General features: G+C 32.7%; 93 protein-coding genes and 8 pseudogenes (2 of these 101 running past the window's edge). 67 read left to right on the plus strand and 34 right to left on the minus strand.

Annotation, left to right across the window (positions count from 1 at the left end):
• Positions 1-515, minus strand: the 5' portion of a protein-coding gene (locus tag J3R86_RS00690) for an FMN-dependent NADH-azoreductase (protein WP_207517632.1). The gene continues 112 nt to the left of window position 1, outside the view; 515 of the gene's 627 nt are visible here — the first part of the coding sequence; it begins with the start codon at positions 513-515; its stop codon lies beyond the left edge, outside the window.
• A gap of 193 nt (positions 516-708) precedes the next feature.
• Between J3R86_RS00690 and J3R86_RS00695 the strand changes: the two genes are divergently transcribed.
• Positions 709-1,377, plus strand: a complete 669-nt coding sequence (locus tag J3R86_RS00695; protein WP_207517633.1) for a M15 family metallopeptidase — start codon at positions 709-711, stop codon at positions 1,375-1,377.
• 335 nt (positions 1,378-1,712) lie between these two features.
• Here the strand turns inward: J3R86_RS00695 and istB (J3R86_RS00700) are convergent, their stop codons facing one another.
• Together istB (J3R86_RS00700) and istA (J3R86_RS00705) are read right to left on the minus strand one after the other, a co-directional pair.
• Positions 1,713-2,477 carry an IS21-like element helper ATPase IstB gene (gene istB, locus J3R86_RS00700; protein WP_207516745.1) on the minus strand — a complete coding sequence of 255 codons (765 nt, stop codon included), beginning with the start codon at positions 2,475-2,477 and terminating at the stop codon, positions 1,713-1,715.
• Complete coding sequence (istA, locus tag J3R86_RS00705) at positions 2,470-3,756, minus strand: IS21 family transposase (protein WP_207516850.1); 1,287 nt, start codon at positions 3,754-3,756, stop codon at positions 2,470-2,472. The genes istB (J3R86_RS00700) and istA (J3R86_RS00705) overlap by 8 nt, the downstream gene beginning before the upstream one ends.
• Before the next feature lie 488 nt (positions 3,757-4,244).
• On the opposite strand from istA (J3R86_RS00705), the gene ltrA (J3R86_RS00710) reads away from it, so the two are divergent.
• Both ltrA (J3R86_RS00710) and J3R86_RS00715 read left to right on the plus strand, forming a co-directional pair.
• Complete coding sequence (gene ltrA, locus J3R86_RS00710) at positions 4,245-5,531, plus strand: group II intron reverse transcriptase/maturase (protein ID WP_207518488.1); 1,287 nt, start codon at positions 4,245-4,247, stop codon at positions 5,529-5,531.
• Positions 5,532-5,702: 171 nt separating this feature from the next.
• A complete protein-coding gene (locus tag J3R86_RS00715) occupies positions 5,703-6,293 on the plus strand; it encodes a M23 family metallopeptidase (RefSeq protein ID WP_431607777.1) in 591 nt (196 codons plus the stop codon).
• 152 nt (positions 6,294-6,445) lie between these two features.
• Here the strand turns inward: J3R86_RS00715 and pbp4 are convergent, their stop codons facing one another.
• On the minus strand, positions 6,446-7,693 hold the full coding sequence (pbp4, locus tag J3R86_RS00720; RefSeq protein ID WP_207517634.1) for a penicillin-binding protein PBP4: 1,248 nt from the start codon (positions 7,691-7,693) through the stop codon (positions 6,446-6,448).
• Positions 7,694-8,024: 331 nt separating this feature from the next.
• Complete coding sequence (locus tag J3R86_RS00725) at positions 8,025-8,522, minus strand: isoprenylcysteine carboxyl methyltransferase family protein (RefSeq protein WP_207517635.1); 498 nt, start codon at positions 8,520-8,522, stop codon at positions 8,025-8,027.
• A 376-nt stretch (positions 8,523-8,898) separates the two neighbouring features.
• Between J3R86_RS00725 and pflB the strand changes: the two genes are divergently transcribed.
• Both pflB and pflA read left to right on the plus strand, forming a co-directional pair.
• Positions 8,899-11,148, plus strand: a complete 2,250-nt coding sequence (gene pflB, locus J3R86_RS00730) for a formate C-acetyltransferase (protein WP_207517636.1) — start codon at positions 8,899-8,901, stop codon at positions 11,146-11,148.
• A 22-nt stretch (positions 11,149-11,170) separates the two neighbouring features.
• The gene (gene pflA, locus J3R86_RS00735; protein WP_207517637.1) at positions 11,171-11,926 is read left to right on the plus strand and encodes a pyruvate formate-lyase-activating protein; all 756 of its coding nucleotides are present in this window, start codon (positions 11,171-11,173) and stop codon (positions 11,924-11,926) included.
• A gap of 290 nt (positions 11,927-12,216) precedes the next feature.
• Here the strand turns inward: pflA and J3R86_RS00740 are convergent, their stop codons facing one another.
• Positions 12,217-12,405 (minus strand): hypothetical protein, encoded by a 189-nt coding sequence (locus tag J3R86_RS00740; protein WP_347564099.1) that lies wholly within the window; start codon positions 12,403-12,405, stop codon positions 12,217-12,219.
• A 119-nt stretch (positions 12,406-12,524) separates the two neighbouring features.
• On the opposite strand from J3R86_RS00740, the pseudogene J3R86_RS00745 reads away from it, so the two are divergent.
• Positions 12,525-13,121: pseudogene (locus tag J3R86_RS00745) on the plus strand (glycerophosphoryl diester phosphodiesterase membrane domain-containing protein); the annotation flags it as partial.
• A 149-nt stretch (positions 13,122-13,270) separates the two neighbouring features.
• Here the strand turns inward: J3R86_RS00745 and J3R86_RS00750 are convergent.
• Positions 13,271-14,344, minus strand: a complete 1,074-nt coding sequence (locus J3R86_RS00750; RefSeq protein ID WP_207516515.1) for an IS30 family transposase — start codon at positions 14,342-14,344, stop codon at positions 13,271-13,273.
• Between the two features lie 98 nt (positions 14,345-14,442).
• Between J3R86_RS00750 and J3R86_RS00755 the strand changes: the two are divergent.
• Positions 14,443-15,633: pseudogene (locus J3R86_RS00755) on the plus strand (glycerophosphodiester phosphodiesterase family protein); the annotation flags it as partial.
• A 234-nt stretch (positions 15,634-15,867) separates the two neighbouring features.
• Here the strand turns inward: J3R86_RS00755 and J3R86_RS00760 are convergent.
• Together J3R86_RS00760 and J3R86_RS00765 are read right to left on the minus strand one after the other, a co-directional pair.
• Positions 15,868-16,623 carry an SDR family oxidoreductase gene (locus tag J3R86_RS00760; RefSeq protein WP_207517640.1) on the minus strand — a complete coding sequence of 252 codons (756 nt, stop codon included), beginning with the start codon at positions 16,621-16,623 and terminating at the stop codon, positions 15,868-15,870.
• A 114-nt stretch (positions 16,624-16,737) separates the two neighbouring features.
• The gene (locus J3R86_RS00765) at positions 16,738-17,421 is read right to left on the minus strand and encodes a Crp/Fnr family transcriptional regulator (protein ID WP_207517641.1); all 684 of its coding nucleotides are present in this window, start codon (positions 17,419-17,421) and stop codon (positions 16,738-16,740) included.
• 140 nt (positions 17,422-17,561) lie between these two features.
• On the opposite strand from J3R86_RS00765, the gene J3R86_RS00770 reads away from it, so the two are divergent.
• Together J3R86_RS00770 and J3R86_RS00775 are read left to right on the plus strand one after the other, a co-directional pair.
• The gene (locus tag J3R86_RS00770) at positions 17,562-17,798 is read left to right on the plus strand and encodes a heavy-metal-associated domain-containing protein (protein WP_207517642.1); all 237 of its coding nucleotides are present in this window, start codon (positions 17,562-17,564) and stop codon (positions 17,796-17,798) included.
• 75 nt (positions 17,799-17,873) lie between these two features.
• Complete coding sequence (locus J3R86_RS00775) at positions 17,874-19,721, plus strand: heavy metal translocating P-type ATPase (protein ID WP_207517643.1); 1,848 nt, start codon at positions 17,874-17,876, stop codon at positions 19,719-19,721.
• Between the two features lie 142 nt (positions 19,722-19,863).
• Here the strand turns inward: J3R86_RS00775 and J3R86_RS00780 are convergent, their stop codons facing one another.
• The 3 genes from J3R86_RS00780 to nikA form a co-directional block, all read right to left on the minus strand.
• On the minus strand, positions 19,864-19,980 hold the full coding sequence (locus J3R86_RS00780; protein WP_002464227.1) for an LPXTG cell wall anchor domain-containing protein: 117 nt from the start codon (positions 19,978-19,980) through the stop codon (positions 19,864-19,866).
• 18 nt (positions 19,981-19,998) lie between these two features.
• A complete protein-coding gene (locus J3R86_RS12295; protein WP_207517644.1) occupies positions 19,999-20,928 on the minus strand; it encodes a LysM peptidoglycan-binding domain-containing protein in 930 nt (309 codons plus the stop codon).
• A 636-nt stretch (positions 20,929-21,564) separates the two neighbouring features.
• Positions 21,565-23,043: a nickel ABC transporter substrate-binding protein gene (gene nikA / locus J3R86_RS00790; RefSeq protein WP_207517645.1), complete on the minus strand. Its 1,479-nt coding sequence runs from the start codon at positions 23,041-23,043 to the stop codon at positions 21,565-21,567.
• Positions 23,044-23,207: 164 nt separating this feature from the next.
• On the opposite strand from nikA, the gene J3R86_RS00795 reads away from it, so the two are divergent.
• Positions 23,208-24,344: an MFS transporter gene (locus J3R86_RS00795; RefSeq protein ID WP_207517646.1), complete on the plus strand. Its 1,137-nt coding sequence runs from the start codon at positions 23,208-23,210 to the stop codon at positions 24,342-24,344.
• Between the two features lie 201 nt (positions 24,345-24,545).
• Here J3R86_RS00795 and J3R86_RS00800 read toward each other — a convergent pair whose 3' ends face one another.
• Together J3R86_RS00800 and J3R86_RS00805 are read right to left on the minus strand one after the other, a co-directional pair.
• On the minus strand, positions 24,546-25,217 hold the full coding sequence (locus J3R86_RS00800) for a type 1 glutamine amidotransferase (RefSeq protein ID WP_207517647.1): 672 nt from the start codon (positions 25,215-25,217) through the stop codon (positions 24,546-24,548).
• A 238-nt stretch (positions 25,218-25,455) separates the two neighbouring features.
• On the minus strand, positions 25,456-25,812 hold the full coding sequence (locus tag J3R86_RS00805; RefSeq protein ID WP_207517648.1) for a DUF488 domain-containing protein: 357 nt from the start codon (positions 25,810-25,812) through the stop codon (positions 25,456-25,458).
• Between the two features lie 118 nt (positions 25,813-25,930).
• On the opposite strand from J3R86_RS00805, the gene J3R86_RS00810 reads away from it, so the two are divergent.
• Positions 25,931-26,359: a 6-pyruvoyl trahydropterin synthase family protein gene (locus J3R86_RS00810; protein WP_207517649.1), complete on the plus strand. Its 429-nt coding sequence runs from the start codon at positions 25,931-25,933 to the stop codon at positions 26,357-26,359.
• Between the two features lie 131 nt (positions 26,360-26,490).
• Here J3R86_RS00810 and J3R86_RS00815 read toward each other — a convergent pair whose 3' ends face one another.
• Both J3R86_RS00815 and J3R86_RS00820 read right to left on the minus strand, forming a co-directional pair.
• Positions 26,491-26,670 (minus strand): hypothetical protein, encoded by a 180-nt coding sequence (locus tag J3R86_RS00815; protein ID WP_002462576.1) that lies wholly within the window; start codon positions 26,668-26,670, stop codon positions 26,491-26,493.
• A 28-nt stretch (positions 26,671-26,698) separates the two neighbouring features.
• A complete protein-coding gene (locus tag J3R86_RS00820; RefSeq protein ID WP_207517650.1) occupies positions 26,699-27,844 on the minus strand; it encodes a globin domain-containing protein in 1,146 nt (381 codons plus the stop codon).
• Positions 27,845-28,702: 858 nt separating this feature from the next.
• On the opposite strand from J3R86_RS00820, the pseudogene ltrA (J3R86_RS00825) reads away from it, so the two are divergent.
• The 7 genes and pseudogenes from ltrA (J3R86_RS00825) to J3R86_RS00855 form a co-directional block, all read left to right on the plus strand.
• A pseudogene (ltrA, locus tag J3R86_RS00825) lies at positions 28,703-29,641 on the plus strand (group II intron reverse transcriptase/maturase); the annotation flags it as partial.
• 90 nt (positions 29,642-29,731) lie between these two features.
• The gene (gene istA, locus J3R86_RS00830; RefSeq protein ID WP_207516747.1) at positions 29,732-31,018 is read left to right on the plus strand and encodes an IS21 family transposase; all 1,287 of its coding nucleotides are present in this window, start codon (positions 29,732-29,734) and stop codon (positions 31,016-31,018) included.
• Positions 31,011-31,775, plus strand: a complete 765-nt coding sequence (gene istB / locus J3R86_RS00835; RefSeq protein WP_207516745.1) for an IS21-like element helper ATPase IstB — start codon at positions 31,011-31,013, stop codon at positions 31,773-31,775. Before istA (J3R86_RS00830) ends, istB (J3R86_RS00835) begins: the two co-directional genes overlap by 8 nt.
• A 54-nt stretch (positions 31,776-31,829) precedes the next feature.
• A pseudogene (locus J3R86_RS12265) lies at positions 31,830-32,186 on the plus strand (group II intron maturase-specific domain-containing protein); the annotation flags it as partial.
• A gap of 329 nt (positions 32,187-32,515) precedes the next feature.
• On the plus strand, positions 32,516-33,469 hold the full coding sequence (locus J3R86_RS00845) for an L-lactate dehydrogenase (RefSeq protein WP_207517651.1): 954 nt from the start codon (positions 32,516-32,518) through the stop codon (positions 33,467-33,469).
• A 294-nt stretch (positions 33,470-33,763) separates the two neighbouring features.
• Complete coding sequence (locus tag J3R86_RS00850) at positions 33,764-34,705, plus strand: nucleoside hydrolase (protein WP_207517652.1); 942 nt, start codon at positions 33,764-33,766, stop codon at positions 34,703-34,705.
• A 267-nt stretch (positions 34,706-34,972) separates the two neighbouring features.
• The gene (locus tag J3R86_RS00855) at positions 34,973-36,424 is read left to right on the plus strand and encodes a SulP family inorganic anion transporter (protein WP_207517653.1); all 1,452 of its coding nucleotides are present in this window, start codon (positions 34,973-34,975) and stop codon (positions 36,422-36,424) included.
• 212 nt (positions 36,425-36,636) lie between these two features.
• Here the strand turns inward: J3R86_RS00855 and J3R86_RS00860 are convergent, their stop codons facing one another.
• Positions 36,637-37,914 carry an oligosaccharide MFS transporter gene (locus J3R86_RS00860; RefSeq protein ID WP_242688982.1) on the minus strand — a complete coding sequence of 426 codons (1,278 nt, stop codon included), beginning with the start codon at positions 37,912-37,914 and terminating at the stop codon, positions 36,637-36,639.
• A 275-nt stretch (positions 37,915-38,189) separates the two neighbouring features.
• Between J3R86_RS00860 and J3R86_RS00865 the strand changes: the two genes are divergently transcribed.
• The 7 genes from J3R86_RS00865 to J3R86_RS00895 all read left to right on the plus strand — a co-directional run bounded on the left by J3R86_RS00865 (position 38,190) and on the right by J3R86_RS00895 (position 44,720).
• A complete protein-coding gene (locus tag J3R86_RS00865; protein ID WP_207517654.1) occupies positions 38,190-40,271 on the plus strand; it encodes a BglG family transcription antiterminator in 2,082 nt (693 codons plus the stop codon).
• Entirely contained in the window at positions 40,271-40,738 is a 468-nt protein-coding gene (locus tag J3R86_RS00870) for a PTS sugar transporter subunit IIA (RefSeq protein ID WP_207517655.1), read from the plus strand. The genes J3R86_RS00865 and J3R86_RS00870 overlap by 1 nt, the downstream gene beginning before the upstream one ends.
• A gap of 38 nt (positions 40,739-40,776) precedes the next feature.
• Positions 40,777-41,055, plus strand: a complete 279-nt coding sequence (locus J3R86_RS00875; protein ID WP_002461623.1) for a PTS sugar transporter subunit IIB — start codon at positions 40,777-40,779, stop codon at positions 41,053-41,055.
• A 120-nt stretch (positions 41,056-41,175) separates the two neighbouring features.
• Positions 41,176-42,435, plus strand: a complete 1,260-nt coding sequence (locus J3R86_RS00880; RefSeq protein WP_207517656.1) for a PTS galactitol transporter subunit IIC — start codon at positions 41,176-41,178, stop codon at positions 42,433-42,435.
• Between the two features lie 17 nt (positions 42,436-42,452).
• A complete protein-coding gene (locus J3R86_RS00885; RefSeq protein WP_207517657.1) occupies positions 42,453-43,487 on the plus strand; it encodes a zinc-binding dehydrogenase in 1,035 nt (344 codons plus the stop codon).
• Between the two features lie 16 nt (positions 43,488-43,503).
• Positions 43,504-43,650 (plus strand): hypothetical protein, encoded by a 147-nt coding sequence (locus J3R86_RS00890; protein WP_002461620.1) that lies wholly within the window; start codon positions 43,504-43,506, stop codon positions 43,648-43,650.
• 23 nt (positions 43,651-43,673) lie between these two features.
• On the plus strand, positions 43,674-44,720 hold the full coding sequence (locus J3R86_RS00895) for a galactitol-1-phosphate 5-dehydrogenase (RefSeq protein ID WP_207517658.1): 1,047 nt from the start codon (positions 43,674-43,676) through the stop codon (positions 44,718-44,720).
• Positions 44,721-44,857: 137 nt separating this feature from the next.
• On the opposite strand, the gene J3R86_RS00900 is transcribed toward J3R86_RS00895, so the two are convergent.
• Positions 44,858-46,495: a phospho-sugar mutase gene (locus J3R86_RS00900; RefSeq protein WP_207517659.1), complete on the minus strand. Its 1,638-nt coding sequence runs from the start codon at positions 46,493-46,495 to the stop codon at positions 44,858-44,860.
• A gap of 334 nt (positions 46,496-46,829) precedes the next feature.
• On the opposite strand from J3R86_RS00900, the gene J3R86_RS00905 reads away from it, so the two are divergent.
• On the plus strand, positions 46,830-50,021 hold the full coding sequence (locus J3R86_RS00905; protein WP_207517660.1) for a CDP-glycerol glycerophosphotransferase family protein: 3,192 nt from the start codon (positions 46,830-46,832) through the stop codon (positions 50,019-50,021).
• Positions 50,022-50,078: 57 nt separating this feature from the next.
• Here the strand turns inward: J3R86_RS00905 and tagD are convergent, their stop codons facing one another.
• A complete protein-coding gene (gene tagD, locus J3R86_RS00910) occupies positions 50,079-50,477 on the minus strand; it encodes a glycerol-3-phosphate cytidylyltransferase (protein WP_207517661.1) in 399 nt (132 codons plus the stop codon).
• Between the two features lie 219 nt (positions 50,478-50,696).
• Between tagD and tarF the strand changes: the two genes are divergently transcribed.
• The 7 genes from tarF to J3R86_RS00945 all read left to right on the plus strand — a co-directional run bounded on the left by tarF (position 50,697) and on the right by J3R86_RS00945 (position 59,134).
• Positions 50,697-51,872 carry a teichoic acid glycerol-phosphate transferase TarF gene (gene tarF, locus J3R86_RS00915; RefSeq protein ID WP_207517662.1) on the plus strand — a complete coding sequence of 392 codons (1,176 nt, stop codon included), beginning with the start codon at positions 50,697-50,699 and terminating at the stop codon, positions 51,870-51,872.
• Positions 51,873-52,190: 318 nt separating this feature from the next.
• Positions 52,191-52,907: a D-ribitol-5-phosphate cytidylyltransferase gene (locus J3R86_RS00920; RefSeq protein ID WP_207517663.1), complete on the plus strand. Its 717-nt coding sequence runs from the start codon at positions 52,191-52,193 to the stop codon at positions 52,905-52,907.
• Positions 52,900-53,925: a ribitol-5-phosphate dehydrogenase gene (locus J3R86_RS00925; protein ID WP_207517664.1), complete on the plus strand. Its 1,026-nt coding sequence runs from the start codon at positions 52,900-52,902 to the stop codon at positions 53,923-53,925. The genes J3R86_RS00920 and J3R86_RS00925 overlap by 8 nt, the downstream gene beginning before the upstream one ends.
• Positions 53,926-53,946: 21 nt before the next feature.
• Complete coding sequence (gene tarL / locus J3R86_RS00930) at positions 53,947-55,635, plus strand: teichoic acid ribitol-phosphate polymerase TarL (RefSeq protein ID WP_207517665.1); 1,689 nt, start codon at positions 53,947-53,949, stop codon at positions 55,633-55,635.
• Positions 55,636-55,756: 121 nt separating this feature from the next.
• Positions 55,757-57,652, plus strand: coding sequence for a glycosyltransferase (locus tag J3R86_RS00935; RefSeq protein ID WP_207517666.1), 1,896 nt, complete (start codon positions 55,757-55,759; stop codon positions 57,650-57,652).
• A 44-nt stretch (positions 57,653-57,696) separates the two neighbouring features.
• Positions 57,697-58,536, plus strand: a complete 840-nt coding sequence (locus J3R86_RS00940) for a trypsin-like serine peptidase (RefSeq protein ID WP_207517667.1) — start codon at positions 57,697-57,699, stop codon at positions 58,534-58,536.
• 289 nt (positions 58,537-58,825) lie between these two features.
• Complete coding sequence (locus J3R86_RS00945; protein WP_207517668.1) at positions 58,826-59,134, plus strand: hypothetical protein; 309 nt, start codon at positions 58,826-58,828, stop codon at positions 59,132-59,134.
• Positions 59,135-59,182: 48 nt separating this feature from the next.
• Here J3R86_RS00945 and J3R86_RS00950 read toward each other — a convergent pair whose 3' ends face one another.
• Positions 59,183-60,049, minus strand: coding sequence for a hypothetical protein (locus J3R86_RS00950; RefSeq protein ID WP_207517669.1), 867 nt, complete (start codon positions 60,047-60,049; stop codon positions 59,183-59,185).
• A 202-nt stretch (positions 60,050-60,251) separates the two neighbouring features.
• On the opposite strand from J3R86_RS00950, the gene J3R86_RS00955 reads away from it, so the two are divergent.
• Positions 60,252-60,869, plus strand: coding sequence for an LPXTG cell wall anchor domain-containing protein (locus J3R86_RS00955; RefSeq protein WP_207517670.1), 618 nt, complete (start codon positions 60,252-60,254; stop codon positions 60,867-60,869).
• A 60-nt stretch (positions 60,870-60,929) separates the two neighbouring features.
• Here the strand turns inward: J3R86_RS00955 and J3R86_RS00960 are convergent, their stop codons facing one another.
• A complete protein-coding gene (locus J3R86_RS00960) occupies positions 60,930-62,201 on the minus strand; it encodes an amidohydrolase family protein (protein ID WP_207517671.1) in 1,272 nt (423 codons plus the stop codon).
• A gap of 267 nt (positions 62,202-62,468) precedes the next feature.
• On the opposite strand from J3R86_RS00960, the gene scdA reads away from it, so the two are divergent.
• The 7 genes and pseudogenes from scdA (at position 62,469) to J3R86_RS12155 (ending at position 67,788) form a co-directional block, all read left to right on the plus strand.
• Complete coding sequence (scdA, locus tag J3R86_RS00965; RefSeq protein ID WP_207517672.1) at positions 62,469-63,143, plus strand: iron-sulfur cluster repair di-iron protein ScdA; 675 nt, start codon at positions 62,469-62,471, stop codon at positions 63,141-63,143.
• A 204-nt stretch (positions 63,144-63,347) separates the two neighbouring features.
• Positions 63,348-65,108 carry a sensor histidine kinase gene (locus J3R86_RS00970; RefSeq protein ID WP_207518491.1) on the plus strand — a complete coding sequence of 587 codons (1,761 nt, stop codon included), beginning with the start codon at positions 63,348-63,350 and terminating at the stop codon, positions 65,106-65,108.
• Positions 65,105-65,845, plus strand: coding sequence for a response regulator transcription factor LytR (locus J3R86_RS00975; protein ID WP_207517673.1), 741 nt, complete (start codon positions 65,105-65,107; stop codon positions 65,843-65,845). Before J3R86_RS00970 ends, J3R86_RS00975 begins: the two co-directional genes overlap by 4 nt.
• A gap of 122 nt (positions 65,846-65,967) precedes the next feature.
• Entirely contained in the window at positions 65,968-66,411 is a 444-nt protein-coding gene (lrgA, locus tag J3R86_RS00980) for an antiholin-like murein hydrolase modulator LrgA (protein ID WP_207517674.1), read from the plus strand.
• Positions 66,404-67,105: an antiholin-like protein LrgB gene (gene lrgB, locus J3R86_RS00985; RefSeq protein ID WP_207517675.1), complete on the plus strand. Its 702-nt coding sequence runs from the start codon at positions 66,404-66,406 to the stop codon at positions 67,103-67,105. Before lrgA ends, lrgB begins: the two co-directional genes overlap by 8 nt.
• A gap of 165 nt (positions 67,106-67,270) precedes the next feature.
• Positions 67,271-67,525: a type II toxin-antitoxin system Phd/YefM family antitoxin gene (locus J3R86_RS00990; protein WP_207517676.1), complete on the plus strand. Its 255-nt coding sequence runs from the start codon at positions 67,271-67,273 to the stop codon at positions 67,523-67,525.
• 52 nt (positions 67,526-67,577) lie between these two features.
• Positions 67,578-67,788, plus strand: a pseudogene (locus J3R86_RS12155) (Txe/YoeB family addiction module toxin).
• Between the two features lie 156 nt (positions 67,789-67,944).
• On the opposite strand, the gene J3R86_RS01000 reads toward J3R86_RS12155, so the two are convergent.
• Positions 67,945-69,324, minus strand: coding sequence for an MFS transporter (locus tag J3R86_RS01000; RefSeq protein ID WP_207517677.1), 1,380 nt, complete (start codon positions 69,322-69,324; stop codon positions 67,945-67,947).
• Positions 69,325-69,635: 311 nt separating this feature from the next.
• On the opposite strand from J3R86_RS01000, the gene J3R86_RS01005 reads away from it, so the two are divergent.
• Positions 69,636-71,075 carry a 6-phospho-beta-glucosidase gene (locus tag J3R86_RS01005; protein WP_207517678.1) on the plus strand — a complete coding sequence of 480 codons (1,440 nt, stop codon included), beginning with the start codon at positions 69,636-69,638 and terminating at the stop codon, positions 71,073-71,075.
• A gap of 23 nt (positions 71,076-71,098) precedes the next feature.
• On the plus strand, positions 71,099-71,905 hold the full coding sequence (locus tag J3R86_RS01010) for an HAD family hydrolase (RefSeq protein WP_207517679.1): 807 nt from the start codon (positions 71,099-71,101) through the stop codon (positions 71,903-71,905).
• Between the two features lie 63 nt (positions 71,906-71,968).
• Here J3R86_RS01010 and J3R86_RS01015 read toward each other — a convergent pair whose 3' ends face one another.
• The 5 genes from J3R86_RS01015 to J3R86_RS01035 all read right to left on the minus strand — a co-directional run bounded on the left by J3R86_RS01015 (position 71,969) and on the right by J3R86_RS01035 (position 78,534).
• The gene (locus J3R86_RS01015) at positions 71,969-72,724 is read right to left on the minus strand and encodes a class I SAM-dependent methyltransferase (RefSeq protein WP_207517680.1); all 756 of its coding nucleotides are present in this window, start codon (positions 72,722-72,724) and stop codon (positions 71,969-71,971) included.
• A gap of 157 nt (positions 72,725-72,881) precedes the next feature.
• Positions 72,882-74,243, minus strand: coding sequence for an amino acid permease (locus J3R86_RS01020; RefSeq protein ID WP_207517681.1), 1,362 nt, complete (start codon positions 74,241-74,243; stop codon positions 72,882-72,884).
• 427 nt (positions 74,244-74,670) lie between these two features.
• On the minus strand, positions 74,671-75,585 hold the full coding sequence (gene rbsK, locus J3R86_RS01025) for a ribokinase (RefSeq protein ID WP_207517682.1): 915 nt from the start codon (positions 75,583-75,585) through the stop codon (positions 74,671-74,673).
• Between the two features lie 152 nt (positions 75,586-75,737).
• Positions 75,738-76,952 carry a pyridoxal-phosphate-dependent aminotransferase family protein gene (locus J3R86_RS01030; protein ID WP_207517683.1) on the minus strand — a complete coding sequence of 405 codons (1,215 nt, stop codon included), beginning with the start codon at positions 76,950-76,952 and terminating at the stop codon, positions 75,738-75,740.
• A gap of 253 nt (positions 76,953-77,205) precedes the next feature.
• On the minus strand, positions 77,206-78,534 hold the full coding sequence (locus tag J3R86_RS01035) for an MFS transporter (RefSeq protein WP_207518492.1): 1,329 nt from the start codon (positions 78,532-78,534) through the stop codon (positions 77,206-77,208).
• Between the two features lie 221 nt (positions 78,535-78,755).
• Here J3R86_RS01035 and J3R86_RS01040 point away from each other — a divergent pair, with 221 nt between their 5' ends.
• The 4 genes from J3R86_RS01040 to J3R86_RS01055 all read left to right on the plus strand — a co-directional run bounded on the left by J3R86_RS01040 (position 78,756) and on the right by J3R86_RS01055 (position 82,735).
• Positions 78,756-79,742, plus strand: coding sequence for a choloylglycine hydrolase family protein (locus J3R86_RS01040; RefSeq protein WP_207517684.1), 987 nt, complete (start codon positions 78,756-78,758; stop codon positions 79,740-79,742).
• Between the two features lie 122 nt (positions 79,743-79,864).
• Positions 79,865-80,257: a hypothetical protein gene (locus J3R86_RS01045; protein ID WP_207517685.1), complete on the plus strand. Its 393-nt coding sequence runs from the start codon at positions 79,865-79,867 to the stop codon at positions 80,255-80,257.
• 94 nt (positions 80,258-80,351) lie between these two features.
• Positions 80,352-81,413 carry a WD40/YVTN/BNR-like repeat-containing protein gene (locus J3R86_RS01050; protein WP_207517686.1) on the plus strand — a complete coding sequence of 354 codons (1,062 nt, stop codon included), beginning with the start codon at positions 80,352-80,354 and terminating at the stop codon, positions 81,411-81,413.
• Positions 81,414-81,682: 269 nt separating this feature from the next.
• Positions 81,683-82,735, plus strand: a complete 1,053-nt coding sequence (locus tag J3R86_RS01055) for a M23 family metallopeptidase (RefSeq protein ID WP_207517687.1) — start codon at positions 81,683-81,685, stop codon at positions 82,733-82,735.
• 543 nt (positions 82,736-83,278) lie between these two features.
• Here J3R86_RS01055 and J3R86_RS01060 read toward each other — a convergent pair.
• Positions 83,279-84,097, minus strand: a complete 819-nt coding sequence (locus tag J3R86_RS01060) for a formate/nitrite transporter family protein (RefSeq protein WP_207517688.1) — start codon at positions 84,095-84,097, stop codon at positions 83,279-83,281.
• An 861-nt stretch (positions 84,098-84,958) separates the two neighbouring features.
• Between J3R86_RS01060 and ltrA (J3R86_RS01065) the strand changes: the two genes are divergently transcribed.
• On the plus strand, positions 84,959-86,245 hold the full coding sequence (gene ltrA / locus J3R86_RS01065) for a group II intron reverse transcriptase/maturase (protein ID WP_207518488.1): 1,287 nt from the start codon (positions 84,959-84,961) through the stop codon (positions 86,243-86,245).
• A 204-nt stretch (positions 86,246-86,449) separates the two neighbouring features.
• On the opposite strand, the gene brnQ2 is transcribed toward ltrA (J3R86_RS01065), so the two are convergent.
• Complete coding sequence (gene brnQ2 / locus J3R86_RS01070; protein WP_207517689.1) at positions 86,450-87,760, minus strand: branched-chain amino acid transport system II carrier protein BrnQ2; 1,311 nt, start codon at positions 87,758-87,760, stop codon at positions 86,450-86,452.
• A 305-nt stretch (positions 87,761-88,065) separates the two neighbouring features.
• Here brnQ2 and J3R86_RS01075 point away from each other — a divergent pair, with 305 nt between their 5' ends.
• From J3R86_RS01075 to J3R86_RS01090, 4 genes are all read left to right on the plus strand, one after another.
• On the plus strand, positions 88,066-88,575 hold the full coding sequence (locus J3R86_RS01075) for a YfiT family bacillithiol transferase (protein WP_207517690.1): 510 nt from the start codon (positions 88,066-88,068) through the stop codon (positions 88,573-88,575).
• Positions 88,576-88,923: 348 nt separating this feature from the next.
• A complete protein-coding gene (locus tag J3R86_RS01080) occupies positions 88,924-89,817 on the plus strand; it encodes a 5'-nucleotidase, lipoprotein e(P4) family (RefSeq protein WP_207517691.1) in 894 nt (297 codons plus the stop codon).
• A 452-nt stretch (positions 89,818-90,269) separates the two neighbouring features.
• Positions 90,270-91,319, plus strand: a complete 1,050-nt coding sequence (locus J3R86_RS01085) for an ABC transporter permease (protein ID WP_207517692.1) — start codon at positions 90,270-90,272, stop codon at positions 91,317-91,319.
• Between the two features lie 13 nt (positions 91,320-91,332).
• On the plus strand, positions 91,333-91,998 hold the full coding sequence (locus J3R86_RS01090) for an ABC transporter ATP-binding protein (protein WP_207517693.1): 666 nt from the start codon (positions 91,333-91,335) through the stop codon (positions 91,996-91,998).
• Positions 91,999-92,547: 549 nt separating this feature from the next.
• On the opposite strand, the pseudogene J3R86_RS12160 reads toward J3R86_RS01090, so the two are convergent.
• A pseudogene (locus J3R86_RS12160) lies at positions 92,548-92,631 on the minus strand (hypothetical protein); the annotation flags it as partial.
• Here J3R86_RS12160 and J3R86_RS01095 point away from each other — a divergent pair.
• The 8 genes and pseudogenes from J3R86_RS01095 (at position 92,594) to J3R86_RS01130 (ending at position 101,231) form a co-directional block, all read left to right on the plus strand.
• The gene (locus J3R86_RS01095; protein WP_242685758.1) at positions 92,594-93,580 is read left to right on the plus strand and encodes a PTS sugar transporter subunit IIC; all 987 of its coding nucleotides are present in this window, start codon (positions 92,594-92,596) and stop codon (positions 93,578-93,580) included. The pseudogene J3R86_RS12160 and the gene J3R86_RS01095 sit on opposite strands and share 38 nt — an antisense overlap.
• 576 nt (positions 93,581-94,156) lie before the next feature.
• Positions 94,157-95,026 (plus strand): annotated as a pseudogene (gene ltrA, locus J3R86_RS01100) (group II intron reverse transcriptase/maturase); the annotation flags it as partial.
• A 92-nt stretch (positions 95,027-95,118) separates the two neighbouring features.
• Positions 95,119-96,405: an IS21 family transposase gene (gene istA / locus J3R86_RS01105; protein ID WP_207516850.1), complete on the plus strand. Its 1,287-nt coding sequence runs from the start codon at positions 95,119-95,121 to the stop codon at positions 96,403-96,405.
• Positions 96,398-97,162, plus strand: a complete 765-nt coding sequence (istB, locus tag J3R86_RS01110) for an IS21-like element helper ATPase IstB (protein ID WP_207516745.1) — start codon at positions 96,398-96,400, stop codon at positions 97,160-97,162. The genes istA (J3R86_RS01105) and istB (J3R86_RS01110) overlap by 8 nt, the downstream gene beginning before the upstream one ends.
• A gap of 57 nt (positions 97,163-97,219) precedes the next feature.
• Positions 97,220-97,642, plus strand: a pseudogene (locus J3R86_RS01115) (group II intron maturase-specific domain-containing protein); the annotation flags it as partial.
• 344 nt (positions 97,643-97,986) lie between these two features.
• Entirely contained in the window at positions 97,987-99,105 is a 1,119-nt protein-coding gene (locus J3R86_RS01120; protein WP_207517695.1) for a carbohydrate kinase, read from the plus strand.
• Positions 99,080-100,000 carry a pseudouridine-5'-phosphate glycosidase gene (locus J3R86_RS01125; RefSeq protein WP_207517696.1) on the plus strand — a complete coding sequence of 307 codons (921 nt, stop codon included), beginning with the start codon at positions 99,080-99,082 and terminating at the stop codon, positions 99,998-100,000. The genes J3R86_RS01120 and J3R86_RS01125 overlap by 26 nt, the downstream gene beginning before the upstream one ends.
• Before the next feature lie 10 nt (positions 100,001-100,010).
• Positions 100,011-101,231, plus strand: coding sequence for a NupC/NupG family nucleoside CNT transporter (locus tag J3R86_RS01130; protein ID WP_207517697.1), 1,221 nt, complete (start codon positions 100,011-100,013; stop codon positions 101,229-101,231).
• 234 nt (positions 101,232-101,465) lie between these two features.
• Here the strand turns inward: J3R86_RS01130 and J3R86_RS01135 are convergent, their stop codons facing one another.
• Positions 101,466-102,779, minus strand: coding sequence for a YjiH family protein (locus tag J3R86_RS01135; RefSeq protein ID WP_207517698.1), 1,314 nt, complete (start codon positions 102,777-102,779; stop codon positions 101,466-101,468).
• A 512-nt stretch (positions 102,780-103,291) separates the two neighbouring features.
• Positions 103,292-104,911, minus strand: coding sequence for a PucR family transcriptional regulator (locus J3R86_RS01140; RefSeq protein ID WP_207517699.1), 1,620 nt, complete (start codon positions 104,909-104,911; stop codon positions 103,292-103,294).
• 345 nt (positions 104,912-105,256) lie between these two features.
• On the opposite strand from J3R86_RS01140, the gene allW reads away from it, so the two are divergent.
• Positions 105,257-106,741, plus strand: coding sequence for an allantoin permease (gene allW, locus J3R86_RS01145; RefSeq protein ID WP_207517700.1), 1,485 nt, complete (start codon positions 105,257-105,259; stop codon positions 106,739-106,741).
• On the plus strand, positions 106,741-108,105 hold the full coding sequence (gene allB / locus J3R86_RS01150) for an allantoinase AllB (RefSeq protein ID WP_207517701.1): 1,365 nt from the start codon (positions 106,741-106,743) through the stop codon (positions 108,103-108,105). The genes allW and allB overlap by 1 nt, the downstream gene beginning before the upstream one ends.
• Positions 108,106-108,174: 69 nt before the next feature.
• On the opposite strand, the gene J3R86_RS01155 is transcribed toward allB, so the two are convergent.
• Positions 108,175-109,443 (minus strand): M20 family metallo-hydrolase, encoded by a 1,269-nt coding sequence (locus J3R86_RS01155; protein WP_207517702.1) that lies wholly within the window; start codon positions 109,441-109,443, stop codon positions 108,175-108,177.
• 22 nt (positions 109,444-109,465) lie between these two features.
• On the minus strand, positions 109,466-110,293 hold the full coding sequence (locus tag J3R86_RS01160) for an alpha/beta hydrolase (RefSeq protein ID WP_207517703.1): 828 nt from the start codon (positions 110,291-110,293) through the stop codon (positions 109,466-109,468).
• Positions 110,294-110,466: 173 nt separating this feature from the next.
• Between J3R86_RS01160 and allC the strand changes: the two genes are divergently transcribed.
• The 5 genes from allC to fdrA form a co-directional block, all read left to right on the plus strand.
• A complete protein-coding gene (gene allC, locus J3R86_RS01165; RefSeq protein WP_207517704.1) occupies positions 110,467-111,699 on the plus strand; it encodes an allantoate deiminase in 1,233 nt (410 codons plus the stop codon).
• A 44-nt stretch (positions 111,700-111,743) separates the two neighbouring features.
• A complete protein-coding gene (gene allE / locus J3R86_RS01170) occupies positions 111,744-112,532 on the plus strand; it encodes a (S)-ureidoglycine aminohydrolase (RefSeq protein ID WP_207517705.1) in 789 nt (262 codons plus the stop codon).
• A gap of 14 nt (positions 112,533-112,546) precedes the next feature.
• Positions 112,547-113,578 (plus strand): ureidoglycolate dehydrogenase, encoded by a 1,032-nt coding sequence (gene allD / locus J3R86_RS01175; RefSeq protein ID WP_207517706.1) that lies wholly within the window; start codon positions 112,547-112,549, stop codon positions 113,576-113,578.
• A gap of 138 nt (positions 113,579-113,716) precedes the next feature.
• Positions 113,717-114,766, plus strand: a complete 1,050-nt coding sequence (gene allD, locus J3R86_RS01180) for an ureidoglycolate dehydrogenase (protein WP_002465176.1) — start codon at positions 113,717-113,719, stop codon at positions 114,764-114,766.
• 14 nt (positions 114,767-114,780) lie between these two features.
• Positions 114,781-115,343, plus strand: the 5' end (the start) of a protein-coding gene (fdrA, locus tag J3R86_RS01185; RefSeq protein ID WP_207517707.1) for an acyl-CoA synthetase FdrA. 1,195 nt of this gene lie beyond the right edge of the window; 563 of the gene's 1,758 nt are visible here — the first part of the coding sequence; the start codon lies at positions 114,781-114,783; its stop codon lies beyond the right edge, outside the window.

A 115,343-nucleotide genomic window follows, 5' to 3' on the forward strand; every position in this document is an offset into this window, starting at 1 on the left:
ACGCCTAAGAACGTTAGTACCGTACGTAAATAACGATCGCCCATCTCTTTTTCTGCTTCAGGACCTTCTGTATAATAGCCACCACGTGATTGAATATGTAGGGCTTTTTTATCAGTTAGTAAACCTACAGCACCTTCAGAAGTATATTTGAATGTTTTACCAGCAACACATACAGCATCAATATATGCTTTAACTACAGGAGGAGAAGATAAGTTCCACATCGGTGTAACAAAAACATATTTATCCGCACTTAAAAAGTCTTCTAAAATGTCACTCAGACGATCAATTTTAGTTTGTTCTTCTTGTGTTAATGATTCACCATTTGCAGCTTTACCCCAACCAGTTAGGACATCTTTATCAATTAATGGAATATATTCCTCGAATAAATCGATATGTTTTACTTCGTCTTTAGGATGGTTCTCTTGGTAAGCTTCGATAAATGCTTTACCGCCAGCCATTGAATTTGAAACAAGTTCATCAAATGGATGGGCTGTGATATATAATAATTTAGTCATGTGTTTATCTCCTTTGTATCTATCTTTTAAGTATAATTATTATACCTATTGTATTTAAATATGACAACTCTCAATGTCACAAATTTTATAGATAAGCCACTATTTTTAAATAGTACTATATACTATTAATTAAAAATGCCTTAAAATGAAAATTAATATAATATTGTTCAAATTATAAAGGGGTAATACGTAAATGAAAAAGGTAATCGGATTAGTATTAACAAGTTGTTTATTATTTGCAGCATGTTCAACATCAAATAGCGATGCTAACGATAAGAACAAAAATCAAAGTAATCAAAGTGAACATAAGAAACATCATAAAGTTGTAAAAGATGGTCGTACATACGTAGATGGAATTTTAATTGTTAATAAGAAAATTAGTTTACCAAAAGATTATAATCCTGGTGTAGATCCAAAAGCACAACAAGCACTTAACCGTATGATTGCAGATGCTAGTAAAGAAGGTTTGCATATAACTAATATTAGTAACTTTAGAAGTTATCAAACGCAAGTGTCTTTATATAATAATTACGTTGCTAGAGATGGTAAAAAAGCTGCTGATAAGTACAGTGCGCGTCCAGGTTATTCTGAACATCAAACAGGTTTAACATTTGATGTTGGTGCAGCTAATTCACCTGAAAATTTAAAAACGACATTCGGTAATACTAAAGAAGGTAAATGGATTAAGAAAAATGCACATAAATATGGATTTATCGTTAGATATCCTAAAGATGGCACGCATATCACAGGTTACCAATATGAACCATGGCATTTACGTTATTTAGGTAAAAAAACCGCAACAAAAGTGTACGATTCAGGTAAAACACTTGAAGAATATTTAGGATTATATCCTGAGAAATAATATTATCAAAAGTATTCAATAATGAATATGATGACATTGGTAGTAACTGTCTAGACTGAAAATATTGAACTAACGTTTTACTAGCTTTCGCGTCCAATCATTATTAGAAATATTATTCATTGTAATGAGGGTCAAAGTCGTTCCGGCTTTGGCCCTTATTTTAGTTGTGCGCCCGGCATGGGTAATTACTAGACGGTGAAAGTCCGTTACAGGCTTGGTAGTAGGAACTGTTAGCGAAAGACAAGGGTGTCCATTGTGAAATGGAATCTGAAGGAAGTCTGTAAATGTCAATAAAAGAATGTACAAAAATGATTGTTTAAGAATGTACAAAAATGTCATTCTGTCTTTTCAACTTTCACAAAATGGTCTTTTAACCGATAAGACTTCCCAGTTATTTTTATGACATTTGAGTGATGTAATATGCGATCTAAAATGGCATTAGCTATTTTAGGGTCTTCAAATATTTCATTCCATAAATTGAAATTAATATTTGTAGTAAAAATGGTACTTTTCTTCTCATATCTTAAATCAATCAGTTGGAAAAAGAGTTTGGCATCTTCACTATCAATAGGTAAATAGCCTATTTCATCAATAATTAGTAATTTATATTTACTATAGTGCTTGAGTCTATTTTCTAACCGATTCTCTAATTGAGATTTTTTCAAATTTTGTATTAAATCATGACATTTAATGAAATACGTACTTACTCTTTTTTTCGCTGCTGACATACCAATTGATGTAGCTAAATGGGTTTTACCTACACCACTTGGACCTAAAAAGACAATATTCTGATGGTTTTCTATAAATCGTAAATGAGTAAAATCTACGATTTCTTGTTTATTGACGTTAGGTTGGAATGAAAAGTCAAAGTCGCACAGTTCCTTTTTAAAAGGGAATGCTGCTACCTTAACCATTGATTCAATCATATTCTTTTCTTTAACTGCGATTTCATAATCACTCAATTTAATTAAAGTATCAATAAATGATAAATCGTTAGTGATACTAAAATCTATCACTTCATCTAAATGAGTAATCATTTGATTCATTTTTAGATATGACAGATTATCTTTTAAACGTTGGTAGTTAGTAATATTATTCATCATACATCTCTCCTATCGTTTTTAAATTATCTAAGGCCAGCTGATTAATATCATCATGGTCTCCATAGGAGACAGCTAGCGTTTCTAAATAGTGTTGTTGCTGATAATTTAATTTATGATGGGTAATAGGATGCTCAACGATTAATTTGGTGTTATAATAAACAAACAAACGTTGATCATAAACTTGAACTTCAACCGTTTTTCCATAGTATTCAGCAGGAACTGAGTACTGATTGGAGCGATATGTAATCATATTCGAACGATTGACTTTCAAATATTTATGTTCTACTTTATATGAGTTTCTTACATGGACATTGGGTAATGGCTGTAAGAAGCTCTTTTCTTTTTTTACTTCAATAATTGGTATTTTTCCTGTCCCATTATGCACTGAGTAATTCAAACGATCATTTAATTCGTCAATAAATTGTGGAATTTCATGTAAGTATAATTGTCCTTGATAGGCATGAATTTCATCTAATATTTTCATAATGGATTCAACTTTACCTTTCGTTCTAGGACGACCAGCTATACACGGCTTCACTTTAAAATTAAAATCATCAGCGAATTGTTTGAATTTAGGATTAACTTGTCCACTAAACGTTTCAGTCCTAGGTTGACTCATCACTGTTTTCATATTATCTGTAACAAGTTCCTCTGGAACACCTTCAATAGATTCAAAAGCTTGAACCATTAAATTAAGTAATACATCTAATGATTTACTCATCGTAACTTGCATAATTTTGAAGCGTGAATATGACAGGAGTAAAACACCAATATTTAAAGATACCTCTTGATGATCCTTCGTTTTAAATCTTATATCTTCCTTCCAATCAAATTGAGCTTGGCAACCTGGTTTTGTTTCAAATCTAGTTGTTCCAACAGGCGTTGACTTTTGTCGTCTTTTTTTAAAATAATTATTGAATAAATCATGTTTTCTTATATATGTTCTAAATGTGGAATACGCACAATTTAGACCATGATTATCTTTAAGGTATTGCCATAACACGCGTTTATAAAAGAATTTCTGTTCACATTCTTCAGACAACAATTCTTTTATTAAATCATAATAGGGATCAATTTTAGATTGTTTTTTTCGATTAACCGAAGGTTTAAAGCCATTTAAATATTTATCTATTGTTCTTCGATCTACATTCATTTGTCTTGCGATTTCACTTTTATTAATTTTCATGTTTAAGCTCTCCATAACAATTTTTAATTTTGGTAAATCTGAAAGAGTTGTAACTTCATAATCTGTATTTATATCTAAAGATAATTTCATTGTTATTCACCTCAATAAAATTATCTCTAAATTTTACAGATTGTACATACTTAAACAGTCAAAAGTGTACATTATTAAATTATCATTTCCAGGAAGTCGGACGCAAACACTCGCACTGACGAACAGAAATATCATACAAGGCTATGTGGAATGGATGAATCTGCAATACAAGATAAAGTCCGATACTACCCGAGTTCTATATAGTAAATGATGCAGTGGAATGAGTGGAAAGTGGTTACTCTTACCCGGGGAGGTCTCATCAGCGATAAAAAAAATCGTAGTAATAACGAATGATGAGAAGTCAGCAGAGGTCATAGTAGGTAGAAATACTGAAGGACTGAACAATATTCATACAAAGTAAAGAATGGAGGTTAGAGATTTACAACGTACAGAATACAATTAATGATTGGCAACTCATAGAAAGATAAGTAGTGGAACGAAAAAGGATATATGAGTGCGTACAGTAAATCTTAGGTGAAATGAAAGAAATGTATCGTGAGTCTCCATCTATGATGGAGCTTGTTGTAAGAGAGAATAATATACAAAAAGCAATTAAGAAAGTGAAGAAAAACAACGGTGCACCTGGCATCGATGGCATGCGAGTAAGTGAATTAACATCACATTTCGCAAAATACTTTCCACAAATTAAACAAAAACTGCTTGATGGCACGTATAAGCCACAAGCAGTAAGAAAGGTTGAAATACCTAAATCAAATGGGAAAAAGCGCGTGCTTGGAATCCCTGTCGCAAGAGACAGAGTTATCCAACAAGCCATTAAACAAGTCATTGAACCTAGTATCGACCGTACTTTCTCAAAACACAGTCATGGCTTTAGACCGAATCGTAGTACAGGAACTGCACTTAAAGAATGTGCAACATACTATGAAGAAGGTTACTTAGTTGCAGTTGATTGTGATTTAAAACAGTGCTTTGATATGTTGAACCATGATAAATTAATGTATCTATTTGAACGACATGTTCAAGATAAAGCCATTTCTAAATTTATTCGTAGAAGCCTACAGGTTGGTGCAATCGACCTCAATGGTAATTATCGAAGTAGAGAAATAGGTGCACCGCAAGGTGGTGTTATTTCCCCGTTACTTTGTAATATTTATCTTCACGAATTAGATAATGAATTGGAGAAACGTGGTCATCGCTTTGTTCGTTATGCAGATGACTTCGTCATCTTTGTACGTACAAAACGAGCGGGTCAACGTGTCATGGAAAGTGTGACAAAGTTTATCGAAAAAGACCTTAAACTTATTGTAAATAGTGAAAAGAGCAAGGTAGGTTCTATCACACGTTTAAAGTTCTTGAGTTGTCTAATGACCAAAGTAAATGGGACTTATCGTTTCAGACCGACTATGGAAGCAAGAAGAAATTTAAAACGCACCTTAAGACGTCTAACGAAACGAAATAGACCAGGTACCTTTAAAGAGATTATATCAGAAATTAATCAAGTAACACGAGGGTGGATAAATTACTTTGGTAAAGGATTTATTACAGGTTTTGTAACGAAGTTACAATCATGGTTAAACCGACGCATTAGACAACTAATCCTCAAAAGATGGAAAAGAATAAAAACCAAATATAAGATGTTACGTAAGTATGGACTTGACCATAAGAGTGCAATGAAAATTGCCAATTCAAGAAAGAAATACTGGCGCTTATCATCAACGCATGAAGTTCATCGTGCACTTACAACAAAACGTCTCTACAAGTGGGGGTTAGAACCATTAACCCAACTCGCAGAGACGGCTTACGCAAGATATTGAACCGCCGAGTACGGAACCGTACGCTCGGTGGTGTGAGAGGACGGATAATCAAATAATGGTTATCCTCCTACTCGATTTCATATTTAACCAAGTTACTACTAAAGTATGATAGTGTCTGACTAGCAAAAACAAGTATTTGCGACTATACTTATACACCATTAAATAAAAAGGATGTTAATTCAATTGAAGAAAACACTTAAATATATATTAGGTATTGTTATGATTGTCGCTATCTTTGGTAGTATTTATCATTATAAAGATGATATGCAACAATGGTGGAAACAATTAGAACACCATAACGAAGCCACGATATCGAAGGAAGACAAAGACTGGCACCGTATGTTTAATGGTAGTCGTCAAACTGAATCGTTTGGTGAATATAAGCATAATGATTTTGATAGTAAACACTATGGTATAGATTATGCTGTTCCGAAAAATACGCCGATTAAAGCCGTGACAAATGGTACTGTTACAAGAACTTTTGATAATCAATTAGGAGGTAAAGTATTACAAATTTCCGAAGATAATGGGCAATATCATCAATGGTATATGCATTTGAACCGTTATAATGTTGAAGAAGGTGACCATGTTAAAGTAGGAGATATAATTGCTTACTCTGGAAATACAGGAGAGCAAACGACTGGACCACATATACATTTTCAACGTATGAAAGGTGGCGTTGGTAATGCTTATGCTGAGAATCCAGAGTCATTTATTAAGCAATTACCTGATGGGGAACGTAGTTTATATGATTTAAAATAACGCACTAAAAAAGGATTCTCTATTTTCAGGGCTGATAAATAAAAAGTGAATAATTATGTATCAGTCCAATTTGTGAGAGAACCTAAAAAAGCCAATAACACTGAGTAAAGTTCAATGACAATACTCAATGTTATTGGCTTAAATATTTCAATTTATCTTGTGAAGTTATTATATACTTTAATACCGATAATAATTAGCATGCCTGTTGCTACAAGTCCGCCAATTGCTAATAGTATATGTAAAGGAATCGTGTACCAATGATTATTGGATAATGGTTCAGCCTTTACAGATGGTGCGTGTTGTCCTGGTATAAATTGTCGTTTATAAGCGACTGAAACGTTATTATCTTCAGATAGATGCAATTTATATTTTGACTTATCTTTTGGAACAACATCATATAAATCAGACGAAACAGTATAGCTCTTACCATCAAATTTATGTTCACCTTTAGATAGTACTTTGCGATATTCATAATCATCAAAGCCACGTTTAATCGCAGCATTAGCTAATTTTTGACGAGCATGTTTAGCAGCTTCACTAGGATATGGACGAACGTTTAATACCACCGCATTAATACGTAAATGGTCTTGCTTAGCAGTTAACACTATATTATAACCATTTTCGCTAGTACCAGTTTTTAGACCATCGACGCCAGACATTGCATCTTGTAATGACGGTAACGACGTATTCGTATTATGCAATTGATTACCTTGTTGTTGGTCATTAGTTAATTTAGTGATTTGTAAGATATTTGGGTGTTTGTTAATCAAATGTTGAGATAACACTGTCATATCTTGTGCTGTTGAATGTGATGTTGTTTCGTTTTTATATTTTTTAGGTGCATAGCTATCTAAGAGATTATTATTGGCACCACTTGGATTTGTAAAATGAGTATGTGTCATATGTAATTGTTTAGCAGTTTCATTCATTTTATCTGTAAAAGCTGAACTATCTTTGCTAACATGATCTGCAAGTATGATTGTTGCAGCATTACTAGACTCTAATGCAGCTTGTTTAATTAATTCTTCTACTGTATAAGACTTACCTTGATCAAGTGGTACAGTAGTCAGATTTGGTAAACGCGTTAATTTAGCTTGGTCAGCAGAAATTTTAATTTTGTCATTTAAGTGAATGTCCCCTGATTTAATACTATTAAAGACGAGGTACAGCGTCATTAATTTTGCAGTGGAAGCTGGATCAAGTTCTTTATTAGCATGGTATTGATATAATATTTGTCCCTGTTCGGTTGTGACAAACATTCCTTGTGGATTAAAAGTTGGGTCTAAAGTTTGATGCTGAGATTTAGCAATATCTACAGGTGTTTCAGCAGCCTGACTGTACGGAGACTGAGTTAAAGATAGTATTAATAATGACATTAAGAGCGCAATCAATTTTTTCATGTGTAGTCTGTTAACCTGACCTTTCAAAATAGCTAATATAATATTGTTAATATTATCAAATTAAAGTGTAATGCACAATATATTTAAGAAATAATGATACTCATATTATTAGAAAATTAAAATTTCAAGGTCAATAAATGAATTAGTAATTATATGTATTATATATGTGGATTTATAATTTTTTGAAAATTGATATATATAGAAGTAAGGAAGGTTTATTGTTAGGATGTGGATTTGGTAGCCTAACGGTTGTCTGAATTCAGACTGCGGGACGGTAACTATATTAATAAAACGAGTGCTTTATCATGTGAGCACTCGCTGTTAAATCGTATTATTTGAATGTCATTAATCGATCTTCTAATTTAATACGTTGATATAAGAAATAGCCATATGGAATAAGTAATAGAGATGTGTATGTCGCGTGTGTTAATAATAAGACACCGATTAATTCAGGAATGATATTTAAGAAATAATTAGGGTGTTTTGTTACACGATATAAACCGGATTTAATAATCGGATGCTTAGGTAAAATGAATAACTTTAAAGTCCAAATATGACCTAGCGTATGAATGACAATAAATAGCATAGTATAGGCAAATATTAATAGTACTAATCCAATGATATTCAATACGCTAAAGGAATCTTTGTTGATAATAATTTCTAAACCTGCACCAACGTAAATTAAAATGTGTGTTAAGGCTAACCATTTTGAATTAATGACACCATATTCTTTGGCACCTTGTAATTTTAATTGTTTGGCATGTTTAATAGAAATATATAAACTCATTAATCGTATAGCAAAAAAGCATAATAATATGATGAAAATCATGATGTCCTCCGTCTATTTATCTAGATGTTATTGCTACATTATGTAACACATTTATTGTATATATGAGCATAGTTAAATACCATTAACTAATTATTAACTTTTGGTGATTGATAATCTTAACCATACTAAAATTCCTAAACTACTAAATAATATTATTACAATATATATAGCAGACTTTACATCTGTTATGTAACAGCTTACATTATTTCGCTTTTCTGTATTATAGAATAGTACAGTTCCTTGGAATATACATATTTTTGATGAAAAATATACAAATATCATGTGAAAAATATCACAACTTACATGATACAATGCATGTGAAAACGTTAACATATAATTTCAAACAATTAACAATATAACAATGGAGGCGTTTAATATGCTAGAAACAAACAAGGATCACACAAAGGCTTGGCAAGGATTTAAAAATGGTAGATGGAATAGACATGTAGATGTTAGAGAATTTATTCAATTAAACTACACGCTTTATGAAGGAAATGATTCATTTTTAGTTGGACCAACTGAGGCAACATCTAAACTATGGGATCAAGTTATGCAATTGTCTAAAGAAGAACGTGAACGTGGTGGCATGTGGGATATGGATACAAAAGTACCGTCAACAATTACTTCACATGATGCAGGATACTTAGATCAAGAGTTAGAAACAATTGTCGGCGTACAAACTGAGAAACCATTCAAACGTTCCATGCAACCATTTGGTGGTATTCGCATGGCGAAAGCAGCTTGCGAAGCATATGGTTATGAATTAGATGAAGAAACTGAAAAAATCTTTACAGACTATCGTAAGACACATAACCAAGGTGTATTCGATGTGTATTCTAAAGAAATGCTTAATTGTCGAAAAGCGGGTGTTATAACAGGATTACCTGATGCATATGGACGTGGACGTATTATCGGTGACTATCGTCGTGTGGCACTTTATGGTGTAGATTTCTTAATGGCTGAAAAAATGCACGACTTCAATACGATGTCTACTGAAATGTCAGAAGATATTATTCGCCTTCGTGAAGAACTATCTGAACAATATCGTGCGTTAAAAGAATTAAAAGAATTAGGTCAAACTTATGGATTTGATTTAAGTCGTCCGGCTGAAAACTTTAAAGAAGCTGTTCAATGGTTATACTTAGCATATCTTGCAGCAATAAAAGAACAAAATGGTGCGGCAATGAGTTTGGGACGCACATCAACATTCTTAGATATTTATGCTGAACGTGATTTGAAAAATGGTGACATTACAGAAAGTGAAGTTCAAGAAATTATTGACCACTTTATCATGAAATTACGTATTGTTAAATTTGCGCGTACTCCGGATTACAATGAGTTGTTCTCAGGAGACCCAACTTGGGTAACTGAGTCTATCGGTGGTGTAGGTATCGATGGTAAACCACTTGTAACGAAAAGCTCATTCCGTTTCTTACATTCTTTAGATAATTTAGGACCAGCTCCTGAACCAAATTTAACAGTATTATGGTCAGTACGTTTACCAGATAATTTTAAAACGTATTGTGCAAAAATGAGTATTAAAACAAGTTCGATACAATATGAAAATGATGATATTATGCGTGAAAGCTATGGTGATGACTATGGTATCGCATGTTGTGTATCTGCAATGACAATCGGTAAACAAATGCAATTCTTCGGTGCACGTGCTAACCTAGCTAAAACGTTATTGTATGCAATTAATGGTGGTAAAGATGAAAAATCTGGTGCGCAAGTAGGCCCTAATTATGAAGGTGTTCATAGTGAAGTATTAGATTATGACGAAGTATTCAATAAATTTGATCAAATGATGGATTGGTTAGCAGGCGTATACATTAATTCATTAAATGTTATTCACTATATGCATGATAAATACAGTTATGAACGCATTGAAATGGCATTACATGATACAGAAATCATTCGTACAATGGCCACAGGTATTGCTGGTTTATCAGTTGCAGCTGATTCATTATCTGCTATTAAATATGCACAAGTTAAACCAATTCGTAACGAAGAAGGACTTGTTGTCGACTTTGAAATTGAAGGTGATTTCCCTAAATATGGTAATAACGATAGTCGTGTGGATGATATTGCTGTTGATTTAGTGGAACGTTTTATGACAAAATTACGTAGCCATAAAACATATCGTGATTCTGAACATACAATGAGTGTCTTAACAATCACTTCTAATGTGGTTTACGGTAAGAAGACTGGTAACACGCCAGATGGACGTAAGGCAGGAGAACCATTTGCGCCTGGAGCGAACCCAATGCATGGTCGTGACCAAAAAGGTGCGTTATCTTCATTAAGTTCAGTTGCTAAAATACCTTACGATTGCTGTAAAGATGGTATTTCAAATACATTCAGTATCGTGCCTAAATCGTTAGGTAAAGAAGCAGATGATCAAAATCGCAATTTAACAAGTATGCTTGACGGTTATGCAATGCAACATGGACATCACTTAAATATCAATGTCTTTAATCGTGAAACATTACTTGATGCGATGGAACATCCAGAAGAATACCCTCAATTAACAATTCGTGTATCAGGTTATGCTGTTAACTTTATTAAATTAACACGTGAACAACAACTGGATGTTATTTCTCGTACATTCCATGAAAGTATGTAATAACAAATAAGGTGGGAGCACAATGCTAAAGGGACACTTACATTCTGTAGAGAGTTTAGGAACTGTCGATGGACCAGGTTTAAGATATATCTTATTTACGCAAGGATGTTTACTCAGATGCTTATACTGTCATAACCCAGATACTTGGAAAATTAATGAGCCATCAAGAGAGGTAACTATTGAGGAAATGGTTGACGAAATCTTACCATATAAACCATATTTTGATGCCTCAGGTGGTGGTGTGACAGTAAGCGGAGGAGAACCGTTACTACAAATGCCATTTTTAGAAAAATTATTTGCCGAATTACAACACAATGGTGTGCATACATGTCTTGACACTTCTGCTGGTTGTGCCAATGACACTAAAGCATTTGAGAGACATTTTGATGAATTACAGAAACATACAGATTTAATATTGTTAGATATTAAACATATTAATAACGATAAACATATTAAATTGACGGGTAAACCAAATACACATATTTTAAATTTTGCTCGAAAACTATCTGCAATGAAGCAACCTGTATGGATTCGTCACGTACTTGTACCTGGCTATTCAGATGATAAAGAAGATTTGGTTGAATTAGGTAAATTTATTAATTCACTCGATAACGTCGAGAAGTTTGAAATCTTACCTTATCATCAGTTAGGTGTCCATAAATGGAAAACATTAGGCATCCCATATCAATTAGAAGAAGTTGAAGCACCAGATGATGAAGCTGTGAAAGCAGCTTATCGCTATGTTGATTTCAAAGGGAAAATTCCCGTTGAATTATAAATACAATTAAAACTCAACAATGAAGCACGTTCTGTAAAGTTATAACTTTAACAGGACGTGCTTCTCTGTATGGTGATGTATATTAAAGTTGTGGTGTTGTTAAATATACATTGAGTTTAAATAGACTTGATCATTTAATATGCATATCAACTTCTCTATACATCATAAAAGACCACCATTAACTTCAGTATCATACCATGCCATTATATATTTAAAGTGATGAGCCTAATTTGTGAGAACCAACTTTAAATAATTGTTGTATTGTTAGTGATACTCTTGAACCTACTCATTTAATCGTTCAATAGATTCCTAATATTGGGTATAGGATGGGCTTTTAAAATATTGGCTATATGCATGGTATTGTAAGCTAACCATTTAACGTGTTTTTCAGTAAAGGCATTTTTATGATCAATATCCATGTAAGAAGGACCTGACCCTGCTTCGCGGACCCAATAAGCATCAACATTTGGTGGAAACATGAAATCAATATGGCAACTATAATAGATGAATATTACCTACATTGTTAACTTCTTATTGACCTGTCATAAAAAAGAATATTAAGATAGAAGTTATTATGTAAATAACATGGAGCGTGTTTATGAAAAGAACAATGACAGACATATGGACCGTATTAAAACTGCTGTATCAAAATAAAGGTCGTTTTGGTGTTAATGGTATTTTGCTGCAGTTGGTCATGGTTATCATTAGTAGTACCTACTTAATTGTACTATTCAATTTAATGTTAATGGCAGCATCGCAAAGTCAATTAACGAATAAAAATTGGATGACAATTATCTCCCATCCATTAAGTTTGACACTATTAATGATATTCATTTTGAGTATCGCATTTTTAATTTATGTCGAATTTTCATTACTGGTTTATATGATTTATGCGGGCTTTGATCGTCAAATTATTACAATAAAGTCCATTATCAAGAATGCTTTATATAACGTTCGAAAATTAATTGGTTTGTCTTTTATCTTCTTCTTGCTCTATTTGATATTAATGATTCCCATCGCTAATTTAGGTTTAAGTTCTGTCTTAACGAAAAATCTTTACATACCTAAATTTTTAACAGAAGAGCTATTGAAAACAACTAAAGGCTTAATATTTTATAGTGTTTTTATGATTATTGTCTTTGTCTTGAATTTTAAATTTATTTTTACATTGCCTTTAACTATTTTAAATCGTAAATTTCAAGTTTAAGTTAGCCACTTATATTTTTTAAGTAGTACTAACGTTTTAGGCTCTTTTCTGTTTTGTAAACCCAAGATGAGTGGTAGATATTCTATCTATGACTCATCTTGGGTTAGTAACAGCTAAAGTATTTAGCTGTTAAATAACTATAATAGATTTAATACTTTTAATGCTTGAGCCATTCTATGATGAGCTGTGTCATAGCCTAGGATTTTTCTAGGATAATCATTCATAAATTGTTGCACTTGTTTTAAGCGACATTGACTCACGGTTGATAGATCAGTTCCTTTAGGTATAAATCGACGTAACATTTTATGTTGATTTTCACTGGTACCACGTTCAAATGATGAAAATGGATGTGCGAAATAAATATTGATGTCATGACCAAATTCTTCATATAATGATGCGAATTCTGAGCCATTATCTGCTGTGATTGATTTGAATATATGTGGTGTGAGCGACTTTAAATGCTTAAATATTGATGTTAATCCTTGTGAGACTGAATGAGCGCTTTTATCATTAATCAGCTTTAAGATTTCAAAACGTGTAGCACGTTCAACGAGTGTTAAGATGACAGGTTTAGATTTATCTTTGGTACTGATGACAGTATCGATTTCCCAATGTCCAAAGGTTTGACGAGATTGGACGTCCTGTGGACGCTGTTCAATACTTGGACCTAAAATACGACGATGTGTACGATGATAAGTTTGATTAGACATTCGACGTTTTAACTTCTCTAAAAGATGGATATTTTTAGTCGCCATGATATTATCATTAATCCAAGCATATAAAGTTGTCACACATGGTATTAAATCTTTACGGAATACATTTTCACGATGAGCACATGCCACAACAGCTTCAGGTGACCAACGTTGTTGAATCATTAAGTCATCAGCCCAAGCTATAAAATGAGGATTTTTCCGCCATAAAGATTGTGCGCCACAACGTTGTCGATTCTTGTAGTAATTTTGTTGTGCGAGTGATGGAATATATTGGAATTGTTCATATTCATAAACTTTATCTTGATATTTTTGGCGTGAAATTTGACGTGTAGTACCGCGTTTTATTTCATTATGGATAGTTTGAGGCGCACGTCCTAATTCACGTGCAATAGCACGATTAGAAAAGCCTAAATCTTTAAGGGTTTCGATACGAATGCGTTCTTCATAAGTTAGGTGTGTTCCTTTATGTTTTATCGTGTTACAATGATTTTGCGTCATGTGAATTCATCCTTTATTGAAGAGTGTGAGAGCCTCAATAATAACATGAAATTCACGTGACGTTTTTTATTTATAGGTGGCTAAGTTGATTATAAAATCCACCAACTATTTTAAATCGACAGTCAGTTTATAAAAATATGAAGTTAAGTTGGCAAATTACGAAAAATAATAAAATTAGACTAGTGATTGACATTGTCATTTTAGAATTGGTGCTTTCTATCATTTTAGTATTGATTATCGCGGTAACGACTTTTGTCTTTAATTACTTTGATGAAGATGGACATAGTTTTATACTATCTTCTATGTATTTCGTTATGATTAAAAGTTGTTTGTTTATCTATTATTTATTTTCAAAATTATCATTGATAAGTGTCCTAGTACTACATTTAAAACAACAAGATGTCATTAATCATCCTGCATTGGAGTTGCAATATCCTAAGCCGAAGCGGAAATCTAAGTTGTTTATTATAACGATGATTGTTGCCACACTGTGCTTTGTTGGTTATAACATGTACTTACTGTATAGTAATACGATAAATCAACACATTAAAATTGTCGGTCACCGAGGCTTTACTGATAAAGGTGTAGAAAATTCACTTACTTCATTAAAAGCTGCTGCCAAACAGCATGTTGATTATGTCGAATTGGATACAATTATGACTAAAGATCATCGCTTTGTTGTTAGTCATGATAATAATTTAAAAAGACTAACAGGTATTAATAAAAATATTTCAGAATCTAAATTTAAAGATGTTGTCGGCTTGCCAACACATCAAGATGGTCATAAAGATAAAATCGTATCTTTAGATGATTTTATTAAACAGGCTAAACAATCTCATGTTAAATTACTAGTTGAACTGAAGCCTCAAGGCACAGAACCAAACGACTATACTGAACGTGTAATTAATAAATTAAAGCAATATGACGTCGAACGTGATTATAGAGTGATGTCATTAGACTATAATGTCATGACAAAATTGAAACGACAAGCACCTGAAATTGATAGTGGTTATATTATTCCATTGCAGTTTGGTCATTTTAAAGATACGAATTTAGACTTCTTTGTTATCGAAGATTTTTCATATACACCAAGACTAGTTAATCAGGCTCATCGTGAACATAAACAAGTGTACACTTGGACGATTGATGGGGAAGAGGATATTACGAAATATTTACAATCTCCAGTAGACGGTATTATTACAGATAATGCTGATCTAGCACAGCAGATTAAGGAAGACAAGAAAGATGAAAGCTACATGGATCGTTGCTTTAGAATTTTATTTGAATAATTAAGTAAAGAGTTACATTAATAAATTATTTTAAGTGCTTAGTAGACGCTTAATCATAACTTGCTTATGAAATGTTCAAAGTTATACCAATGATCATTAACAAGATTTGTATCGTAGTTCCACTCATCAGTAATATATTATGACAAAAACAGCAGTAAGAAGGATATTACAATAATCATCCTCTTATTGCTGTTTTTAATTTATCTTCTAAATGATAAATGGTGATGTTCAAAGTTATAGAATGCCATCGGGTTCTTCAGGTAAGGTTTGTCCACCATCAACCACAATTGCTTGTCCAGTAACAAATTTAGCTTCTTTAGAGGCAAAGTATACGACCGCATAACCAATGTCTGTTGGTTCGCCTAAATCGTGAGTAGGAACAATTTTTTTAGTATTTTCAATATAACTATCACCCTTTGCTTTTAAACCTTCAGTTAAAATATTACCTGGTTGAACAGCATTGACAGTGATGCCAAACTTAGCGTATTCAAGTGCTGCACTACGCATATAGCCCAATTGACCCGCTTTAGAAGCACCGTAATGAGCCCAACCTGGATATCCTGTAATTGGACCAGTGACAGAAGATGTAATAATAACACGACCGTATTGTCTAGATTTCATATGAGCCAATACTTTTTGCGTCACATGGAACATACTCTTAAGATTAACATTCATAATTTTATCCCAATCATCATCAGTCATATCTTCAATCATTGCCTGAGGGAATATACCTGTATTAGAAGCTAAAATATCAATTTTGCCATAATCTTCTATAATCGTATCAATGGTTTGGTGTATCGCTTGCTTATCAGTAACATCAAGATGATAATAGGCACCTTTAAATAATTTAGCTGTTTGTTCTCCATTGTGTTGATCTATGTCAGCTACAATCACTGTAGCGCCTGCACGATATAAGGCTTCGACAATCCCTTTGCCAATGCCGTTAGCACCACCTGTGATTAATGCAACTTGATTATCTAAATTAAACATATCGTCACTCCTTAAAGTCGTTATATAATTCTATACCCTGAGTATCATAAAAGAAGTCTAGAAAGTTCAATATTTCACAAAGTATTCAGAAATTAATTATTTATAGATGTACAATCAATTATCTAAGTAATTTTGCAATTGCTGTAAGTTAATTATTTCAATCATAGTTGGCTTATGAACTTGTATAATTTTATTTTGAACTAATTTTTTGAATCGTCTTGATAGTGTTTCTGGAGAAGTACCCAAATATGATGCTAAGTCTTTTCTAGACATCGGAAGATGAATAATTGAAGATTGATCTTTAATACTCAATAAGTAGTAAACAAGCCTATCCATAACTTCTTGTGATGACATTGTTAATAGCATTTGATCTGCCTGATTAAGTCTATGGGCCATTTCTCGTATGATATTAATTGCTACAGAAGGATTATTTAATAAAAAAGAACTGAAATGTTGTTGTTCTAATACACATAAGTTAGTAGGCTTTATTGCTTGAGCGAAATCTTGATGAAATGTATCTTCATTATCGAATATATCCCATTCTCCAATAAAATCCCCTGGTTTTAAAATTCTTACTAATTGTTCATGTCCATCTTCACTCAAACGAAATATATGGATTTGCCCACTATTAACAATATATAGTTTATTAGCTAAATCACCTTCTTGATAAACAAATTCATTTTTAGCAAGATGCAATGAAGTTAAATATTGTTTGATACCAGTAAGTAAATGATCCGATAAGTTTTTAAATATAGGAACATAATGAACACACTGAGCTAATGAATGATTGCACTGCATTATAATCACCTCTTTTTCATTAAATATTGTTATATTCACTATAATATATTATTTATTGAAAAAAGTTGACCTATGTCAATTATTAACTTTTAAAAAGTAGATATAGTAAAGATACAAACACAACGGAAGGAGTTTTATAAATGACAATTGCAGAATTAAAATTAGAACCTTTAACTTGTCCAAGTTGTATTAAGAAGATTAATCATGCATTAAGAAAAATTGACGGAGTTGAAAATGAAAGTATAGATATTCGTTTTAATAGTAGTAAAGTATTTACAACTTTTGATTCTCAAAAAGTAAATATCACAACAATTGTTAATAACATTGAAAAATTAGGTTATCCAGTCGAACGTTACCGTCTTAAAGCAAAAATGTAAATGACTATGCACTATAAAATTAGTAAATTGTTTCACGATAAACAATGATTAAGTCATAACGAAGAGGGTGAATAAATGCAACGTTTTATACTTAAACATAAAGCAACAATAACATGGGTTAACGCTATATTAATTATCATTGCAATGATTACCAATTTACTTTTTAAGTTGGTCTTATTTAGTAATATTGTAATGCTCATTGCAGGTATTATAGGTGTATTACCTATTGCACTTCAAGCATATCAAAGTATTAAAATAAGGGTTTTAAGTATAGATGTTTTAGTGACAATTGCCGTTATAGGGGCAATTGTTATAAGAAATTATGAAGAAGCAGCAGTTGTAACTTTCTTATTTTTATTTGGTAGTTATTTAGAACAAAAAACAATGAATAAAACAAGAAGAGCAATCAAAGAATTGACAGATTTAGAACCACAAACAGCTATGAAATTAGTTGATAATCGTTTTAAAAAAGTAGATATATTTGATGTTACTAAAAACGATATTTTACAAGTAAAGACAGGAGAACGTCTTCCAGTTGATGGCACCATTGTTAATGGATCTGGTGTTGTCAATGAAGCTAGTATTACAGGTGAAAGTAAAGGTATTTATAAAAGTGAAAATGATACTGTATTAGCAGGTACAATATTAGAGAATGGTATATTATATGTTCAGACTGATAAAGTGGGAGAAGAGACAGCATTTGGGAAAATTATAGAACTTGTTGAAAATGCACAAGATAGCAAATCCCAAGCTGAACGTTTTATTGATCAATTTGCTAAATATTACACACCTCTTATATTAATAATGAGTATTGTCGTTTATATTATTAGTCGAAATATAGAATTAGCAATTACAGTATTAGTATTAGGATGTCCAGGAGCACTAGTTATTGGCGTACCTGTGTCGAATGTTGCAGGTATTGGAAATGGGGCACGTCATGGTATTTTATTGAAGGGCGCTGAAATAATCCGATCGTTAAGTAAAGTAGATACGATGATTTTTGATAAAACTGGTACATTAACTGAAGGACAACCAAAAGTACACCAACAATATAATTATAGTAGTCAGATTCATCAAGCCTTACAATATTTAAAAAGTATTGAAATCGAATCTAATCACCCTTTAGCAAATGCTATAGTCGATTATTTGGATAACATCGAGACAGTACCTATTAATCACATGAATGTTGTTAGAGGTCAAGGTATAGAAGCACAAGTCAACGGTGATAGAGTTTATGTTGGTAATAAACAACTGATGAAAGAACATCATATTAATTTCCCGACAAATAGTTTGCAACATATTGATGAGCTTGAATCGTTAGGACATTCTATTGTTATGGTAGCTATCAATAATCAATTATGTGTAACGTTAGGTATTAAAGATAAAGTGAGATTGGATATTAAACAACAATTAAAGCAAATGTCGAAATTAGGTATTAAACAATTAGTGGTACTTTCTGGTGATAATCAAACGAGTGTAGATATTGTAGCGAAAGAGTTGGGATTAACTACAGCGATTGGGAATATGTTTCCGAAAGACAAAGCAGATTATGTACAGAAATTGAAGGATCAAGGTCATGTTGTAGCATTTGTAGGAGATGGTATTAATGATAGCCCATCAATAGCTATAGCAGATATAGGAATTGCCGTAGGTAGTGGTACAGATGTTGCCATAGATACTTCAGATGTTGTTCTCGTAAAATCAGATTTTAAACATTTAAATCATGCTATTAAATTAAGTAAAAAAACAAATAGAAATATGATTGAAAATATAATGATAGCAGTATCAACTGTCATATTCTTATTAATTGCTTTGTTTACAAGTCATTGGCTAACTATGTCTGTTGGCATGTTTGTTCATGAAGCTAGTATCTTGATTGTAATCTTAAACGCTATGAGACTATTAAAGTTTGGAAGAACATAAATAAAAAAATAGTAAGGTCGAGTTAAATATCAAAAACAATATATTATATAAAGAAAACAAAGGATTGGTACTTTAAAAGTGCCAATCCTTTGTGCTTATTGAATGTAATTTCATATGTTAAATGCAATTAATATTATAAAAATTATTGTTCACGACGACGTTTTGCTAATAGTGTAGTACCAAGGATTAATGATAAACCACCAAAAATTGTAGTAGCGTAAGTACTATCATTTTCTCCTGTTTCAGGTAAAGCATTCATAGATTGAGTAGCTTGACCTTATTCCATTGTACCATTAGACATTTCTACATTAGATGAAGGAATCACTAATTCTTGACCAGGATAGATAATACTATCAACAGTGATACCATTTGCTTTAGCAATAGCTTCTGGAGTTACACCATAAGCATCTGCAATTTCACCTAAAGTTTGACCAGGTGCTACAACTTCTACTACATCGTCATCAGATGATGGTAGTTCCATACTAGGTTCTTCCATACTAGGTTCTTCAACCATAGGATCTTCAGTTGCTGGATTTTCAGTTGCTGGATTTTCAGCTTTAGGTTCCTCAGCTTTAGGATCTTCAGTTGTTGGGTTCTCAGGAGTAGGTTCCTCAGCTTTAGGATCTTCAGTTGCTGGGTTCTCAGGAGTAGGTTCCTCAGCTTTAGGTTCGTCAGCCATATTAGGGACTTCTGTTGGATTGTAAATTTCATTAGGGTTGAACACATCGTCACTCCAGTAAGAACCAGAAGTTTCGCCTTCAACTAAAGTATGGTCAGGACCACTGATATTATCGTCCCAATAAGAACCAGAAATTTCACCATCAACTAGAGTATGGTCAGGACCACTGATGTTATCATCCCAATAAGAACCAGAACCTTCAACATTAGTGTTATCAGGACCACTTACGTTATCATCCCAGTAAGAACCAGAACCTTCAACATTAGTGTTATCAGGACCGCTTACGTTATCATCCCAATAAGAACCAGAACCTTCAACATTAGTGTTATCTGGTGCACTTACATTGTCATTCCATACTGATCCGTCTGCTAATGAAAAATCAGGACCATTAGTGTTGTCATTCCAATAAGAACCTTCATACTCAGCTGCAGAAGCAGAATGACCACCAAGGATAAATAATGCACCTAAAGATACAGATGCGATGCCCACACTTAATTTTCTAATTGAATAAATACTTTTCTTTTTCACAATTATTCACCTCAAATAAATATTTATACATTCATGTTATTTAAGATATATATGTTTTGCAATATACAAAAATAGGGAAATGTTGTTTATTTTTATTATTAGTATTAACGAATTTAGTTGTACACCAACATTAACATTTATATATATACTTAAATGTAATTTATAAAAAACAATGAAAATAAATATTAACAGGAAATAAAAATTATTAAAGTTTTTAAATAAGCTGTTTTAGAAGGTATTTAAAATAAACGGAATGTATTCATGATATGTATTGATAATTCTATATTTGAAATAGGAATTATGATAAACATTACATGTATATCTAGTTTATTTATTATGAATTAAAATATTATAAATTTAAGTTATGCAACAATTTAAATGATGTTGTTTGAGATAAGAATAGCCGGAAATCAACACTGAATTTAATGTATGAATATGCATTTATGTGATTTAATATTCTTGCAGAATTATTAAAAAAAGAGGGCGAAAATTTAATGGAAAATTTATGACTTTTTAATATTTTTCTTGAAAATTAGTGAGAAATTGGACATGTTAAGAGAAAACATATAAAAGTAAACAAAAAAATCACCAAAAGAATATAAATTCTTTCAGTGATTTTGTCATACTATGCTTAAATTATTTTTCTTTTGTTGTTTTATAGTCTATTAAGTAAATACCTTCAGGTGTTACTTGATAATTTTTGACATTTTTTTGTGCAGCGACGATTTGATCGTTATAAGCAATGTAGCTACTAGGAGTATCTTTAGTCGATTGTTTAATAATTTCATTAGAAATTTGATGGCGTTCATTTTTATCTACAGTTGAATTTAATTTATCAATTAAAGATTCTACTTTTTCATTATGATAGTTGCCTTTATTAATTGTACCATCTTTTTTATAGGCTTGATTAAAGAAGTAGCCAGTATCACCACGTGGTATTGTTCCAAAACTATACATTGTAGCATCCCATTGTGATTTATCTTTTAAATAACCTTCAATGTCATCTACTTTTTTAATATCTATATCTACATTTGCTTTTTTAGCATCTGACTGTAATACTTGTGCAATTTTTGGTAACTCAGGTCGACCATCATAAGTTACTAAACGAATTTTAAGTGGATGTTTAGCAGAATAACCTTCTTTTGCTAATAGTTTTTTAGCTTCATTAATATCTTGTGATGATAGTGACGGTTCTTTAACAAATTTTAGTTTGTCATTAAATGGACCAGTAGCTGGTTTCGCGTATCCTTGATAAATATGTTCCGCAATCCCTTTTCTATCTATGATTTTGTCTAATGCTTGGCGTGTGTTTTGAGTCATTTTATCGCTTGTTTGGTTATACATTAATAGTGATGTTCTAAAGCCAGATTCTTTAGTGGTTTTTAAATCACTGTTACGATCGATGTCCTTAACTTTATCAACAGGTACGTCAGTAATTAAATCAACTTTATTCGATTCAAGATTACGTACTCGGTTATTACCATCTTCTTGATACGTCACTGTAATATGATTTAATTTTGGTTGACCTTGCCAATAATGATCGTATTTGGATAATGAGATTTTTTGTGATTGTTTATAATCTTTAATTTGATAAGGTCCAGTACCAATAGGTGCTTTGTTAACATCTGTTTTGGCATCAGTATCATATATTGCCATAAATGGATTAGCCAGTTCTGAAACTAGTTCAGGATACGCTTCTTTAGTTGTGATAGTTAAATGTTGACCCTTAGCTGAAATGTGTTTGATGGGTAATGAATATTTGACTAAGTCACTTTTGTTAATACTATTTTCTAGGCTGTTTTTCACTTTTTCAGCTGTTAATTTATGACCATTTTGAAATTTAATATTGTCTTTTAGTTCAATGTCTAATGTATTAGGGTCAGGTTGTTTATATGATTTAACTAATAATTTTTTAATATCTCCATTTTTATCTGTTTTAAATAAAGACTCTGCGGCACCAATTTTAACTGGAACATCTGTTTCATAAGGTGCGATGGATTTCGTCTTAAGTGGTAAAGACACATTTAAATCTTTATCTGAAGAATGGGATGAGCCACATGCTGTTAATGCTAATGTAGATGCGGCAAGTACGCTTGCAAATTTGAGGAATTTCAAAATAAAACACGCTCTCTTTCTATGTATTGTTCAAATAAATTCACAACTATTAGTGTAGAACTTTGCTACGTAAAAGTAAATATTTGTACATTTTCAATGGGTTGAAAGCAATACGATATCGTCATACACTTAAAGTAAACATATATTTAAAGAAGGTTAGAAAAATGAAACACTTAAGAACGAGTCAATATCAACTTGTAGTTGCATGGTTAACATTATTCTTTGTCGGTACTGACTTATTTGTTGTCTCTCCCTTGCTACCATCGATGACTGAGGATTTTGGTATATCGTCTCAACAAGCTAGCTGGATTGTAACGTCATTTGCAATTATTTATGCTGTGACAGCACCAATATTTGGTATAATAGCAGATCACTGGGGGAAAAAGCGCAATATTATTGTTGGATTGATATTATTCGCTATTGCTAATGGCATAACGTATATCTCTGGATCATACTTAACCATTTTGCTTAGTCGTATCTTTGCTGGGGGTTCAGCAGCAATGATTACGTCTTCTGTGTTTGCTATCACAGGTGACTTAGCACCTCAAAAGAAAAATGGTCTTTATTTATCAATTGCTACTTCTGGATTTTTAACTGCTATTTGGGTGGGTGCGCCTATAGGTAATCTAATTGCAAGTGCAACACATTGGAGAACAGTATTTATCCTATTAGCTATAAGTACAGTCATTTTAAGTTTGCTAAATAGTGCAGTACTACCTAATATTATTAAACAGATGGAACAATCTAATATGAATCTAATGGCCTTTAAACATATGGTAATTGACGTAGCTGTTACAATGTTTTGGGCGTTGGCAGTATATGGTGTCTACACGTTCTTAGGAACAATTTTCAAAAATGTAACCGGCTTAACTACTGTCATGGTAAGTATCGCCTTTACTTTTTATGGTATTGGCGCGTTAATAGGAAGTCTATCTGGAGGATGGCTAGCAGACAAGTTAGGTAATGATAAAGTCATTAAAATAGGCATGACGGCTTTAGGGATTGTGTTAATCATACTCAGTTTAATTATTAAAATGCCAGTGTTATTATTGCCAATGCTATCAATTTGGGCATTTAGTGGCTACTTAATATTTTCGGCGTATCAATCATTTATTGCTAAACGACATGCTGCATTCTCAGGCAGTGTCATGGCATGGAATCAAACTGCGATGTATGTTGGAATTACATTAGGCTCAATGATGGGTGGATATTTAATTAATCATCATAGCAGTCTACTATTTGTTTTATGTGCCATTTCAGCATTCATAGGATTACTGTGGTATCGACTAAAAGTGGCATGACTATGAAATGTTTCAGCATAATGAGAAATCAAAATAGAGTATAAATAGGTAGTCAGTAAAAGGGGGAGTGGGACAGAAATGAATGTTATATAACATTCATTTCTGTCCCACTCCCCTTTGTGTATTAGTTGTAAATAATATAACTTATGCATCGTTGTAATACGGATAAAAAAGGTATGTTAGACTATTTCCATATTTAACTTATTTACTAACAATATAATCTAATAATTTGTACATTACTTTTTTATTTTCCTTAGGAACTTCATGATTAAGGATGTCTTGAGGGGTTTGATTTAATACAGAATCAACTGCATAAGCAAAATCATTCGTCACGATTTCTTTAACTTCAAAAGGTCCTGGTTCAAAATGAAATTGCAAGCCAATCACGTTATCATTTAATAGGAAACCTTGATTAGTTAAATGATCACTTGAAAATAACAGTTCAGCATTGTTAGGAATTTGGAACATATCTTCATGCCAATGTAACGCTGTCAATGCTTTAGGTAAATCTGGAATAGTATCAGATTTAAGATAGACTGTATCCCAACCAACTTCTTTTACTGGTGATTTAGTTACAGTATACCCTAATGCTTTTGTTATTTGCTGAGCACCAAAACAAGCACCAAACATTGGCTTATGCTCTGCTAATAATGTTCTAATTAATTCTCTTTCTTTACCAATCCAATCATGTGAATCATTTGGACTCATTGGACCACCTAGAATAATAAGTAAGTCTGTGTCTTGAGCACTTGGTAAAATACCGTTATAAAAATAGGGATGATAAATATACATCTCATGTCCGTTGTCCTTAGCCCAATCACTGATAAATCCTGTACCCTCATTTGGCGTATGTTGCAAAACATTTATTCTCATGTCATCAACTCCATAAATTTATTACTATTTACATCATAAACTAATCTTAATGATTTTGTGAAAATAGTTTGTAAATCGTGTTGAATAGTGACAAGTTGAGTTGAATCATGCTACTCACCATAGTCATTTGAATCTCTATCATACACTATGGCTATCTCGCATGACAAGTTAAGAAATAGTTATCTTTCAACGGTTGTTTGCAATATGTCTATTGGTAACGTGACTAATATTTATTAACTTACTTTGTTAATAGCTGTTGTAGCACAACGGCTTGATTGTATTGTTCATCTTTGGCTGCATATAGTAATAACACGTGTTCATTATTGTTAACGATATCTTGAAGCTCTTTAAAAGCAGCCTTCTGATCATCATTATGACGTAACTCTTGTTCATACTTTTCTTTGAATGCTTGAAAACGTTGTGGGTCATGATTAAACCATTTACGTAATTCAGTTGTAGGTCCTACATCTTTTAACCAGTGATCTAACTGAGCCTTTTCTTTAGAAATACCTCGAGGCCATACTCTATCTACTAATACACGTACTACATCTTGCTCTTGGTTATGGTCATAAATGCGTTCAATATCAACAGTCATTGCTATCTTCCTTTCCAAATATAATTAATGTCTTACTATTAAGATTACCTAAAATAATAACTAAAAACATAAAAGTGATATAGAATATACTTATTAAGTTGAAAAGGGGGATAATAATATGACTCAATTCGATCATCTGATGGCACCACAACATTTTCAATACAAAAGTGGAGAAGTTGTGTTAAAGCAAAGTTACAAATTTATTTGTGATAATAGAATTTATTTTTCGGCAACGCAATTTAAAGATTTGCAACAACATTTATATGACTTAGAAGTAGATGTGTTATCATCGATAAATGACTTGGGAATGGCTATGGATTTTAATGATATTGACCATATTTATGAAGTTTTTATCAAACCTAAGTTACATCACCAACTACTTAATGACACATTGCCTTCATTTAATACAACTGCTGAAAATATAGCACAATGGTTGTGGGATGAATTTAATAAACACTTACCACAAGGTAGTCAGATGTATCAACTACAATTATTTGAAACACCACAACATGGTGTCTATCTTAATCAAGCAATGATGACTAAGTAATAAAATGGTTCTATAATAAATCGTACTGATAAAAAATTTAAAGTTATTTTCTATTAACACGATTTGTTGAATGTTGAATATGAAAAAAGAGGAGAGAGCATGCAACGATGCCTTCTCCTCTTAGTCTTCACTTACGCTTTTTTCTGTTTGCGTTTTGTTAAATATCTTAAGCCAATTGAAAATACAGTGAATCCTGTAAGTGTTTGAACAAGTGTTTTAATTAAACTATTGCTATTTGTAACAATATTTGAAGTGATAACACTAATTAAATAAAGTACAAATACTTGAACGTAACGTGTATTAACTTTCATGAATCATCCCAACCTCTTTTTTTAATTATTAAACTTCAACACTTAATCTTGGTACGAATGTTTCGAAATGAACATGGTTCATATCATAATCAAGTGCTTTAAGTGCTTCAATCATAGATTGTAAGAATTTAGTACCACCACAAATATAAACTTCTGGATTATTTTCTAAGAATGGTTTAATACCTTCAGCATCTAAATAGCCACTGTCATCTTTTAAGTGAGTGTATAGTTTGGCATTGTCATTTTGACTAGCAATTTGATTAAACTCATCTTTAAATGGTAAATGATTACTATCAGCTGCGACTTGAACCATTTGAGTGTCAGCACCTTTAGCCGTAGCCGCATCAAACATAGCAACCAATGGTGTAACACCGATACCTGATCCTAAGAATAATTGAGGTTTATCAGTATTTTCTAAGACGAATCCACCAACTGGAGCAGCTAAGTTAATCATATCTCCTTCTTTAACTTCATCATGTAAAATAGTTGAAACTTCGCCTTCGTGTTCAGTTGTTACATCACGTTTAACACCGAAAGTTAAGTGATTTTTATCGCCTGAAACGATTGAATAGTGACGTTTAGCTCTATATGGAAGTTTATCACTTGAAACATCTACAGTAATATATTGTCCAGCTTCAAATTGACTTAAGTCATAATCTTCTGACTCAACTGTAAATGATTTAATATCTTCAGATTCTTGTTTGATTTTAGTAACTTTGAAAGGTTTAAACCCAATCCATAGCATTTGATCATAGATTTCTTTTTCAATTTGAATAAAGACATCAGCAATTTCACCATACGCTTTAGCCCAAGTTTGAATAACTGGATCGTCTTCTTCTAGACCAGTGACGTCTTGGATAGCTTTTAATAAATTTTCCCCCACGATTGGATAATGTTCTTCATAAACTTGTAACGCACAGTGTTTATGAGCTACTGGCATAATGACAGGTTTAATCACTGATAAATTATCAATATTAACTGCTGCAGCCATTACTGCTTGTGCTAAGGCAGAAGATTGCATACCTTTCTTTTGGTTAGTTTGGTTGAACATATTTAAAAGTTCGGGATGTGCCTTGAACATTTTAGGATAGAAAATAGATGTAATTTCTGTTCCTTTGTCTTTTAATAATGGCACCGTTTGTTTGATAATATCTTTTTCTTGTTCTGTAAGCATGATACTCCTCCTTTAATCTGTTTAATTCAATTATTCTACTAAAAATTGTCATATTCAATTGTTTGAAACAAAAAAATATAATTATTTCTAAAAGTTTGATAATTATATGACATTTTTATTTATTTCCTTACTTTTTAGCAAAAATTGTATACAATTGACTAAATATACATTAAAAATAGGCTGTATTTGTCGAAATTTAACAAAGATATACTAAATAATGTACTATAAGATAAATGAATGGGTTTTGTTAAATCTACTATATAAAGACAAGCTATTTTTATATAGCAATTCAACATCAGCAAATTAAAAATATCAATAAGAGATATGATCAGATAAATGGTCATATCTCTTTTATTGTGCGCCCGGCATGGGTAATTACTAGACGGTGAAAGTCCGTTACAGGCTTGGTAGTAGGAACTGTTAGCGAAAGACAAGGGTGTCCATTGTGAAATGGAATCTGAAGGAAGTCGGACGCAAACACTCGCACTGACGAACAGAAATATCATACAAGGCTATGTGGAATGGATGAATCTGCAATACAAGATAAAGTCCGATACTACCCGAGTTCTATATAGTAAATGATGCAGTGGAATGAGTGGAAAGTGGTTACTCTTACCCGGGGAGGTCTCATCAGCGATAAAAAAATCGTAGTAATAACGAATGATGAGAAGTCAGCAGAGGTCATAGTAGGTAGAAATACTGAAGGACTGAACAATATTCATACAAAGTAAAGAATGGAGGTTAGAGATTTACAACGTACAGAATACAATTAATGATTGGCAACTCATAGAAAGATAAGTAGTGGAACGAAAAAGGATATATGAGTGCGTACAGTAAATCTTAGGTGAAATGAAAGAAATGTATCGTGAGTCTCCATCTATGATGGAGCTTGTTGTAAGAGAGAATAATATACAAAAAGCAATTAAGAAAGTGAAGAAAAACAACGGTGCACCTGGCATCGATGGCATGCGAGTAAGTGAATTAACATCACATTTCGCAAAATACTTTCCACAAATTAAACAAAAACTGCTTGATGGCACGTATAAGCCACAAGCAGTAAGAAAGGTTGAAATACCTAAATCAAATGGGAAAAAGCGCGTGCTTGGAATCCCTGTCGCAAGAGACAGAGTTATCCAACAAGCCATTAAACAAGTCATTGAACCTAGTATCGACCGTACTTTCTCAAAACACAGTCATGGCTTTAGACCGAATCGTAGTACAGGAACTGCACTTAAAGAATGTGCAACATACTATGAAGAAGGTTACTTAGTTGCAGTTGATTGTGATTTAAAACAGTGCTTTGATATGTTGAACCATGATAAATTAATGTATCTATTTGAACGACATGTTCAAGATAAAGCCATTTCTAAATTTATTCGTAGAAGCCTACAGGTTGGTGCAATCGACCTCAATGGTAATTATCGAAGTAGAGAAATAGGTGCACCGCAAGGTGGTGTTATTTCCCCGTTACTTTGTAATATTTATCTTCACGAATTAGATAATGAATTGGAGAAACGTGGTCATCGCTTTGTTCGTTATGCAGATGACTTCGTCATCTTTGTACGTACAAAACGAGCGGGTCAACGTGTCATGGAAAGTGTGACAAAGTTTATCGAAAAAGACCTTAAACTTATTGTAAATAGTGAAAAGAGCAAGGTAGGTTCTATCACACGTTTAAAGTTCTTGAGTTGTCTAATGACCAAAGTAAATGGCACTTATCGTTTCAGACCGACTATGGAAGCAAGAAGAAATTTAAAACGCACCTTAAGACGTCTAACGAAACGAAATAGACCAGGTGGAAATGATAATTTAATAATGTACACTTTTGACTGTTTAAGTATGTACAATCTGTAAAATTTAGAGATAATTTTATTGAGGTGAATAACAATGAAATTATCTTTAGATATAAATACAGATTATGAAGTTACAACTCTTTCAGATTTACCAAAATTAAAAATTGTTATGGAGAGCTTAAACATGAAAATTAATAAAAGTGAAATCGCAAGACAAATGAATGTAGATCGAAGAACAATAGATAAATATTTAAATGGCTTTAAACCTTCGGTTAATCGAAAAAAACAATCTAAAATTGATCCCTATTATGATTTAATAAAAGAATTGTTGTCTGAAGAATGTGAACAGAAATTCTTTTATAAACGCGTGTTATGGCAATACCTTAAAGATAATCATGGTCTAAATTGTGCGTATTCCACATTTAGAACATATATAAGAAAACATGATTTATTCAATAATTATTTTAAAAAAGGACGACAAAAGTCAACGCCTGTTGGAACAACTAGATTTGAAACAAAACCAGGTTGCCAAGCTCAATTTGATTGGAAGGAAGATATAAGATTTAAAACGAAGGATCATCAAGAGGTATCTTTAAATATTGGTGTTTTACTCCTGTCATATTCACGCTTCAAAATTATGCAAGTTACGATGAGTAAATCATTAGATGTATTACTTAATTTAATGGTTCAAGCTTTTGAATCTATTGAAGGTGTTCCAGAGGAACTTGTTACAGATAATATGAAAACAGTGATGAGTCAACCTAGGACTGAAACGTTTAGTGGACAAGTTAATCCTAAATTCAAACAATTCGCTGATGATTTTAATTTTAAAGTGAAGCCGTGTATAGCTGGTCGTCCTAGAACGAAAGGTAAAGTTGAATCCATTATGAAAATATTAGATGAAATTCATGCCTATCAAGGACAATTATACTTACATGAAATTCCACAATTTATTGACGAATTAAATGATCGTTTGAATTACTCAGTGCATAATGGGACAGGAAAAATACCAATTATTGAAGTAAAAAAAGAAAAGAGCTTCTTACAGCCATTACCCAATGTCCATGTAAGAAACTCATATAAAGTAGAACATAAATATTTGAAAGTCAATCGTTCGAATATGATTACATATCGCTCCAATCAGTACTCAGTTCCTGCTGAATACTATGGAAAAACGGTTGAAGTTCAAGTTTATGATCAACGTTTGTTTGTTTATTATAACACCAAATTAATCGTTGAGCATCCTATTACCCATCATAAATTAAATTATCAGCAACAACACTATTTAGAAACGCTAGCTGTCTCCTATGGAGACCATGATGATATTAATCAGCTGGCCTTAGATAATTTAAAAACGATAGGAGAGATGTATGATGAATAATATTACTAACTACCAACGTTTAAAAGATAATCTGTCATATCTAAAAATGAATCAAATGATTACTCATTTAGATGAAGTGATAGATTTTAGTATCACTAACGATTTATCATTTATTGATACTTTAATTAAATTGAGTGATTATGAAATCGCAGTTAAAGAAAAGAATATGATTGAATCAATGGTTAAGGTAGCAGCATTCCCTTTTAAAAAGGAACTGTGCGACTTTGACTTTTCATTCCAACCTAACGTCAATAAACAAGAAATCGTAGATTTTACTCATTTACGATTTATAGAAAACCATCAGAATATTGTCTTTTTAGGTCCAAGTGGTGTAGGTAAAACCCATTTAGCTACATCAATTGGTATGTCAGCAGCGAAAAAAAGAGTAAGTACGTATTTCATTAAATGTCATGATTTAATACAAAATTTGAAAAAATCTCAATTAGAGAATCGGTTAGAAAATAGACTCAAGCACTATAGTAAATATAAATTACTAATTATTGATGAAATAGGCTATTTACCTATTGATAGTGAAGATGCCAAACTCTTTTTCCAACTGATTGATTTAAGATATGAGAAGAAAAGTACCATTTTTACTACAAATATTAATTTCAATTTATGGAATGAAATATTTGAAGACCCTAAAATAGCTAATGCCATTTTAGATCGCATATTACATCACTCAAATGTCATAAAAATAACTGGGAAGTCTTATCGGTTAAAAGACCATTTTGTGAAAGTTGAAAAGACAGAATGACATTTTTGTACATTCTTAAACAATCATTTTTGTACATTCTTTTATTGACATTTACAACCAGGTACCTTTAAAGAGATTATATCAGAAATTAATCAAGTAACACGAGGGTGGATAAATTACTTTGGTAAAGGATTTATTACAGGTTTTGTAACGAAGTTACAATCATGGTTAAACCGACGCATTAGACAACTAATCCTCAAAAGATGGAAAAGAATAAAAACCAAATATAAGATGTTACGTAAGTATGGACTTGACCATAAGAGTGCAATGAAAATTGCCAATTCAAGAAAGAAATACTGGCGCTTATCATCAACGCATGAAGTTCATCGTGCACTTACAACAAAACGTCTCTACAAGTGGGGGTTAGAACCATTAACCCAACTCGCAGAGACGGCTTACGCAAGATATTGAACCGCCGAGTACGGAACCGTACGCTCGGTGGTGTGAGAGGACGGATAATCAAATAATGGTTATCCTCCTACTCGATGTTGAAATTAATTAGGTATAGAAAACGCAGAAAGTGTAAAGTTATTATAAAAATGTGAAATAAATCACAATTAATAATTGACCGTTATTTATATGCGTGTTACATTCTATATGTGAAATAAATCACAAAGTTTTATTTGATTATTAAATATGAAGGAATTAGTTAAAGTTAGAGGTGTTAATGGCACCTTAAAGATAATGAAATAGTAAACCATCAAAGGTTTAGACAACAATATTAAAGGGAGTTTTAAAAAATGAACCAATTTAAAGGAAATAAAGTAGTACTTATCGGAAATGGGGCAGTTGGATCTAGTTATGCATTTTCACTTGTTAACCAAAGTATCGTTGATGAATTAGTTATCATTGACTTAGATACTGAAAAAGTAAAAGGTGATGTGATGGATTTAAAACATGCAACACCTTATTCTCCAACAACCGTTCGTGTTAAAGCTGGTGAGTATAGTGATTGTCATGATGCAGATTTAGTTGTTATTTGTGCAGGAGCTGCTCAAAAACCAGGAGAAACACGTTTAGATCTAGTAAGTAAAAACTTGAAAATATTTAAATCTATTGTAGATGAAGTAATGGCATCTCAATTTGATGGTATTTTCTTAGTAGCTACAAATCCAGTTGATATTCTTTCTTATGCAACATGGAAATTCTCTGGATTGCCTAAAGAACGTGTTATAGGTTCAGGAACAATTTTAGATTCTGCACGTTTCAGATTATTATTAAGTGAAGAATTTGATGTGGCACCAAGTAGTGTTCACGCACAAATTATTGGTGAACACGGAGATACTGAATTAGCAGTATGGTCACATGCTAATATTGCGGGACAACCTCTAAAAGAAATTTTAGAAAAACACCCACAAGAAAAAGAAAAAGTGGCACAAATCTTTGTTCAAACTAGAGATGCCGCTTATGATATTATCAAAGCTAAAGGTGCCACATATTATGGTGTAGCTATGGGCTTAACAAGAATTACCGAAGCTATTTTTAGAAATGAAGACGCTGTATTAACAATTTCTGCTTTATTGGAAGGAGAATATGGTCAAGAAGATTTATATATTGGCGTACCTGCTGTCATCAATAGAGGTGGTATTCGTAATGTTGTAGAAACACCATTAAATGAAGAAGAACGCACTCAATTTGCGCACTCAGTACAGACACTCAAAGATATTATGTCAAAAGCTGACGAACTAAAATAATTAGAAAGTCGTCATCTACCAAGACTTAATATAAACCATACCCCATAATGAGAGACTATTTGATACACTGATGTATTTCAAATAGTCTCATTTTTATGTCAAAAATGACTTGCTAACAAACCAAGTTGATATAGTAAATTTTAGACGAAGTAACAAATTTTGAATTTGTTTTAGAGAAAATGACAATGCGTATCGTTATAATAACGTTTACAATAAATGTTAAAGGTGACATCAGTGATAAGGTTATGATGAACTATAGAATTTTATAATATTTAGGAAAGGTGTGTTGTAGTAATGTCGACAAAGATAATTATGGATTGTGATCCAGGGCATGATGATGCTATAGCCTTAATTTTAGCAGGAGCCGCAAACAGTACATTAGATATATTAGCAGTAACTACGGTTGCTGGAAATCAAGCAGTAGAGAAAAATACTACGAACGCGTTGAATGTGCTAGATATAATGGGACGTGATGATATTGATGTAGCAGTTGGAGCAAATCGACCGTTGATCAAAGAAGCAGCATTTGCAGCTGAAATACATGGTGAAAGTGGCTTAGATGGACCAACACTTCCAGATAAACCAGCTAAAGAACCACTTAAGCAAGCGGCTGCCGATGTTATTATTCATCATGTTACAACTAGTTCAGAGCCAGTGACTATCGTTGCGACGGGCCCTTTAACGAATGTCGCGACAGCATTAATTCGTCGACCTGACATTGCAGATAATATAGCTTCTATCACTCTAATGGGCGGTGGTACGTTTGGTAATTGGACACCTACAGCAGAATTTAATATATGGGTAGATGCAGAAGCTGCAAAACGTGTTTTTGAGAGTGGTATACGTATCAATGTCTTTGGCTTAGACGTCACACACCAAGTCTTAGCAACTGATCAAGTGATTGAGCGCTTTAGTCATATAGATAACGATGTTGCACAATTTGTCGTAGAATTATTACGCTTTTTCAAATCAACTTATAAAAAATTTTTTGATATGGACGGCGGACCTATTCATGATGCATGTACAATTTTATATTTATTGCATCCAGAAGTATTTACAATGCAACATGTGAATATTGATATAGAACATCAAAGTGACTTAACTTATGGCACCATGTCAGTAGATTTAAATCGTGTTACTGGTAAAGCTGCGAATGCTTATTTTGCAACTGAGGTTGATGTGGAGCAAGTATGGAATATTATGGAAGAAGCGTTACAGACATACGATAAACAATAACATAATAAAATAATGACTGGATGACAGCTTGGAACGAGTGATGTTTCGAGCTGTTGTTCTGTTTGTACAATTTGATTCTATGGCGGGTCATGTTGGCAAGGTGATTGCCTATGTATCTTGATAGATGTATTGTCTTGATTAATAAATGACATTAACTATAGATAGTCATTATGAATACTGCTAAAATAGGTTTGTTTTGATTATAAGAAAAAATTAGTTGTTTATATGGAATGTACATATAAATATAAAAATTTGAAAGGAGCAAATATGAACAACAAAATAAAAAATGAATGGTTTAAAGACCCTAAGACCAATATATTAGCAGGTATCGTCGTTGCACTAGCATTAATACCAGAAGCGATTGCCTTTTCTATCATTGCAGGCGTGGATCCGATGATTGGTTTATATGCTTCTTTCATTATTGCAGTCGTTAGTGCCTTTGTAGGTGGAAGACCAGCTATGATATCAGCAGCAACCGGTGCGGTAGCGTTAATTGTGACACCACTAGTTAAAGACTACGGTCTGGATTATTTAATTGCTGCGACTATTTTAATGGGAGTCATTCAATTAATACTAGGCATATTTAAAGTGGGGCAACTTATTAAATTTATCCCCAATTCTGTCATGATTGGTTTCGTCAATGCCTTAGCAATTATGATATTTATGGCACAAATTGAACATATTTTTGGTATTTCAATAGATACATATATTTATGTCATAGTAACCTTACTTATTATTTATGTATTGCCACGTTATTTTACAGCTATTCCCGCACCATTAATCGCGATTATCATATTGACCATTGTATCCATGACAACAGGTTCTAATGTACATACTGTAGGCGATTTAGGTGATATTAAACGTACATTACCGCAATTAGTTATTCCTAATGTGCCTTTTAATCTGGATACCTTAAAAATTATTTTACCTTATTCTGCGTCAATGGCTATTGTCGGCTTAGTTGAAAGTTTATTAACTTCAAAATTAATAGATACGGTCACAGATACATCAAGTAATAAAAATAGAGAATCACGTGGTCAAGGAATTGCTAATATTTTTTCCGGTATGTTTGGTGCTATGGGTGGGTGTGCCATGATTGGCCAATCGATGATTAATGTGCGTTCTGGAGCTACTACAAGATTATCAACATTGACAGCAGGTACAGTCTTGATGTTTATGATTATTGTGTTAGGAAACTTTGTCGTTCAAATTCCTATGCCAATCTTAGCTAGTATTATGGTAATGGTGTCAGTAGGAACATTTGATTGGAAGTCATTTAAATATTTAGTTAAAGCGCCTAAGACAGATGCTATAGTGATGTTATTGACTGTCATCATCGTACTTGCAACACATAATTTAGCTATAGGTGTGGTGATTGGTGTTATTTTAAGTGCTTTATTCTTTGCTACGAAAATTTCACATATAAAAGTGGATAAACATGTAGAAGGTATGGATATATACTATTACTTGAGAGGACCAGTATTCTTTGCATCAGTTGAATCGATAATGAAGCAAATCGATATACATGAACAAGATCGTACAATCACACTTGATTTTCAACAAGCAAAATTGTGGGATGATTCAGCAGTCAATGCAATAGATACTTTAGTGGATAAATTAAAACTTCAACACAACACAGTTTATGTCATCAACTTAGATGAACACAGTCAAAGTATGATTAAAAAGTTAAGCACCATAGATGAAGCCTCTATATTATAAAGTCACATAACAACTTCAACGTATAAATACAAAGCTAGCAGAAGGATTACCCTAATCCCTCGCTAGCTTTTTTGTTGTTTTGTAGATTGATTTTAGCCAGTAGTACCTTCGTGTACGATTTTAATTGTTTCATTAATATGCAAGTTGGAATCTACGACACGACTTTTAAAAGAATTATATCTGCCTCGCTTCCCCAAACAATACTAATCTACCTAAGATTTATTAAAGACATCTCCATAGACGAAGTCATCGTCTTTTCTTAACGTGAAGTAACCAAAAATGCCAGCGATACAAATGATGATGGCAATAACGAAAAATGTTGGTTGATAGCCAAGATGGTCTCTTAAGATACCGAGTGGGCTAGATAATATGACTTGACCGATTTGTGCAGAGACATTGTAGCCAATCATGTAAATAACTGCAGATAATTTTGTATCAAAATGTAATGTAATATAACGGAACATAGGTAAGACAAAAAATGGTATTTCTAAAGCTTGAAACATTTTAATCACTGAAGCACTGTACGGACTTGAAATGATACTAGATACCCCAATACGTATAAACATAATTGATACACCAATCAATATCGTTCGTTTGACTCCAATTTTGTGCATAATTAATGGAACAACACCCATCATTATAGCTTCGAAAAATACTTGAATTGAATTAATTGTGCCGTATGCTTTATGGCCTAAACTAGCAGATGAAAATAAGTCAGTATAAAATTCAGGAAACATTTGTTGTTCAAAAATGGTATAAAACGACCAAGAAAACATAGTGAAAATAATAATTTTCCAAATATCTTTAACTTTTAATAAAAAAAGCATCGATGTTATAGACGGAACCGGTTCCATATAACCTGAACTATTCCCCGAATCATTACTTGTTTGTGGCACGGTTTTCCATAACGAAAGAACAAGTAAGAGTACTAGACCAAGGACAGAACCTAACCAGAAATTTAAGTAAGGATTAATATTAAAAATAAAACCAGCGATGAGTGCCACGATAGCATAGCCAAATGTGCCCCAAGCACGAGCTTGACCATAATTAAAGTGGTAAGTTCGACTCATTTTTTCACTAACAGCTTCGAATAAACCTATAGCCGCTAAAAATCCACTTGATAAGAATATAGAACCAACAGCGATAGCGAGCCCAAATGTATGTTGAATTAAAGGAACAAAGACCCATATAAAAAAGGGTGCTACTAACGTAGATAGGCATGAACAGACAATTAATAGTCCACGCTTTAACTGCAATTTATCTTGAATGACGCCATAAATGAAGACGAAAATCAATGTGACAAATGAATTAGTTGTAAAGATTAAACCTACGTTACTACCATTCAAACCCAAACCTTGATCTTTAGAAGTTAACCAAATTTGAAAAAATGACCACCATATACCCCAAGATGCAAACAATAGCATCAATATCAATGATGTTTGAATATAAGATTGTCTACTTGTAGCAGTCTTCATCTTATGACTTTGCATTATCCCACCTACTTTTAAAAGTTAACAATATCTTAAAGATATTAACCTCTTTTACAGGCTATAGCAATATATTTTTACTGCGAACTGTTATTGTTATCCATTTTGTCATAATTAATAACTTAAAAAATTCAGAAAGAATAACTACGCATTATAATGAAAAAGTTAGCAAATCACAATGATGTACATCGTCATCACATGAATATGTGTTCAAAGCATGTACATCGGTGTGATGTCTGATGATAAATTAGGCTTAGGTGCTCAAGGGAGGATCATATATGGATGTGGACAATCAACAAATACTTAAAGAAATTGCATTGAATCCAACCATTCAAGGTAAAGAGCTTGAAACAATTTTTGCATTATCTAGAAGACAACTCGGTTATCGAATTCAAAAAATTAATATTTGGTTAGAAAACGAAGGCTATCCAAAATTAGAACGAACGAGTCAAGGTAACTTCATTGTGAGTTTAGAAGTGATTAAATTATTTAAACACGAACACGATACGCAAGATTTAACGGATCCGGTGAATCAAATATTTAGTATCGCTAAGCGACGTTATTATTTAATGTTGATGCTTTTTAGTAAGGAGAATGCATCATCTTTAAATCATTTTGCTATTGATTTACAAGTGAGTAAGAACACGATTATTCATGATATTAATTACATTCGCCAGTACTTACAAGATCAAGGCCTAAAACTTAAATATTCTAGGAGAAATGGTTACGAAATGATTGGTGATGAAATTGAAATACGTCGTTTTCTTTTTAAATTAATCAATCAACGTGATGATTATGAACTTACTAAGAGTGAGATGTTGAAAGCATTAAATTTAACCTTTGAAGATATAGATGTTCAAAAAAAGAGGTTGAAAGATGTCGAGCAATTTTTGAAAAGTCGCTTTATTGATAAATCACTGAGTGCATTACCCTATGTATTAAGTATAATTCAACGACGCATTCATGATGGTTTGATTGTTAATCCTTTGAACATAAACTATCAATATTTAAAAGATACTAAAGAATATCAAGCGACTGAGATTATTACACAGCATTTTACAGATATTCCAGAAGCAGAAAAATTGTATCTTACGTTACATCTATTATCTACAAGTGTACAATGGGTTGATTTAAATGATACGCATAGCTTACCTGAATTAGAAGCGGCAATTAAACAAATGATTCATTACTTTGAGCAAATTACCTTCATTAATATAGAAGATAAAGCCAAGTTAACACAGCAGTTGTTATTACATTTAACACCCGCATTTTATCGTATTAAATATAATTTAACTGATCGTGATGAGTTAGTTGACCCACTTCAAGGTAACTATCAAGAGCTATTTCACATGGTGAAACAAGCAAGTACGCCATTAACTGAATATTTAGGTAAAGCATTACCAGATAATGAATTATCCTATCTAACGATGTTATTTGGTGGCAGTTTGAGACGCCAAGATGAAAATTTTGAAGGGAAAATTAAAGCCATTATTGTTTGTACGCAAGGGACATCGGTATCACAAATGATGTTGTACGAACTTCGTAATTTATTCCCTGAGATGATCTTTTTGGACGCTATTTCATTAAGAGAATTTGAAGATTATGCGCTTGATTATGACATTATATTTTCACCGATGTTCGTCTTAACACATAAAAAGTTATTTATTACTAAGGCGTCACTATCAGATGTGGAACAACGTAAATTACGCAAAGAAGTTATGAAATTTATTAACAAAGAGTCTGCTGATATTGATAACGAAATCAATAAATTAATGGCACTTATTGAACGCACAACAACAGTTAATGACATTAGTGAACTACGCGAAGGGTTGGAAGATTTTATCGTTAATTTTAATTCTTTAACTACGATAAACAGTTCAATCTTAACGAATAATCGTGAATTAGATTTAGCAGATTTAATACCAGCCAGACATATCAGAAAAGAATATAAAGTTCGTGATATCAATGATGCCATTACTAAAGCAAGTGAATCATTAGTTAGCAATCATTTCATTAATCAAGACTATATAACAGAAATGCAACAAGTATTTGATGATTCATATATGGTGATTATGCAAAATATTGCTATACCTCATGCCTACTCTGAAACAAATGTACATAAAACGGCAATGAGTATGTTGATATTACAAGAACCAGTGATAATGTCTGATGGCACACCTATTCATATCATTGTGCCAATAGCTGCTGTTGATAAAGTTGCACATTTAAGAGCACTATTACAGCTTAGAGATTTAGCTCAAGATAATGAAGCGGTTGACAGAGTCATACACAGTCGTAAAAATTCTGAAATTAATACTATTTTAAAGGAATTTTCTAATAAAGAAATGAGGGAGTCTTGATGTCACAACCATTAATTCAAAAAGAAAATATTTTACTGAGCTTACAAGCATCAGACAAAGGGGATGTATTATCGCAGATGTCTGATTTGCTTAATCGTAACGGTTATGTCAAAGAAACGTTTAAGCAAGCAGTCATTGATAGAGAACATGAATTTGCAACAGCTTTACCAACGCAACGATGTTCTGTAGCCATTCCACATACAGATGTTGAACACATTAATGAAAGAACGATTGGTGTAGCCATTTTGGAAGATGAAGTGCCATTTGTGGAGATGGGCACACTTGATCAAGAAACAAATGTCAAAATTGTCTTTATGTTAGCGATGGATAAAGTGGATGATCAATTATCACTATTGCAACAATTGATGCAAATTTTCCAAAGTGACGACAAACTAGAGAGTATTCTTCGTGCAACAGACACGACAGAATTAGCAGCATTAATTAATCAGTATTTAGCACATAAGTAAACACATAAAAAATAATTAACTAAATGGAGGAATTTAAAATGAAACAAGTATTAGTAGCATGTGGAGCAGGTATCGCAACATCAACAGTAGTGAATAACGCAATCGAGGAAATGGCAAAAGAGCATAATATTAAAGTAGACATTAAACAAATCAAAATTACTGAAGTAGGTCCTTATGAACAAACAGCAGATTTACTAGTAACAACTGCTATGACTAAAAAGGAATACCCATTCCCAGTTATTAATGCACGTAACTTCTTAACTGGAATTGGTATTGAAGATACTAAAAAGCAAATCTTAGAAGAATTACAAAAATAAATGAGTTTCTAAGATGACACAGACAACGTTCAACGCATACAGATATTTATATGAAATTTGCATGTAAACACAAATTGAAAGAACATATATTCATTTCTCAGAATAGGGAGGGTTTAACACATGACATACTTCACTGATTTTATTAGGGGGTTCTTAGATTTAGGTGCAACGGTTATTTTACCAGTAGTTATTTTCTTATTAGGTATCTTCTTTAGACAAAAAGTAGGTGCGGCATTTAGATCAGGTTTAACTATCGGTGTTGCATTTGTTGGTATCTTCTTAGTTATTGATTTATTAGTTAAAAACTTAGGTCCAGCAGCGCAAGCAATGGTTAAAAATTTAGGGGTGAGCTTAAATGTTATTGATGTAGGTTGGCCAGCAACGTCATCAATCGCCTGGGCATCATCTGTCGCAGCTTTTATTATTCCTTTAGGTATCATAGTCAATGTTGTTTTATTACTTACAAAAGCAACTAAAACAATGAACGTAGATATTTGGAACTTCTGGCATTACACATTTATGGCGGCGATGGTTTATGCCATTTCTGGTAGTATGTGGCAAGCACTATTAGCAGCAGTCGTCTTCCAAGTGATTTGTCTAAAAGTAGCAGACTGGACTGCGCCGATGATGAGTGAATTCTTCGACTTACCAGGTGTTTCTATTGCAACTGGTAGTACGATTTCATACGCACCAGGTATTTATTTAGTGAAATTATTACAAAAAATCCCTGGTATCAATAAATTAGATGCTGATCCTGAAACAATTCAAAAACGTTTCGGAGCATTTGGCGAATCTATTTTCGTAGGTCTTGTCTTAGGTTTAGGTATTGGTTTATTAGCAGGATATAACGTTGGAGATGTCATCAACTTAGGTATGTCAATGGCAGCAGTAATGGTGTTAATGCCTAGAATGGTTAAGATCTTAATGGAAGGTTTAATGCCTGTATCAGAATCAGCAAGAACTTGGTTAAACAAACGTTTTGGAGATCGTGAAATTTACATTGGTTTAGATGCAGCGGTGGCATTAGGACATCCTGCTGTCATTTCTACAGCGTTAATTTTAGTACCAATCACAGTATTATTAGCAGTTATCTTACCAGGTAACCAAGTGCTGCCGTTTGGTGACTTAGCAACAATACCATTCGTTGTAGCATTTATCGTTGGTGCAGCTAGAGGTAACATTATTCATTCTGTCATTGTAGGTACGATTATGATCGCAATTTCATTATATATTGCAACAGACGTAGCGCCAATTTTCACAGATATGGCTAAAGGAACGAATGTTCAAATGCCTAAAGGATCTTCTGAAATCTCTAGTATTGACCAAGGTGGTAACATCGTTAACTATATTATCTTTAAAATATTTAGTCTATTTAATTAGATATCGAGGTGTATGTGATGAAAGCTTTAGTAAAGACAAAAGCAGGACATGGCAACTTAGAACTTCTTGATAAAGAAGTAGCAACACCAGTAGATGACAAAGTAAAAATTAAAGTACATTATGCAGGAATTTGTGGCACAGATATTCATACCTATGAAGGACACTATAAAGTGAATTTTCCTGTGACATTAGGGCATGAATTTTCAGGAGAAATTGTTGAGGTTGGTGACGATGTGACAGATTTCAAAGTTGGAGATCGTGTCACTTCAGAAACAACATTTTATGTATGTAATGAATGTGAGTATTGTCAGATGAAAGATTATAACTTATGTAACCACAGAAAAGGTATTGGTACGCAAGTAGATGGTGCATTTACCAATTATGTTATCGCACGTGAAGAAAGTTTACACCATATACCTGATAATGTGTCCTATCAATCAGCAGCAATGACGGAACCATTAGCATGTGCTTACCACGGTGTTTCTAAGATAACAGTGAATCCTGGAGATATTGCGGTAGTTATGGGGCCTGGACCTATTGGCTTGTTAGTAGCGCAAGTGTTGAAAAGTAAAGGTGCTAAAGTCGTTGTGACAGGTTTAGATAACGATAAAGTTCGTTTAGACAAAGCACAAGAACTGAATATGGATTATATTGTGAACTTACAACAAACAGATTTAAAAACATTCGTTAATGATATAACTGATGGTTACGGTGCAGATGTCGTTGTTGAATGTTCAGGTGCAGTACCCGCAGCATTACAAGGTTTAGATATTTTACGTAAAAAAGGACGCTATAGCCAAATTGGTATTTTTAAAGAGGCTGAAATTCCATTTGATTTAGAAAAAATCATTCAAAAAGAATTAACAGTAGTCGGCAGTAGAAGTCAAAAACCTGCTGATTGGGAACCGTCTTTAAAACTAATGGCAGACGGCTTAGTGGATGCAGAAGCATTAGTGACAAAAGAATTTTATATTGATGACTGGGATAATGCGTATCAACACTTGAAATCAGGTGAAGGTATTAAAGCGTTACTGAAGCCACTGGACAATTAAGTAGAGGTGAATAGATATGGTAGAAACAATGTTGGAGTTTATGCTTGGACCATTTAGACAAATTACGAATTTTTATATGGATCATTTGTTGATTAGTAACTCTGTAGTGCTTTCTGGTTATGCCGCAACAGTATTCTTTAAAAAGAAAAAAGTTGCGAATTAACGCTAGAGTGAGGTGATTGACGAGTGAAATCTTTAAATTTATATGATGTTGAAGATTTGAGATATGAAGATAGCGAGCAACCAACGATAGTCAATGATAATGACGTGCTAATTAAAGTGAAAGCTACTGGAATTTGTGGTTCTGATACATCACGTTATAAAAAACTGGGTCCCTATATCACTGGTATGACATTTGGTCATGAATTTTCAGGTGTAGTGGAAGAGGTCGGAGAAGCGGTGACACATCTGAATCCTGGAGATAAGGTTACAGGTTGTCCTGCAATGCCTTGTTATGAATGTGATTACTGTTTAAAAGGAGAGTATTCACGCTGTAAATCATTATATGTGATAGGTTCCTATGAGCCAGGATCGTTTGCTGAATTTGTTAAGTTACCAAGTCAAAATGTCTTGAAAGTACCGGGTGATGTTGATTATGCAACTGCAGCTATGGTTGAGCCATCTGCTGTTGTAGCACACGGTTTTTATAAAACAGCCATACAACCTGGCATGACGGTAGCTATTATGGGATGTGGTAGCATCGGGTTGCTAGCCATTCAATGGGCACGTATCTTTGGTGCTGCAAAGATTATTGCTATCGATATTGACGACCATAAACTAGATATTGCAAAAAAATTAGGTGCACATCAAGTTATCAATTCGCTTGAAACAGATTTAGAAACATTTATTGAAACACACTATCGTGATCAAATTGATGTCGCCATAGAATCATCTGGAGCCAAGATAACCATTGGACAAATTCTAACACTACCCAAAAAGGGTGGGGAGGTACTGTTATTAGGTATTCCATATGCAGATATAGAGATTACAAGACAGCATTTTGAGAAAATCTTACGTAATGAACTGAGTGTACATGGGTCATGGAATGGCTTATCAAGCCCATTTCCAGGAAAAGAATGGCATGCGACGTTACATTATATGCAAACAAAAGATATTAATGTAACACCGATTATTTCACATTATCTACCATTATCTGAAGGTCCAGTAACATTTGATAAATTAGTTAATAAGAAAGAAAAATATGACAAAGTGATGTTTGTCGTTAATGACTAACATCATTTGAATGTAAACATAGCCAATTGATTTGTTGTAATGCTACGACAAGTTAATTGGCTATTGTTTTGAAGGAAACTAAAAAGAAACGCTAACTAATAAGATGTAGTATTTCATTAGTTAGCGTTCTAATATATTTAATTAAATATTTGTGTATTAATGTCATTAGCAACTTGATCAAAGTTACTACATGATAAGGATATGTAAAGCTTAATTTTAGGCTCGGTTCCGGACGGTCGTAAGGCGATAAATCCCTCTTTAAAATATATTTTAATGACATCTGCTCGTGGTAACGTAATCTTTGAAGCTTTCCCGTTTGAAGATTCAGTTCTAACGCCAGTTAAATAATCTTCTATAGTAGTAATGGTTAAACCGTTAATCTGATTAGGCGTAGCATTTCTAAAATTATCCATGATAGTTGCAATTTTTTCTTTGCCAGCTAATCCTTCAAAGGTATGAGAAAATAGTTTGTCTTCATGCATTCCAACTTGGGCATAAATATCATTAAGTTCATCTTTTAACATGCGATTGTTATTTTTTAATTCAGCTGCGTATCTAATTAATAAAGGAACGATTTGCACAGCATCCTTATCTCTAACAAATGCTTCAGCTAAATAACCATAGCTTTCCTCGTAACCGAATATAAAGTTAGTTTGCTTATCAAGTGCTCTAATTTCTTCGGCAATATATTTGAAACCAGTCAATACTTCTTTTATAGCAACATTATGATAACGTGCTAATGATTTGGCCAACTCGCTACTAACAATCGATTGAATCATTAAACGGTTATTTAAATGAGCTGTTTGTTTGATACGATAGTTTAATAACAAGGCACCAATTTGATTACCATTAAAATAATAAAGCGTACCATCAGCATCTCGTTCAACTAGTCCAAATCTATCAGCATCAGGATCGGTACTAATCATGAGATCTGCTCCGATATCATTGGCTATATCAATTGATTGATCAAATGATTGATGATCTTCTGGATTGGCACTTTTAACTGAACTGAAATTTGAATCTGGTATACATTGTGATTGAACTAAAGTGTATTGTGTGAAACTTAAATCATCTAGTAATGTAGGTACAATAGGTACGCTTGTACCATGTAAACTAGTAAAAACAACTTTTAAATTAGATTGTGGTATATGATCTGTTAACTTGATTACTTGTTGAATATAATGTTGAGTTACACTATTATCTAGCGTTTGAATAAAGTCATTATTATGAGTCGTAACTGAAGTTATATCAATAGATAGTGGATCACCAATTTGATCAATGTAGTTACTAAGTGATTCTGCAATCGTTGTGTCTATTTGCGCACCATCGGCCCCATAAACTTTAATGCCGTTATAATCTTTGGGATTGTGACTAGCTGTAATCATAATTCCAGCAGAAGCTTTCATATATCTCACTGCAAAAGAAAGCTCGGGTGTTGTTTTATATGTATTAGGTAAGTAAACAGTGATGTCATGTGACGCTAATATTTGAGCAATGAGTTGGCTAAACTCTGGAGATAAATGCCTTATATCATAATGAATAACGACACTTGGTGATGTTGCTTGTTGTTTTAAATATTGAGCCAAACCTAAAGCGACCTTAGCAACTGTATACTTATTTAGACGTCCTTCACCTAAGCCAAATTTTCCTCGAATACCTGCCGTACCAAAACTAAGTTTAGTTTGGAAACCTTCATCTTGCTCTTCTTTAGATTGTTGTTGAAAGAACGATTTAACAAAACTGTCATTTATTTTTTCTAACCAAAGTTGTTTCATATTATAGAATCCTTTCACATAAAAGCAATGGAAGTTAGTAATTTCTTATAACTAATACTGTCATTATATAATATAATTCTTCAATTTTACATATGATTGGAGATATTAGCTATGCTAGTTGCTTAAGAGATTAACATTTTAAAAGATGAGTAAAACTTAATGTTTCTTAATTTGATAACAAGATTAAAATATAATTGAAAATACATATAAAAATGGAATATTAATTTAAATGAGTATATAATAAAAATGGAATTTAGCCATTAATGTTAAAGGACAACTTAGAATATTATTGGAGCAACTTTGAGAAATATTAAAGACATAATGGGGGATATAAATGAATTATATACTTATTGAGCAGGAACAAAATAAATTAACACTTAAATTTGAGCAAACTAGTAAATCAGTCGATAAAATTTACATTAAAAATGAATATCAGTCATTAACATTTTTACCTAGTAGCCATGACGCTAACTATTTTGAAATTGATTTAATAAATGTGTTACATACATTTGAACATTATTCTGGGACAAAGATATATGTCATTATTGAAGAGTCAAATGATATCATAACAACACAAAGAAGTATTAATGTTAAAAAAGATCATTTAAAAGTGATAAACTTAGCACCGATAAATCAAAGAGGTTTATACATTAATCCATACATAACAAAAAATGGACAATTCCATCTTGTATTAGGCAAAGAATTAGCTTTAAGTACTTTCTTTTCCAAAAGACATATCAATAAAGTGAAGTTCACAAATTCTGAAGCCATTATTGATGGACAATTTTCTTTAGTCAATGCAAAGTTACAGAAAGCATCACTTATGATTAAAAGCAGACTGAGTGATTATTTAATTGAAGTACCAATGGAAAAAGTTGTTAACATTTATGCTAACTCAAAAAGCGGTGTAACAAAATTTAATTATAACGTCGATATTTATCAATCATTAATATCATTTTTGCAGTTTCACTTAGATAACGAAGATGTGATTGATGTTTTCTTAAATATTGATATCGAAGAACTATTAAACCCAATTCAAATTAAAGTAGGATGTCCAAGAATCATTGCTGAATATATATTGAAAGGTGAAATAATCACAGAATATCAAGGTGACATACGTTCTGCTACACCGTATTTTACTATGAAAGGTAAAAATTTATCATTTCATATTAATACTTATGACATTGATAGTTATCAAACATATTTACAATGTTTGAGAGATAATACAGTTAATAAAAAACAAAGTGATGTTTGGATTATTGGTGAACGACCATACAAAGCACAGGAAAACGGCTATCACTTCTTTAAATATATGAGAACAGAACATCCTGAGCTAGCTGTATATTATGTCATTGACAAAGATTCCAAAGAACGACATAAAGTTGAACCGTTTGGCAATATTATTGATTTTGGTTCAGCTGAGCATTTTAAGATGATGTTGCAAGCTGATTATATTTGTACAACACATTATCCAGAATTAATCTATCCAACGAATAGTAAAATATTTGAGCAGAAGATTACAGCAACGAAAGTTTTTCTACAGCATGGTGTACTCGGAACTAAAAATTTATCGGGTATTTATGGTAATCAGTTGAAAAACTGTAATTTAGACGTCTTTATTACGAGCTCACAACGTGAGAAAGAAATTGTGGTCAAAGATTTGAAGTTTGATGCTGAGCAAGTAAAAGTTACTGGTTTAGCACGTTTTGATAGTTTATTTGAGCAATCAACCACTGTAAAAAATCAAGTGCTTATCATACCGACATGGCGTGATTGGCTAACAAGTGCTGATCAAATACGTCAATCTGAATACTTATCTCGAATGAATGCGTTGTTAAATAGTGACATAATTAAACGTTATTCTCATCAAGGACTACAATTTGTTTTTTGTTTACATCCGAATATGCAACCGTTTATTGATTTATTTGAAGTGCCTGATTATGTGAAAAGTATTAGACAAGGAGATGTAGATGTTCAACAATTAATTAAAGAAAGTAAATTAATGATCAATGATTATTCGAGTGTCGGTTTTGACTTTAGTTTCTTAAATAAACCAGTGATTTATTATCAGTATGATAAAGATCGCTTTTTAGGTAAGCATCCGTCACATATTGATATCGAAAATGAATTGCCAGGTTTCATTGTTAATAACCAACAAGATTTAGAAATGAAATTACAAGAAATGATAGATCATCATTTTGAAGTGCCAGCAATGATAAAACAACGTGCATTAAACTTTTATAATTTTAGAGATCAACAAAATTGTGAACGTATTTATCAAGCTGCAATATCTTACAATAAGCCATTAGTTAATAGCAAAGTAAAACATAATGTCATCACAGCTCACTTATATAAAAGGTTTCAAAAGTTACCACAATATTATAAGTTGATGAAAAAAATGAATGCATTGATAACAAAAGTCGTACCTGTTCAACAAGATTTAATTGTTATCGAAAGCAATGTAGGTAAATCAGTGAGTGATAGTCCCAAAGTCATTTATGATGCTTTGAAAAGTTACACTAATAAATACCGTATTGTTTGGGTAACTAATGTTCAGTATCCATTTAACGATGAACGTGTGATAACAGTTAAGCGTCTATCACCGGAATATTATTATTATTTATCACGTGCGAAATATTGGATTAATAACCAAAATTTCCCAACCTATATGAAAAAACATAAAGATACCATTTATCTTCAAACGTGGCATGGTACGCCTTTGAAGAAAATGCTCAATGATGTTGAACATTTTAAAGGACGCACTGATGACTATAAAGAACGTGTAAATCAAGCCATTAAAACATGGGACTATTTAGTATCACCAAGTCCCTATGCGACACAATGCTTTAAATCAGCATTTAACTATAAGAAGGAAATATTAGAAGTGGGCTATCCAAGAAATGATATGTTCTATAATACTGATGACCGCTTTGTTACGGAAAAACAATTAGAAGTCAGACAACGACTTGGTATTGCAAAAGATAAAAAAGTCATTCTTTATGCACCAACATTCCGAGATGATGAAGTGAATAAAGCTAAGAAGCATATCATTAATTTAAAATTAGACTTAGCTAAGATGAAAGAAAACTTAGCAGACGATTATGTTTTATTACTTCGTCCACATATCATAATTAGTAATGCGTTGCGTATTGATCAAGAGTTACAAGATTTCGTTATCAATGTAGGTAAATACAATGATATTAGCGAACTATATTTAATTTCTGATATATGCATTACTGATTACTCATCAGTGATGTTTGATTATGCTAATACTAAACGGCCATTATTATTTTTCACTTATGATTTAGAACATTATAAGAATGATTTAAGAGGGTTCTATTTTGATTTTGAAAATGAGGCACCAGGCCCTTTATTGAATACTAACGAAGCATTAATTGATGCCATAATTAATATTGAGCAAGTAAAGAAAAATTATAAAGATAAATATCAAGATTTTTATCATAAATTCTGTACATTTGAAACAGGAAAAGCAGCGCAAGACATTGTGAAAAGAATTTTTGAATAATAAAATAAGACCAATCTCCACTACCATTTAGGAGATTGGTCATTAACATAAAAATAATCATTTAACATCTTTACCATATAATTCTTGTTTGATTTTAGTAGTTGAAATACCTTCTGTACGATTTAAATAAATGACTTCACATTTATCTTTTAAGAAGTCAAATTCACCTTCCCAGTCATGTCCCATTACGAAGACATCGACATCATATTTATCAACATCAGTTTCTTTTTGACCCCAATTATCTTCCGGAATAACTAAGTCTACATAACGAATTGATTCTAACATCATTTTTCGTTGTTCAAAATCATAGTAAGATTTTTTGTTTTTAATTTGATTAAATTCATCAGTAGAAAGTGCAACAATGAGATAATCTCCCATTTCACGTGCTCTTCTTAGTAATTCAATATGACCATAATGTAATAAATCGTAAGTTCCATACGTAATTACTCTTTTCAATTGTCATCCTCCATATTTGTTATACAATTATTATAACTATAACATATCTGGCATCGATTAATCATTTTATAGTATCATTTAATAATAAATTAATATAAAAATATAATGATTTAATCTATAATAGAATAAGGTTGGGAATTTAGTTCAGTAATAATGTTTGCAAGGTGATACAATTAGTTTATTAAAGTTAATTGTCTAAGTTTTTTAAGGAGAATGAATATGATCACAAAATATCTAAAGAAGATTTATACACGTGTAGTCAGTGCTATATTTAAAGCTGAATCGCATTTTATTAATAAAAAGCTCATTTATTTTGAAAGCTTTCATGGTAAGCAATTTAATGATAATCCAAGAGCATTATATGAATATTTGAAAGAAACATCAGACTATAAATTGATATGGGGAGTAAAAAAAGGACACGAACAGATTTTCATAGAAAATGATGTACCTTATGTTAGAAGATTTTCATTAAAATGGTTATTAGTTATGCCAAGAGCAAGTTATTGGATTATTAACACAAGAATACCAGCATGGTTTTATAAATCTTCTAAAATTAAATACCTACAAACTTGGCATGGAACACCTTTGAAAAAAATCGGTTTAGATATTCAAGATGTCCATATGCCAAATACAAATACTCAACAATATAGAAAGAATATTGTGTTAGAAAGTGAAAGATGGGATTATTTAATCTCACCTAATCAGTATTCTACTAAAATATTTAATCAAGCTTTCAAAGTAGATAAAAGCAAAATTATTGAAACTGGTTATCCAAGAAATGATAAACTAGTTAACAAACAGTATAATGAAAGTTATATTAATGAAATAAAGAAACAATTAAATATACCTAAAAATAAGAAAGTAATCATGTACGCGCCTACTTGGAGAGATGATGAATATATTACAAAAGGGTCGTATAAGTTTAATGTGAGTTTTGATGTAGATAAATTGCGTCAGGTCATTGGTGATGAATTTGTACTATTATTAAGAATGCATTATTTAGTAACTACTAGAGTAGATGAAAATGACAACTTTTTAAAAGATGTATCTGATTATACAGATGTTTCCGATTTATACTTAATAAGTGACATATTAATTACAGATTATTCATCTGTGATGTTTGATTATGGTATTTTAAAGAGACCACAAATCTTTTATGCATATGATTTGGAGAATTATGATCAAAATCTAAGAGGTTTTTATTTAGATTATTATAAAGAGTTACCAGGTCCCATTGCAAAAAATGAAAATGAATTATTAGATCTTTTAAAAGAGAGTGGGAGTTTGAAAGAACGATACAATGAAGAAATAGAAAGATTTTATAATGAATATTGTTATACTGAAAATGGGAAAGCAACACAAGATGTAATCAAAACAATAATTAGTAATAGTTAGAATTTTGAAAGAAAAAATCAGTGTCACGTTATCAATAAATAGACTAAGTTATCTAATTTAGAGGCTTGGTCTATTTTTATTTTTGATATTAAATATTATTCAGATACGAAAATAAGTTTTGATTAATGAATTTAAGCATAGAAGTATGGTTTGGATAGAAATAAAGCTTGATTAACCAATCAATATATTTTTGAGTGTAATATAAAGTTTAAAATGCTAGAATGTATGTATATTGCCTATAAATATTTCAATAAATATGATAATAAAATTAGTAGAAAATGATATTTTGCAAAATATAATAAAAGTGGAGGGGATTCAATGAAATATGCAGGTATTTTAGCCGGAGGTATAGGATCTAGAATGGGTAATGTCCCTTTACCTAAACAATTTTTAGATTTAGATAATAAACCTATCTTAATACACACACTAGAAAAATTTATTTTAATTAATGAATTTGAAAAAATCATAATAGCCACGCCTCAACAATGGGTGACTCATACAAAAGATACCTTGAAAAAATTCAAAATATCCGATGATAGAATTGAGGTTGTTCAAGGTGGTGCTGATCGTAATGATACAATCATGAACATTATCAATTTTATAGAACAAGAAAAAGGTCTTAATGATGAAGATATCATTGTGACTCATGATGCGGTAAGACCATTTTTAACTCATCGTATTATTAATGAAAATATTACTGCAGCGATGGAATATGGAGCAGTGGATACAGTTATAGATGCTATTGATACTATTGTAACTTCTAAGAATGATGAAATAATTGATTCGATTCCTGTTAGAAACGAAATGTATCAAGGGCAAACACCACAATCTTTTAATATTAAATTATTGAAAGAAAGTTATAACCAATTAACTAACGAACAAAAAAGTATTTTGTCTGATGCTTGTAAGATTATTGTCGAAACAAATAAACCAGTTCGCCTTGTCAAAGGAGAATTATATAATATCAAAGTTACAACTCCATACGATTTAAAAGTAGCTGATGCAATTATAAGAGGTGATATTACAGATGATTAATCAAGTATATCAATTAGTAGCTCCTAGACAATTTGAAGTAACCTACAACAATGTTGATATTTACAGTAACCATGTAATAGTTAGACCGTTATATATGTCTATATGTGCTGCTGATCAAAGATATTATACAGGTAGTAGGGATGAAAATGTCTTGTATCAAAAACTTCCTATGTCATTAATACATGAGGGTGTTGGAGAAGTGGTTTTTGATAGTAAAGGAATTTATGAAAAAGGGACAAAAGTTGTTATGGTTCCAAATACACCAACAGAAACTGACGAAGTTATTGCAGAAAATTACCTCAAATCTAGTTATTTTAGATCTAGTGGATATGATGGTTTTATGCAAGACTTTGTATTTTTAAATCACGATAGAGTTGTAACCTTACCTGATGATATTGACTTGAGTATTATTTCATATACTGAACTTGTTTCAGTTAGTATGCATGCAATACGCAGATTTGAAAGGAAATCGATTAGTAATAAGAATTCATTTGGAATATGGGGAGATGGAAATCTGGGTTATATTACAGCAATCTTATTAAGAAAATTATACCCAGAATCTAAAATCTATGTTTTTGGTAAAACAGATTATAAATTAAGTCATTTTTCATTTGTTGATGAAGTGTTTTACATCAATAAAATACCTAAGAATTTAACATTTGATCATGCATTTGAGTGTGTAGGTGGACGTGGTAGTCAATCTGCAATTAATCAAATGATTGATTATATTTCACCAGAAGGAAGTATAGCTCTTCTGGGCGTAAGTGAATTTCCAGTAGAAGTAAATACGCGTTTAGTATTAGAAAAAGGCATTACATTAATAGGTAGTAGTAGAAGTGGAACAAAAGATTTTCAAGATGTTGTTGATTTGTACGTACAATATCCTGACATTGTTGAAAAGCTTTCATTATTAAAAGGACAAGAATTTGAGATAGCCACAATCAACGACTTAACAGAAGCATTTGAATCAGATTTATCAACATCATGGGGAAAAACTGTCTTGAAATGGACTATGTAAATAGAAAAGGATGAATACGCATTGGTTAAAAGTAAGATATATATAGATAAAATCTATTGGGAACGCGTTCAATTATTTGTTGAAGGTCATAGTGAAAACTTAGATTTAACAAAAAGTAAATTTGTATTGAGAAACTTAACTGAAACACGAATATTGAAAGCAAATGATGTCAAAATTGATGATAATAAGTTTGTATGTCGATTTAACGTTGCCATTTTAGATGATGGTTATTATTTACCTCAAGATAAATATTTATTAGTAAATGAGCAAGATTTTTCATATATTGCCGAATTAAATCCAGAAGTGATTAATGATGCTTATCAATTGTTAAAAGAAGATGAGGAAGAACAATACAATGAAATAGAAACGCAAAATGGTAAAATCAATTATTTATTACAAAGCTATCTAAAAGAGTTTAAGAAAGGTGGTAATTCTAAAAAAACGATATATACAATAACGCCTGAGATTTCTAGCGATGTAAATGAATTTGTATTTGACGTTAATGTAACTATGCCAAAACCTAAACAATTATTTATTGTAAGAAAATATAAAGAAGTGAATAAAAAAATTAGAAAATATTCATTTAATATCAGAAAATTTGTATTTCAAACAATTTTTAATACAACTAAGTTCTTCCATTTGAAAAAAGGGAAAACGGTACTTTTTACCTCAGATTCAAGAGGAACAATGTCAGGGAATTTTAAATATATTTATGATGAGATGCTAAGACAAAATCTAGATCAAAAATATAATATTCATACTATTTTCAAAGCAAATATAACCGATCGTCGTGGTCTGATTGATAAATTTAGATTGCCATATTTATTAGGAAAAGCTGATTATATTTTTGTTGATGACTTTCATCCCCTGATATATACAGTTCGATTTAGACGATCTCAAGAAGTTATTCAAGTATGGCATGCGGTAGGTGCATTTAAAACAGTAGGATTTAGTCGTACAGGAAAAAAAGGCGGACCATTTATTGATTCACTAAATCATCGTAGTTATACAAAGGCATATGTTTCTTCGGAAACGGATATACCATTTTATGCTGAAGCATTTGGTATTAAAGAAAAAAATGTTGTACCAACAGGTGTTCCACGTACTGATGTTTTATTTGACGAGGATTACGCGAAGTCTATTAGAAGAGAAATGGAAGATGAATTACCAATAATCAAGGGTAAAAAAGTTATATTATTTGCCCCAACATTTAGAGGTAATGGACATGGTACTGCACATTATCCATTTTTCAAAATAGATTTTGAGCGTCTAGCAAAATATTGTGAAGAACATAATGCAGTTGTATTGTTTAAAATGCACCCATTTGTTAAGAATCGATTGAATATATCTAATCAACATCAAAAATATTTTGTTGATGTTTCTGATTTCAGGGAAGTAAACGATATTTTGTTTATAACTGATTTATTAATTAGTGATTATTCATCATTAATATATGAATTTGCAGTATTTAAACGACCAATGATATTCTATGCATTTGATTTAGAAGATTATATTACAACTAGGGATTTTTATGAACCGTATGAATCATTTGTTCCAGGAAAAATTGTACAATCATTTGATGAATTAATGGATGCTTTAAATAATGAAAATTATGATGAACAAAAAGTTGTACCTTTCCTTGATAAACATTTTAAATATCAAGACGGTCGTTCAAGTGAACGTTTAGTAAGAGATTTATTCGGTAGTTAAATATAAAATTAAACAATTATTTTTCTTAACTTTACATTTAATATATTAATTCTATTTTAACAAACGATTATTTTTATTGTTTTATTAAATTATAAAATACAATATTTAAAAGGGGCTTATTATGAGTATTATATTTGTAACCAGTAGGTTAGATAAGGATCATGGTGGATTGACAGCATCATTATTAAATAAAACTAGAATTTTATATGACTACAATAAAATTAAGTCTAAAATTCTAACTTTTCATGCTGATCAAAATTTTAATAATATAAAAAATGAAATACAAAGACGTTATGAGCTTGAAAATAAGACTGATATTTTAAATATTAATGAATACTTTAGAGAGCGTGGTTTAAAATATACAACAAATAAATACTCAGTTGATATAAGTGATTTAACAAAAGTGAAAGTAAATGATTCTACAACTGAATTTTACAATAATGGTATCAAAAGATTAGAAATTAAATATAAAAATAATATACTTACTGAAGTTAAGCATTTTACAGACAATAGTATATGTTTTAAAAAAGATATTGTTGATCACGATGGTTTTTTATACTGGACAAGTTTTTATATTGATGCAAAACTTTCTAGACAAATTTTTTACAGAAAAGATGGTTCAGCATTTCAATCAAGAGAATATGATTCTACAAATAATAAAAAAAACATTAAAAATATAGTATTATTTGATGATTCTATATTAAGATTCAATTCTTTTGATGAATTTAAGACGTATTTTATTGAAAAATTTATTGAGGATAGATGTACATATATTATTGGTGAAGCTAGGGCACAAGATTCAGTTATTTTAAATATTAATGACTCAAGAGTTCGAAAAATTTTTATGACTCATAGTATTCATGAAAGGCCTGATACAAAAATAATTCGTCTAGGTAATAGGAAAGTATTAAATAATTTGAATAAAATCGATGGTCTTGTATTGCTAACAAACAAGCAAAGAGGAGACATAATTAAACGATTTGGTGAAAGAAACAATTATTATGTAATTCCACATTCAATTGAAATACCTAAAGTAGTAACCAAGAAAGACCCAAATAAAATTGTGATAATCTCTAGGCTACATGAGGAAAAACGATTGGATCATGCAATTAAAGCATTTAAAAAAGTGATTCAGAAAAGTCCAGATGCCAAGTTATATATTTATGGAGATGGTGATCAAAAAGAATCATTACAAAATTTGATTAATAAATTAAATGTACAACATAATGTAAAACTAATGGGTTATACAAATAATACTAATGAAGTGCTACAAAGCGCTACATGCTCAATATTAACATCTAAATATGAAGGATTTGCGTTAGTTATACAAGAGAGTATAGCAAATGGAACACCTGTAATAGCATATGACATTAAGTATGGTCCTTCAGATATGATTGATAACGAGAAAAATGGATTTCTAGTTTCGGATGGTAATATAGATGAATTAGCTGCAACTATAATCGCTTACTTAAATGTTTCAAATAATAAAAAGAAAAAGTATTCAGAAGAAGCAGTTATAAAAGCCAAGTCTTTTTCTAATGAGCGTTTTGCAGAGTCATGGTTGAAATTATTTGAAGATTTAAAATCTCCTAAAATAAGAATAGAACCTCAAGTGAGATTAACAAAAGTTGAAAGAAATACTTTGTCAAAAAATAATTTTAAAATAGAAGTTGAGATGGAAATTAATAACTCTATAAATGATATAACACCTAAATTTTGGGGAACATTTTATAATAGATCAACTATAAATAATGAAGGTATTAAAAATAATACAAGAGTAGAAACTACTGTAAAAAAAGTAAGACAAAATATATATATAATTGATTTTTATTTTAAAGCTAATGAATTTCAAAAAAATGAAATATATGATGTATTTTTATCAATGCAATATGATTCTAACTATTTTGACTTGCGAATTGGTAATCAAAGAAAAGATATAAATATTGAAAAAATTAAAACTAGAAGAGTTACTCCATATTTTACTCAAACTTATGATAATTTAAGTTTTAAGTTATAAATTCTTTATAACTAGATTCAATCTATAAACCAAGGGAGTTTAATATGACAACTAAACAATTAATAGCTAGTGCTGTAACAGTGATGACTATGCTTACGACTGCCAATTCAGCTCAAGCAGCAGAAAATTATTACTATGATGGTATGCATAGTCCAAATGATGCACAGGCATTGTCTAAAGCTAAAAAGATTAGTAATCATGATGTGACTATCTCACATTATGGTTATGCTAATAAAACACCATACAAGGCTGTGGGAAGAGTTTCTAATAATGATGGTTGGAAAGGGTATGGCAAAGATAGTATGGGTACAGGATTTGTAGTTGGACCACATACTTTTTTAACCAATGGCCATGTCATTGACCGTAAGAATGGACAACCAGCTGCAGTGAAAGAGATTACTTTTGATATGAATCGTGATGGTAAACACATCCCGTATCGTTTTCATGCTACTAAAGTTATTAAAGTACCCCAACATGACATTGCAATTGTATATACTAAAGAAAATTTAGCAAAATACGTTCAACCGTTAAAATTAGCGTCTGATAGTCAAATTAATCACCTTAAATTTAATGATCGTTTATATTCATTAGGTTATCCATGGCAATTTGATGGTAAAAAAGACGATAATACCAAAGCATATTGGAATAAATATCGAGTATTACAACGTTCTGGCAATGGAACAGAGATTCAAATTAAGGATAAATTCCGTTCAGGTGCGTCAGGTTCACCAATGGTTAATAATAAATACCAAGTATACGGTTTACGCACTTATGGCTACAATTTACGAGGTCATTCATCAGGAGAATATGCTAAACAAGAAGTAGCAGGCGGAGAAGCTTTAAATGGTTTTGCTGGAAAATATATAAAAGAAAGAATTAAGTAAAGATAATGCAAAAAAGATGTCCAAAATAAATTGGGCATCTTTTTTATGACCTACTTTTGGCTAAAATGTGTCAATTTTTAAAATAGACTAATATACTCAGATAATTTTGCAAGAGGACATTTAATGTCCTTTGAAAATGTTTTAATAGAAGTGTAATTAAATAGCGCTCTTTTTAAAAGGTTCCTAAATAAATTGTACTGATGTTTGGGAAGTAGGCAATAGAATAATCAAATGATTAAGTTATAGCAACTGTTAAATAGCGCTTGAATAAACAATAGGGGGAAACATTATGTTTAAGCAACAAGTTAATCATGACCACGTTACACAAAGTAGATATTTTGAAGAAACGAAGAGGATATTAAACCATGAAAAGACTTTGATTCAAGAGCAAGGTTTCGGATTAATATGTTCTGAACAAGCCATTCAACTTATTGCGGAACAAATATATGTTTCGACTGAAAGTGAACAACAAAATCAACAAATCATTTCGAACTTTTTAAATGAATATATTACTGATGAAATGATTTATGGCAATCTTCAAGAAGGACATGTTATTAATATTGATGCTGATGATGAAGACATTATGTTTTATTATTAACAATGACAAAAGAGGGTGTATGCTTCGTCACATACATCCTCTTAGTCATTATTCAGTATAAGTTTTATGTATTTCTTCTAATCTTTGAACAAAATCATCAATATAACTTTGAGGTCCTAACATTTTAGCTAATGGTGCAAGCTGATAAGCAATATAATAAGCATCAAACTTAGTGCAATTAACTAATACAGTTACTGAAGTATCGTTATGAGCAACTAATTTCTTTATAGAATATTGTTTTTGAAATTGATGCCAAATTGACGTATCTATTTCGAATTTGAAGGGCTCTTGTATATTTGTTTGATTAAATTTAGAACTAAGCGTATCAACAGCAATGATATTTCTCATCGCTATATTATAAACCTTTTTTTCATATTCATAACTAAACCAATAATCGAAGTGCATATATAAAATGGATAAAGGTTTAACAAATAATTTCTCGTTTTTAGTAGTCATTCTAATGTAATGTTGATTAGAAATTGCTTTTTGAATGGTCATAAGAGATGTTCCTGGTAATAAATCTGTTCTCACTTTAAAGCTATTAAGCATCTCTTTAAGAATATTTTGATCTTCAAGCTTGGCACTAGCAATATTATCTAAAAATAGTTTGTAAATATCATAATGTAATATAGGTGTTAAACTTTTTATTTTAATTAACAAACTTAAAATACCCAAACTATTTTCATGGTTAATATTATTAACTAATTGGTAGCCATTTAATACCCTATTGTAAATAATTTTAGACTTCTGACTTCTCCAATATTCACTTTCGTAAAAAAAGTTATTAATAGTTGTAATATCTCGCTGAATAGATTTGTCACTGACTTCAGTTAATGTTTGTATATTATTTTTATTAACAATGTTCCCATTAATAAGCAAAGTTAATATATTTAATATACGTGTTGATTTATCCAATTACGTCTCCCCTTCATCCCTTTTGTTTATACACAACTAAAAAATAAGGTTTTTTAATAAATAAACATATAGATAATTTATATCATACTTTAAAGATAAATAAAAATGGTGGACACATATTGTCTATGTCAAAAATATTGTATTGCTATATAATAAAAAGTTATTTATATTTGGGGTATCAAAAGTTGGAGGTTATGCAATTATGAAAAAAGTAAGTTTGATAGCGACAACAACATTAGCAGGGGCATTATTATTCACATGTTTAGAATCAGAGCACGAAGCAAAAGCTGCAGAAATAAATGCAGATCAAGCTAAAAATGCGGCAGTAAATATTTCTAAGGGTTATACAGAAGCAGGTAAAGTATCATTTAATAAAGAATACACTGATGAAGGAAACTTCTATAGATTTCAATTTAATGGTGAAGAAGATAATGGAGTAGGATTTATTGATGTATATAAAGACGGCAACACAATTAAATATTCAACTCCAAGAAGTGGTCCATATGGTGAAAAAGTAGTACATGGTGACTTCTTAAACGGACAAAATGCAAATACAGCAACTTCAAACAACCTACAAGCACCAACTAACAATGCTCAAAACCAAACACAAGCACCAAATAATAACGCTCAGAATCAAGCACAAACTCAAAACAATATGCAACAACCAACAAACGTCGAACAAGCACCAGCAGCACACATGACAGAATTACCAGCAACTGGGGAACAAGCAAGTAATTCAACATTTATCGCTGTCATTGCATCAGCATTAATGGCAGTAGGATCAGTATTAACATTCAAACGCTTGTCGAAAAATAAATAACACAATAAAGCAGTACTTGCCGTAATATATGCAAGTACTGCTTTTCATTTACGCATTCATTTATTTAGTGCTTTTATCTATATCAAGTTCTGTAAGATAAGTTGGGCGTGCTTTGCGGAATAAAAATTCGCCATGACGAATTGAAGCGAGACATTCAACACGACGTCGTTGAGCCTCAAAGACATTTGGCGCATCAAGCACAATAAAGTTAGCTGGCTTACCAGCATCCAAACCATAGTCATCTTCAATTTGCATTAATTGTGCACCATTATACGTAATTAAATCAAAATTGCGAGGGAAATCTTGTTCTCTCATTAATTGAGTTGCATGTAAACCATTATCTAAAATATTCATTAGGTTACCTGAACCAGCTGGATACCATAAATCTACAATGGAATCTTGACCGAATGCTACATTAATATCATTATCGACAAACTCTTTAACACGTGTTAATCCACGACGTTTTGGATACGTATCTTGTCGTCCTTGTAAATATAAGTTTTCAGTAGGGCATGCTACAAAATTTAAGCCGGATTGTCTAAATAATCCCATCATACGAAAGGCATAAGCATCATCAGCTGAACCGAATGAACATGTATGTGAAGCCGTTGTTGATTGACCATAGCCTTGTTTCATTGCCTCAGCATTTAATTGTTCTAAGAAACGAGCATCGGCATCATCCGTTTCATCGCAATGTACATCGATCAATTTATTATATTTAATTGCTAGTCTAACAATTTCTTTGACAGCTTCAGCACCATCTTGAGGGCTCCACTCGTTATGAGGTATACCACCAACACAATCTGCACCTAATTGTAATGCTTCTTCAACTAGATCGCGTCCTGTTTTACCATCCTCTTTAAAGGAATACATCCCATTTTGAGGGAATGCTACTACTTGAATCGTAATATTATCTTTTAATTCATCGCGTACTTCGATAGCAGCTTTAATACCAGTCAAGTTTGGATCAGTGCAATCAGTTTGAGCACGAATATATTGCGTGCCATAGCTAGCAACATCTTTAATTGCTTGGCGCATTCGTGATTTCATCTCTTCTTTTGTTGTGCCTTTTTTATAATCGTTCCATAAATCAATTGCTTCAAATAAAGTACCAGACTCATTTTTGATATTTGGATCTTGCCCAGTAAAGTAATAATCTAAATGTAAATGTGAATCAACATAAGGTGGTAATACTAAAGCACCTTCTAAATCAATGACTTCATCAGCTTCTTTTAAATCATTACCGAACTCGACAAATTTGCCATCTTCAATGAGTATCTCTGATACATCAGGATGTTTATAAATCGTTGTATTAATAAATTTTTTTGACAATTATTATACCTCCATTACATGTTTTTTTCCTACATCACTACCTTAATGCTATTAATACTCTGTTGCAATGGTTACACTTTACAAAAGTCACAGTCAAATTTAGTCAAAGTATTAAATGTTAATTAATTCACAAACTATAAAATTTTCAACTTTTTAGCTTATAAAAATTAAAATTGTCAGATGATTATGATAATTATATGACATTTGCTGTTAATGTATTTAAATTCTAAATAAATTGTATACACTTGGTTTAAGGAGGGAATCAATATGATAAATAAGAATGATATTGTAGCAGATGTAGTAACAGATTATCCTAAAGCAGCGGATGTCTTCAGAAGTGTTGGAATTGATTTTTGTTGTGGTGGTAATGTCACAATTGAGAAAGCTGCCGAAGACAATAAAAAGGTTAATTTAGACGGTTTAATGGAACGTTTAAATGAAATTGAAAATACTAACTCGAAAGGTTCGTTAAATCCTAAATATTTAACAGTACCTTCTTTAGTTCAATATATACAAGCGGCTTATCATGAGCCTTTAAGAGAAGAATTTAAAAATTTAACACCATATGTGACAAAATTGTCTAAAGTACATGGTCCAAACAATCCATATTTAGTAGAGCTTAAATCAGTTTATGACACGTTTAGAAAAGGTATGTTAGAGCATACTGAAAAAGAAGATGACGTTGATTTTCCTAAATTGATTCAATATGCCAATGGCGAACAAGTAGATGATGTTCAAGACATTATAGATGATTTAGTGAGTGATCATAATGGTACAGGTGAATTATTGGAAAAAATGCGAGAATTAACATCAGATTTCCAACCACCTGCTGAAGCTTGTGGCACATGGCGTTTAGTATATCAAAGATTAAAAGACTTAGAAGCATTTACACATGAACACGTACATTTAGAAAATCATGTCCTATTTAAAAAAGTAAGTTAAATGTATTATTAATATTCAAGTTATAACATGTACAAATTTATATATGATAATAACTGTATATAAAAGTTCATATTAAGACGATGTAATGAAGTGTTGTATTTTATGACACTGTCACTATGTCGTCTTTTTTATATGAATTATTCATGAAATGTACATGTATTGTTGTGATAAAATAAATATATTAAAAATCACTGGGGTGTTATGGTGTTATCTCTAACTGTGTTACTACTTGAAAGAGTAGGCTTAATAATCATTTTAGCTTACGTATTAATGAATATACCTTACTTTAAAAACTTAATGAATCGTAGACGTACATGGCGTGCGCGCTTACAATTATGCATCGTGTTTAGTTTGTTTGCCTTAATGTCAAATCTAACTGGTATTGTTATTAATCCGGACCATAGCGTTTCGGGAAGTATTTATTTTCATTTAAATAACGATGTATCACTAGCCAACACACGTGTGTTAACGATTGGTGTTGCTGGTTTAGTTGGCGGACCATTTGTTGGTTTATTTGTAGGTATTATTTCTGGTGTCTTCAGATTATATATGGGTGGTGCAGGTGCTGAGATTTATTTAATTTCATCACTCTTTATTGGGACCATATCTGGCTACTTTGGTTTACAAACGCGTAAATTAAATCGTTACCCAAGTATTGTTAAAAGTGCTTTTATCGGTGTACTGATGGAAGGTATACAAATGTTAAGTATCTTAATATTTTCGACAGATAAAGCATATGCCATGGAATTAATTTCATTAATCGCTATACCTATGATTATTGTTAATAGTGTAGGTACAGCTATATTTATGTCGATTATTATTTCAACATTAAAACAAGAAGAACAAATGAAAGCTGTACAGACGCATGATGTTTTACAATTGATGAATCAGACGTTACCGTACTTTAAAGAAGGTTTAAATAAAGAATCTGCTGAACATATTGCAGTTATTATTAAAGATTTGATGAAAGTATCAGCAGTTGCTATCACAAGTAAACATGAGATTTTGTCGCATGTTGGAGCTGGTAGCGATCATCATATTCCAGAAAATGAAATTATTACGAGTTTGTCTAGAGATGTTTTAAAGTCTGGACAATTAAAAGAAGTGCATACGAAAGAAGGCATTGGCTGCAGTCATCCCAACTGTCCTTTATGTGCAGCAATTGTTATTCCATTAGAAATGCACGGCGCAATTATAGGTACGCTGAAAATGTATTTTACAAACCCTAATGATTTAACGTTTGTTGAAAGACAATTAGCTGAAGGGTTAGCTAATATATTTAGTAGTCAAATCGAATTAGGTGAAGCTGAAATGCAAAGTAAGTTACTCAAAGATGCTGAAATTAAGTCACTGCAAGCACAAGTCAGCCCACACTTCTTCTTTAATTCGATTAATACGATTTCGGCACTGGTTAGAATCAATAGCGAGAAGGCGCGTGAGTTATTGTTAGAGCTCAGCTATTTCTTTAGAGCCAATCTCCAAGGTTCTAGACAACATACCATTTCTTTAGATAAAGAACTTAGCCAAGTTCAAGCTTATTTATCTTTAGAACAAGCCAGATATCCAGGGCGATTTAATATCCAATTTGCTGTCCCAGAGCATTACACTAAAGTATTAGTGCCACCATTTTTAATTCAAATATTAGTTGAAAATGCCATTAAACACGCGTTTACCAATCGTAAGCAAGGGAATAATGTTAAAGTTTCAGTTATAGAGGAAGATGAACAGCATGTACGTATCATTGTGGCGGATAATGGACATGGTATTGCCAATGACAAGTTACATTTACTAGGTGAAACTTCTGTTGAATCTGAATCAGGAACGGGTAGTGCTTTGGAAAACTTGAATTTACGTTTAAAAGGACTATTTGGCATACCAGCAGCATTACAGTTTAACTCAACATCAAGCGGTACCACATTCTGGTGTGTACTTCCTTGTGACAAACAAGAGGAGGAAATGAAATGAAAGCATTAATTGTCGATGATGAACCACTAGCACGCAATGAACTTGGTTATCTACTTAATGAAATTGGTGGTTTCGATGAGGTTAATGAAGCGGAAAATGTCACAGAAACATTGGAAGCATTATTATTAAATCACTATGACATCATCTTTTTAGATATTAATTTAATGGATGAAAACGGGATTGAATTAGGCTCTAAAATTCAAAAAATGAAAAATCCTCCGGCCATCATTTTTGCTACAGCACATGATCAATATGCTGTACAAGCGTTTGAATTGAATGCGACAGACTATATTTTAAAGCCATTTGGTCAACAGCGCGTAGAACAAGCAATCAATAAAGTAAAGACGCAACAACAAATAACAGGCAATCAATCAACACCTAAAGTTGAGGCCGTGTCTGGAGATTTTGAACAAAGTTTACCTGTAGAAATTGATGATAAAATACATATGCTCAAACAAAAAAATATTATAGGTATTGGGACACATAATGGGATTACGACCATTCACACAACCAACCATCAATATGAAACGACAGAGCCGTTAAATCGTTATGAAAAACGTTTAGATCAATCACATTTTTTACGTATTCATCGTTCTTATATTATTAATAAAAAACATATCAAAGAAGTACAACAATGGTTTAATTACACCTATATGGTAATTTTGACAAATGGGGTTAAAATGCAAGTGGGACGTTCATTTATGAAAGAATTTAAGGCATGGGCAGGTCTTGTTTAGGGTTACTTTACAGTAATCCTTTTTTTTATGCATTTTAGCTATGAAATTTTGTATTTCAGCAAAAATACGACGCAAAACAAAAGATAGACACTATACTGTAGATAAATTAAACGTAGGAGGCAATGGTCGTGAAACAAAAAATAGACGAATCAAAACCAGCCCATTTTTTATATCAATGTATAGTTATAGGATTGGTACTATTAGTATCAAAAATAATTGAGTCATTTATGCCAATACCTATGCCAGCGTCAGTGATAGGCTTAGTGCTATTATTTATTTTATTATGTACAGGTATTGTTAAATTAAGACACGTTGAAACTGTGGGAACAACTTTAACGAATAATATTGGCTTGCTATTCGTGCCAGCAGGTATCTCAGTAGTTAACTCATTAGGCGTCATTAGTAGAGCTCCGATTTTAATTATTGGTTTGATTATTGTATCGACAGTATTATTACTTATTTGTACTGGTTATGTTACTGAATTAATTATGAAATTAACATCTAAAGGATCGACTGAAGATATTGCAGAGGATATTAAAATGAAGGAGGCACAAGCACATGACTGAGCATTTAGCACTTAATACACCTTATTTCGGTATTTTATTATCAGTAATTCCATTCTATTTAGCAACATTACTATTTGAAAAGACCAATCGCTTTTTCTTGTTTGCGCCTTTATTTGTCAGTATGGTTGTCGGTGTTGCCTTCCTTTATTTTACCGGTATTCCTTACAAAACATATAAAATAGGGGGAGATATTATATACTTCTTCCTTGAACCAGCAACAATTTGTTTTGCTATTCCACTTTATAAAAAACGTGATGTTTTAGTAAAACATTGGCATAGAATTATTGGTGGTATTGGAATAGGTACAGTTGTCGCACTACTTATTATTATGGCTTTCGCTAAATTGGCTCAATTTGCCAATGACGTCATATTATCAATGTTACCTCAAGCAGCTACAACAGCGATTGCCTTACCCTTGTCAGCAGGTATTGGTGGTATTAAAGAATTGACTTCTTTAGCAGTTATTTTAAATGGTGTGATTATTTATGCCTTAGGAAATAAATTCTTAAAATTATTCCATATTACGAACCCAATTGCTAGAGGACTGGCACTTGGTACGAGTGGTCATACATTAGGTGTTGCGCCTGCAAAAGAACTTGGTCCTGTCGAGGAATCCATGGCAAGTATTTCCTTAGTTTTAGTAGGTGTGGTTGTTGTCGCAGTGGTCCCTATATTTGTAGCTATATTCTTCTAAATATAATAGGACAAAGCAGTAGCAATCTCTTACGTTTGCTACTGCTTTTTTAAGTTATAAATTTAAAGGGTAGGACTACTTTTTAGTGTTGTGGATAATGAATGGTAAATCTATACTTATTGTGCAAAATATCGTGGTATTAAAAGTGATAAGGAGGTATGTATGATGACTGCTATATCGTATTCAAATGCTAGAAAGAACTTTAGACAGCTTATAGATAATGTCAATGACAATGCTGAAGCTATAACGATAACAACTAATGATCACAACGCCGTTTTACTTTCTGAAACTGATTACAATGCCATTATGGAAACATTATATTTACAACAATCACCTGCAAATGCTAAACATTTAGCACAATCCATAGCAGATTTAGAACGTGGCAACTCAGTGAAAGTAGATATTGAATTTTATGAGTAAGTTACATATCACTTTTTTACCTGATGTGTTTGAAGATGATAAGTACTAGCAAATACAAGAAAAAGTTATTGTAAAAGAGTAATCGTTTAATAAAAAGTATACAATGTGATGATGTACTTAAAGGTGAAGGTAGGCCTGAACAATTACGTGGTGATTTAAAGAGCTACTATAGTAGAAGAATAAATCATGAGCATAGATTGGTATATAAAGTCACAGATTCAGCTATTTTAATACCACCATGCCGATACCACTACTATAAATGACGAATTGTTTTACTTAAATGAATAACTTAACCTAGAAAAAACACTTCCACAATGATTCGCTTTACAGAATTCAACGGAAGTGTTTTTATTTTATTCCAACTAATTGGGATCAGCTCAAGTGCTTGTATCATCGCTAGTGCTTTATAAAATTTTAAATTATTGCTTGTTAGGGATAATCCATTTTGTGATGAATATAGCGATAATGACAAAGACCATACATAGTAAGAAACCTGTCATAGCTGCAATGGTCATTGAACTTGATGCTTTAATCATATTATAAAGCGAAGTGAAAATAGTAATACCAAAGGCGGCACCTATAGTTGCAACCATTTTATAAATGCCAGAAGCAATACCCACTTTTTCAGAAGGCGCATTTGAAACTGCGGTATTCAATCCCGGTGTTGCAAAGAAACCGAGTCCCATACCGAACAATAAGAAACCAAATAAACTACTGAAAATATAAACATTAAAAGGAATGACAGTTAAGCCGATAAATAACATGCCTAATGCTACGAATCCAGAGCCTATCATCATAGGAATCTTGGCTTGACGTTCTCTCATCATACGTTCACCAATGCGAATAGTGATTAAGACACCGAACATATAAGGAATTGTTAAGAAACCAGAATATAAACCAGAAATATTAAAGTTTTGTTGAGCGAAGATATTAAATAATGCTAGTGTACCAACTGTTGTATTCATTAAAAAGTTGGCGATAACAGTACCAATGAAAAAACGACTAGAAAACAGACTAAAGTCTATAAATGGATCTTGACGTCTTTTTTCAATCATAATAAAGCCGTATAAGCTGATAATGAATAGTAAAGCTAATAGCAACGTAGTAGCGCTAAGCCAACCAATTTGATTGCCCATGGAGATAATGACATTTAGGCTCAGCATAAAAATGATGAATAATAATAATCCTAAAAAATCAAATTGTGTATTGTGATGACTATCTTCTTTTACTTCGGGCACATCACGTAATAAATAAAAAGATATGAGTGTAACAATAATGGAAATAATAAATATCCATTGCCAAGAGATGGCTGTAGCAATAGAACCTGCGAGTAATGAGGCTAGTCCTGTACCACCATAAGACCCCATAGACCAGAAACTCATTGCCCTATGTCGCGCGTTACCATAATAATAAGTGTTGATAAGCGAAATTGTAGCAGGCATTAAACATGCAGCTGAAAATCCTTGGACAGCTCTACCGACTAACAATAACCAACTACTATGTGTAATAATGATGAGGATTGAGCCGATAATACTTAATACTAAGCCAAGACGCATGATTTTAACACGACCAAAGCGATCAGCAAAGCCACCAGCTGTTACCATAAAAACGCCAGTAAATAATGAAGTTAAGCTAATTGCGATATTAATAATACCGGCAGAACTTTGATAGGTTTGCTGGACATGTGGACCAATATTTAAAAAGGATTGTCCAAATAGCCAATAAGTTAAGATGGCTAACATAATCGCAGTAATGAGCTTATTACCACCTTGATAATTGGGTACATTAGAATGTTCCATAATAAAAATTCCTCCTATTCAAATTTGCAACATGATATAACAACATCTCTTACTTTTAAGTGTAATCGTAGTAAAAATAAAATTGTATGTAAAAAGCGACAAAAATAAAAATGAACTTGGCATTTTAGCTTAAAGTACTAGGATGTTGGCAGAGATAAAGGTAATCTAAAAGTATTAAAATAGGAAGTAATAGGGTAATTTAATAGTAAGAATTAAGGATGGTTTTTTAATATATATTTAACTGATTAATAAAACTTAATTTTGGTGGACCAATTATTAACGATTATTAAAAAGTAAAGGAGAGATAGAGTATGTCTAAGTTGCCAAGTGATTTTATGTGGGGTGGCGCATTAGCTGCCAATCAATTTGAAGGTGGATACGATGAAGATGGTAAGGGTTTGAGTGTTATTGATGTTATGACAGGTGGAGAACATGGTAAGGCTAGAGAAATTACTACAGCAGTTGAAGCTGATAAATATTACCCTAATCATGTAGGCATTGATTTTTATCATCGTTATAAAGAAGATATTGCGTTATTTAAAGAAATGGGACTTCAGTGTTTACGAACGTCAATCGCGTGGACACGCATTTTTCCTAATGGGGATGAAGATGAACCTAATGAAGAAGGTTTGAAATTTTATGACCGTGTCTTTGATGAATTAATTAAAAATGGTATAGAACCTGTCGTTACGTTGTCTCATTTTGAAATGCCTTTACATTTAGCAAGAGAATATGGTGGCTTTAGAAACAGAAAAGTTGCTGATTATTTTGCGAGATTCGCAGAAGTCATCTTTGACAGATATAAAGATAAAGTGACATATTGGATGACTTTTAATGAAATTAATAACCAGATGGATACGAGTAATCCAATTTTCTTATGGACGAACTCAGGTGTGACTTTAAATGAAGCGGACGATCCAGAAGAAGTATTATATCAAGTAGCACATAATGAATTAATTGCTAGTGCGAAAGCTGTAAAAATTGGTAAAGAAATTAACCCTAATTTCCAAATAGGTGCAATGATCTCACATGTCCCTATTTATCCTTATTCTTGTAATCCACAAGATATCATGGAAGCACAAATTGCGAATAGATTAAGATTTTTCTTCCCAGATGTGCAAGTACGTGGTTATTACCCGGGTTATGCTAAGAAAATGCTGGAACAAAAAGGATATGATATTGGGTATATCGATGGTGATGATGCTATTTTAAGACAAGGAACTGTTGATTATATTGGCTTTAGCTATTATATGTCGACTGTTGTAAAACATGATGCACAATCTACTGTCGATAATAACGTTGTGAATGGTGGCTTGCCTAATTCTGTAGATAATCCTTATATCGAATCAAGTGATTGGGGATGGGCCATTGATCCACAAGGTTTAAGATATACACTTAATGTCTTATACGATCGTTACCAAATTCCACTATTTATTGTTGAAAATGGTTTCGGTGCCATTGATCGTATTGAAGATGGTCAAATTCATGATGATTATCGTATTGATTATTTAAGAAAACATATTCAAGCAGCGATTGATGCAGTAGATTTAGATGGTGTTGATTTGATTGGATATACGCCTTGGGGCATCATTGATATCATTTCATTTACTACTGGAGAAATGAAGAAACGTTACGGCTTGATATATGTTGATCGTGATAATGAAGGTCATGGTACGCTTGATAGAATGAAAAAAGATTCATTTTATTGGTTCAAAAAAGTGATTGAAACAAATGGAGAATCATTAGACTAATTATCCAAGGAGTGTCATCGATAATGAAGTTGAAATTGGTTGTTACTGATATGGATGGAACATTTTTAAACCCACAAGGTGATATTGATCATGAAGCATTTCGACAATTAAAAGCTAGATGTCAAAGTAATGATATAACATTTGCTTTTTGTACGGGGAAACAATGTGAGAGAGTAGCGCAAATATTAGATGGCTTAGAACAAGATACTTATATTGTTGGCGATAGCGCAACGCGTATTCAATATAATCACCAAACAATTTGGGCTGAAACATTTAACAAAGAATTAGGACTAGAATTAATTGAACGATTGCGTCATATTGACCCTCAACAAACAGTCATTGTGTGTACTGATAATAAAGCATATGTTCAGCGTGGTATAAGTGATGCTGAACAAAAAATAGTGCATGGCTCTTATGAAAATGTGGAATATATTAATGATTATAGTGACATTAGCGAAGACTTTGTTAAAGTGACTGTACATGATGCTAACAAAGCATGTATTGATAATGCTACTTATTTAAAAGACTTTGAAGATCGTTTGTATGTTGTGGCAGCTGATGCAGAATGGATTGACATTGCTAAAAAAGGTGTGCATAAAGGGTCAACGATGGAACAATTGCAACAACGCTTAGGTGTAGATGCTAGTGAAACGATTGTCTTCGGTGATGGTTTGAATGATATTGAATTATTTAAGATTGCTGATACAAGAGTGGCCATGGATAATGCTTATCCAGAGTTAAAAGAACATGCTGATATTATTGCAAAATCAAATCAGCATAATGGTGTCATACACACGTTGAATACATTGTTAGATTTATATGAGGCATAAGATGAAACTATAATAAAAAGGAGTTCTGGGACGAATAACTCGACTCAGAACTCCTTGTTTATATTATTTTTTAGCTGCAAAGACAATATAGTTCATATCTTTGCGCAATTTCGACATTGTTTTAAACATTGTAAAGAACATCGGTCTATTCTCTTTTTTAAGTGCATTTTTAATGATTTTAACAGTACCTAACAATCCTTCATCATAAATCATACCTTTGGGTGTCATTAATGACATAGGGCCATTGTTAAATTTGATATTGTTAAAGCCTGTATGGTTATATAATGCTAACCAATCATTTTTAATTTGTGGTGACACATTTACATTGATTGCTGATGATAATTGCTCAATGATAGCGTCTTTTTTATCTTCATTAGTAATCACGATATCGTGTGTCAGTAATACACCACCAGGTTTTAATACACGGTAGTATTCAGCTAAAGCTTTTTCTTTAGCTTTGACAGGCAACATCGTTAACATTGCTTCATTCAAGATAATATCAAACGAATTATCTTCAAATGGTAGTTGCATTGCATTCGCTTGTTGCACATCAATAAGATGCTCTAACTTAGCTTTAGAAATATTGTTACGTGCTTTATTTAAAGCTTTATTATTCAAATCCACTGCATCGATATGGCAACCATATGTTTGAGCAAGGTAGATAGATGTAGTACACATATTGCATGCTACTTCTAATACACGTTTTTGAGATGAAAAGTGACCTTGCTGTATCAACCAATCAGTGGCCTTTTTACCGCCTGGGCGTAATCTTGTCTTACCTAATTTAGCTAAAAATGTGTGTCCGGCTTCTTTCGACATAATCATATGCCTCCTTAATGATAATCATTATCACTAATATAGCATAAACAAAGATGAAAGCTAGTATATTTTGAAAATTACAATAACTTGTCACAAATTAATTTTAAAGACAAAACAAATGAAGAATTTAATCAATCATGCTGTTCTCTAAATGTTGTTAATCAATTTGTAGTCTTTTTTTGTTTAAATGATAAGCGATTGTTAAACCAATATACCAAATAGGGGATAAAATAAGACCTATACGTGTATCAGCATTGAACATTAAGACGATAATGATAAAGATAAAGAAAGTGACAACTGCGTAGGCAGAAACAATACCACCTGGTAATTTAAAAGTACTTGCAGCGTGTAGTGCTTTATCTTTTTTCATATAACTAATATAAGCAATAACAATCAATGACCAAACGACTAATGTAATTGAAGTTGCTACTGATGTAATGTAGACAAAGACTTGTTCGGCGTTTGGAATAATAAGGTTTAATAAAACGGTAATAGAGATTAAACCACATGTGACAAATAAGGCATTTTGCGGGATACCTCTACGTGACAATTGATGCATTGCTTCTGGTGCTTGTTTCTTATCACCCAAACCGAAGAGTACACGACTATTCGCGAAGATACCACTGTTAGCTGATGAAGCAGCTGCAGTCAAGACAACGAAATTAATCAACGTTGCTGCAAATGGTATACCTGCTAAAGCAAATAATCCAACAAATGGACTGTTAGCTGGGTTGATTTGATTCCAAGGTACAATCATCATAATCACTGCTAATGCCCCTACATAAAAAATGATAATGCGTAAAGGCACACTGTTAATTGCTCGTGGTAAAGATTTCTGTGGATCTTTAGTCTCACCAGCTGTAATACCGATAAATTCGATACCTGTAAAGGCAAATACTGCCATTTGGAATGACATTAAGAAACCAAGTGTACCATGAGGGAACATACCGCCATGTGAATATAAGTTACTAAAACTTGCTGTATTTCCAGAAGGTGATTTAAATGCTAATAAGACCATGACAATTCCTACAACGATAAGTGCAATAATCGTTACTACCTTAATAAGTGAAAACCAAAATTCGAGTTCACCAAAGACCTTTGTACTAGTTAAATTAAGGGCTAAAAGTAATAATATGACTGAAAAACATGTTAACCACGCTGGAATATTGGGATTGAAATATTTTATGTATTGTGAAATAGCTGTAACATCAGCCATAACAGTAATGACCCAAGACATCCAATAAGACCAACCGACAATGAAACCAGCGAAGGGACCTAAATATTCGTGTGCAATATCTGGAAATGATTTGAAATGAGTTCTAGCTAATAACATTTCACCCATAGCACGCATAAATAAAAATAAAAAGAACCCAACAATTATATAGGTAAATAAAATAGATGGACCTGCTTTGGAAATCGTGTTACCTGAACCAAAGAACAAACCAGTTCCAATTGCGCCACCAATTGCGATTAATTGAATATGTCTGTTACTTAACTCTCTTTTTAATTCGTTTGTCATAAATGACATCTCCCCCTGTCGTTGAACTGACGATAGTCAGATTCAAGATTTAATTTAACCCTTTATACCACTAAAGTTACATTACACTAATTGTCTGAAAATTACAATAATTCATACGTAGTTTTTTATATAAAAATTATAATAAAGGACGGAATATTTTTAAAAGTTGATAGTTTAAATATAGAAATATAAATATAGTGCAAACTATAACATAATGTTAAAACTGTTGAGAGGGTGAGTGGAGCGATTAAACAAAGTATTTTCTGTTTTTGACGGATTAATTAAACGCACATAGAAAGTATCGAAACATCGATCCCAAAAAATAGAGAACCAAATAAAAAAGAACATAGTGAGCAAAGGCTAACGTGATCAGGTTAATCACAGTGTAGTTTGCTTGAACTATGTTCTGATGTTATCGTAACAATATTTAATTATTAGAAATATCACTAGCAAGAGGTATAGATGATTGTGCGCCAGATTTTTGGACAGTTAAAGAGCTAGCTTTATTCCCAAAATCTATCGCTTCTGCTAGATTATCCATCTCTTTAGTTAGCTTGCTGACAAAGGCACCAATAAATGTGTCGCCAGCTGCTGTAGTATCAATTGCTTTAACTTTATAAGCTTTAATAAGTTGATGGTCATGTTGTGTTGCATAATAAGTACCTTGTTCACCCAGTGTAATCAAGACCGTCTTGATACCAAGAGATAAAAAGTAATTGGCATTATCAATCATAGATTGCTCATCAGTTACAGCTATACCTGATAATACTTCAGCTTCAGTTTCATTAGGAATGATCACATCGATTAACTTCAACAATGATTGGGGTAATGCTTTAGCTGGTGCCGGATTTAGTATAGTTGTGACACCGTGTTGTCTAGCAATTTCAAAAGCTTTAGTAATAGCGGGGATAGGCACTTCTAATTGTGCAACGATGAAGTCTGCATTGATAATGGCATCTTGCGCTGTCATCACATCAGATTCATCGATGGTCATATTGGCACCACCATAGACATAAATCATATTTTGACCTTGGGAATCGACAGTAATAAATGCTTGACCTGTTTTGGTATCTTCAGATTCGAAGACATAGGACGTATCGATATTAGCTGCGTTAAAATCATCAAGCATAAAGTTGGCGATACCATCTTTACCAATTTTAGTGATGAAGGTTGTATGTGAATTCATACGAGCAGTTGCAATAGCTTGGTTAGCGCCTTTACCACCACCATAGGATTGCTGTGCTTCTTCGATATGCAATGTTTCACCAGGTTTAGCATATCGCTCAACAGTTAAAAATTGATCTACATTTGTTGAACCTAAAATAACAACATGATTTGTCATAGGACTTCGCTCCTTAGTTATCTTTAGTCATATCATAACATGTAATTTTCTGAAGGTTGAATGTTAAGTGATTCATGGATAGGGGATTGATAAAATAAAAATACGTCATATTATACAAACCAAAGTCTATATAATATGACGTATTGAATTAATTAGTCGTTATAATAATCGATTAATGTTTGCATCGCTTTCGCAGGATCCAAACCTTTAACGCCTTGTTGTTGTAAATACACTGAAAAAATAGATAAGAAAGATAATAAGTTTTGTTTATTAACTACATAACCCATTAGACCAATTCTCCAAATTTTACCAGTTAATTCACCAAATGATGCAGCAATTTCTACACCAAAATTGTGTAATAAACCATTTCTGAACTGAGCATCGTCAATACCTTCAGGAATATTGACACAAATGACCATTTTCATTTCATTATTAGCATCTCCAAAGATAGATAAGCCTAGTGCTTCTAACGCACGTTTTAAACCTTCGTGATGATATTCATGACGTTCAGCTCGTGCATGAACACCTTCTTCAATTGCTAATCGCAAACCAGTATATAAACCGTAAAGCATAGCTGTTGCTTCAGTGTGATGATTTAAGCGTTTGGCACTCCAATAATCTTGTAATTGTGTTAAATCTAAATAATTACTACGTATAAATGTATCATCTTCATTATCTTCAGTTGTTGTAATACCTAATTCTACACGTTTACGTTTGTTAATTTCTTCACTAAAACGATCATTAAAAGTAATAGGTGTAATGCCAGAAGGTACAGCTAAACATTTTTGTGCGCCACCAATAACGGCATCTAATTCCCAATCGTCAACAGGAATCACAGTGCCTAAATATGTAGCTACGGCATCGACAACAGAGAAAATACCACGTTCTCTACATGCTTTACCTAATTGATCGATAGGTTGTAAACGGCCTGTAGACGTTTCACCGTGCACAATTGCTAATACTTTTGGTTTAACTTCATCTAAAGCATCAATAATTTCTTGTTGTTCAAATACCTCACCCATCGGCTTTTGAATGTTATGAACAATACCACCAGCTCGTGTGACTAATTCTGTGAATAAATAGCCAAAGCGACCAATGATAGGTACTAGTACGACATCTCCAGGTTTAACAATACTTGCAATCACAGCTTCTAAACCAGCACGACTTGTACCGTCAATGGGGAATGACCATTGATTATGTGTTAGGAAAGATTCGCGGATTAATGACATTGTTTTGTTCATAATGTCAACGAATTCATAATCAAATTGTCCTAAAATAGTATTAGACATCGCTTGAGACACACGTGGGTCAACACTAACTGGTCCAGGTGTCATAATTAATCGTTTACTAATTTGTAATTCTTCCATAAATTTTCGACCTCATTTTTTATATATTCACTCACAATACAGTATAAATGTTTATAAGCAATAGATAATCGTGCAACTCAACAAATTTTAAAATTATTTTTGTCTGAATATTACAAAAATAGCCGCTATATACGATATCTATTGTCATAGTTTAAAAAGATACATCTATAGTTATAAACTGAATTGCAAAAAATAAACATAAAGCCGTGATATGTCACAATTTGTCACATATCACGGCACGTAAATATATGTTTTAAGCTTTAACATTTTTAGGGATAAGGAAGAAGGCAGATAGTGAACCAATCACCATCATGATAATCGTTACGACAAATGATATGGTAGCAGCAGTACTAGCGGCATAGTGTAATTGTAAAGCTGCAAATACTGTAGTGTTTAATGCGATACCAAAGGCACCACCTAATGTACCACTCATTTTATACATACCTGTTGCAAGACCAACTTTTTCTTCGGACATGCTAAAAATAGCAATTGTTAATCCTGGTGTAGCAACTAATCCGTTACCAATCGCACAGATAATGAAACCTACAACAACGGCAATCATATAATAAGAAGTTGGCAAGGTGGTCATCGTTATACCAATAATACCTAGTGCAGGGAACAATGGACCTAAGATTAGCATCAATTTACCGCCGAATTTGAGTGTTGCTTTTTCTCCAAAGCGAATCATGAACATCGCCATAATAGCATACGGTAGTGTAACATAACCTGCTTGTTCGGCTGTTAAATGAAGATGCGTTTGGGCATAGATATTAAATACGACTGTAGTACCTAAGCCACTATTTAAGACGAAGTTATTGAGGAAAGCGCCAATAAATGGACGATTACGAAAGACGCTAAAGTCAATAAATGGATAGTGTTTGCCACGTTCAATAAAGATAAATACTGCAACACTTAAGATGAAAATAATGGTGCAAGTTATTGAAAATGTGCTAAACCAACCTTGTTCAAATCCTTGTGTCAGTAATAAAGTAAAACTGCCTACGATGATACCAAAAATAAACATTCCAACATAATCGAAAGGTGCGCGATCTAAGTGTTTAGTAATCTGATCTTTACTACCTTTAAGTAACATAAACGCTATTAATGAAATAGCAATGCTAATAACAAAGTTAGTTTGCCAATTGATACGAGTAGCTATAAAACCACCGATAACACCGGCTAGGCCTATACCACCAACGGTACTTATCATTAAGTAGCTAATGGCACGTCTTAATTGTTGCCCTTTAAATTGATTATTTAACACACCAACTGTAGACGGTAAAAGAATGGCCGCTGACAAACCTTGTAATACACGACCAACAATTAACAATGTAGTTAAACCAGACAAAATTAATAGTAATGAAGCCAAAATATTTATCATTAATCCTATATAAGTCATTCGTAATTGACCTATTTTATCAGCGATATCTCCTGCAGCAACCATAAAGATACCTGTAGCAAAAGACGTTAAACTAATAGATAAATTTAACATACCTGGAGACGTATGATATGTTTGGCCAACTAAAGGACCTATATTAATAAAAGATTGCGCAAATAACCAATATGTAAGCACTGATAGCATAATCGCTATAATGATATTTGATTGAGAACGTTGATACGTTTTTTGCAAAATAGTCACCTCTAAATTATTATTTTTACTAAAATATCGTGTTATAGTAACTTCAAGATGCGCTAGATAACACGATAACTAAATATATGATAGCATATAATTGAGAATTAATATCAATTAAAAAGTAAGAAAATACATTGTGATATACATTTGATGATAAAGGAGAAATAATTATGTGCACAGGGTATACAATAACAACTCAAAATGGACAAGTCATACTTGGTAGAACGATGGATTATGATTATCCACTGGATGGTTATCCAGCAGTAACACCTAGACATTATCATTGGACATCACGAACAGGTACAACAGGACAAACGAAGTATGGATTTATCGGTACTGGCAGTGATATGGAAGGATTTATTTACGGGGATGGTGTCAATGAGCACGGGGTTGCTTTATCAACACAATATTTCCGTGGCTATAGTTCTTACGCGACTGAACATAAAGACAAAGCGATGAATATTACTCAAAATGAAATCGTAACGTGGATCTTAGGTTACACAACGAGTATTGAAGATTTAAAACAACAAGCCGCAACGATTAATGTTGTTGCGATTGTATTAAATGATATTGAAGAAGTACCGCCATTACATTATCATGTTTCAGATGCTACAGGTCAGTCGGTTGAAGTATCTTTCGATGAAGGTCGTGTTGTTGTGACAGATAACCCGTTAGGCGTATTAACTAATCATCCTGACTTAGCTTGGCATTATAATCATTTAAGACAGTATGCTAACATATCTCCTTATACTGCTGACAACTACAACTTTGATGGTGTAACGATAGAACATTTAGGTAATGAATCAGGTACATATGGATTGCCAGGTGGTTTTACATCATCCGAACGCTTCGTACGTATGGCATTTTTGAAATCTAATATTGATCAACATAATGATCAAGCGTTAGATGTGTTAAATGCGTTTAAATTATTGGATGCTGTAAGTATTCCTAAAGGCATAGTGAGACCAGCTGATGCTGATAGTCATTATACGATGTATCAAACGGTATTAAATTTAACAAATCCTAGTGTATATGTGAAATATTATAATAGTAATGCCATAACACAATTAACATTAACGGAAGAGTTAATTAGTCGACAAGAAATGACAATTTATGATGTCAGTCCACAAATGTCTATTCAACAGTTAAATGATTAGGTTAATAACATGTTAGTGAGACATAGTAGTTGAGCTATGCATTGTTATAACAACATAATAAGTGTAATCTATAGGTAGTAAAGCGTATTAAAAATCCAACTATAAAGAGAGGACGCCATGATATGCAATTAAACTTAAAAGAAGCGGAAATCTTAGATTATTTAAAGCAACAGTATCCACAAAAAACGTTTAGTAAAGGTAGACTGCTGATTGGACAACATAAACGTGATGATTTAGAAATATTTTATTTTGGTGAGGATTTCTTAGTAGTCATAATGGTAGGGTTTAAAACTTATGAAGTTAGAACGACAAATGAATTGGACTATCAAAAAATAAATCGTGTAGCACTCAAAGATGGTGTGCTTTATAGAAAAATGACTATAGAAACGAGTGAAGAATTATTACAATATGAAACATCTAAATTGTTGGAGTCAGATTTTCATAATGATAATTTTGAACAATTTATCAAAGGACAAAAAGAACGTGTCATATATGAACACGGTCAATTTTTATAACGACAGGAATATACAGAGAATCGTGCATAGCATGATTCTCTGTTTTTAGGGTAAATAGAGTCATAAAATACATGATGAATTTGGAGATATTTAGATGAGAACATTTTATGCAGGATTAGAAAAAGAATTGTTAGTAATTAAAGAAACAGCACAAGGATATCAAGTAACTAGTCATTTTAAAGGGACTAATCCAACTAGTATAGCTATAGACCCTAGTGATCATAATATTGTTTATTGTACGACATACGGAAATGGCTTATGGAAGAGCGTAGACGCTGGTCAACATTTTGAAGCGATTGGACAAAGTAACTCATACTATACACCTAATTTTGGTAATGGAATTGCTTCTGCATATATGACAGCAGTTTATATAGATGACACTACGAATATATTATATGTAGGGACTGAACAAAGTGCCTTGTATTATTCGCATGACAAAGGGCAAACATTTAAAGAGTTTGAAGCAATCCAATCATTACCATCTAAATCACGTTGGCAATTTCCACCGCGTCCTGAAACCCATCATGTTCAAGCAATCGCAGGCAGTTATGTTAATAGTCAAATATTAAATGTTGCTATTGAATTCGGTGCAGTGATTAGAACGATAGACGGTGGTCATACTTGGCGAGATGATGAACAGCCGAGTCCTAGAGATATTCATACATTACGTAATCATCCTATGGCACCAGGTAGATTATATGCCGCATGTGGTGATGGTATGTTAACAGCAGGACATTCTTATGCTGAAAGTCAAGACGATGGACAGACATGGACGTTCAAAAGTGATGGTATCAAACATCGATATTTATATAGCTTAGCAGTTAATTCACAAAATCCTGAAGATATCATTGTATCAGCAGCACATAGTGCTTATGAAGCACATATGCCAACAAATAAAAAAGCTACAGTTTATCGCAAATTACACAATGAAACATGGCAATTGTGGAATGAAGGTTTACCATTTGAAGAAAGTTATATTCATAAATTGACAGCAGATCCGAATAAAGACGGTCAATTTTATGCGTTAAATAATCATGGTTTATATCAACGACATAGTGATAGCGAAGCATGGCAACAATTAGAACTTGAATGGTTGGAAGATTATAAAGATCAACATCCTAGTTTTTTAAAAGTTGTGACAGCTAAAGATGAATAGAGGGCAATAGTAGTAATATATAAAAGAATTGTTTAAAACTCTATCAATAATTCAAATATTACAAAATCTATAATAAAAGTAATGATAATGTAATGTTGTTAGAGTAATTTTACGAAAATATTAAAAGATTGATATTTTAACTAGATTTACTTTACTCATTTTTTTAAATACCTTAATATGTGTAGTACGATTTAGCTATAGCTACGTATTACAATAATAGTACGATTTAGATATAACTACGTATTACAATAATGGAGGATGTTTAATAAATGAAAAAATTAACAGCAGCAACAATCGCTACAATGGGGTTCGCTACTTTTTCTTTAGCACATCATGCTGATGCGGCTGAATTAAACAATAATGCCCAACAATCACAAGAAAGTACTACTCAATCAACACAAACACAAGATGTCTCTTATGGGACTTACTATACAGTTGATAGTATGGGTAACTATCATCATACGCCAGACGGTAACTGGAACCAATCAATGTTCGATAATAAGGAATATGATTATACTTTAGTAGATGCACAAGGACATACACATTATTTTTATAATTGTTATCCAAATAGTGTAGCTTCTAACAATGCAACTCAACAAGCAACAACACATCACACATCAATTCAACCAGTAACAGCTGAAGATAATAATGACTACACAGCAAGTCAAAGTCATGAGCAAATTGAAAAATATGGATATAATCCAAATATGGGACCTGATGCAACGTATCAACAAAACGGTTCACAATCAAACTACAGTGATGCATATAATCGTAATGATGGTACTGGGGTCGTAAATTATCCAAATGGTAGTTCAGGACAAGTAGCTTCAAATGCGAACACTAATGCATCATCTAATGCAAATGGTTCAGCAGCTACACAAAATGATAATCAAGGTGCTACTAGCCATGCTACAGCACAAGGTCATGCATCTAATGCAAGCTGGTTAACTAGTCGTAGACAATTACAACCATTTGGTCACTATCATGGCGGTGGTGCTCATTACGGTATAGACTTTGATGTACCTGCAAATTCACCAGTATACTCATTAACTGATGGTACAATTGTACAAGCAGGATGGAGTAACTATGGTGGTGGTAACCAAGTGACAATCCGTGAAGCAAACAGTAACAACTATCAATGGTATATGCATAATAATAGCGTTACTGTAAAAGCAGGAGATAAAGTGAAAGCTGGAGATCAAATTGCTGTTTCTGGTAGCACTGGTAACTCAACTGGTCCACACGTTCATTTCCAACGTATGTCAGGTGGTATCGGTAACCAATACGCAGTAGATCCAACTTCATATTTACAAAGTAGATAAGATATAACAAATCCCAAACACACAGACGTTGATAAAACGTTTAAGTGTTTGGGATTTTTTTAGTCCTCTATTTTCTAGGACTGATACATAAAAAGTGAATAATTATGTATCAGTCCAATTTGGGAGGGTACCTAAAAACGCCTCACTAACTTTAATAGTGAAGTGTTTTTTGCATATAATGAATGATATTCTGGTTAATTAAATAATGATATTAGCTAGTAGAGAAAAAGCTTGGGACAAAATGTATTTTACACTTAAATTTAAGCATTTGGCAGTAACTATCTGGTTTTCAAAGCGCTGATAAATCACCATTTTGAAAACCAAGTCAGTCTTGCCGGGGTGGAAGGGACCCAACACAAAAAAACTGGTTAGTCAGTTTTTTCAGACAATGCAAGTTGGGCAAGAACTAGTAAAGATTGTAAATCTAACTAGTTCTAAATGTGCAAGACGGACATCTACGAAATAAATTTTATATAAAATTTATTTCTGTCCCACTCCCATCCACTAGGTCATATGATTAATAAAGATGTTATTAGCTTACTTTTAATCAATAAATTGTTTATGATCATTTAAATAAGCATAAAATAGACCGATAATTAAGCCTCCACCAATATAGTTACCAATAAAAGCAGCGATGATGTTTGACATGGCTGGAATAAAATGTAATGTATCTACTTGATAAATAAGTCCACCCATAAATAAGCAACTATTGTAAACGACGTGCTCATAGCCCATAAAAGCAAAGATAGTGACACCAAACATCATGACAAACATCTTAGCTAAGACATCATCAATTTGCATCGCAATAACTAATGAAATATTGATGAAAAAGTTAGCAAAGATTGCTTTTACTAGAATACTTAAAAATCCTGTAGATAATGTTTTATGTTCTATAACAGATGATAATTGAGAAAGCATTTCTGGTGTCATAACATTAGAAAAGCGCATAAAACTAAATAGAATTAAAGCACCTAATATATTCCCAGCAAAACATAATAAGAAAATTTTTAATACTCTTGTTGGTTTAATAACTTTGTAGTATAACCCAACGGTGAAATACATAAAATTGCTGGTCAGTAATTCAGAATTGGTAAATAGTATGAGTACTAAAGCGAAACTAAATGTAATTGAGCCAGCCATATTTACTATACCAGCAGGTAAATCAGGTTCATGTGTTGCTTTAACAGATAATACAAATACAGTAATAATGCCAATGATGAATCCTGCCATCATCGCACGTAATAAATAACGTTTGAAATAAACATTTTGTAATATATCTTTAGTCTTAATAGTTTCAACAACACTATTAACCCACTCATCACCGTAAAATATTTTATCCCACTTTATTGGTTTATCTTTCAATGTTAGTTCCTCACTTTTCATTTAATATAGAGAGTATACTATGAAAAGACAATTTTGTGAATGTTTTCACAAAATATTTTTTGAAAAACATTCTTTGCAAAATTAACAAAGATTATATTTTGAAAATGATTGAGTATCGTTTATAATCTATGACTGTTCAAATTCAATGATATTGCCTATAAAAAAGTTGAGACATTAAGATCTTCGTGAAAGTAACAAAGATAATTTCTATTGAAAATTGATAAAAGTTGTCTTATTATGTTGAAATATTTACATGTAAAATTATATAAAAACGAAGTATTGAACATAAATAAGCACAAAGACGATTTAAAAATAAAATCATCTTTGTGCTATTGTTGTGCGCCCGGCATGGGTAATTACTAGACGGTGAAAGTCCGTTACAGGCTTGGTAGTAGGAACTGTTAGCGAAAGACAAGGGTGTCCATTGTGAAATGGAATCTGAAGGAAGTCGGACGCAAACACTCGCACTGACGAACAGAAATATCATACAAGGCTATGTGGAATGGATGAATCTGCAATACAAGATAAAGTCCGATACTACCCGAGTTCTATATAGTAAATGATGCAGTGGAATGAGTGGAAAGTGGTTACTCTTACCCGGGGAGGTCTCATCAGCGATAAAAAAAATCGTAGTAATAACGAATGATGAGAAGTCAGCAGAGGTCATAGTAGGTAGAAATACTGAAGGACTGAACAATATTCATACAAAGTAAAGAATGGAGGTTAGAGATTTACAACGTACAGAATACAATTAATGATTGGCAACTCATAGAAAGATAAGTAGTGGAACGAAAAAGGATATATGAGTGCGTACAGTAAATCTTAGGTGAAATGAAAGAAATGTATCGTGAGTCTCCATCTATGATGGAGCTTGTTGTAAGAGAGAATAATATACAAAAAGCAATTAAGAAAGTGAAGAAAAACAACGGTGCACCTGGCATCGATGGCATGCGAGTAAGTGAATTAACATCACATTTCGCAAAATACTTTCCACAAATTAAACAAAAACTGCTTGATGGCACGTATAAGCCACAAGCAGTAAGAAAGGTTGAAATACCTAAATCAAATGGGAAAAAGCGCGTGCTTGGAATCCCTGTCGCAAGAGACAGAGTTATCCAACAAGCCATTAAACAAGTCATTGAACCTAGTATCGACCGTACTTTCTCAAAACACAGTCATGGCTTTAGACCGAATCGTAGTACAGGAACTGCACTTAAAGAATGTGCAACATACTATGAAGAAGGTTACTTAGTTGCAGTTGATTGTGATTTAAAACAGTGCTTTGATATGTTGAACCATGATAAATTAATGTATCTATTTGAACGACATGTTCAAGATAAAGCCATTTCTAAATTTATTCGTAGAAGCCTACAGGTTGGTGCAATCGACCTCAATGGTAATTATCGAAGTAGAGAAATAGGTGCACCGCAAGGTGGTGTTATTTCCCCGTTACTTTGTAATATTTATCTTCACGAATTAGATAATGAATTGGAGAAACGTGGTCATCGCTTTGTTCGTTATGCAGATGACTTCGTCATCTTTGTACGTACAAAACGAGCGGGTCAACGTGTCATGGAAAGTGTGACAAAGTTTATCGAAAAAGACCTTAAACTTATTGTAAATAGTGAAAAGAGCAAGGTAGGTTCTATCACACGTTTAAAGTTCTTGAGTTGTCTAATGACCAAAGTAAATGGCACTTATCGTTTCAGACCGACTATGGAAGCAAGAAGAAATTTAAAACGCACCTTAAGACGTCTAACGAAACGAAATAGACCAGGTACCTTTAAAGAGATTATATCAGAAATTAATCAAGTAACACGAGGGTGGATAAATTACTTTGGTAAAGGATTTATTACAGGTTTTGTAACGAAGTTACAATCATGGTTAAACCGACGCATTAGACAACTAATCCTCAAAAGATGGAAAAGAATAAAAACCAAATATAAGATGTTACGTAAGTATGGACTTGACCATAAGAGTGCAATGAAAATTGCCAATTCAAGAAAGAAATACTGGCGCTTATCATCAACGCATGAAGTTCATCGTGCACTTACAACAAAACGTCTCTACAAGTGGGGGTTAGAACCATTAACCCAACTCGCAGAGACGGCTTACGCAAGATATTGAACCGCCGAGTACGGAACCGTACGCTCGGTGGTGTGAGAGGACGGATAATCAAATAATGGTTATCCTCCTACTCGATTTGGGAAATTATACCTCACCCTAAAGATTGTTATACATGATAGATTGGAAACATATTGATGCTATATCGCAATCAATATGAACTGTATTTTTATTAGCATATGAATCAAAATCAAACTTACACAATCATTATGATGCTGTCATATTAGGTTTACGTTTAATAGCAAAGTCAATGATTAAGCCAATAATCGTAAATATGATAAATGGTATTAACCAAGCTAAGTCGATACTAGATAGCGGTAAGGCTTTAAACCAATTTAAGACAAAGCCATGTAGTAAATTAAAGCTATTTAAAATTTGTAAGATTGAAATCACTAATGTAACAATTGTCGCTAAACGATAAGCCCAACTAAATCTGAATGAGCTAAACATATTAATAAACGAAATTAAGACAAGTACAATTGATACTGGATATATTAATGTTAGTAAAGGTACAGCAATACTTAAGATCATTTTTAAACCTAATGTTGTAAATAAGAAACCAATAATTGAAAATACTAAAGCAAATGATTTATATGAAAATTTATTTACATGTTTTTTAGTGAATGTAGCACAGGCATTGACTAAACCAATACACGTCGTTAAGCATGCTAATATAACAGTTAACGCAAAGACGATATCACCAAATGAACCAAAGACACGTAATGAGTTGTAAGTTAAAATATCTGTACCATCTTTATAATTGCCCGGTGCTGTAGATGCACCAACATAAGCTAAAGCAAAATAGATAACGCCAAGTAATAGAGCAGAAATTAACCCTGATAAACAGACATACTTTAATATTTTTAAACGGTCAGTCATACCTTTGAATTTATAGCCGTTCACAATGACTACTGAAAAGGCTAATGCAGCAACTAAATCCATTGTAAAGTAACCTTCTAAACTACCTGAAACGAATGGATGTGCCACATACTTGTCATGTGGTGAGCCTAATGCTGCTTCTGGATTGATAATGACTGCAATACTTAATAAAGCTACCATTAATAATAATAACGGTGTTAATAGTTTCCCTAAATTATCAACAATTTTTGATGGATTTAAACTAAGCCAATAAACAATTGCAAAAAAGATTGCGGCAAAGATAATTAAAGTCCATTGGTTATGTATCGGTAAGATGTTTCTAGTACCAATTTCATAAGCAACGTTAGCTGCCCTTGGAATACCATAGAATGCACCGATAGACATATAAATGACTACAGCAAAGCCAAAGCCAAACCATGGATGGATTCTATTTCCTACACTTTCAACACCTTCATCATAATAAGCTACTACAATTACAGTTATAAAGGGGAGCAATATACCCGTAAGTGCAAAACCTAGCATGCTAATCCACATATTTTCGCCAGCAGTATGACCTAGCATAGGTGGGAATATTAGATTTCCGGCACCGAAAAATAATGAAAATAACATGAGTCCTGAAATAATAACTTGTTTTTTCATTGTCATTTCCTTCCTAGTTGTATGTATTCATAATAATTTAAAAAATCTGAAAAATAAGACGATAATCAATTTTCAAACGATAACAATTTGATTTTATTAGTAAACACTGAATATTGCAATAGTAATACATTATTAAAATGGAATAATAACTCGATATGAGTTATTTTAACACTGAATTATATGAAAAATTATATTTATTTTAAGTTATGACAAATAAAAGGGGAGAAGATATAGTTAGCAGCGAATTGAATTAGAATTTATAAAGTTATAAGATAAAGTTAAATTTTAATAAGGGGGAGAATTATATGGACGTAAGATTTCCTATAGGCCAATTACAAGTACCACAGACTATTACTCAAGATCATTTGGATGCATGGTCACAAGATATTGAAGAATATACTAAACGTTTACAGCATACTGTTGAAAATATAAAGGATAATCAACTTCAGTCTACATATAGACCAGGCGCATGGACAGTGCAACAGCTTGTTCATCATATTGCTGATTCACAATTAAATATGTATCAAAGATTGAAATTAGCTTTAACTGATGCTAATCCAGAAATACCACCATTTGATCAAAATCAATGGGTGTTAATGGAAGATTATGATTTACCAATAGATATATCAATTCAGTTATTAGAAGCTTTGAATCAAAGAATTGTTGCAGTGATTAAAGATATTGACTTAGCACAACTTGATCGTACGTTTAAGCTAAAAGATGAAGGTACGGTAACAGTTGGGGAAACTATTGCTAAATTATCATGGCATGAAAATCATCATTTAGCACATATTAACATTGCTTTAAATCAGTAAAGAATACTCAAAAGGGTTAGACACAAATCGTACTGTAATGAACTTTAAGATATTAGTAGCAACTGTTGCATTTTAATATACTGATAAATCATGTTTTGAAATACTGATCAGCCTCATTAGATTGTATGTTCTGTCATTAAATATATAGTTTTGATTTTTAATTAGATCCTGCAGTTGTACCTTTATAAAATAAAGCGAAAAATATTTTCAGTCTACTTCAAAAAGATCTAATGATTATCAAGCAAATAAAAAATAATACAAACTATTGTTAAAGTAAAAATTGCATAAGATGTTCAAATACATTTATAATTCTAATTGTATTTTATAATTCTTAGATGAGGTGATTTGATGAGTAAATTAACAAAATCAGTTGCGGCAATCGGTTTATCCGTAGCTGTAACAATGTCAGCGCCTATCGCGACACATTCAACGGCATTGGCAAAAAGTTCCGATGAAATAGAACAAACGCAACACACAAAACAAACTACATCCACAGAACAAGTTAACTTAGGTAAAGAAAATACGATGGCAGTTGCTTGGTATCAAAATTCTGCTGAGGCTAAAGCATTATATTTACAAGGGTATAATAGTGCTAAAGTTCAACTTGATAAAGAAATTAAAAAGAATAAAGGCAAACATAAATTAGCAATTGCATTAGATTTGGATGAAACGGTATTAGACAATTCACCATTCCAAGGCTATGCTTCAGTACATAACAAAGCTTTTCCAGCAGGATGGCATGAATGGGTTCAATCTGCTCAAGCTAAACCCGTTTATGGTGCTAAAGAGTTCTTAAAATATGCCGATGATAAAGGTGTAGACATTTATTACATTTCAGATAGAGACAAAGATAAAGACTTAAAAGCGACACAACGTAATTTGAAAAAAGAAGGTATTCCTCAAGCTAAAAAAAGTCATATTTTACTAAAAGGTAAAGATGATAAGAGTAAAGAACCTCGTAGACAGCAAGTTGAGAAACATCATAAACTTGTGATGCTATTTGGTGATAACTTATTAGATTTCACAGATCCTAAAGAAGCGACGGCACAATCTCGTGAAGACTTGATTAACAAACATAAAGATGACTTTGGTAAAAAATACATTATTTTCCCTAATCCAATGTACGGTAGTTGGGAATCTACAATTTATAACAATAATAGTAAACTAACAGATCAACAAAAAGATAAATTGAGAACACAATCTATTAAGCAATTTGATCCTGAAACTGGTAAAGTTAAATAATCATCATCGATAATGCAACTATGAGCCTCTTACAAAATAGTAAAGTAAGAGGCTTTTAATTATGTCTAAGCATGTGAATTTTATGATAAAAAATATAACAAATGTTAATGAAACCTTTAAAATAATATAACTTTGGGTATAATGAGACAGAACAAAGAACCAAGCAAATGGGAGTGGGACAGCAATAATTATTTCAAAATAAACAATTTCGTAGATGACCGTCTTGCACATTAATGTAAAATCCACACATGGATTTTTGATGACGGGTCCGTCCCACCCCGGCAAGACTGACTAGGTTTGTAAAACGTTGACAAACCAACATTTTACAAACCAGACAGTTACTGCCAAATGCTTAATTATAAGTGAAAAATGCTTTTGTTCTAGTCTCTAGATATGAATTAAAAAGAGTTATAGCAATCGTAAAATGATATTTATAAAAAGGAGAGACCTACATGTTTTTAGCTTGGAATGAAATTCGGCATAATAAATTAAAATTTGGGCTTATTATTGGTGTCTTAACAATGATTAGTTACTTATTATTTCTATTATCAGGGCTAGCCAATGGCCTGATTAATATGAATAAAGAAGGTATAGATAAATGGAATGCTGATGCCATTGTCTTAAATAAAGACGCTAACCAAACTGTACAACAGTCAATTTTTAACAATAAAGATGTTAAAGATAAATATCAGCAACAAACACCTCTAAAACAAACAGGAGAAATTATTTCTAATGGACATCAAGAAGAAAATGTCTTGGTATTTGGGGTAACAGCTAAGTCATTCTTAGTACCTAAATTAATTGAAGGTCATAAAGCAACTAACTCGAATGATGTTGTTGCAGATCAAACACTTAAGGACAAAGGATTTAAAGTAGGAGATAAATTAACGTTGTCTCAGTCAGATGAAACGCTACATATTGTAGGCTTTTCAGAGAGCGCGAAATATAATGCATCTCCAGTTATTTTCACTAATAATGACACCATTCAAAAAATTAATCCAATGTTAGCTAAAGATAAAGTCAATGCAGTTGTTGTTCGAGATAAACATTGGAAAGATAAAACGTTGAATCATAATTTAGAAGCAGTGAGTATTAATGATTTTATTGAAAATTTACCAGGTTACAAACCTCAAAATTTAACACTTAACTTTATGATTTCATTCTTGTTTGTGATTTCAGCAACTGTCATTGGTATCTTTTTATACGTCATTACATTACAAAAAACGAGTTTATTTGGTATTTTGAAAGCACAAGGATTTACAAATGGTTATTTAGCCAAAGTGGTTTTATCACAAACTGTCATTTTAGCAGTATTTGGTACGATAATTGGTCTTGTCTTAACTGCGATAACTGGTGCATTTTTACCAGATGCTGTACCTGTCAAATTTGATGTCATGACACTTGTTATTTTTGCGCTTGTGTTAATCGTCGTATCAATGATAGGCAGTTTATTCTCAGTGTTAACTATAAGAAAAATAGATCCATTAAAAGCTATAGGATAGGAGGGACTAAGGTATGTTGCAATTTGAAGATGTGACAAAATCTTTTAAAGATGGTAACAAAACAATTGAAGCGGTTAAATCAACAAACTTTAATATTGATGAAGGTGACATAGTTGCATTGGTTGGTCCATCAGGTTCAGGTAAAAGTACCTTTCTAACTATGGCGGGTGCTTTACAAACACCGACAACTGGACGTATTTTGATTAATCAACAAGATATTACAACAATGCGTCAAAAGCAGTTGGCAAAAGTGAGAATGTCTGATATTGGCTTTATTTTACAAGCGACGAATTTAGTGCCGTTTTTAACTGTTAAACAGCAATTTACATTACTAAAGAAAAAGAAGAACAATGTTATGAGTGACGAAGATTATCATCAGTTAATGACGCAACTAGGCTTAGCAGAATTGGGGAACAAATTACCATCTGAATTATCTGGAGGACAAAGACAGCGAGTGGCAATTGCTAAAGCACTTTATACTAATCCATCGATTATATTAGCGGATGAACCAACCGCATCATTAGATACTGAAAATGCCATTGAAGTTGTGAAAATTTTACGAGATCAAGCTAAAAAGAGAAATAAAGCGTGCATTATTGTGACACATGATGAACGATTAAAGGAATATTGTGATAAGTCTTACCATATGCAAGATGGACAATTACAATTAGAACAATAAGAAGTCGAAGATAAGACAGAAACTACTGTGACAAGTTGTTTCTGTCTTTTTTGATTTTTCTATTTTTTTGCATTGATAAAGAAAAAGTGAATAATTTAAAAATGATTATGTATCAGTTCAATTTGGGAGAGAATCCTTTTTGATGTGTAAATTTAGCGAATCTAGTTAATTTACATATAAATAAATATAAAATTATCAGAAATTTTAAAATATTCCGTGAAACATAATAAATTTTGTAGTAAAATAACGCCTAAGAGTTTTTAAGATAAAGAAAGTCAGCGAAAAAAGCATTTAATAGTTAATAGGATGTGATGGGCAATAACTATCTATTGCTAAAGCAAATTTTTATTAACCTAGCTAGTCTTGTTGAACTAAGGGTGGAGGAATAAATTTTAAAAAATTTATTTCGATTATGCGCCCAAGTAATGATTGACACATCTTCAAAAGCTCATTGTACAATTGTATATTTCATGTTGTTAGAATAGTGAAAATTGTATGTACTATGCATGCATAACATGGAATATACAAAATAATATAAAGGAGATCATATATGGATTTATTAATAGGTACATTGTTTTTGTTTTTAGTCTTAGTTATTTTTACGTTATTTACATATAAAGCACCCAATGGTATGCGTGCAATGGGTGCTTTAGCTAATGCTGCAATTGCCACTTTTTTAGTAGAGGCTTTTAATAAATATGTTGGTGGAGAAGTCTTTGGTATTAAATTTTTAGCAGACTTAGGGGATGCTGCCGGAGGTCTTGGTGGTGTTGCGGCAGCCGGGTTAACTGCACTTGCCATAGGTGTTTCACCAGTATATGCCTTAGTCATTGCAGCATCTTGTGGTGGTCTTGATTTATTACCAGGATTCTTTGCCGGTTATATTGTTGGTTACATTATGAAGTATAGTGAAAAATATGTGCCAGATGGTGTTGATTTAATTGGTTCAATCGTACTACTAGCACCATTAGCACGATTAATAGCAGTATTATTGACGCCTGTTGTTAATAATACTTTAATTCGTATTGGTGATATTATTCAAAGTAGTACAGATACGAACCCGATTATCATGGGTATTATTTTAGGTGGTATCATTACCGTTGTAGGTACAGCACCATTAAGTTCAATGGCGTTGACCGCGTTACTTGGATTAACGGGTATTCCAATGGCAGTTGGTTCAATGGCAGCATTTAGTTCTGCCTTTATGAATGGTACATTATTCCACAGATTAAAATTAGGAGATCGTAAATCAACTATTTCAGTAAGTATTGAACCATTGTCGCAAGCAGATATTGTATCTGCGAATCCTATACCTATTTATATTACTAACTTTTTTGGAGGCGCGATTGCCGGTTTAATTATTGCGTTATCCGGTCTAATAAATGATGCAACAGGTACAGCTACACCGATTGCTGGTTTCTTAGTCATGTTTGGATTTAATAATCCAACAACGATTGTTCTTTATGGCATTGCTATGGCCGTTGTTGGTACATTGTCAGGCTATATTGGCTCACTAGCCTTTAAAAATTATCCAATTGTGACCAAACAAGATATGATTAACCGTGGTGCTACAGATGCATAAAATAACATAATCAAATTATTTAGAATAACGTAGACTGTTGAATTGTTGGAATGACAATTTGACAGTCTTTTTGGGTGCGCCCGGCATGGGTAACGACTCGACGGTGAAAATCCGTTACAGGCTTGGTAGTAGGAACTGTTAGCGAAAGACAAGGGTGTCCATTGTGAAATGGAATCTGAAGGAAGTCGGACGCAAACACTCGCACTGACGAACAGAAATATCATACAAGGCTATGTGGAATGGATGAATCTGCAATACAAGATAAAGTCCGATACTACCCGAGTTCTATATAGTAAATGATGCAGTGGAATGAGTGGAAAGTGGTTACTCTTACCCGGGGAGGTCTCATTAGCGATTAAACAATCGTAGTAACAACGAATAATGAGAAGTCAGCAGACGTCATAGTAGGGAAAACGTACCGAAGGACTGAACAATATTCATACAAAGTAAAGAATGGAGGTTAGAGATTTACGACGTGCAGAATACAATCACTGATTGGCAACTCATAGAAAGATAAGTAGTGGAACGAAAAGGATATATGAGTGCGCATAGTAAATCTTAGGTGAAATGAAAGAAATGTATCGTAAGTCTCCATCTACGATGGAGCTTGTTGTAAGAGACAATAATATACAAAAAGCAATCAAGAAAGTGAAGAAAAATAACGGTGCACCTGGTATCGATGGCATGAAAGTCAGTGAATTGCCTGCACATTTTGCGCAATACTTTCCACAAATAAAACAAAAACTGCTTGATGGCACATATAAACCACAAGCAGTAAGGAAAGTCGAAATACCCAAATCAAATGGGAAAAAGCGCGTACTAGGTATCCCTGTCGCAAGAGACAGAGTGATACAACAAGCAATTAAACAAGTCATTGAACCTAGTATTGACCGTACTTTCTCCAAACATAGCCATGGTTTTAGACCTAATCATAGTACAAGTACTGCACTCAAAGCATGTGCTACTTACTATGAGGAGGGCTATAAGGTTGCGGTAGACTGTGATTTGAAACAATGTTTCGACAAACTTAATCATGACAAACTCATGTATTTGTTTGAACGACACATCCAAGACAAAGCAGTTTCAAGATTTATCCGTAGAAGTTTACAAGTAGGTGCCATTGACCTATCTGGCGAAGTCGCAGAAAGAAAGATAGGTGCACCGCAAGGTGGTGTGATATCACCCCTGCTCTGTAATATCTATCTACATGAACTGGATAGAGAACTCGAACAACGTGGACACCGTTTTGTTAGATATGCAGATGACTTCGTCATCTTTGTACGTACAAAACGAGCAGGTGAACGTGTTATGAATAGTGTAACCTCATTCATTGAAAAAGAACTGAAACTTGAAGTAAATACTGACAAAAGTAAGGTAGGCTCACCAACCCGTTTAAAGTTCTTGAGTTGTCTAATGATCAAAGTAAATGGCACTTGTCGTTTCAGACTGGAAATGATAATTTAATAATGTACACTTTTGACTGTTTAAGTATGTACAATCTGTAAAATTTAGAGATAATTTTATTGAGGTGAATAACAATGAAATTATCTTTAGATATAAATACAGATTATGAAGTTACAACTCTTTCAGATTTACCAAAATTAAAAATTGTTATGGAGAGCTTAAACATGAAAATTAATAAAAGTGAAATCGCAAGACAAATGAATGTAGATCGAAGAACAATAGATAAATATTTAAATGGCTTTAAACCTTCGGTTAATCGAAAAAAACAATCTAAAATTGATCCCTATTATGATTTAATAAAAGAATTGTTGTCTGAAGAATGTGAACAGAAATTCTTTTATAAACGCGTGTTATGGCAATACCTTAAAGATAATCATGGTCTAAATTGTGCGTATTCCACATTTAGAACATATATAAGAAAACATGATTTATTCAATAATTATTTTAAAAAAAGACGACAAAAGTCAACGCCTGTTGGAACAACTAGATTTGAAACAAAACCAGGTTGCCAAGCTCAATTTGATTGGAAGGAAGATATAAGATTTAAAACGAAGGATCATCAAGAGGTATCTTTAAATATTGGTGTTTTACTCCTGTCATATTCACGCTTCAAAATTATGCAAGTTACGATGAGTAAATCATTAGATGTATTACTTAATTTAATGGTTCAAGCTTTTGAATCTATTGAAGGTGTTCCAGAGGAACTTGTTACAGATAATATGAAAACAGTGATGAGTCAACCTAGGACTGAAACGTTTAGTGGACAAGTTAATCCTAAATTCAAACAATTCGCTGATGATTTTAATTTTAAAGTGAAGCCGTGTATAGCTGGTCGTCCTAGAACGAAAGGTAAAGTTGAATCCATTATGAAAATATTAGATGAAATTCATGCCTATCAAGGACAATTATACTTACATGAAATTCCACAATTTATTGACGAATTAAATGATCGTTTGAATTACTCAGTGCATAATGGGACAGGAAAAATACCAATTATTGAAGTAAAAAAAGAAAAGAGCTTCTTACAGCCATTACCCAATGTCCATGTAAGAAACTCATATAAAGTAGAACATAAATATTTGAAAGTCAATCGTTCGAATATGATTACATATCGCTCCAATCAGTACTCAGTTCCTGCTGAATACTATGGAAAAACGGTTGAAGTTCAAGTTTATGATCAACGTTTGTTTGTTTATTATAACACCAAATTAATCGTTGAGCATCCTATTACCCATCATAAATTAAATTATCAGCAACAACACTATTTAGAAACGCTAGCTGTCTCCTATGGAGACCATGATGATATTAATCAGCTGGCCTTAGATAATTTAAAAACGATAGGAGAGATGTATGATGAATAATATTACTAACTACCAACGTTTAAAAGATAATCTGTCATATCTAAAAATGAATCAAATGATTACTCATTTAGATGAAGTGATAGATTTTAGTATCACTAACGATTTATCATTTATTGATACTTTAATTAAATTGAGTGATTATGAAATCGCAGTTAAAGAAAAGAATATGATTGAATCAATGGTTAAGGTAGCAGCATTCCCTTTTAAAAAGGAACTGTGCGACTTTGACTTTTCATTCCAACCTAACGTCAATAAACAAGAAATCGTAGATTTTACTCATTTACGATTTATAGAAAACCATCAGAATATTGTCTTTTTAGGTCCAAGTGGTGTAGGTAAAACCCATTTAGCTACATCAATTGGTATGTCAGCAGCGAAAAAAAGAGTAAGTACGTATTTCATTAAATGTCATGATTTAATACAAAATTTGAAAAAATCTCAATTAGAGAATCGGTTAGAAAATAGACTCAAGCACTATAGTAAATATAAATTACTAATTATTGATGAAATAGGCTATTTACCTATTGATAGTGAAGATGCCAAACTCTTTTTCCAACTGATTGATTTAAGATATGAGAAGAAAAGTACCATTTTTACTACAAATATTAATTTCAATTTATGGAATGAAATATTTGAAGACCCTAAAATAGCTAATGCCATTTTAGATCGCATATTACATCACTCAAATGTCATAAAAATAACTGGGAAGTCTTATCGGTTAAAAGACCATTTTGTGAAAGTTGAAAAGACAGAATGACATTTTTGTACATTCTTAAACAATCATTTTTGTACATTCTTTTATTGACATTTACATTTCAGACCCACTATGGAAGCAAAAAGAAATTTAAAACGCAACTTAAAGTGGTTAACAAGACGAAGTAGACCAGGAACTTTCCAACAAATTATAACAGAAATTAATCAAGTCACAACAGGTTGGATTAACTATTTTGGTAAAGGCTTTATAAATGGCTTTATTACTAATATAGAGTCTTGGCTACATCATCGCATTAGGCAACTGATATTAAAAAGATGGAAGAAAACGAAAACTAAATATAAGATGTTACGCAAGTATGGACTTGACCATAATAGTGCAATGAAAATTGCCAATTCAAGAAAGAAATACTGGCGGTTATCATCAACGCATGAGGTTCATCGTGCACTTACAACAAAACGCCTCTACAAGTGGGGTTTGAAATCACTAACCCAACTCGCAGAGGCGGCTTACGCAAGATATTGAACCGCCGAGTACGGAACCGTACGCTCGGTGGTGTGAGAGGACGGATAATCAAATAATGGTTATCCTCCTACTCGATTTTGAAAGTTCAAATAGGTAGAAATACATGAATTTGTCAAAATTTTTTATCTTACAATAATCATCTTTTTAAACATATATCATTTTAGCTAAAGTTGTTAATTTTAAAAGATTTAATGAAGATTCTTTGATTGTGGACAAGTTCAAACAAACATATATCACTAATATAAAGGTGTTTGTAAGCGTTTACACATATAAAAATGCATGCTACGATATGGCTGTAAATAAGCTTTTTACACGATGTTGAAACTTTTAAAAGGAGGGATGACATGAATACAACCGAAAAGGAAATACTAAAACGAATTAAAGATAATCCATTTATATCACAAAGAGAATTAGCTGAAGCGATTGGATTATCACGACCAACTGTCGCAAATATTATTTCTGGGCTCATACAAAAAGAGTATGTGATGGGCAAAGCTTATGTATTAAATGAAGATTATCCTATTGTTTGTATTGGTGCTGCTAATGTAGATAGAAAATTTTATGTACATAAAGAATTGGTTGCCGAAACATCGAATCCTGTGACATCAACAAGATCAGTTGGTGGTGTTGCAAGAAATATTGCTGAAAATCTTGGACGTTTAGGTGAAACAGTCGCCTTCTTATCAGCCAGTGGTCAAGATAGTGAATGGGATATGGTTAAGCGTTTATCAAGTCCATTCATGAATATGGATCATGTACAACAATTTGAAAATGCAAGTACAGGGTCTTACACGGCACTGATTAACAAGCAAGGAGACATGGCTTATGGCTTGGCAGATATGGAAGTGTTTGATCATATCACACCAGAATTTTTAATTAAGCGTACGCATTTATTAAAAAAAGCTAAATGCATTATTGTAGATTTGAATTTATCTAAAGACGCACTAGATTTTTTATGTGCTTACACAGCAAAACATGACATTAATCTTGTAATTACGACAGTTTCATCACCGAAAATGAAAAATATGCCTGATTCATTACATGCTATTGATTGGATTATTACGAATAAAGATGAAACAGAAACATTTTTGAATGTTGATATTGATAATACGGATGACTTAAAAGAAGCTGCTAAAAAATGGAATGATTTAGGAGTAAGCAATGTCATCATTACTAATGGTGTGAAAGAACTTATTTATAGAAGTGACAAAGAAGAAATTATTAAATCAGTAACACCGTCTACAAATGTCAAAGATGTTACTGGTGCAGGCGATTCGTTCTGTGCAGCGGTAGTCTATAGTTGGCTTAATGGTATGTCTACTGAAGATATATTAATAGCTGGTATGGTCAATTCCAGTAAAACAATAGAGACGGAATATACCGTACGCCAAAATTTAGATCAACAACAACTTTATCATGATATGGAGGAGTATAAAAATGACACAATTACAACAATACATTGATTATTCACAAGAAGTAAAACAAGCAAAGGACAATAACCAACCTATTGTAGCTTTAGAATCTACAATTATTTCTCATGGTATGCCATATCCACAAAATGTGGAAATGGCTAATAAAGTAGAACAGCTTATTCGTGATAACGGTGCAGTACCTGCAACCATTGCGATTATTGATGGCAAAATTAAGATTGGATTAGAGAAAGATCAATTAGAAACATTAGCTACTAGTGACAATGTAGCTAAAGTATCAAGAAGAGACCTAGCTGAAGTTATAGCTACGAATCAAATTGGAGCAACGACAGTTGCGACTACCATGATTTGTGCTGAATTAGCAGGAATTCAATTCTTTGTTACTGGTGGTATTGGCGGTGTACATAAAGGTGCAGAACACACTATGGATATATCTGCTGATTTAGACGAACTAGCTAAAACAGAAGTAACTGTAATTTGTGCTGGTGCTAAGTCTATCTTAGATTTACCAAAAACGATGGAATATTTGGAAACGAAAGGTGTACCAGTAATTGGTTATCAAACTGATGAGTTACCAGCATTCTTTACACGTGAAAGTGGTGTTAAATTAATCAGTTCAGCTCAAAGTCCTGAAGAAATTGCCAAAGTACATCAAACAAAACATGATTTAGAATTAGGTGGTGGTATGGTTATTGCTAACCCTATTCCACATGAACATGCATTATCAAAAGACTATATTGAAAGTATTATTGATGATGCAGTAGAAGAAGCAGAAAGTAAAGGTATTAAAGGTAAAGATTCTACGCCATTCTTATTAGGAAAAATTGTTGAGAAAACAGAAGGAAAGAGTTTAGCAGCAAACATAAAATTAGTTGAAAATAATGCAATATTAGGTGCTAAGATTGCAGTAGCTTTCAATCATATGTAGGTGATGATCTATGTCCATTTTATTTGCAATCACAGGTGTACTGTTTGCCTTAATCATTGCATATATGTTTAGCTTTGACCGTAAAAGTATAGATTTTAAAAAGCCTGCTATCATGCTGGTCATTCAAGTATTACTTGTATTATTTATGATGAATACGACGATTGGTTTAACGATATTAACAGCTATGGGTGGCTTTTTCGAAGGTTTAATAAAAGTAAGTAAAGCAGGCATTGATTTTGTATTTGGAGATTTACAAAATAAAGGTGGCTATACATTTTTCCTGAATGTCTTGTTACCATTGGTGTTTATTTCAGTACTTATAGGCATATTTAATTATATTAAAGTATTACCTTTTGTTATAAAATACGTGGGTATAGCAATTAATAAAATTACACGTATGGGACGTTTAGAAAGTTATTTTGCCATTTCAACAGCAATGTTTGGACAGCCAGAAGTATATTTAACTATTAAAGATATTATTCCTAAATTATCAAGAGCCAAATTGTATACTATTGCAACTTCAGGTATGAGTGCGGTTAGTATGGCAATGTTAGGTTCATATATGCAAATGTTAGAACCTAAATTTGTTGTAACAGCAGTAATGCTTAATATATTTAGTGCTTTAATTATAGCGAGTGTGATCAATCCATATCAATCAGATGATTCAGATGTTGAAATTGAAAATTTAACTCAATCAACTGAAGAGACTGACTTAAATAGTAAAACAGGTAAACCTAAAAAAGTGCCATTCTTCCAAATGATTGGTGATAGTGCAATGGATGGCTTTAAAATAGCTATTGTTGTGGCTGTTATGCTATTAGCATTTATTTCTTTAATGGAAGCAATTAACATTATATTTAGCGGTATTGGTTTAGACTTTAAACAATTGATTGGTTATGTCTTTGCACCAATTGCATTTGTTATGGGAATTCCATGGAGTGAAGCGGTATCTGCTGGTTCATTAATGGCTACGAAATTAATCACTAATGAATTTGTTGCTATGTTAGATTTTAAACATGCTTTAGGAGATGTTTCTGCAAGAACGCAAGGAATTATCTCAGTTTATTTAGTGAGTTTTGCTAACTTTGGTACAGTAGGTATTATAGTAGGATCTATAAAAGGTATAAGTGATAAGCAAGGTGAAAAGGTAGCATCATTTGCGATGCGTTTATTACTTGGATCTACGCTTGCATCTATCATTTCAGGCTCAATTATAGGTTTAGTATTATAGGCGCATGCTGAAAAATAAATGAAAATAATTTGATGATTGTACATAATATGGTGAAGACATCATCTAGATGTATAATTGATAAAATGACAAAGCCGACTCATAAATTGATTGAATGATCAAATATGAGTTGGCTTTATTTTTAAATTATATCATCATACATAAAGTTATAAGAAAGTATGACGACGTTAGTGGAGTTGATACTTAATCATCGGACTCACAACTACAACACAACCTTTAGCCAAAAAGGAGTAAAGCAATTGGTATGGCTAATAATAGTGATAGTGCTACTCTAATAAACCAAATAACGACTAACTTCCACACAGGTATCTTAATTTCGGTAGCCATAATACAAGGTACCAACGCTGAGAAAAAGATAACTGCTGACACGCTAACGATACCGACAACTAGTTTTGTGCTGGCAGCGGCTTTAGCAACAAGTAGCGATGGCAAGAACATTTCAACAATAGAAATAGCTGATGCTTCAGCAAGCATGTGCTTATCAGGTATCGGAAATAGATAAATGAATGGATAAAAAATATAACTCACCCAACTAATAAGTGGTGTGAAATTGGCGATGACTAGACCAAGAAAACCAATTGATAAAATAGATGGTAATATTCCAACGGTCATCTCTAAACCATCTTTAACATTATCCCAAACATTTTTCACTAATGAAGGTGTCTTAGCATTTTGTTTCATAGCTTCAGCATAAGCTGTCTTTAAACGACTACCTTGAATTTCAACTTCTTCTTCATCTTGTTGACCGTTATAGTATTCAGTTGATTCATTAGCTATTGGTGGTAACCAAGCCGTCATTGCCGTAACCATGAACGTGATGATTAATGTAATCCAAAAATATAAATTCCAATGTGACATTAATCCAAGTGTATTAGCAACAATAATCATAAACGTTGCAGATACGGTTGAAAAACCAGTAGCAATAATTGTTGCTTCTTGCTTGTTATACATCCCTTGTTTGTATACGCGATTAGTAATGAGTAAGCCTAGTGAATAACTTCCGACAAAAGAAGCTACGGCATCAACTGCTGATTTACCAGGTGTTTTAAAGATTGGTCGCATAATAGGCTCCATAAATACACCTACAAATTCTAACAAACCATAACCAACTAACAATGATAACGCGATAGCTCCAACTGGTATCAATATACTAAGAGGCATCATTAACTTATCAAATAGAAACGGTCCATAATCTTTATTGAACAAAATAGCAGGACCAAGATGAAAAACATACATGATGCCAACGACTGCACCGGCCAGTTTGAATAACGTGATGATAAAGTTAGTTATAGATGTCTTAAAAGTGCCGCGTACGATTGGTAACAAAGCACCAATGACTATCATAACTAAGGCAATATATGGCATCGTTGGACCTAATAGTGACCTAATTGCTAAATGGACATGATCGACTAATATCGTATTGTTACCGTTCAATGTAATTGGAATAAAGAAACATAAAATACCAATTAAACTGTAAATGTAGAACCTCCAAGCACTAGGTTGCTTGGCGTACTTGTGATATGTATTCATTAGCACAACCCCTTTGTTTAAGTCAATACATAGATAAAGCATGCTTAATTGCTAGAAAAAATTTTAAAACAGCAAAATACAACCATTGATTCTAAATAATCTGAAAACTTAACTTTATTGTATAGTTTGATATAATCACCGACTAATATAAAATAACTAATAATAAATAGTTTGAAACTATGATATATTTTTGCGAGAGAAATTTGAGGATTCTTTATTTTTTAGGAGCCTGGGACAAAAACATTTCACAGTTAAATTCAAGCATATGGCAGTAACTGTCTGGTTTGTAAAATGTTGATGTATCAACATTTTGCAAACCTAGTCAGTCTTGCCGGGGTGGGAATACGAAATAAATTTTATATAAAATTTATTTCTGTCCCACTCCCAATTTGGGAGAGAACCTTAATAATCATAACGTCGTTGCAAAGTTAAGCTAAACGAGCGCAGTGTCATTGTCATAAATAATGAGTTAGCCTCCTAAATAACTTATGAAACTTAATCAATCGAAGCGCTTAATGATTTAAATCTACTAATTCTGAGGCATATAATGCTAAACGAAGATTGAGTGAAATATCCGGATCTTCAATGGTCGTATCTAATATTTGCGCACATTTATTAATACGATATTTTACAGTATTACGATGAATAAAAATTTGTTCAGCTGTCTTAGTAATGTCGCAATGATTATCCATATAGATACGCAAAGTTTGTTTTAATTCAGCTTCTTTTTTTGTCTTTGGTTTAGCCAAATCACCAAGTGTGTACTTAATAAAAGGTATTAATTTATTAGATGGTATTAATTGTAATAGTTCGCTAATATCTTTTGAACGATAGCTTTCGATTTGTTCAAATTGCCCTTTGGCGCGAATATTATTAAGTGCTTCTGATGCTTCAAAGTATGAGTAAGGTAACTGTGAAAACTCTGTTACTTCATTGCCAACACCAAAAGATAAGCTACCCTCAAAAAAGTTATGAAACTCTTGTTGAATCAGCTTTAAGTAATCCCAGAAATAATGATGTCTATTTTGTAATAAAATGACAAATTGATCGTTACTAGGTATTTTATAGATACTTATTTTTGAATCTAAATCAGAAAACTTATGGAGTAACCATTGGAATGTCAGATATTGTCTTTCATACAAATAGTTACTGTTCTCTAATTTTTGAGTTTCATCTATACTACATGTTACAACTTGATAGTATTTTGAATTATAAATATTGTAGCGTTCCAGTAGTTGTGGATGCTGTTTGACGGATAAAGCAGTATCACTATCATTAAGGACTAATGATTCAAAGAAGCGGTTAATTTCGTTTTGTTCGGCTTCTTCAATTTTAGCTGATTTATAAATTGAAAAGCTTAGCACGCTAACAACTTGTTCAATGGTCAATAGACTAAATGGGTAGGTAAGTTTATCAGATTGAGTCACCATTAGATAATATGGAAAATAGTTATAACTTCTAACTTTATATATAATGTGGTTCTCTTTGACGAATACTGAACGTCTATCATCTTGTTCAATCTCCGAAATATGTTGTTTGAAATATTTAATATGATCATTGATAAGTGATCTTTGATGTTGATAATGTTGACTCATTGAAATAGGGCGTTTAAATGGATCGAATAATAAAATGGGTACACCTAAACGTTTACTTAAAAACTGAATCATTGTATCAACATCGAATCCCTTTATCAATAATTGATTGAGTTCTTGTTGGATATATAATGCGTAATTTAATTTTTCAGTTTTAGCATTTTCAATGACTGCTGACATTTGGTGTGATGCGTCACCTAAATTCCAATTTTCTGGAATTTCAATCAAAGGAAAAGCTAAGTCATCTGCTATGTCAATAACTACTTGATCGATAGCATGTAAAAAGCGTGAAACTTTAATACCTAATCCTGCAACACCTACATCTTTAAGATCACGAATGAGTTGTATTAATCCTTGTTGATCATCTTGATAGAGTAATCCAGTTGTCAGGATAAAAGTATTCGGTTTTGTAAAATGTTTAATATCACTATTTTCAGTAATATCTAAACCTTCAATAATGGTATCTAAGTTACCGTGATGGTTAATTAATGAAAATGCATTAAATTGAGGCATAGATAACATATCTCGTAGACTAGCCATAAGGAACCTCCTTCTAAGTCAAAATAGGGTACGATGTATAGAAATATAATTTACTGTATAAACTTAACTCTATTATATGCAATATTCACAAAATATTGTAGGAAATTGCCACACTATTTGTCAGTTTGTGACAAAACGCAAAAAAAATATGTCAAAAGCGATAAAGAAAAACGCTTACATTACTAATAAACTAATCATAAAGAGAGACGAAATTACATATAGTACAAACCGAAAGATACAGGTTGTTCCAGTTATTGTGGTTATGAAGTGACGGTTTGTCTGGGGTGTTATTGTTCGCAACTCTCATATTTTATGTACGATTAAAGGGGGCTAACTGAAACCGATATGAGTAAAGAAGCATACGAGGCATCATATGACGAAGCGTTTTTTGAACGTCGAGGTTATAACAAAGATATCATGCCTAAAAATAGTTCACAACGCAACAGTTCAGCATTTAACTTCTTCACTTTATGGATGGGTGCTGTTCACAACATTCCTAACTATACTGCAGTAGGTGGCTTTTTACTGCTCGGTTTATCACCACTACAAGTGATGTTCTCGTTAGTCATTAGTTCATTTCTTATTGCAATGTTACTAGTGTTTAACGGTTATGCTGGTTCAAAATACGGTATACCATTTGCCATGCAATTGCGACATACATACGGCGATGCAGGTGCAAAATTACCTGGTATCTTACGTGGTGTGGTAGCAGGCATCGGATGGTTTGGTATTCAAACTTTTGCTGGATCTCAAGCATTATTAATATTAATGAACAAACTGATTCCTGGTTATGAAGATTTCGGTAATGGTCATACGATTTTAGGTATTACGATTCCAGCTTTAATTGCCTTCTTAATATTCTGGGCAGTTAACTTTGGCATAGGCATTGGTGGTGGAGAAACGCTAAATAAATTTACAGCTATTTTAAATCCACTTATTTACATCGTTTTTGGTGGTATGGCAATATGGGGTTACATGACAGCCGGTGGTTGGCATAATATTATGAATTATGATATTACAACTAAAACATCTGGCATCATTTATCCTGCTATTCTAACATTTATCTTAATCTTCAACTCATTGTTAGGTGTCTGGGCAGGACCAGGAGCAAGTGTAGCAGATTTCACGCAAAATGCGAAATCAACACGCTCTCAAGTTGTAGGTCAAATTTCTGGTATCGTGGTAGCACATTTATTATTTGCGATTTCTAGTGTGTTTATTATTATAGGTGGTTCAATTGCACTAGGACATCAAGAATGGAATATCCTAACGATTATTAATGAATGGGATAGTATTTGGGCTATTCTGATTGCAACGGGTGTACTATTAATGACAACAATTTCCACTAATGCGACGAGTAACATTATACCTGCAGCCTATCAATTAACAGCATTGATGCCAAAATGGATTAACTATAAACGTGGTGTTATGATTGCATCTGTCTTAAGTATTGTTATCATGCCATGGAAAATGATGGAAAACCAAGATAGTATCTTTGTATTCTTAAATGCCATTGGTGCTATTTTAGGACCAGTAGCAGGCGCAATGATTGTTCACTTTTACCTTATTTCGAAATGTAAAATCAATATTGATAAATTATATTTCGATTTAAATAATAAACCTAAAGATTTGAAGAGAATTAATATCCCTGCATATATTGCTACAGTTGTAGGTGTAGTGATTTCACTACTAGGATTTATCCCTGCATTTAGAATCATTGCAGATTTCTCTTGGTTTATTGGTTTTATTAGTACAGGTGTAGTATACATTTTATTACATTTAATACATGAATCTCGTAACAAAAATTCGAATTTGGAGGAGAGACAATAATGACATTCGATTTAATTATTAAAAATGGGTTAGTTATTTTAGAAGATGGCGCAAAGCATGTAGATGTAGGTGTAACAGATGGTAAGATTGCAGCAATAGCTGAAATGTTAACAGGTGATGCTGATAAAGTTATCGATGCACAAGGACAAGTCGTATCTCCAGGTATGGTAGATGCACACGTGCATATAACAGATCCAGGTGGCGGTTACCGTGATGGTTGGGAAGGCTATGACACAGGTACACGTGCAGCTGCTAAAGGTGGCGTGACATCATTTGTTGAAATGCCATTAAACCAAGTTCCTGCTACCACAGATAAAGCTTCAATTGAAGAAAAATTTGATGCTGGTAAAGGTGATTTAACAGTTGATGTAGCTAGTTACGGTGGTTTAGTGCCTTACAATTTAGATGGTGGTATTCAAGAATTAGATGACGCAGGTGTCGTTGCCTACAAAGCATTCTTAGCAACTTGTGGAGATCGTTCAATTGAAGGCGACTTTGAAAATGTAGATGATTATTCATTGTATGAAGGTATGAAGCAAATCGCTAAAACTGGTAAGATTTTATCAGTACATGCTGAAAATGCTAATGTTACTGATAAATTAGGTGAGATTGCATATAAAAATGGTGAAACAACATTAAGTGCATATGTAGATTCTCGTCCAGTATTCACTGAAGTTGAACCAATTCGTAAATTAATCTTATTTGCTAAAGAAACAGGATGTCGTTTACACATCGTTCATGTTGCATGTGAAGAAGGTGTAGAAGAAATTGTTAAAGCACAACAAGAAGGTGTCGACGTAACATGTGAGACATGTACACATTATCTATACTTCTATAAAGAAGAATTAGACGATATTGGTCCAGTTGTTAAATGTTCTCCACCAATTCGTGAACAATCACGTTTAGAAGGTATGTGGGATCGTGTACAAAATGGAGATATTGATTTTGTAACATCAGATCACTCACCATGTACACCGGATTTAAAAGATACTGACAATGCTTTCGAAGCTTGGGGTGGTATCGCTGGTATCCAAAATAACGTAGATGTGTTATATGATGAAGGTGTTCAAAAACGTGATATGTCATTAGAAAGATTCGCTGATATTATTGCGACAGCACCTGCTAAACGTTTTGGCTTAGATAGTAAAGGAAGCATCGCAATCGGTAAAGATGCAGACTTTGTATTGATTAATCCAAATAGTTCTTATACTTTAAAAGCTGAAGACTTAGCGTATCGTAATCAAATGAGCCCATATGTTGGTAGAGAAATTGGTGCTCAAGTAGCTAGAACAATCTTACGTGGTAAAGAAGTTTATAGCCAAGAAAATGGCGTCACTGATGCCAAAGATGGACAATTTATTTAATATTTATATAGAGCCTAAAAAAGGAGCTGCGACGATTGAAGTTGCAGCTCCTTTATGTTGTTAAAAATGTTAAATGACATGATTGTCAAGATCTTCTAATGTTGTTGTTTTATGTGTTAATTCTAGTGTTGTATCTATCAAAGTTTGAACTCCTTTAGCAATTTGATCAGATGTTACTGATTCTAAAGGAGAGTGGCTAATGCCATCTTTACAAGGAATAAAGATCATACTTGTTGGAACAATGGAAGCGAAATTCATTGCGTCATGACCGGCACCACTATACATGTATCTATATTCAAAATCATGCTGTTTACATACGTTTTCTGTTATTTTAGCCATCTCAGCATTTAATTTAGCAGGATGTTCATTACCTAAATCTGTGATGTTGACGTGTGTATGACGTTGAGTTGAAATTTGATCGATGCTATTTAAAATGTGTTGAACAACTTCTTCTCTTATCACTTCATCTTTTCCTCTAATATCAATTAAGAAAGACACTTCTCCAGGAATAGAATTCATAGTATTAGGATAGACATCAACATAGCCAACAGTTGCCACAATACCTTCATTTGTGTATTGTTGTGCAAGTTGTTCAATGTTTAAAATCATTTCAGAAGCAGAAGTTAGCGCATCGGTTCTCATAGGCATAGGTGTTGAACCTGAATGACTTGTTACGCCTTGCACGGTAACTTTAAAACGATGTGGTGCAGCGATATGTGTCACGATACCAATATCGTCGTTATTATTTTCTAAAATGGGACCTTGTTCAATATGTAATTCTAAAAATGCTTTGATTTGGTTTCGCTCGAATAAAGCTGTTTGACCTCTCACTTCTTGTGATAATGGTTGGACGATATCATATAACACGTAGCCATCGTTATCTACAATGTCTTTTAACGATGCTCTATTATATTGTCCAGTTAAGTATTTACTGCCAATCGTTGCTTCATTAAAACGCGCAGACTCCTCACAAGCAAAAGCAATGATAATGAGTGGATGGTCTGTTTCAATTTGATGTTTATTTAAATATTCAACAACTTCTAACGCACCGATGACACCTAGTAGTCCGTCATACTGACCGCCGTCTTTGACAGTGTCAATATGAGAGCCAATGACTACAGGTTTGAGGTCAGGGTATTTACCTCCTCTTCTCGCAATAACATTACCGATAAAGTCGAAATAGACATCTAAACCAGCACGTTGGCAAAGCATAGAAAATTTCAAAGCAGCCATACGCTCTGGGTGACTAAAAGCGATACGGTTAATACCACCATTATCAGGGTTATAGCCTAATTCATTAAATGTTGCTAAATGGTTTAATACATTATTTATGTTCATTGATTATCACTTCTTTTCTGAGTTAATTACTATTAACATTATCAATAAAATTTACAGCTTGTTGATAGATGTCTTTATTAAAGTCGTCTACTTTTCTATCAAAGTCATGGGCGTCTTTATCTAAAGGCGTAAATGATGTTGAAGGTACATGTTTAATAATATGTTCACTTTCGCTAAACGGTACGTCTGTATCACCTTTGCAGTGAACGATAAACATAGGTGGGAATGACTTGAGTTGTTTGGGTGAAATGTTGTATTTCATAGATGCTGTTTGCTCTAAACTTAACATGTCGAACCAGTTTGCTTTTCCTCGCGCATAAACATAGAGTAAAAAGCGTTGTTGTAATTGATCAGCAACAACTGGCGTTTGCGATGTTAATGTTTGAATCATTTCAGGTGTGATGCTACCAGCTAATTTTTCGAAATATGCTGATGGTCTTAAAAATGCAGGTACTTGTAAACGACTGTAACCATAAAAATCAATAATACCATCAACTTGGCGATCGCGTGCAACAATCATTGATAAGTAAGCACCTGATGAACGACCGAAGACAAATGTTGGTACATCTTGATAGTTTTCTTTGATGGCATCAAAACATGTTAATGCATCATCAATAATTTGATCTATCGTTGCTTCTGGTGCAAGACGATAAGATGCCAATATCACATCATAATGTTGAGTCAAAATATCTAAATAATCTTGTGGCAAGTCATTAGGTTTACCAAAGACAAGTCCGCCACCATGATAATAGACGATGATTCCTTTTGGGGGTTGTGTTGTAGCTTTAATAATTGTATAAGGCAATGTAAAATTATCGCTCGTTAAAACAGATTGTTCGATTGTAGACAAAATGATGTCCCTCCAAATTGATATAGTTTACTTATTATAGCATCTCAAAAAAGATGAGTACTGTATTTGTCTAATTCGAATAAAAAGATAAAGTAATATTGTGAGATATGTGAATGATAGCATAACTGAAAGCGCTTATAATAGATGTTGAAATGACAAAGGAGTTGAAGAGCATGGACATTCGATCTTCTTTTGATGCATTAGATAAGCAATTCACCGCTTATGGTGGGTTGATTGGTGGCGGCATTACTAGACTTCTATATTCTGAAGAATGGGTAAATGCTGTACATGCACTTAAGAGTACATTGGAAAAAGAAGGTTTTAGTACACGATTTGATGATGTAGGTAATTTAACCGGACGTCTTGAAGGTTCAAAATACCCGAATGAGGTGATTGCTTCAGGATCTCACATTGATACAGTTGTAGAAGGTGGTCATTTAGACGGCCAATACGGTATATTAGCTGCTACTGTAGCAATGGCTTCATTAAAAGAGGAATTTGGTCAACCATTACGTTCCATGGAAGTTGTAGCGTTAGCTGAAGAAGAAGGCAGTCGTTTCCCATATGGTTTCTGGGGAAGTAAGAACTTCTTCAACTTAGCTGATAAAAATGATGTGATTGACATAACGGACAGCGAAGGCGTTAAATTCGAAAATGCCATGCGTAATGCTGGCTTCGGTTTTCGCGAGCATGACAATGACTACAGTGATATTAAATCATGGATTGAAGTTCATATTGAACAAGGTAAAGTACTTGAAGCTGAACAACAATCAATTGGTGTTGTTAATGGCATTGTTGGTCAAAAACGATACACTGTAACACTACATGGTGAAGCAAATCATGCTGGAACGACACCAATGGGATTACGTCGAGATACTGTAGTCGCATTCAGTGATATTGTGACGCATTTAACACAACGTGCACGCGAAGTGGGAGATCCTTTAGTATTGACATTCGGTAGTGTAGAACCTGTTCCTAATACCGTTAATGTTGTACCAGGTGGCGTGACATTCTCAATTGATTGTCGTCACATTAATCAAGATGAATTGAATGTATTTGCTGATGAGATTACAGCTTATGTTCAAAAAGTTGCTGACAGAGATGGTTTAACTGTTGATATTGATTTATGGATGGATGAAGCACCTACTTTAATGGAACCATCTTTAGTTCAACAAATTGAACAGTCAGCTCAAAATGTTGTTGGTGAGCAAGATTATAGAGTAATGTCTTCAGGTGCTGGTCATGACTCGCAAATTTTTGCTAAATATGTACCAACAGCAATGTTATTTGTACCATCAATCAATGGTATTAGTCATAACGTAAATGAAGAAACAGAATTAAGTGATTTAGTTAAAGGTATTGAAGTGTTGAAAGATGCACTCTACAACTTAGCTTATAAAGAATAACAATAATTAATAAAAACAATGGATAACAGAAAGGAAGATTTATAATGGGTTACTTAAATCATAATCAAGGATATAGAGAAGACTTACTAGGAACACGTTCAGTTGTCAAAAAGGATAACTATGCAGTTATTACACCAGATGGTTTGGTAAATAATGTCGTTCCCGGTTTTGAAGATTGTGATGTAACAATTTTAGGTTCACCAAGATTAGGCGCACGCTTTGTAGATTATCTTGTAACTGCAAGAAATAAAGGCGGTAATATGCAAGGATTTGGTGGCGACGGCGTTCAAACATTTATTTATGTTGTTAGTGGTAGCATCAATGCTTATGCAGTTGATGATAAATATGAATTAGCACAAGGTGGTTATCTATATGTACCAGCTGATCAACAAATGAAATTTGAAAATAATAATAATGGAGAAGATAGCCGTTTATTCCTTTATAAAAAACGTTATCAACCACTTGCTGGTCATAAACCATCAGTAGTATCAGGCAATGTTAATGATATGAAATCTGATGCGTATGAAGGTATGGAAGAAGTTCGTATTTTAGACTTATTACCAAAAGAATTAGCTTATGACATGAATATGCACATTTTATCATTTGAACCAGGTGCGTCACATGGTTATGTAGAAACACATGTTCAAGAACATGGTGCATATGTATTAAGTGGACGTGGTGTTTATAACTTAGATAACGAATGGATGCCAGTTGATAAAGGTGATTATATCTTTATGGGCGCTTATGCACCTCAAGCAACATATGCAATCGGCTTAAATGAACCATTTGCTTATCTTTATTCTAAAGATGCTAACAGAGATATTGAAATTTAAGGAGAATGGATAACATGACACAAGATGGATTGGTTTATGTTGAACATGATCGTTTAAGAAATCTTTTTAAATCAAAAATGATGGCAGCTGGAATGCCAGAAGAACAAGCAGCAAAAGTAGCAGATTTAATGATTTTCGCTGATTCTCGTGGTATTCACTCTCACGGCTCTGTGCGTATGCAATATTATGCTGAAAGAGCTGCACGAGGTGGATTTAATTTAACACCACAATTTCAAGTTGAACAAACAGGACCATCAACGGCAACATTCTTTGGTGATAATGCAGCTGGACATCTAGTTGCTTATAAAGCGATGGATAAAGCTATTGACATGGCTAAAGACACAGGTTTAGGTGTTGTAGGTATTAAAGAAATGGCACATAGTGGTGCGATTGGTTATTTCGCACTTCAGGCAGCACAACAAGGTATGGTAGCACTTACTGTATGTCAGTCAGATCCAATGGTAGTACCATTTGGTGGTACACAGCCATATTTTGGTACAAATCCTATTGCTTTTGCAGCACCAAGAGCTAATGGAGAACCAATCTTATTTGATATGGCAACGACAGTTCAAGCGTGGGGTAAGATTTTAGATGCTCGATCTAAAAATAAAGAAATCCCGGATACTTGGGCTGTAGATCATACGGGTGAACCAACGACGAATCCTCATGATGTTGGTGCGCTATTACCAGTTGCAGGTCCAAAAGGTTACGGCTTAATGATGATGGTTGATATTCTTGCTGGAAGTTTATTAGGTTTGCCATTTGGTAAGCATGTGTCATCTATGTATCAAGATTTATCTGAATATAGACGACTTGGCCAATTCCATCTTGTTATTAATCCATCTTATTTTGGTAACCAAGAAACATTCTTGGAACAAGTAGCACAAATGGTTGATGAACTACATGACATCCCACCAGCTCAAGGCTTTGATCAAGTATACTATCCTGGTGAAATTCAAGAAGATGTTAAAAAGAAATATCAAGATACAGGAATTCCGGTAGCTGCATCCATTTATGACTATTTAGTTTCAGATCAAGTTTATTAATTATTATAAGTAATCATATATAGGGGTAGAAATGTCGCTAGTTTGTAAGAATGTAAAAGATGCATGACGTAAGTAATGCGTACATTTGCATAGTTATTATGGCAATGTTTCTACCTCTTTTTAAAAGGAGGATATGTGATGCGCGTATCGAAATCTGAATTATTTGATTTAATGAAACAAAAATTGCAACAAGCAGGGCTAGATGAACAAGCTGCTAGTGATGTGTCTGATGTACTAACATTTGCAGATCATAGAGGTATACATTCACACGGTGCAGTACGTGTCGAATATTATGCTGAACGTATTGCCAAAGGTGGTATTAATACTAATCCTCAATATCATTTTGAACAAACAGGACCAGCAACAGCCACTTTCTTTGGTGACAATGGTCCAGGACATCAAGCTGCGAAACAAGCTATGGAAAAAGCCATTGATATTGCTAAAAACAATGGTGTTGCAGTAGTAGGTGTTAAAAATATTTCTCATAGCGGTGCATTAGGTTACTTTGTAGAAATGGCTGCTGAACAAGATATGGTTGCTTTAAGTATGTGTCAATCAGATCCAATGGTAGTACCATTTGGTGGTACGGAACCTTACTTTGGTACGAATCCAATCGCTTTTAGTTCACCATCTAATGATGACCGTATCATTACCTTTGATATGGCAACAACCGTTCAAGCATGGGGCAAAGTGTTAGATGCTAGAGCAAAACATTTGAGTATTCCTGATACATGGGCTGTTAATGATAAAGGCGAACCAACGACAGACTCACGTGATGTACATGCACTTGTTCCAGTAGCAGGTCCAAAAGGCTATGGCTTAATGATGATGGTTGATATCTTATCAGGTAGTTTATTAGGACTACCACATGGCTTACACGTTTCTTCGATGTATAAAGATTTAACGAAAGGTCGAGATTTAGGACAATTACATATTGTCATTAATCCAGCATATTTCACTGATATGGACCAATTTAAACAACAAATATCTACCATGTTAGACGAATTAAAAGCACAGCCAGCAGCACAAGGTTATGGCGAAATTTATTACCCAGGTGAACGTGGTCGTTTACGTAGCGAAAAGTATGATCAACAAGGTATCGACATTGTTGATGATATTTATAATTACTTAATTTCAGACGATGTACACTACGATAGATATCATGGCAAAAATAGATTTGCTGAATAAAATGGAGGATGAATATGAAGTATACAATTATTAAAGAAAACCGTTATCAAGATTCAATCGTCTTAATGTTACTATCAAATAAATTGTCACAAATAGAAGGTGTGAATCAAGTTTCAATTATGATGGGCACACCAGCGAATAAAGATATTTTCAAAACGTCAGGTATGGAAACAGCAGAGTTAGACAATGCTAATCCTAACGATATTGTGATCGTGGTTGATACTGAAGATGAAGCCAAAGTAGCTGAAGTAGATCAACAAATTGAAGATGAATTGAATGGTAAAGATGATGCTGATAATGCAACAGCTAAAAATGATGTGGCTAAAAATTGGGATAAAGCATTAGAACTTGCCAATAATCCTAATCTTGCATTGATTTCAATTCCTGGGCAATATGCCGCAATGGAAGCTGAAAATGCCTTGAACCATAATTTGAACGTCTTTATGTTTAGTGACAATGTAGCTAAAGAAGATGAAGTACGCTTGAAAAAAATGGCACATGATAAAGGTTTGTTAGTTATGGGACCTGACTGTGGTACTGGTATTATTCATGGCGTGCCATTGGCATTTACGAATAC

Source organism: Staphylococcus simiae, from assembly GCF_017357005.1.
In the GTDB taxonomy this organism is placed as follows: domain Bacteria; phylum Bacillota; class Bacilli; order Staphylococcales; family Staphylococcaceae; genus Staphylococcus; species Staphylococcus simiae_A.

Excerpts from the sequence above, each read along its gene's own strand:
- J3R86_RS01125 (WP_207517696.1), top strand. The coding sequence starts at position 99,080 with ATGACACAATTACAACAATACATTGATTATTCACAAGAAGTAAAACAA.
- istB (WP_207516745.1), bottom strand. The coding sequence starts at position 2,477 with ATGAATAATATTACTAACTACCAACGTTTAAAAGATAATCTGTCATAT.
- allD (WP_002465176.1), top strand. The coding sequence starts at position 113,717 with ATGCGCGTATCGAAATCTGAATTATTTGATTTAATGAAACAAAAATTG.
- J3R86_RS01035 (WP_207518492.1), bottom strand. The coding sequence starts at position 78,534 with ATGCTATCAGTGCTTACATATTGGTTATTTGCGCAATCTTTTATTAAT.
- J3R86_RS01135 (WP_207517698.1), bottom strand. The coding sequence starts at position 102,779 with ATGAATACATATCACAAGTACGCCAAGCAACCTAGTGCTTGGAGGTTC.
- J3R86_RS01085 (WP_207517692.1), top strand. The coding sequence starts at position 90,270 with ATGTTTTTAGCTTGGAATGAAATTCGGCATAATAAATTAAAATTTGGG.
- J3R86_RS01015 (WP_207517680.1), bottom strand. The coding sequence starts at position 72,724 with ATGTCGAAAGAAGCCGGACACACATTTTTAGCTAAATTAGGTAAGACA.
- pflA (WP_207517637.1), top strand. The coding sequence starts at position 11,171 with ATGCTAAAGGGACACTTACATTCTGTAGAGAGTTTAGGAACTGTCGAT.
- J3R86_RS00770 (WP_207517642.1), top strand. The coding sequence starts at position 17,562 with ATGACAATTGCAGAATTAAAATTAGAACCTTTAACTTGTCCAAGTTGT.
- ltrA (WP_207518488.1), top strand. The coding sequence starts at position 4,245 with ATGTATCGTGAGTCTCCATCTATGATGGAGCTTGTTGTAAGAGAGAAT.
- istB (WP_207516745.1), top strand. The coding sequence starts at position 31,011 with ATGAATAATATTACTAACTACCAACGTTTAAAAGATAATCTGTCATAT.
- J3R86_RS00815 (WP_002462576.1), bottom strand. The coding sequence starts at position 26,670 with ATGAAAGTTAATACACGTTACGTTCAAGTATTTGTACTTTATTTAATT.
- allD (WP_207517706.1), top strand. The coding sequence starts at position 112,547 with ATGACACAAGATGGATTGGTTTATGTTGAACATGATCGTTTAAGAAAT.
- allW (WP_207517700.1), top strand. The coding sequence starts at position 105,257 with ATGAGTAAAGAAGCATACGAGGCATCATATGACGAAGCGTTTTTTGAA.
- J3R86_RS00695 (WP_207517633.1), top strand. The coding sequence starts at position 709 with ATGAAAAAGGTAATCGGATTAGTATTAACAAGTTGTTTATTATTTGCA.
- J3R86_RS01155 (WP_207517702.1), bottom strand. The coding sequence starts at position 109,443 with ATGAACATAAATAATGTATTAAACCATTTAGCAACATTTAATGAATTA.
- pbp4 (WP_207517634.1), bottom strand. The coding sequence starts at position 7,693 with ATGAAAAAATTGATTGCGCTCTTAATGTCATTATTAATACTATCTTTA.
- J3R86_RS01020 (WP_207517681.1), bottom strand. The coding sequence starts at position 74,243 with ATGACAAACGAATTAAAAAGAGAGTTAAGTAACAGACATATTCAATTA.
- lrgB (WP_207517675.1), top strand. The coding sequence starts at position 66,404 with ATGACTGAGCATTTAGCACTTAATACACCTTATTTCGGTATTTTATTA.
- J3R86_RS00860 (WP_242688982.1), bottom strand. The coding sequence starts at position 37,914 with ATGCAAAGTCATAAGATGAAGACTGCTACAAGTAGACAATCTTATATT.
- rbsK (WP_207517682.1), bottom strand. The coding sequence starts at position 75,585 with ATGACAAATCATGTTGTTATTTTAGGTTCAACAAATGTAGATCAATTT.
- tarF (WP_207517662.1), top strand. The coding sequence starts at position 50,697 with ATGATCACAAAATATCTAAAGAAGATTTATACACGTGTAGTCAGTGCT.
- allE (WP_207517705.1), top strand. The coding sequence starts at position 111,744 with ATGGGTTACTTAAATCATAATCAAGGATATAGAGAAGACTTACTAGGA.
- J3R86_RS00880 (WP_207517656.1), top strand. The coding sequence starts at position 41,176 with ATGACATACTTCACTGATTTTATTAGGGGGTTCTTAGATTTAGGTGCA.
- J3R86_RS00865 (WP_207517654.1), top strand. The coding sequence starts at position 38,190 with ATGGATGTGGACAATCAACAAATACTTAAAGAAATTGCATTGAATCCA.
- J3R86_RS01005 (WP_207517678.1), top strand. The coding sequence starts at position 69,636 with ATGTCTAAGTTGCCAAGTGATTTTATGTGGGGTGGCGCATTAGCTGCC.
- J3R86_RS00740 (WP_347564099.1), bottom strand. The coding sequence starts at position 12,405 with ATGTTTCCACCAAATGTTGATGCTTATTGGGTCCGCGAAGCAGGGTCA.
- J3R86_RS00975 (WP_207517673.1), top strand. The coding sequence starts at position 65,105 with ATGAAAGCATTAATTGTCGATGATGAACCACTAGCACGCAATGAACTT.
- lrgA (WP_207517674.1), top strand. The coding sequence starts at position 65,968 with ATGGTCGTGAAACAAAAAATAGACGAATCAAAACCAGCCCATTTTTTA.
- J3R86_RS00795 (WP_207517646.1), top strand. The coding sequence starts at position 23,208 with ATGAAACACTTAAGAACGAGTCAATATCAACTTGTAGTTGCATGGTTA.
- J3R86_RS00765 (WP_207517641.1), bottom strand. The coding sequence starts at position 17,421 with ATGCAGTGCAATCATTCATTAGCTCAGTGTGTTCATTATGTTCCTATA.
- J3R86_RS00935 (WP_207517666.1), top strand. The coding sequence starts at position 55,757 with ATGAGTATTATATTTGTAACCAGTAGGTTAGATAAGGATCATGGTGGA.
- istB (WP_207516745.1), top strand. The coding sequence starts at position 96,398 with ATGAATAATATTACTAACTACCAACGTTTAAAAGATAATCTGTCATAT.
- allB (WP_207517701.1), top strand. The coding sequence starts at position 106,741 with ATGACATTCGATTTAATTATTAAAAATGGGTTAGTTATTTTAGAAGAT.
- istA (WP_207516747.1), top strand. The coding sequence starts at position 29,732 with ATGAAATTATCTTTAGATATAAATACAGATTATGAAGTTACAACTCTT.
- J3R86_RS01090 (WP_207517693.1), top strand. The coding sequence starts at position 91,333 with ATGTTGCAATTTGAAGATGTGACAAAATCTTTTAAAGATGGTAACAAA.
- J3R86_RS00945 (WP_207517668.1), top strand. The coding sequence starts at position 58,826 with ATGTTTAAGCAACAAGTTAATCATGACCACGTTACACAAAGTAGATAT.
- J3R86_RS00820 (WP_207517650.1), bottom strand. The coding sequence starts at position 27,844 with ATGCTTACAGAACAAGAAAAAGATATTATCAAACAAACGGTGCCATTA.
- J3R86_RS01040 (WP_207517684.1), top strand. The coding sequence starts at position 78,756 with ATGTGCACAGGGTATACAATAACAACTCAAAATGGACAAGTCATACTT.
- J3R86_RS00905 (WP_207517660.1), top strand. The coding sequence starts at position 46,830 with ATGAATTATATACTTATTGAGCAGGAACAAAATAAATTAACACTTAAA.
- J3R86_RS00940 (WP_207517667.1), top strand. The coding sequence starts at position 57,697 with ATGACAACTAAACAATTAATAGCTAGTGCTGTAACAGTGATGACTATG.
- istA (WP_207516850.1), bottom strand. The coding sequence starts at position 3,756 with ATGAAATTATCTTTAGATATAAATACAGATTATGAAGTTACAACTCTT.
- J3R86_RS00845 (WP_207517651.1), top strand. The coding sequence starts at position 32,516 with ATGAACCAATTTAAAGGAAATAAAGTAGTACTTATCGGAAATGGGGCA.
- J3R86_RS01030 (WP_207517683.1), bottom strand. The coding sequence starts at position 76,952 with ATGGAAGAATTACAAATTAGTAAACGATTAATTATGACACCTGGACCA.
- J3R86_RS00870 (WP_207517655.1), top strand. The coding sequence starts at position 40,271 with ATGTCACAACCATTAATTCAAAAAGAAAATATTTTACTGAGCTTACAA.
- J3R86_RS00775 (WP_207517643.1), top strand. The coding sequence starts at position 17,874 with ATGCAACGTTTTATACTTAAACATAAAGCAACAATAACATGGGTTAAC.
- ltrA (WP_207518488.1), top strand. The coding sequence starts at position 84,959 with ATGTATCGTGAGTCTCCATCTATGATGGAGCTTGTTGTAAGAGAGAAT.
- J3R86_RS01050 (WP_207517686.1), top strand. The coding sequence starts at position 80,352 with ATGAGAACATTTTATGCAGGATTAGAAAAAGAATTGTTAGTAATTAAA.
- pflB (WP_207517636.1), top strand. The coding sequence starts at position 8,899 with ATGCTAGAAACAAACAAGGATCACACAAAGGCTTGGCAAGGATTTAAA.
- J3R86_RS01045 (WP_207517685.1), top strand. The coding sequence starts at position 79,865 with ATGCAATTAAACTTAAAAGAAGCGGAAATCTTAGATTATTTAAAGCAA.
- J3R86_RS01075 (WP_207517690.1), top strand. The coding sequence starts at position 88,066 with ATGGACGTAAGATTTCCTATAGGCCAATTACAAGTACCACAGACTATT.
- J3R86_RS00855 (WP_207517653.1), top strand. The coding sequence starts at position 34,973 with ATGAACAACAAAATAAAAAATGAATGGTTTAAAGACCCTAAGACCAAT.
- J3R86_RS00805 (WP_207517648.1), bottom strand. The coding sequence starts at position 25,812 with ATGACTGTTGATATTGAACGCATTTATGACCATAACCAAGAGCAAGAT.
- allC (WP_207517704.1), top strand. The coding sequence starts at position 110,467 with ATGGACATTCGATCTTCTTTTGATGCATTAGATAAGCAATTCACCGCT.
- J3R86_RS00925 (WP_207517664.1), top strand. The coding sequence starts at position 52,900 with ATGATTAATCAAGTATATCAATTAGTAGCTCCTAGACAATTTGAAGTA.
- scdA (WP_207517672.1), top strand. The coding sequence starts at position 62,469 with ATGATAAATAAGAATGATATTGTAGCAGATGTAGTAACAGATTATCCT.
- J3R86_RS00760 (WP_207517640.1), bottom strand. The coding sequence starts at position 16,623 with ATGTTTAATTTAGATAATCAAGTTGCATTAATCACAGGTGGTGCTAAC.
- J3R86_RS01000 (WP_207517677.1), bottom strand. The coding sequence starts at position 69,324 with ATGGAACATTCTAATGTACCCAATTATCAAGGTGGTAATAAGCTCATT.
- J3R86_RS00890 (WP_002461620.1), top strand. The coding sequence starts at position 43,504 with ATGGTAGAAACAATGTTGGAGTTTATGCTTGGACCATTTAGACAAATT.
- J3R86_RS00990 (WP_207517676.1), top strand. The coding sequence starts at position 67,271 with ATGACTGCTATATCGTATTCAAATGCTAGAAAGAACTTTAGACAGCTT.
- J3R86_RS00900 (WP_207517659.1), bottom strand. The coding sequence starts at position 46,495 with ATGAAACAACTTTGGTTAGAAAAAATAAATGACAGTTTTGTTAAATCG.
- istA (WP_207516850.1), top strand. The coding sequence starts at position 95,119 with ATGAAATTATCTTTAGATATAAATACAGATTATGAAGTTACAACTCTT.
- J3R86_RS00780 (WP_002464227.1), bottom strand. The coding sequence starts at position 19,980 with ATGAATGCTTTACCTGAAACAGGAGAAAATGATAGTACTTACGCTACT.
- J3R86_RS01140 (WP_207517699.1), bottom strand. The coding sequence starts at position 104,911 with ATGGCTAGTCTACGAGATATGTTATCTATGCCTCAATTTAATGCATTT.
- J3R86_RS00875 (WP_002461623.1), top strand. The coding sequence starts at position 40,777 with ATGAAACAAGTATTAGTAGCATGTGGAGCAGGTATCGCAACATCAACA.
- J3R86_RS01055 (WP_207517687.1), top strand. The coding sequence starts at position 81,683 with ATGAAAAAATTAACAGCAGCAACAATCGCTACAATGGGGTTCGCTACT.
- J3R86_RS01120 (WP_207517695.1), top strand. The coding sequence starts at position 97,987 with ATGAATACAACCGAAAAGGAAATACTAAAACGAATTAAAGATAATCCA.
- J3R86_RS00885 (WP_207517657.1), top strand. The coding sequence starts at position 42,453 with ATGAAAGCTTTAGTAAAGACAAAAGCAGGACATGGCAACTTAGAACTT.
- J3R86_RS01130 (WP_207517697.1), top strand. The coding sequence starts at position 100,011 with ATGTCCATTTTATTTGCAATCACAGGTGTACTGTTTGCCTTAATCATT.
- J3R86_RS00725 (WP_207517635.1), bottom strand. The coding sequence starts at position 8,522 with ATGATTTTCATCATATTATTATGCTTTTTTGCTATACGATTAATGAGT.
- J3R86_RS00750 (WP_207516515.1), bottom strand. The coding sequence starts at position 14,344 with ATGACGCAAAATCATTGTAACACGATAAAACATAAAGGAACACACCTA.
- J3R86_RS00800 (WP_207517647.1), bottom strand. The coding sequence starts at position 25,217 with ATGAGAATAAATGTTTTGCAACATACGCCAAATGAGGGTACAGGATTT.
- J3R86_RS01080 (WP_207517691.1), top strand. The coding sequence starts at position 88,924 with ATGAGTAAATTAACAAAATCAGTTGCGGCAATCGGTTTATCCGTAGCT.
- J3R86_RS00955 (WP_207517670.1), top strand. The coding sequence starts at position 60,252 with ATGAAAAAAGTAAGTTTGATAGCGACAACAACATTAGCAGGGGCATTA.
- J3R86_RS00920 (WP_207517663.1), top strand. The coding sequence starts at position 52,191 with ATGAAATATGCAGGTATTTTAGCCGGAGGTATAGGATCTAGAATGGGT.
- brnQ2 (WP_207517689.1), bottom strand. The coding sequence starts at position 87,760 with ATGAAAAAACAAGTTATTATTTCAGGACTCATGTTATTTTCATTATTT.
- J3R86_RS00715 (WP_431607777.1), top strand. The coding sequence starts at position 5,703 with ATGTTAATTCAATTGAAGAAAACACTTAAATATATATTAGGTATTGTT.
- J3R86_RS00810 (WP_207517649.1), top strand. The coding sequence starts at position 25,931 with ATGACTCAATTCGATCATCTGATGGCACCACAACATTTTCAATACAAA.
- J3R86_RS00850 (WP_207517652.1), top strand. The coding sequence starts at position 33,764 with ATGTCGACAAAGATAATTATGGATTGTGATCCAGGGCATGATGATGCT.
- J3R86_RS01010 (WP_207517679.1), top strand. The coding sequence starts at position 71,099 with ATGAAGTTGAAATTGGTTGTTACTGATATGGATGGAACATTTTTAAAC.